At 67.6% G+C, this 111,254-nt stretch carries 105 protein-coding genes, 1 tRNA gene and 4 pseudogenes (2 of these 110 only partly in view); 48 read left to right on the forward strand and 62 right to left on the reverse strand.

Going from position 1 to position 111,254, the window contains the following annotated elements; genetic code table 11:
* The 17 genes and pseudogenes from N5K27_RS10855 to merT all read right to left on the reverse strand — a co-directional run.
* Positions 1–888: the beginning of a helicase-related protein gene (locus N5K27_RS10855; RefSeq protein ID WP_213155036.1), read on the reverse strand. It extends 1,392 nt beyond the left edge of the window; only the first 888 of its 2,280 coding nucleotides appear in the window; it begins with the start codon at positions 886–888; the stop codon falls past the left edge of the window.
* A 136-nt stretch (positions 889–1,024) separates the two neighbouring features.
* A complete protein-coding gene (locus N5K27_RS10860) occupies positions 1,025–1,330 on the reverse strand; it encodes a hypothetical protein (RefSeq protein ID WP_062799904.1) in 306 nt (101 codons plus the stop codon).
* Positions 1,331–1,420: 90 nt separating this feature from the next.
* The gene (locus N5K27_RS10865) at positions 1,421–1,741 is read right to left on the reverse strand and encodes a hypothetical protein (protein WP_060784102.1); all 321 of its coding nucleotides are present in this window, start codon (positions 1,739–1,741) and stop codon (positions 1,421–1,423) included.
* A 50-nt stretch (positions 1,742–1,791) separates the two neighbouring features.
* Positions 1,792–2,925, reverse strand: coding sequence for a DUF6094 domain-containing protein (locus N5K27_RS10870; RefSeq protein ID WP_279816579.1), 1,134 nt, complete (start codon positions 2,923–2,925; stop codon positions 1,792–1,794).
* A gap of 40 nt (positions 2,926–2,965) precedes the next feature.
* On the reverse strand, positions 2,966–3,613 hold the full coding sequence (locus N5K27_RS10875; RefSeq protein ID WP_213155034.1) for a hypothetical protein: 648 nt from the start codon (positions 3,611–3,613) through the stop codon (positions 2,966–2,968).
* A 76-nt stretch (positions 3,614–3,689) separates the two neighbouring features.
* A complete protein-coding gene (locus N5K27_RS10880) occupies positions 3,690–3,950 on the reverse strand; it encodes a hypothetical protein (RefSeq protein ID WP_003090124.1) in 261 nt (86 codons plus the stop codon).
* A 16-nt stretch (positions 3,951–3,966) separates the two neighbouring features.
* On the reverse strand, positions 3,967–4,374 hold the full coding sequence (locus tag N5K27_RS10885; protein ID WP_003116821.1) for a hypothetical protein: 408 nt from the start codon (positions 4,372–4,374) through the stop codon (positions 3,967–3,969).
* Positions 4,375–4,478: 104 nt separating this feature from the next.
* The gene (locus N5K27_RS10890; RefSeq protein ID WP_003116822.1) at positions 4,479–4,820 is read right to left on the reverse strand and encodes a hypothetical protein; all 342 of its coding nucleotides are present in this window, start codon (positions 4,818–4,820) and stop codon (positions 4,479–4,481) included.
* 94 nt (positions 4,821–4,914) lie between these two features.
* The gene (locus N5K27_RS10895; protein WP_003116823.1) at positions 4,915–5,604 is read right to left on the reverse strand and encodes a DUF3275 family protein; all 690 of its coding nucleotides are present in this window, start codon (positions 5,602–5,604) and stop codon (positions 4,915–4,917) included.
* Positions 5,605–5,698: 94 nt separating this feature from the next.
* On the reverse strand, positions 5,699–6,526 hold the full coding sequence (locus tag N5K27_RS10900) for a DUF932 domain-containing protein (RefSeq protein ID WP_213155033.1): 828 nt from the start codon (positions 6,524–6,526) through the stop codon (positions 5,699–5,701).
* 145 nt (positions 6,527–6,671) lie between these two features.
* Entirely contained in the window at positions 6,672–7,577 is a 906-nt protein-coding gene (locus N5K27_RS10905; RefSeq protein WP_213155032.1) for a DUF3577 domain-containing protein, read from the reverse strand.
* A gap of 310 nt (positions 7,578–7,887) precedes the next feature.
* A pseudogene (locus N5K27_RS29060) lies at positions 7,888–8,338 on the reverse strand (XF1762 family protein).
* Positions 8,339–8,479: 141 nt separating this feature from the next.
* A pseudogene (locus N5K27_RS10915) lies at positions 8,480–8,776 on the reverse strand (DUF3085 domain-containing protein); the annotation flags it as partial.
* A 33-nt stretch (positions 8,777–8,809) separates the two neighbouring features.
* Positions 8,810–9,801, reverse strand: a pseudogene (locus N5K27_RS10920) (Tn3 family transposase); the annotation flags it as partial.
* Between the two features lie 24 nt (positions 9,802–9,825).
* Positions 9,826–11,514, reverse strand: a complete 1,689-nt coding sequence (merA, locus tag N5K27_RS10925) for a mercury(II) reductase (RefSeq protein WP_003098932.1) — start codon at positions 11,512–11,514, stop codon at positions 9,826–9,828.
* Between the two features lie 10 nt (positions 11,515–11,524).
* Positions 11,525–11,812: a mercury resistance system periplasmic binding protein MerP gene (gene merP / locus N5K27_RS10930; protein ID WP_003116826.1), complete on the reverse strand. Its 288-nt coding sequence runs from the start codon at positions 11,810–11,812 to the stop codon at positions 11,525–11,527.
* 12 nt (positions 11,813–11,824) lie between these two features.
* Complete coding sequence (gene merT, locus N5K27_RS10935; protein WP_011804695.1) at positions 11,825–12,175, reverse strand: mercuric ion transporter MerT; 351 nt, start codon at positions 12,173–12,175, stop codon at positions 11,825–11,827.
* Between the two features lie 71 nt (positions 12,176–12,246).
* Here merT and merR point away from each other — a divergent pair, with 71 nt between their 5' ends.
* Positions 12,247–12,654, forward strand: coding sequence for an Hg(II)-responsive transcriptional regulator (merR, locus tag N5K27_RS10940; protein WP_003098939.1), 408 nt, complete (start codon positions 12,247–12,249; stop codon positions 12,652–12,654).
* A gap of 261 nt (positions 12,655–12,915) precedes the next feature.
* Here merR and N5K27_RS10945 read toward each other — a convergent pair whose 3' ends face one another.
* From N5K27_RS10945 to N5K27_RS11035, 19 genes are all read right to left on the reverse strand, one after another.
* Entirely contained in the window at positions 12,916–13,740 is an 825-nt protein-coding gene (locus N5K27_RS10945) for a hypothetical protein (RefSeq protein ID WP_003098941.1), read from the reverse strand.
* A 288-nt stretch (positions 13,741–14,028) separates the two neighbouring features.
* Positions 14,029–14,307 (reverse strand): hypothetical protein, encoded by a 279-nt coding sequence (locus tag N5K27_RS10950; RefSeq protein ID WP_003116828.1) that lies wholly within the window; start codon positions 14,305–14,307, stop codon positions 14,029–14,031.
* 97 nt (positions 14,308–14,404) lie between these two features.
* The gene (locus N5K27_RS10955) at positions 14,405–15,142 is read right to left on the reverse strand and encodes an ABC transporter substrate-binding protein (RefSeq protein WP_213155031.1); all 738 of its coding nucleotides are present in this window, start codon (positions 15,140–15,142) and stop codon (positions 14,405–14,407) included.
* Positions 15,143–15,225: 83 nt separating this feature from the next.
* On the reverse strand, positions 15,226–15,912 hold the full coding sequence (locus N5K27_RS10960; protein WP_213155030.1) for a hypothetical protein: 687 nt from the start codon (positions 15,910–15,912) through the stop codon (positions 15,226–15,228).
* Between the two features lie 181 nt (positions 15,913–16,093).
* Positions 16,094–16,486 carry a hypothetical protein gene (locus tag N5K27_RS10965; protein ID WP_003050375.1) on the reverse strand — a complete coding sequence of 131 codons (393 nt, stop codon included), beginning with the start codon at positions 16,484–16,486 and terminating at the stop codon, positions 16,094–16,096.
* Positions 16,487–16,507: 21 nt separating this feature from the next.
* On the reverse strand, positions 16,508–16,729 hold the full coding sequence (locus N5K27_RS10970; protein WP_279816374.1) for a hypothetical protein: 222 nt from the start codon (positions 16,727–16,729) through the stop codon (positions 16,508–16,510).
* A 332-nt stretch (positions 16,730–17,061) separates the two neighbouring features.
* Positions 17,062–17,619 carry a hypothetical protein gene (locus tag N5K27_RS10975; RefSeq protein ID WP_062798409.1) on the reverse strand — a complete coding sequence of 186 codons (558 nt, stop codon included), beginning with the start codon at positions 17,617–17,619 and terminating at the stop codon, positions 17,062–17,064.
* A gap of 243 nt (positions 17,620–17,862) precedes the next feature.
* Complete coding sequence (locus N5K27_RS10980) at positions 17,863–19,473, reverse strand: DNA cytosine methyltransferase (RefSeq protein WP_279816379.1); 1,611 nt, start codon at positions 19,471–19,473, stop codon at positions 17,863–17,865.
* Between the two features lie 532 nt (positions 19,474–20,005).
* On the reverse strand, positions 20,006–22,027 hold the full coding sequence (locus N5K27_RS10985; protein ID WP_279816380.1) for a DNA topoisomerase III: 2,022 nt from the start codon (positions 22,025–22,027) through the stop codon (positions 20,006–20,008).
* 276 nt (positions 22,028–22,303) lie between these two features.
* Complete coding sequence (locus N5K27_RS10990; protein ID WP_279816382.1) at positions 22,304–22,756, reverse strand: single-stranded DNA-binding protein; 453 nt, start codon at positions 22,754–22,756, stop codon at positions 22,304–22,306.
* Between the two features lie 73 nt (positions 22,757–22,829).
* A complete protein-coding gene (locus N5K27_RS10995; RefSeq protein ID WP_279816383.1) occupies positions 22,830–23,357 on the reverse strand; it encodes a DUF3158 family protein in 528 nt (175 codons plus the stop codon).
* On the reverse strand, positions 23,354–24,148 hold the full coding sequence (locus tag N5K27_RS11000) for a PFL_4669 family integrating conjugative element protein (protein WP_279816384.1): 795 nt from the start codon (positions 24,146–24,148) through the stop codon (positions 23,354–23,356). The genes N5K27_RS10995 and N5K27_RS11000 overlap by 4 nt, the downstream gene beginning before the upstream one ends.
* A gap of 430 nt (positions 24,149–24,578) precedes the next feature.
* The gene (locus tag N5K27_RS11005) at positions 24,579–25,811 is read right to left on the reverse strand and encodes an STY4528 family pathogenicity island replication protein (protein WP_279816385.1); all 1,233 of its coding nucleotides are present in this window, start codon (positions 25,809–25,811) and stop codon (positions 24,579–24,581) included.
* 3 nt (positions 25,812–25,814) lie between these two features.
* Positions 25,815–26,375, reverse strand: coding sequence for a DUF2857 domain-containing protein (locus tag N5K27_RS11010; RefSeq protein WP_003090097.1), 561 nt, complete (start codon positions 26,373–26,375; stop codon positions 25,815–25,817).
* Between the two features lie 14 nt (positions 26,376–26,389).
* On the reverse strand, positions 26,390–28,075 hold the full coding sequence (locus tag N5K27_RS11015) for a ParB family protein (RefSeq protein WP_279816388.1): 1,686 nt from the start codon (positions 28,073–28,075) through the stop codon (positions 26,390–26,392).
* Positions 28,068–28,337 carry a hypothetical protein gene (locus N5K27_RS11020; protein ID WP_003050422.1) on the reverse strand — a complete coding sequence of 90 codons (270 nt, stop codon included), beginning with the start codon at positions 28,335–28,337 and terminating at the stop codon, positions 28,068–28,070. The genes N5K27_RS11015 and N5K27_RS11020 overlap by 8 nt, the downstream gene beginning before the upstream one ends.
* On the reverse strand, positions 28,321–29,196 hold the full coding sequence (locus tag N5K27_RS11025) for a ParA family protein (RefSeq protein WP_213155028.1): 876 nt from the start codon (positions 29,194–29,196) through the stop codon (positions 28,321–28,323). Before N5K27_RS11025 ends, N5K27_RS11020 begins: the two co-directional genes overlap by 17 nt.
* A gap of 42 nt (positions 29,197–29,238) precedes the next feature.
* Complete coding sequence (locus tag N5K27_RS11030) at positions 29,239–29,451, reverse strand: AlpA family transcriptional regulator (RefSeq protein WP_003050427.1); 213 nt, start codon at positions 29,449–29,451, stop codon at positions 29,239–29,241.
* 118 nt (positions 29,452–29,569) lie between these two features.
* On the reverse strand, positions 29,570–30,316 hold the full coding sequence (locus N5K27_RS11035; RefSeq protein ID WP_213155027.1) for a hypothetical protein: 747 nt from the start codon (positions 30,314–30,316) through the stop codon (positions 29,570–29,572).
* 450 nt (positions 30,317–30,766) lie between these two features.
* On the opposite strand from N5K27_RS11035, the gene N5K27_RS11040 reads away from it, so the two are divergent.
* The gene (locus N5K27_RS11040) at positions 30,767–31,267 is read left to right on the forward strand and encodes a DUF305 domain-containing protein (RefSeq protein ID WP_213155026.1); all 501 of its coding nucleotides are present in this window, start codon (positions 30,767–30,769) and stop codon (positions 31,265–31,267) included.
* Between the two features lie 513 nt (positions 31,268–31,780).
* On the opposite strand, the gene N5K27_RS11045 is transcribed toward N5K27_RS11040, so the two are convergent.
* Positions 31,781–32,719 carry a LysR substrate-binding domain-containing protein gene (locus N5K27_RS11045; RefSeq protein WP_165962977.1) on the reverse strand — a complete coding sequence of 313 codons (939 nt, stop codon included), beginning with the start codon at positions 32,717–32,719 and terminating at the stop codon, positions 31,781–31,783.
* 139 nt (positions 32,720–32,858) lie between these two features.
* Between N5K27_RS11045 and gcvH the strand changes: the two genes are divergently transcribed.
* The 5 genes from gcvH (at position 32,859) to N5K27_RS11070 (ending at position 39,594) form a co-directional block, all read left to right on the forward strand.
* Positions 32,859–33,245: a glycine cleavage system protein GcvH gene (gene gcvH / locus N5K27_RS11050; protein WP_087836941.1), complete on the forward strand. Its 387-nt coding sequence runs from the start codon at positions 32,859–32,861 to the stop codon at positions 33,243–33,245.
* 30 nt (positions 33,246–33,275) lie between these two features.
* Positions 33,276–36,215, forward strand: a complete 2,940-nt coding sequence (gene gcvP, locus N5K27_RS11055) for an aminomethyl-transferring glycine dehydrogenase (protein ID WP_087836942.1) — start codon at positions 33,276–33,278, stop codon at positions 36,213–36,215.
* Positions 36,216–36,233: 18 nt separating this feature from the next.
* Positions 36,234–37,613, forward strand: coding sequence for an L-serine ammonia-lyase (locus tag N5K27_RS11060; RefSeq protein WP_279816400.1), 1,380 nt, complete (start codon positions 36,234–36,236; stop codon positions 37,611–37,613).
* Between the two features lie 14 nt (positions 37,614–37,627).
* Positions 37,628–38,758 (forward strand): glycine cleavage system aminomethyltransferase GcvT, encoded by a 1,131-nt coding sequence (gene gcvT / locus N5K27_RS11065; protein WP_087836944.1) that lies wholly within the window; start codon positions 37,628–37,630, stop codon positions 38,756–38,758.
* Positions 38,759–38,886: 128 nt separating this feature from the next.
* Complete coding sequence (locus tag N5K27_RS11070) at positions 38,887–39,594, forward strand: TorF family putative porin (protein WP_279816402.1); 708 nt, start codon at positions 38,887–38,889, stop codon at positions 39,592–39,594.
* 33 nt (positions 39,595–39,627) lie between these two features.
* On the opposite strand, the gene N5K27_RS11075 is transcribed toward N5K27_RS11070, so the two are convergent.
* Positions 39,628–40,221: an ATP-dependent Clp protease proteolytic subunit gene (locus N5K27_RS11075; protein ID WP_087836946.1), complete on the reverse strand. Its 594-nt coding sequence runs from the start codon at positions 40,219–40,221 to the stop codon at positions 39,628–39,630.
* Positions 40,222–40,276: 55 nt separating this feature from the next.
* Here N5K27_RS11075 and N5K27_RS11080 point away from each other — a divergent pair, with 55 nt between their 5' ends.
* Positions 40,277–41,041 (forward strand): RNA polymerase sigma factor, encoded by a 765-nt coding sequence (locus N5K27_RS11080; RefSeq protein ID WP_279816405.1) that lies wholly within the window; start codon positions 40,277–40,279, stop codon positions 41,039–41,041.
* 10 nt (positions 41,042–41,051) lie between these two features.
* On the opposite strand, the gene N5K27_RS11085 is transcribed toward N5K27_RS11080, so the two are convergent.
* Together N5K27_RS11085 and N5K27_RS11090 are read right to left on the reverse strand one after the other, a co-directional pair.
* Positions 41,052–41,429 (reverse strand): DUF427 domain-containing protein, encoded by a 378-nt coding sequence (locus N5K27_RS11085; RefSeq protein WP_279816408.1) that lies wholly within the window; start codon positions 41,427–41,429, stop codon positions 41,052–41,054.
* A 24-nt stretch (positions 41,430–41,453) separates the two neighbouring features.
* Positions 41,454–42,548, reverse strand: a complete 1,095-nt coding sequence (locus N5K27_RS11090; protein ID WP_087836949.1) for a helix-turn-helix transcriptional regulator — start codon at positions 42,546–42,548, stop codon at positions 41,454–41,456.
* 154 nt (positions 42,549–42,702) lie between these two features.
* Here N5K27_RS11090 and N5K27_RS11095 point away from each other — a divergent pair, with 154 nt between their 5' ends.
* The 18 genes from N5K27_RS11095 (at position 42,703) to N5K27_RS11180 (ending at position 61,522) form a co-directional block, all read left to right on the forward strand.
* Positions 42,703–43,137: a hypothetical protein gene (locus N5K27_RS11095; protein WP_087836950.1), complete on the forward strand. Its 435-nt coding sequence runs from the start codon at positions 42,703–42,705 to the stop codon at positions 43,135–43,137.
* A gap of 156 nt (positions 43,138–43,293) precedes the next feature.
* Positions 43,294–43,367: transfer RNA gene (locus N5K27_RS11100), tRNA-Cys, on the forward strand.
* A 229-nt stretch (positions 43,368–43,596) separates the two neighbouring features.
* Positions 43,597–45,717 carry a TonB-dependent receptor gene (locus tag N5K27_RS11105; RefSeq protein ID WP_279816582.1) on the forward strand — a complete coding sequence of 707 codons (2,121 nt, stop codon included), beginning with the start codon at positions 43,597–43,599 and terminating at the stop codon, positions 45,715–45,717.
* Between the two features lie 179 nt (positions 45,718–45,896).
* A complete protein-coding gene (locus tag N5K27_RS11110; protein ID WP_087836951.1) occupies positions 45,897–46,745 on the forward strand; it encodes an ATP-binding cassette domain-containing protein in 849 nt (282 codons plus the stop codon).
* Between the two features lie 2 nt (positions 46,746–46,747).
* Positions 46,748–47,410, forward strand: coding sequence for a methionine ABC transporter permease (locus tag N5K27_RS11115; protein ID WP_279816412.1), 663 nt, complete (start codon positions 46,748–46,750; stop codon positions 47,408–47,410).
* Positions 47,411–47,470: 60 nt separating this feature from the next.
* On the forward strand, positions 47,471–48,280 hold the full coding sequence (locus tag N5K27_RS11120; protein WP_087836952.1) for a MetQ/NlpA family ABC transporter substrate-binding protein: 810 nt from the start codon (positions 47,471–47,473) through the stop codon (positions 48,278–48,280).
* 97 nt (positions 48,281–48,377) lie between these two features.
* Complete coding sequence (locus tag N5K27_RS11125; RefSeq protein WP_132978763.1) at positions 48,378–48,563, forward strand: hypothetical protein; 186 nt, start codon at positions 48,378–48,380, stop codon at positions 48,561–48,563.
* 135 nt (positions 48,564–48,698) lie between these two features.
* A complete protein-coding gene (locus N5K27_RS11130; protein ID WP_132978764.1) occupies positions 48,699–49,793 on the forward strand; it encodes an ABC transporter ATP-binding protein in 1,095 nt (364 codons plus the stop codon).
* A gap of 46 nt (positions 49,794–49,839) precedes the next feature.
* A complete protein-coding gene (locus tag N5K27_RS11135; RefSeq protein ID WP_279816419.1) occupies positions 49,840–50,802 on the forward strand; it encodes an ABC transporter substrate-binding protein in 963 nt (320 codons plus the stop codon).
* Between the two features lie 70 nt (positions 50,803–50,872).
* A complete protein-coding gene (locus tag N5K27_RS11140; RefSeq protein ID WP_279816421.1) occupies positions 50,873–52,537 on the forward strand; it encodes an iron ABC transporter permease in 1,665 nt (554 codons plus the stop codon).
* Between the two features lie 70 nt (positions 52,538–52,607).
* On the forward strand, positions 52,608–53,291 hold the full coding sequence (locus N5K27_RS11145; RefSeq protein ID WP_087836985.1) for a GntR family transcriptional regulator: 684 nt from the start codon (positions 52,608–52,610) through the stop codon (positions 53,289–53,291).
* A gap of 25 nt (positions 53,292–53,316) precedes the next feature.
* The gene (locus tag N5K27_RS11150) at positions 53,317–54,705 is read left to right on the forward strand and encodes a malonyl-CoA decarboxylase family protein (protein WP_087836986.1); all 1,389 of its coding nucleotides are present in this window, start codon (positions 53,317–53,319) and stop codon (positions 54,703–54,705) included.
* A gap of 87 nt (positions 54,706–54,792) precedes the next feature.
* Complete coding sequence (locus N5K27_RS11155; protein WP_279816423.1) at positions 54,793–55,761, forward strand: tripartite tricarboxylate transporter substrate binding protein; 969 nt, start codon at positions 54,793–54,795, stop codon at positions 55,759–55,761.
* A gap of 17 nt (positions 55,762–55,778) precedes the next feature.
* Positions 55,779–56,603 carry an enoyl-CoA hydratase-related protein gene (locus tag N5K27_RS11160; RefSeq protein WP_279816424.1) on the forward strand — a complete coding sequence of 275 codons (825 nt, stop codon included), beginning with the start codon at positions 55,779–55,781 and terminating at the stop codon, positions 56,601–56,603.
* Positions 56,600–58,138: a malonyl-CoA synthase gene (locus N5K27_RS11165; RefSeq protein WP_279816425.1), complete on the forward strand. Its 1,539-nt coding sequence runs from the start codon at positions 56,600–56,602 to the stop codon at positions 58,136–58,138. Before N5K27_RS11160 ends, N5K27_RS11165 begins: the two co-directional genes overlap by 4 nt.
* Positions 58,139–58,596: 458 nt before the next feature.
* Entirely contained in the window at positions 58,597–59,034 is a 438-nt protein-coding gene (locus N5K27_RS11170; RefSeq protein ID WP_279816428.1) for a low affinity iron permease family protein, read from the forward strand.
* 70 nt (positions 59,035–59,104) lie between these two features.
* The gene (locus tag N5K27_RS11175) at positions 59,105–60,964 is read left to right on the forward strand and encodes a diguanylate cyclase (RefSeq protein WP_087836961.1); all 1,860 of its coding nucleotides are present in this window, start codon (positions 59,105–59,107) and stop codon (positions 60,962–60,964) included.
* 105 nt (positions 60,965–61,069) lie between these two features.
* On the forward strand, positions 61,070–61,522 hold the full coding sequence (locus tag N5K27_RS11180; protein ID WP_132978770.1) for a DUF1178 family protein: 453 nt from the start codon (positions 61,070–61,072) through the stop codon (positions 61,520–61,522).
* Positions 61,523–61,797: 275 nt separating this feature from the next.
* On the opposite strand, the gene efp is transcribed toward N5K27_RS11180, so the two are convergent.
* The 3 genes from efp to N5K27_RS11195 all read right to left on the reverse strand — a co-directional run bounded on the left by efp (position 61,798) and on the right by N5K27_RS11195 (position 64,520).
* Complete coding sequence (efp, locus tag N5K27_RS11185; protein WP_087836963.1) at positions 61,798–62,355, reverse strand: elongation factor P; 558 nt, start codon at positions 62,353–62,355, stop codon at positions 61,798–61,800.
* Between the two features lie 132 nt (positions 62,356–62,487).
* The gene (earP, locus tag N5K27_RS11190) at positions 62,488–63,588 is read right to left on the reverse strand and encodes an elongation factor P maturation arginine rhamnosyltransferase EarP (RefSeq protein ID WP_279816435.1); all 1,101 of its coding nucleotides are present in this window, start codon (positions 63,586–63,588) and stop codon (positions 62,488–62,490) included.
* Entirely contained in the window at positions 63,588–64,520 is a 933-nt protein-coding gene (locus N5K27_RS11195) for a LysR family transcriptional regulator (protein ID WP_132978772.1), read from the reverse strand. Before N5K27_RS11195 ends, earP begins: the two co-directional genes overlap by 1 nt.
* 95 nt (positions 64,521–64,615) lie before the next feature.
* On the opposite strand from N5K27_RS11195, the gene N5K27_RS11200 reads away from it, so the two are divergent.
* On the forward strand, positions 64,616–65,017 hold the full coding sequence (locus tag N5K27_RS11200) for a CidA/LrgA family protein (protein ID WP_087836966.1): 402 nt from the start codon (positions 64,616–64,618) through the stop codon (positions 65,015–65,017).
* Positions 65,014–65,691, forward strand: coding sequence for an LrgB family protein (locus N5K27_RS11205; RefSeq protein WP_243724330.1), 678 nt, complete (start codon positions 65,014–65,016; stop codon positions 65,689–65,691). Before N5K27_RS11200 ends, N5K27_RS11205 begins: the two co-directional genes overlap by 4 nt.
* A gap of 38 nt (positions 65,692–65,729) precedes the next feature.
* Here N5K27_RS11205 and N5K27_RS11210 read toward each other — a convergent pair whose 3' ends face one another.
* Positions 65,730–66,452, reverse strand: coding sequence for a glutathione binding-like protein (locus N5K27_RS11210; RefSeq protein ID WP_087836968.1), 723 nt, complete (start codon positions 66,450–66,452; stop codon positions 65,730–65,732).
* Positions 66,453–66,774: 322 nt separating this feature from the next.
* On the opposite strand from N5K27_RS11210, the gene N5K27_RS11215 reads away from it, so the two are divergent.
* Positions 66,775–67,770, forward strand: coding sequence for a bile acid:sodium symporter family protein (locus N5K27_RS11215; protein ID WP_087836969.1), 996 nt, complete (start codon positions 66,775–66,777; stop codon positions 67,768–67,770).
* An 18-nt stretch (positions 67,771–67,788) separates the two neighbouring features.
* On the opposite strand, the gene N5K27_RS11220 is transcribed toward N5K27_RS11215, so the two are convergent.
* The 5 genes from N5K27_RS11220 to acnA form a co-directional block, all read right to left on the reverse strand.
* Positions 67,789–68,976 (reverse strand): DUF2863 family protein, encoded by a 1,188-nt coding sequence (locus tag N5K27_RS11220; RefSeq protein ID WP_132978775.1) that lies wholly within the window; start codon positions 68,974–68,976, stop codon positions 67,789–67,791.
* A 43-nt stretch (positions 68,977–69,019) separates the two neighbouring features.
* Entirely contained in the window at positions 69,020–69,931 is a 912-nt protein-coding gene (locus N5K27_RS11225; protein ID WP_279816444.1) for a hydroxymethylglutaryl-CoA lyase, read from the reverse strand.
* Positions 69,928–71,124, reverse strand: a complete 1,197-nt coding sequence (locus tag N5K27_RS11230; RefSeq protein ID WP_087836972.1) for a CoA transferase — start codon at positions 71,122–71,124, stop codon at positions 69,928–69,930. Before N5K27_RS11230 ends, N5K27_RS11225 begins: the two co-directional genes overlap by 4 nt.
* Positions 71,125–71,236: 112 nt before the next feature.
* Entirely contained in the window at positions 71,237–72,142 is a 906-nt protein-coding gene (locus tag N5K27_RS11235; RefSeq protein ID WP_087836987.1) for a LysR substrate-binding domain-containing protein, read from the reverse strand.
* Positions 72,143–72,237: 95 nt separating this feature from the next.
* Positions 72,238–74,940 (reverse strand): aconitate hydratase AcnA, encoded by a 2,703-nt coding sequence (gene acnA, locus N5K27_RS11240; RefSeq protein ID WP_087836973.1) that lies wholly within the window; start codon positions 74,938–74,940, stop codon positions 72,238–72,240.
* Between the two features lie 257 nt (positions 74,941–75,197).
* On the opposite strand from acnA, the gene N5K27_RS11245 reads away from it, so the two are divergent.
* From N5K27_RS11245 to N5K27_RS11265, 5 genes and pseudogenes are all read left to right on the forward strand, one after another.
* Positions 75,198–75,680 (forward strand): SgcJ/EcaC family oxidoreductase, encoded by a 483-nt coding sequence (locus tag N5K27_RS11245; protein WP_279816450.1) that lies wholly within the window; start codon positions 75,198–75,200, stop codon positions 75,678–75,680.
* A 72-nt stretch (positions 75,681–75,752) separates the two neighbouring features.
* Positions 75,753–76,787 (forward strand): selenide, water dikinase SelD, encoded by a 1,035-nt coding sequence (gene selD, locus N5K27_RS11250; RefSeq protein WP_279816451.1) that lies wholly within the window; start codon positions 75,753–75,755, stop codon positions 76,785–76,787.
* On the forward strand, positions 76,787–77,887 hold the full coding sequence (gene mnmH, locus N5K27_RS11255; protein ID WP_087836976.1) for a tRNA 2-selenouridine(34) synthase MnmH: 1,101 nt from the start codon (positions 76,787–76,789) through the stop codon (positions 77,885–77,887). Before selD ends, mnmH begins: the two co-directional genes overlap by 1 nt.
* 209 nt (positions 77,888–78,096) lie before the next feature.
* Positions 78,097–78,288 (forward strand): annotated as a pseudogene (locus N5K27_RS11260) (VOC family protein); the annotation flags it as partial.
* A 103-nt stretch (positions 78,289–78,391) separates the two neighbouring features.
* Positions 78,392–78,838, forward strand: a complete 447-nt coding sequence (locus N5K27_RS11265; RefSeq protein ID WP_279816454.1) for an SRPBCC family protein — start codon at positions 78,392–78,394, stop codon at positions 78,836–78,838.
* A gap of 61 nt (positions 78,839–78,899) precedes the next feature.
* Here N5K27_RS11265 and N5K27_RS11270 read toward each other — a convergent pair whose 3' ends face one another.
* The 6 genes from N5K27_RS11270 to N5K27_RS11295 form a co-directional block, all read right to left on the reverse strand.
* The gene (locus tag N5K27_RS11270) at positions 78,900–80,093 is read right to left on the reverse strand and encodes a serine hydrolase (RefSeq protein ID WP_243724359.1); all 1,194 of its coding nucleotides are present in this window, start codon (positions 80,091–80,093) and stop codon (positions 78,900–78,902) included.
* A 216-nt stretch (positions 80,094–80,309) separates the two neighbouring features.
* Entirely contained in the window at positions 80,310–81,839 is a 1,530-nt protein-coding gene (lysS, locus tag N5K27_RS11275; protein WP_087836980.1) for a lysine--tRNA ligase, read from the reverse strand.
* Between the two features lie 13 nt (positions 81,840–81,852).
* A complete protein-coding gene (locus tag N5K27_RS11280; protein ID WP_087836981.1) occupies positions 81,853–82,599 on the reverse strand; it encodes an SDR family oxidoreductase in 747 nt (248 codons plus the stop codon).
* A gap of 18 nt (positions 82,600–82,617) precedes the next feature.
* Positions 82,618–83,722 (reverse strand): peptide chain release factor 2 gene (gene prfB / locus N5K27_RS11285; protein WP_132978777.1). Its coding sequence is split into 2 segments (ribosomal slippage): positions 82,618–83,640 and positions 83,642–83,722, totalling 1,104 coding nucleotides; the frame shifts between segments, so codons are not numbered across the junction.
* Between the two features lie 79 nt (positions 83,723–83,801).
* Positions 83,802–85,514: a single-stranded-DNA-specific exonuclease RecJ gene (gene recJ / locus N5K27_RS11290; protein ID WP_087836982.1), complete on the reverse strand. Its 1,713-nt coding sequence runs from the start codon at positions 85,512–85,514 to the stop codon at positions 83,802–83,804.
* Positions 85,493–86,575: a hypothetical protein gene (locus N5K27_RS11295; RefSeq protein WP_279816458.1), complete on the reverse strand. Its 1,083-nt coding sequence runs from the start codon at positions 86,573–86,575 to the stop codon at positions 85,493–85,495. The genes recJ and N5K27_RS11295 overlap by 22 nt, the downstream gene beginning before the upstream one ends.
* A 109-nt stretch (positions 86,576–86,684) precedes the next feature.
* Here N5K27_RS11295 and N5K27_RS11300 point away from each other — a divergent pair, with 109 nt between their 5' ends.
* The 6 genes from N5K27_RS11300 (at position 86,685) to N5K27_RS11325 (ending at position 93,386) form a co-directional block, all read left to right on the forward strand.
* Positions 86,685–87,953 carry a lipoprotein-releasing ABC transporter permease subunit gene (locus N5K27_RS11300; RefSeq protein ID WP_165962978.1) on the forward strand — a complete coding sequence of 423 codons (1,269 nt, stop codon included), beginning with the start codon at positions 86,685–86,687 and terminating at the stop codon, positions 87,951–87,953.
* Positions 87,946–88,641 (forward strand): ATP-binding cassette domain-containing protein, encoded by a 696-nt coding sequence (locus N5K27_RS11305; protein ID WP_087837426.1) that lies wholly within the window; start codon positions 87,946–87,948, stop codon positions 88,639–88,641. Before N5K27_RS11300 ends, N5K27_RS11305 begins: the two co-directional genes overlap by 8 nt.
* Positions 88,642–88,713: 72 nt before the next feature.
* Positions 88,714–89,523: a TatD family hydrolase gene (locus N5K27_RS11310; protein ID WP_279816463.1), complete on the forward strand. Its 810-nt coding sequence runs from the start codon at positions 88,714–88,716 to the stop codon at positions 89,521–89,523.
* 76 nt (positions 89,524–89,599) lie between these two features.
* A complete protein-coding gene (locus N5K27_RS11315; RefSeq protein WP_279816466.1) occupies positions 89,600–92,035 on the forward strand; it encodes a DNA internalization-related competence protein ComEC/Rec2 in 2,436 nt (811 codons plus the stop codon).
* Between the two features lie 46 nt (positions 92,036–92,081).
* Entirely contained in the window at positions 92,082–92,978 is an 897-nt protein-coding gene (locus tag N5K27_RS11320; protein WP_279816469.1) for an alpha/beta hydrolase, read from the forward strand.
* 60 nt (positions 92,979–93,038) lie between these two features.
* A complete protein-coding gene (locus N5K27_RS11325; protein ID WP_087837422.1) occupies positions 93,039–93,386 on the forward strand; it encodes a RidA family protein in 348 nt (115 codons plus the stop codon).
* 29 nt (positions 93,387–93,415) lie between these two features.
* Here the strand turns inward: N5K27_RS11325 and N5K27_RS11330 are convergent, their stop codons facing one another.
* Entirely contained in the window at positions 93,416–94,270 is an 855-nt protein-coding gene (locus N5K27_RS11330) for a M90 family metallopeptidase (RefSeq protein ID WP_087837421.1), read from the reverse strand.
* Between the two features lie 83 nt (positions 94,271–94,353).
* On the opposite strand from N5K27_RS11330, the gene N5K27_RS11335 reads away from it, so the two are divergent.
* Positions 94,354–96,588 (forward strand): bifunctional (p)ppGpp synthetase/guanosine-3',5'-bis(diphosphate) 3'-pyrophosphohydrolase, encoded by a 2,235-nt coding sequence (locus N5K27_RS11335; RefSeq protein WP_087837420.1) that lies wholly within the window; start codon positions 94,354–94,356, stop codon positions 96,586–96,588.
* Between the two features lie 15 nt (positions 96,589–96,603).
* Here N5K27_RS11335 and N5K27_RS11340 read toward each other — a convergent pair whose 3' ends face one another.
* The 4 genes from N5K27_RS11340 to ompR are packed head-to-tail and all read right to left on the reverse strand — an operon-like array spanning position 96,604 to position 99,758.
* Entirely contained in the window at positions 96,604–97,041 is a 438-nt protein-coding gene (locus N5K27_RS11340) for a gamma-glutamylcyclotransferase family protein (protein ID WP_279816473.1), read from the reverse strand.
* A 2-nt stretch (positions 97,042–97,043) separates the two neighbouring features.
* On the reverse strand, positions 97,044–97,601 hold the full coding sequence (locus tag N5K27_RS11345) for a redoxin domain-containing protein (RefSeq protein ID WP_087837418.1): 558 nt from the start codon (positions 97,599–97,601) through the stop codon (positions 97,044–97,046).
* A 49-nt stretch (positions 97,602–97,650) separates the two neighbouring features.
* The gene (locus N5K27_RS11350; RefSeq protein WP_087837417.1) at positions 97,651–99,012 is read right to left on the reverse strand and encodes an ATP-binding protein; all 1,362 of its coding nucleotides are present in this window, start codon (positions 99,010–99,012) and stop codon (positions 97,651–97,653) included.
* A 17-nt stretch (positions 99,013–99,029) separates the two neighbouring features.
* The gene (gene ompR, locus N5K27_RS11355) at positions 99,030–99,758 is read right to left on the reverse strand and encodes a two-component system response regulator OmpR (protein WP_087779290.1); all 729 of its coding nucleotides are present in this window, start codon (positions 99,756–99,758) and stop codon (positions 99,030–99,032) included.
* A gap of 121 nt (positions 99,759–99,879) precedes the next feature.
* Here ompR and N5K27_RS11360 point away from each other — a divergent pair, with 121 nt between their 5' ends.
* Genes N5K27_RS11360 through N5K27_RS11375 form a run of 4 tightly spaced genes read left to right on the forward strand, consistent with a single transcriptional unit; the run spans position 99,880 to position 102,522 of the window.
* On the forward strand, positions 99,880–100,305 hold the full coding sequence (locus N5K27_RS11360; RefSeq protein ID WP_132978780.1) for a hypothetical protein: 426 nt from the start codon (positions 99,880–99,882) through the stop codon (positions 100,303–100,305).
* 54 nt (positions 100,306–100,359) lie between these two features.
* A complete protein-coding gene (gene tsaB / locus N5K27_RS11365; protein ID WP_087837415.1) occupies positions 100,360–101,139 on the forward strand; it encodes a tRNA (adenosine(37)-N6)-threonylcarbamoyltransferase complex dimerization subunit type 1 TsaB in 780 nt (259 codons plus the stop codon).
* Positions 101,136–101,669 carry a ribosomal protein S18-alanine N-acetyltransferase gene (rimI, locus tag N5K27_RS11370; protein WP_243724333.1) on the forward strand — a complete coding sequence of 178 codons (534 nt, stop codon included), beginning with the start codon at positions 101,136–101,138 and terminating at the stop codon, positions 101,667–101,669. The genes tsaB and rimI overlap by 4 nt, the downstream gene beginning before the upstream one ends.
* Positions 101,659–102,522: a uracil-DNA glycosylase gene (locus N5K27_RS11375; protein WP_279816481.1), complete on the forward strand. Its 864-nt coding sequence runs from the start codon at positions 101,659–101,661 to the stop codon at positions 102,520–102,522. Before rimI ends, N5K27_RS11375 begins: the two co-directional genes overlap by 11 nt.
* An 18-nt stretch (positions 102,523–102,540) precedes the next feature.
* On the opposite strand, the gene lplT is transcribed toward N5K27_RS11375, so the two are convergent.
* Both lplT and queF read right to left on the reverse strand, forming a co-directional pair.
* Complete coding sequence (lplT, locus tag N5K27_RS11380; RefSeq protein ID WP_279816483.1) at positions 102,541–103,860, reverse strand: lysophospholipid transporter LplT; 1,320 nt, start codon at positions 103,858–103,860, stop codon at positions 102,541–102,543.
* Between the two features lie 128 nt (positions 103,861–103,988).
* On the reverse strand, positions 103,989–104,408 hold the full coding sequence (gene queF / locus N5K27_RS11385) for a preQ(1) synthase (RefSeq protein WP_087837413.1): 420 nt from the start codon (positions 104,406–104,408) through the stop codon (positions 103,989–103,991).
* Between the two features lie 275 nt (positions 104,409–104,683).
* Between queF and smc the strand changes: the two genes are divergently transcribed.
* From smc to ligA, 3 genes are all read left to right on the forward strand, one after another.
* On the forward strand, positions 104,684–108,214 hold the full coding sequence (smc, locus tag N5K27_RS11390) for a chromosome segregation protein SMC (RefSeq protein ID WP_279816485.1): 3,531 nt from the start codon (positions 104,684–104,686) through the stop codon (positions 108,212–108,214).
* A gap of 61 nt (positions 108,215–108,275) precedes the next feature.
* On the forward strand, positions 108,276–109,367 hold the full coding sequence (locus N5K27_RS11395) for a cell division protein ZipA C-terminal FtsZ-binding domain-containing protein (RefSeq protein WP_279816487.1): 1,092 nt from the start codon (positions 108,276–108,278) through the stop codon (positions 109,365–109,367).
* Positions 109,368–109,387: 20 nt separating this feature from the next.
* Positions 109,388–111,254, forward strand: the 5' portion of a protein-coding gene (gene ligA / locus N5K27_RS11400; RefSeq protein ID WP_279816489.1) for an NAD-dependent DNA ligase LigA. 191 nt of this gene lie beyond the right edge of the window; 1,867 of the gene's 2,058 nt are visible here — the first part of the coding sequence; it begins with the start codon at positions 109,388–109,390; the stop codon falls past the right edge of the window.

Here is a 111,254-nt window from a genome sequence, read left to right on the forward strand (position 1 = left end):
GTCGCCCAGCATCGAGGCCAGGAAGCCGTCGCCGAACTTCTGCATCAGCTTCTGCGCGGTGACTTCCCCGATGGTCGGGATGCGCTTCAAGGCTTTGAGCACGGCCGAGGACTGGTCGCTGCCGGACAGGCTGCGCGGGCGGATCAGCGTCCACAGGGGCGCGGCGCAATGGCTGCACTTCCTGCGGTACTCCTCGGCTTGGAGCGCAACCGGGTTGACCGGCTCGCCGTCGAGGTCGGTGATGACCGTGCCGCAGTCCGGGCAAGCCGCCACGTCGCCGTGGCGGGTGCGCCGCTGGGTGAAGACGGGCTTCCAGTGGAAACCCATCCGCATCCTGACGCGCCCCAGGACGAAGAACTCCTGGCCCGTGGGCTGCACACCCAACTGCTCACGCAGCTTGATGAGTTTGACGAGCGTATCCGGCCCATTGAGCACCCATACCTTGGCGCTGGCCACCGTCTCCTGGATCTCCCGCCGCCACTTGTAAACCAGGTGCGGTGGCGACAGGACCAGAGTGCGGCGGTAGCCTTCGGCGTTGAGCACGGCGGCCGCGGCGATGCCGACGGTTGTCTTACCGCAGCCCATCTCGCCATTGACGATCGCGGCGCGTTCGCCACGGTCGATCAGCAGCTCGGCGGCGGCGTGGACGACTTCGGCCTGGGCTGGGAACAGCTTGCGCTTGAGGCTGGCGACGACGAGTTGCCGGTGCGCCTGCGGTTGGCCGGTATAGACCGGCGGGTTCGCGCTGTTGAGGGCGTCGAGCAGTTCGTCGCCGAACTCGCCGACGAAATCCTGAAGGCTCAGGGTCAGAGGGGAAGATTCCGCGTCGAGCAGTTCGCCCTGGACGGGCGCGGCTTCTGCGGAATTGGTTTCGAGATCGAGGGACATGGTGATGCTCCAAAGAAAAATGGGGCATGCACCACCCCCAGCGGGGCAGTGGCATGCCCCGTGGTGGGAAGAGAATCGGCGCGTGGCCGAGGGTGGTTGAAGATGCTGGCCTGGGTGGCCCGCGGGTGAACCGTGCTCAGTCTTCGGACGGAAGCACGATGACGGTAGCGCTGCGCTGCGCATCGGTGACGATGCGAATGGCGAGCCCCGGATGGATCACGTAGTGCGATTCCAGCGACGCGCCCGATTGAAGCGCGCTGCTGTTCGTCTGCCATTGCTGGATGTTGACGTCGCCCCAGTCGCCACGGGTGTGGCGCCTGAAGTACGGAATCGGGTCCAGGCGACCCGCGCGGACCAGGCGGTCAACACCTCTGCTGAAGATGAGCGCCCCGATGGGGAACGCCAGCCGCCGGCAGTAGGTTTCGATGCGATGCGATGCCATGGGCTCCTCCTTGATGGGTCATTGAGCCACGACACCCCTGGCGGAGTGAAGTGGCTCCGTCAGGTGGATGAGGATGACGATGTGGTGCCGTCAGATCAGGTCTTGCTCTTCGGGAAGCTGGACCACCGTGGTCTGGTGGTCCTCGCTGGTCTTGACGATCAGTGCCAGGTCCGGCGTGATCCTGAACTGCGAGATCATCAGGTTGTCCTGTTGGATCGCCACGTCGTTGGCTTGGCGTGTGGCCTCATCGATCTCACCCCAGTCCCCGCGCACATGGCGCTGGACATAGGCCAAGGGGTCGATCAGGCCTCGCCGGGCCAGCCAATGCACCTTCTCGCTCAACTTCAACGTACTCGGTGCGAACAACGGTTGCTTGTGCGGCGCAGGCCGCTTGAACGGATTGGGGAACATGGTGTTTCTCCTTCGAGGTGGTACAGCAGGACGGCAGCGCGTCCGATGGATCAGCGAATGGTCAAGACCTCGCCCCGTGTCGCCGAGCCAGGCGTCATGTCCCATGCGCGGATGACGGGAACGAACTTGTCGATGAGGATGCGGGTCTCGGCGATGGAGCCGTCTTCGCGTTCGGTGAATTCCCGCTGGAGCGTCTTGTCCTTGTGGGTGTCACCTTTGACGACGAGCACGCGCCCGGTCTTGGAGCGCACAACCCCCGAGATCGCACCCGCGGCCAGGGCCAGGGCGAGATGCCAGTGGGACAAAGCCCGCGCCGGTGGACGCAGCGACTGCTGCGCGGCCCCCAGGTGGGTGTCCAGCGACGGCCAGAGGCCTTGCAGCCGGCCGACTTCATCGGCGAACTGCTCCGGCTCCATCGTCACGCGGAAGAAATGCTCCGGCTCGGCCGGACTGGCGGGGACGATGTACGGCAGGAACGGCCATTCGCTCGGCAGTTCCTCCGCTTCGACTTCGCCTTGCCCAACCTGCAGCAGCAGATTGCGCACGGCCCTGACGCCATCGGGCATCTGCTCGCGCTGGCGCACCCGACGTCCGAAGATCACCACCTGCTTGAACTGCGTCTCCACCGCTCGGTAGATGCGCAGGTCCGTGTAGTGGCGTGTCAGCCAGCCGACCAGCTCGGCGTCGAGCACGTAGCCAGGGACGATGAAGACCAGCACGCCGCCGTACTGCAACAGCGACAGGCTGCGCTGGTAGAAGAGCTTTTCGAGGCGGGCACGGCCCTGGCCCTGATAGCCGATGTTGCCGTTGACGTCCTTGGACAGATCGCCATACGGCGGGTTGAGCCAGAGCAGGCCGAAGGACTGTTTGGAGATCATCGTGTCCATCAGGTCCGCGTGCAGGCAGTGATCGACCAGGCCGCGGGCATGGCGTGCCCGCTCCGCGTCGAACTCGACCGCGAACGCCTTGGCCTGCTCGCGCCCGAGGGCATGGGCGGCTTCGGCGATCGCCAGGCCTTCGCCGGCGCAGGGATCGAGGATGCACATCGGCCCGTCGCTGGGCTTCAGTGCGTTGAGGGCTCTTTCGAGCGTGGGTTCGTCGGTCGGGAAATATCCGTTCTTGACGAAATTGCGGGCGAGCCGCGGGAACATGAGGGCCATGGAAGTCTCCTGGTTGGCGAGGATGAAAGACGGAGGCACGCCATGGCGTGCCTTCGAGGGTGGGTCAAGCCGCTACCGCTTCCGGCGTCCAAATCTTGGCCGGATAGGGATAGGCGGTGAGCGCGTCGCTGCGGATCAGGGAGCCCAGCGCCAGGGTCAGCGCCGGCACATCGATGGCGAGCCGATGGCCTTCCAGCGGCCCGAGGGCAAACGGAAGGCGGACCAGCATCTCGCGGCTTTGCAGCAACTCCAGCACGGTCTCGCGCCAGTGGTCGAGCAGCGGCAACGGGCAGGTGTCCCGCACCAGCATCCACAGGCGATCAAGCCGGTGGGCGCTGTCGCGCGGCAGCAGTGCCAATGCGCTGGCGTTGGCCTTGTCGGGCTTGACGCAGCGGCCGTCGAACAGCCACACGTTGGACAGCGAGCCGAACAGCGTCCGCCGGTACGCGCGCGTGATGCGTTTTTCCAGACGATCGACGTTGCCGATGAATACCGGGACGCTGCCGCCCTGGTCGGTGATGACGTGGAACTGGTCCAGTCCCTGCTCGTCGCGCCCGAGGGTCAGGCGAGCGAGGAACTGCTGGACGGCGGTGTCCCGCGCCCAGATGGACAGGAAGATCAGGTTGCCCTGGTCATCGCCGACGCAGGCGTCGGCCATCACGTCCGGGCATTCGTCGATGCGGTACAGCGTGGAAGAAGTGTTTGCGGGCATGGTGGTGTCCTCGGATGAACGGGAACAGCACCGCCCGCTGGGGCAAGTGCTGCCCCAGGGGGTGGAAGAAAACCGCTCAGTCCGGCTCGAACTGCCGGGTGTGCGGGTTGAAGTGAAGCGGCTCGTCCGCCGAAGTGATCGGCGTGAAGCCTTCCAGGTAGATGTTGTTGAGGTACTGGTCGCGGTAGGTCAGTGCCTGCCGTGCCTGGTCCTCGGTGAGGCCGTTGTCGATGAAGTACGCCAGCATTTCCTCGTCGGAGGACACTTCGTCGTTGGACAAACTCCCTTCAACGAGTGCCAGCAACGAGGGCGGAAGCGTTGCCAGGATCGGGTCCATGTCGGTTCCTCCTGGCTCAGGCCATCGACGCCGCGGCGGATGCCGCGGATGCCGTGGGTGTGCGCCGCCGGGCGTGGTAGGCGCGAACGCCTGCACGCCAGTCGGCGGACTGCTCCGGTGCGAGGTCCAGATAGGACAGCGGGCACGTGTAGTAGTACGGGTGCATGGACTCGTCCAAGGACTTGTAGCCCCACTGGCCGCCGCTTCGTTCAAGCAGATCGCAGCGGATGTAGCGCAGGGACTGGCCCGGTGCGAGATCACGATGCACGCCTTCGACCTTGGCGGTCACTTCGGCGACGGACCACAGCACGTTGCCGCGCAGGGTGTGAGCGATGACCTTGACGCTGGCGCGCTCGGTCTCTTGCGGTGCGATCAGTTCCGCGATCAGTTCGGACCGCGATTGGTTTGAGAAATACCAGCCCATGAGAGGCCTCCTCGAAAAGTTGAGCTGAAGGCCTCCCCGTGGGGAAGAACCCCCAGCGGGTGATGGAATGCCGCATCTTCGGCGAAGGAACCTATGCGTCGCCCTCAATCCCAGTCGTCATCGTCTCGATCACAACCGGCCGGGCAGTAGCCGAACTCGATCCCGTGCGAGCAATAGCCATGCTCCGCATTCCAGTCCTGGGTTTCCTGCCGTTCGGCAGGTGTTGCGTAGTCCCATTCCTGGGCCGCGATTTCGAGAGCCTGAGCACGTTGCTCATCCGGCAAACGATTGGCCTGTGCGTCGATCGCCGAACTGAAGAGCGTCACGTAGTGGTCGTAGGACAAGCCGCAACCGCGCTGGGCGTGTGCGGCGGCCGCTTTGCAAAGGTCCCGCCACGCGGGTTCATCCAGCGTTGAACGCGGGGTATCGCAAGCGATGGTGGACATGATGGAGACCTCCAGAAAATGGCCAGGGCCTCCCCCGCATGGGAAAGGAACCCCGGCGGGTGGATGAAGAACACCGCGCATGCGGCGTCTGCGATCACGCAGGTTTTGGTTCGGCCTGGCGGCTCCACTCCTGCGTCTTGAAGTCCAGCGCGTAGCCCAGCTCGCCCAGGCGGGCGATCTGCGCGCGCAGGGTGCGGCGGTCGATGGTCGAATCCAGTTTCACGGACTCGCCCAGCGGCCACAGCAGGCCGAAGAGCGCGGCGTCACCGTCTTCGGTGCTGCCGGGGGCAGCGGCCGTAGCAGGCGGTGGCGCATCCACGCCGAAGGGCGTGGTATCGACCAGCGGGTCCGCGGACGCCTGCACGGGTGCGGGCTTGGCGGGCCTGGACGCTTTGGTGGGCTTGGCCGGCGTTGCCGCAGGCTGCGCCCCTTGCTCTTCATCGAGCGGATCGACGTCCTGGGTGGCGAAGCTGCGGGCTTCGTCGCGGCTGAGTTTGTCGATGCCGTTGAGCGTCATGCCGTCGAGGCTGGCACGGATCTCGAACCGCATGCCGCCGCCGACCGGATAGGACTTCGGGAAGATGTACCTGATGATGAATTCCCCGTCGTACTTGCCTTCGGGGTACTGCTCCAGCTCCGGGTCTTTGACCTCGAAAGTACCGAGGTGCGTCGCGAGGCGGCCAACCGTGAACGGGCCGTTCTTGCCGCGGATGGTACGCAGCGTGAGCTGGCCGGGGACGACGATGGGCGCAACCGATTTCTCGGAAGCCGATGGGGTTGCCATGATGGTTCTCCTGATGATGAATGACGGGCCGCCGACGGCACCCGGTGGATGAGAGGAAATGGCCTCGCCCGAGGTGGGCGAGGTCCGCGTGGCATCACGCCTTGAGCTGGCGCATGCCTTCGGCCAGCAGCCACAACGCCCGGTTCAGGCGCAGGTTCTGGTCGATGCCTTGCACCGGACGGGTGCGCTGATTGCGGCCGTTGGCCGTGCGTCCGTTCAGGCCCCCTTTGACTAGGTTCTCCTGGACGCGGTTGAAGACGGCCCACAGGTCGTTCTTGCGGTCGTCCCATCGCCGAGGGGCCAGCAGTTGGCTCTCGGTGACAGGCGTGGACTTGGCCGGATCGTCGTACTTGAGTGCGAGCGCAGAGTTCGCAAAGACCTCCGCTTCGCCCTCATCGAGGGTGATGGTGCGCATCGCATCGCGCGCGTTCTGCACGCGCTCGAAACCTTCGAGGACTCCGTAGGCACCTTCGATCACCTGGCTGGCCACGTCGCCCTTGTGGGGAACGCGGATGTCTGCGGTGGTGTCACCGCAAACCAGGCCGTTGTGGCAGACGAACCGGAACATGCCGGCGAGCATCTGATAGCTGCTCGTGCCGTCATGGCTGTTGAGCAGGATGATCTCGTTCGCCTCGTCGCCGTTGATCTGGCTTGCATGGCGAAGTCGGATGAGGTGCTTCGTGTACTCGCGCCGGTCTTCGTTGCGCACGCGCGTCTGACACACCATGAAGGGCTCGAAGCCCTCCTGGCGCAGCTTGGTCAGCACGGTCGAGGTCGGTATGTAGGCATACCGATTGGACCGGCTCCCATGTGGAGCGTCGGCGAAGATCGACGGAACGACGGCACGAATGCGGTCGTCCGAGAGTGGGCGATCAGAGCGCAGGATCGGGGATTGCGGAGCAAAGCGGGATACCAGAGACATGGCTGATCTCCTTTGAGAAATTCGACAACCGCGTGGCCGTGAGACCACGCGGAACTCGGGGGATGAAATGCGCAAGCACGCGTCCTGGGGACGCGGCGTACGTGGGGAGGAAAAGCGACAAGGCCCCGTGAGGGGCCATGCCGGATCAGAACGAAGCAGCCAATGCCGGCTCCTGCTCCTGGACTTGCGCCTCGGGCTCGCGCTCGGCGGGCTCGGTGGCCGTGTCGATGGCATCGTCGGCTTCGGACGCGGATGCGTCTTCGGCCGGCGGCGCCTCGGCTTGCGCCTGGCTCGTCGGATAGACCTGGGTGCCGTCGATCTTGATGAGACCGATGTGGACCAGCGTCGATTCCAGGCTGGCGGCCGGTTCCCCGGCGTGCTCACCCTTGGTGCGGATGTACGGATCGATCTTCATGTCGTTCAGACGGAAGGCGATCAGCACCTTGCGGTCACCCTCGATGGCCTGAACGCACCGGCGAACCAGGTGCTCGGCTTCCGGGGTGGCGACGATGGTGTCGAAGTACCGATACTCCGGTTCATCGACAGGCCCGGCCAGTGCCGCGACGCAGCACGACAGAAACGGATCGCCATCCTTGGGGGTGACGTCCTTCGGACGGTTGAGATAGCCGATGCCGCGGGTGATCAACTCGTGCTGCTCGATCGAAGCCAGTTCGGCCCGGTCGATCAGTTCGGCCTTGAGCAGTCGCGCCTTGAGGGACGCGGCGGCCTGACCCTTCTGCTCACCCTTGTCGCGGATGTACACATCGCCCCACAGGTCACCGAGGCGAAAGCGCACCAGCGGGCGCTGCTTGGGATCGTCAACGCCGATGTAGCGCTGAACGAGCTTCTTGGCCTCGGCACCCGAGACCTTGACGTCGAAGTAGCGGTAGCTGGGGTCCCGGGCGGGGCCGACCAGCGCGGCGATGGTGCATGCCAGGAAAGGCTGCGCACGGCGGCCGCCCCGGACGGGCACTTCACGGACACGCTGGATGTAGCCGATGCCCGAGGTGTGGAGGTCGAAATACGATTTCTCGTTGGACGTGGTGTTCATGGTGAATCTCCATTGGGATGAAGCGGAGACACACCGGCCCACGCATGCGGGGAAGGTGCGTGACCCCGCGGTGGGTTGATAAGGCGAAAGCATCCGCCACCAGAGGCTGGTGGCCGCTCGCGGAAGGATGCGGTGCGAGCTGGCTCGGTCACGCAGTGGGAACTGCGCCGCAACCTCGAAGACCGATGGTTGCCTGGCATGTCGCTGACGACGTCAGCAGGCATGGGGCCAGCATGGCGGGGCCTCGCGCGCGCGGCAGCAATCAATCGGCACCCGGGCGCTTCCCTTTGTCCGCGCCACCCGGCGCCTGTCACAGGCACTTGGCGCCGCGCAGGTGCTCGGGGGTATCGGCGCGCGGACGGCCGGGACGGCTCCAGGCGCCGCCACCGCGCGCGCCGATCAGCCGCCAGCCGGCGGCGCGCAGGCTGGCGCCACCTTCGTCGGGCATGGTGTAGGTGAGCAGGCGTATGTAGCCCAGCGCCCTTGCCGCCTGCCAGGCCGCGCCGTAGAGCTTGCTGCAGGCGCTGGGTGTGCCGTCGGTGCACAGCCGCGTGACTTCCAGCGTCCAGGTGCCGCGCGACCGGGCGGCCGACAATGCCCACGCCGTGGATCAGGTCGCTGTCGCTCAGCGTGACGGCCAGGGCGAACTTCGCGCCCTGGACCGGGCGGTGGTGGCGATGGTGCGACAGAACGAATGCATTGGCCGTGCGCAGCGACACCGGTAGGAGGTGCAGCCTCGGCGAGGTCGATGGCGTGTTCATGCGGTTGTCTCCGGTGGCATGCCGGCGTTGTGGCCGGCGGGGCGTGCCTCGGCGGCTGGAGACAAACGCGCACGCGCGGCGATGGCGGCGGTGCGAACAAAAGAAGGCCCCCGATGCGGGGGCTGCGAGGCGGTTGCCGCGTCAGGCGGGAGGCACCACTGCTAAGGACAGGTGCGTGGCGGTGGCGGAAAGCACGAGATCGTCCGCCGAGTGCTGGAGGCGCGTGAACAGGCCGTCCTTCGGGTCGAAATACTCCGCGAAGTCATCGCCGCCCAGCTCGCGGCCGGCGAGGTGCCACCAGTCATCGAACGGGTCGGTGTCCGGGTTGCATCCGACGGCGTAGGCGAGCAGTGCCTGGCGCCCATCCGGGCGACGCTCCCCACGCTCGGCGAGGAAGTACACGCCCTGATCCTTGACCAGGACAATGCGGCACTGATTGGGGACGTCTCAGAAAACGGAAAAAATCGTACGCTAAGCCGGTTGCAGCGGTCGTAGCGGCCTGAACTTGCCCGCGCCGATCTTGGCGCTGCTGCGCCAGAGGTAATCGCCGGTCAGGTTGATGTGCTCCCAGCCCAGCGGCGACAGGTACTGCAACAGGGCGTCATCGACAGTCTGGCCGTGACCGCGTAAGGCGTTTGAGGCCCGTTCCAGATAGACCGTGTTCCACAACACTATGGCCGCCGTCACCAGGTTGAGGCCGCTGGCCCGATAGCGCTGCTGCTCGAAACTGCGGTCGCGGATTTCGCCCAGCCGGTTGAAGAACACGGCGCGGGCTAGCGCGTTGCGGGCTTCGCCCTTGTTCAGTCCGGCATGCACGCGGCGGCGCAGCTCGACGCTTTGCAGCCAGTCCAGGATGAACAGCGTTCGCTCGATGCGGCCCAGCTCGCGCAGCGCCACGGCCAGGCCGTTCTGGCGCGGGTAGCTGCCGAGTTTCCTGAGCATCAGCGAGGCCGTCACCGTGCCCTGCTTGATCGAGGTGGCCAGCCGCACCTTGGCGTTGATCGCCTTGCCGGACGCCTGGAACTGCTGCTGATGCTTGTGCTTGGCAGCGTTGAACAGCTTGCCCAGGATGCGGTCGTGCAGGTCGATGATTTCGTCGGTGACGGTGGCCATGCCCTCGATGGCGAGCGCACCAGGGTCGCGTAGCGGCGCTGTGCCTCGAACTTGGCCAGATCGGCGGGCGTCATCTGGCCGCCTTCGCGGGCGATCTTGAGCAGGCGGTTCTGGTGCACCGACCGCTCGATGCCGGAAGGCAGGTCGAGCGCCTGCCAGGCTTTGAGGCGCTCGATGTGTTCGAGTATGTGGCGCGAGTTCGGCTTGACGGGCGACTGGCGCAGCCAGGCCAGCCAGGTCGTCTTGCCGTTGTCGTGGCGCTTGAGCAGATCGTCGAGGCGGTGCCGGTGGGTGGCCGACAGGGGATCGGACAAGGCCGCGTAGATGCGGCGGTTGGCGCGGCTGTAGGCGTTCATCGAACACCTCCCTTTTCCTCATCCGGCGCAACAGGACAGTTGCTTCACGTCCTTGTTGAAGGTCTGCGCCGCGAGCTTCAGTCCCTCGACCATGGTCAGGTAGGGGAACAACTGGTCGGCCAGCTCCTGCACGGTCATCCGGTGGCGGATCGCCAGCGCGGCCGTCTGGATCAGTTCGCCCGCTTCCGGCGCGACCGCCTGTACGCCGATCAGCCGCCCTGAGCCAGCTTCCGCCACCAGCTTGATGAAGCCGCGCGTGTCGAAGTTGGCGAGCGCCCTCGGCACGTTGTCGAGCGTCAGCAGCCGGCTGTCGGTCTCGATGCCGTCGTGGTGCGCTTCCGCCTCGCTGTAGCCCACGGTCGCCACCTGCGGATCGGTGAACACCACCGCCGGCATCGCCGTCAGGTCCAGCGCCGCGTCGCCGCCGGTCATGTTGATCGCGGCGCGCGTGCCGGCCGCCGCCGCCACATAGACGAACTGCGGCTGGTCGGTGCAGTCGCCGGCAGCAAAGATGTGCGGTGCGCTCGTGCGCATGGCGCGGTCGATGACGATGGCTCCCTGCGCATTGACTTCGACGCCTGCCGCTTCAAGGTTCAGGCTGCGCGTGTTCGGCGCGCGACCGGTGGCGACCAGCAGCTTGTCGGCGCGCACTTCCCCCTGCCCGGTGGTGAGCACGAATTCCCCGCCCGCATAGGCAACGTGGCTCGCCTGGGTGTGGTCCAGCACCTCGATGCCCTCGGCGCGGAAGGCGTCTGTTACGGCTTCCCCGATGGCCGGGTCTTCTCGGAAGAACAGCGTGCTGCGCGCCAGGATCGTGACCTGGCTGCCCAGCCGGGCGAAGGCTTGCGCCAACTCGACCGCCACCACGGAGGAACCAATCACGGCCAGCCGCTCGGGGAGCGAGCTGCTTTCCAGCGCCTCGGTGGAGGTCCAGTGGGGTGTGTCCGCAAGGCCCGGGATTGGCGGAAGCGCCGGGCTCGCGCCGGTGGCAATCAGGCAGCGGTCGAAGTTCACCTCGTGCGTGCCGCCGTCAGCGGTCGCCACGGTCAGCGTGCGCGTGTCCCTGAACCGGGCCTCGCCGCGCAGCACGGTGATGGCCGGAGTGCTTGCCAGGATGCCTTCGTACTTGGCATGGCGCAGCTCCTCGACGCGGCCTTGTTGCTGGGCCAGCAGCCGCTCGCGCAGTACAGCGGGCGCTGCGGCCGGCAGGCCAGCATCGAACGGGCTTTCGCGGCGCAGGTGGACGATGTGCGCGGCGCGGATCATGATCTTGGACGGCACGCAGCCGACATTGACGCAGGTGCCGCCGATGGTGCCGCGCTCGATCAGCGTGACGCGGGCGCCTTGCTCCACGGCCTTCAAGGCAGCCGCCATCGCCGCGCCGCCGCTGCCTATCACAGCCACGTGCAGCGCTTGTTCACCGCCAACATGCTTCGTTTCGCCACCGAGCCAGCCCAGCGCCTTGTCTAGCAGGCCGGCAGGCTTGTTCGGCGTGTCGGTAAGCCGTGCGCGATAGCCGAGCGTGGCCACTGCGGCAACCAGCGGGGCCACGCTCACGCCTGCATCCGCCTCGATTTCGGCCTGCCGCTGCGGATAGGACACCGAGGCCGCGCGCACGCCGGGCACGTTCGTCAAAGCCTGCTGGACGTGCTCGGCGCACGACGTGCAGGTCATGCCTTCGATGTGGAGGGTGATCGCCTCGGCCATGATTACGCCCTCACTGCTTGACGCTGGACGGGTAACCCGCGTTTGCGGTGGCCTTGGTCAAGGCGTCGGCATTGGTCTTGGCCTCGTCGAAGGTGACGACGGCCTCCCGCTTCTCGAAGCTGACTTCGGCCTTCTCGACGCCGGCGACCTTGGACAGAGCCGTCTTGACCGTGATCGGGCACGCGGCGCAGGTCATGCCGGGCACCGACAGGGTGACGGTCTTGGTGGCAGCCCAGGCGGGCGCGCTTAGAGCGGCGGCCAGGGCGATGAGGGTGGTGAGGGTGGTGAGTTTCTTCATGGTGATCTCCTTTCAGTAGAACAGCGGCAGGACGTAGGGAAACGCGAGGGCAACCAGAACCAGGGCGGCCACGATCCAGAAGATCACCTTGTAGGCAGTCCGCACTTGGGGCACGGCGCAAACGTCGCCGGGCTTGCAGGCATGGGCTGGTCGGAAGATGCTGCGCCAGGCGAAGAACAGCGCGATGAGCGCTGCGCCGATGAAGATCGGCCGATACGGCTCCAGCACGGTCAGGTTGCCGATCCACGCGCCAGAGAAGCCGAGCGCGACCAGGACAAGGGGGCCGAGGCAGCAGGCCGAGGCGAGGACGGCCGCGACGCCGCCGGTCGCCAGTGCGCCGCGGCCGTTCTTGGGTTCCGACATAAGGTTCTCCTTCCGGGACTTCGCTTGATGCTGTAACGTTACTTCCGTAGTCAACTACGGAGTCAAGCGCCATGGAGAACGCTCAAGAGAATCTGACCATCGGGGCCTTCGCCAAGGCAGCCCGGGTCAACGTGGAGACGATCCGCTTCTATCAGCTCAAGGGCTTGCTACCCCAGCCGGAGCGGCCCTACGGTCGCATCCGCCGCTACGGGCAGGCGGACGTGGCGCGGGTGAAGTTCGTGAAGTCAGCCCAGCGCCTGGGCTTCAGCCTGGATGAAGTCGGCCAGCTCCTGAAACTGGAGGACGGCACCCATTGCAGCGAGGCGGCCGAACTGGCTGCTCACCGGCTGGCCGATGTGCGCGCACGCATGGCGGACCTCACGCGGATGGAAGAGGCCCTGTCGACGCTAGTGAGAGAGTGCAACGCGCACCATGGCAATGTTTCCTGCCCGTTGATCGCAGCTTTGCATTGCTGCTAAAGGGCCCACTTCGGCTCTTAGCGTACGATTTTTTTCCGTTTTCTGAGACGACCCCTGATTGGCGATGGCTTCGGTCAGCACGGGGCGCAGGTCAGCGCCTTTGAATCGCAGTGACATGGATGAAATCTCCTGTGTGGAAGAATGAGAAAGGCCTCCATCCGATGGGATGAAGGGCCTGTAGTGCACGCGGCCGGAACGGCTGGAACGCCATGGCGGATGCCTCGGGTCAGCCGCAGGACCGCCCGGTTTCGCTGCGGGGCGTCATGCCGGGACGGCCTGGCGCTTGCGGGCCGCTTTCGCGTCGAGGATGCTCACGTCGATCTGGCGCCAGCGCCCGTCGTCGATGAGCCTCTCCAGCACTTCGCCGAGCATGTCGAAATACACCTCGTCGTGCCGATCGACCAGTTCGACCGATTCACCGTTCTGACGGTGCAGTTCCACCACGTAGGTGTCTCCGCCGCGGTCGTAGAGGATCGTCACCCGGCCCTCGAACTTCGCGGTCGAGACCGTGAAGCTGATCGCCGGCGGGGTCTCGATGATCTTGGAGGGCGTGGGATCGACCCAGGTGAAGTCGCGGGCACCGGCATCCACCAGCATGTGGGTGATGCGCCGGAAGCGATCGGGGGCCGGCATCTCCTCCAACTGCTCGATGAGCTGGCCCAACTCCATGCACTGCGGCGTGGGAATGGGCAGCTTGGCCGGCGCCGAGCCGAGGATGTGCCTCGTGATGGTGTACGGCGTGCCGTCCGAAGTCTCCTCGGTGATGACCTCCGGCGTGTCCGCGCGCAGTCCGTCGAAGCGACGACGGGCATAGGGTTGGACATGCACCTTGGCGCCTTCGGCAGGAACCGTGGTCACCAGGCTGGGATCGAGCACCGCGAACTCGGAAGGCTTGAGCTTGACGACGATGGCATCGTCGGTCGCGGCGACCACCTTGCCGTCGAAGGGTTGGGGGTCGATGGCGAAGCCCAGCGTTGAGGACAGCGGCTGATCATCGAACACGCGGTACTTGAACGACCGCACGTTGCGGGGCACATGGCCTGCGACCAGCGAAGGCATCATGGATTTGATGAGGGAACGATCCATGGGGAAACTCCTTGAGGAAAAACAAGGGATTCCCCGCCCGCAAGGGAGAGGTCCCTTGTGGGTGGCGTGGATGGACGCGGTAGGTCCGTAGGAAGAAACGACCAGCACGGTTTCCCGTGCTTGCAGCCGCGAAGGTCTCGACTGCCTGGGCATGTGTCGGCAACGCCGACGAACATGGGGCAAGCATGGCCCTGGGGTGGTCGGCCTGCCCGCAGGAAGCGGCACCGCACCACGCCCGCATTCCTGTGCTGCGGGCAAGAAAAAGCCCCTCGAAAGGGGCTGGAGGAATCAGGCTTGGTACACGAAGTAGTGCTCGCGCTGACGCGGAAAGAACACGTGTTTCCACGTGTCGCCGCTTGTGTTGCCACCGTCGAAGACGACCATTTCGTAGTCGTCCACGTCGGTGTCCACCAGGTCGGCGCTGGCGATATGGCGCATGTGCAGCGTGCCGCTCATGCGCTCGAATACCAGGATCTGGCCGATGGCATCTTCCTGGCTCATGGCGTTGACGCAGGCTCCGAGTTGGTGCTCGAAGTCGGATGCGGGTGTGATGAGGTCGGGGAACATGGGATCGCTCCTATGAAAGTGAACCGGCCCGGCTCTCTGGCGGGAGACCGGGCCGGCATGCGGTGAGGACAAGGAAGGCCGGGGATGTGTGTGGCAGCTATTCGCCGGCCAGCGATAGGCCCGGCAACACGGGTGCGTCGGCATCGAGGATGAGGATGCGCACGTCGGCCTGGCCGGCCAGTGCAAGGATCTGTGCCAGGTCGTCCGGCATGCCCTTGCTGCGGTGCTCCTGCCGAAGCTGCTCGGCGGCGATCCCCTCGACGTCCTGCAGGTGCTGGTCCGTCCAGGGCGTGGAGATCAGCTTGACGCCGATCGCCGGGCTGTAGGGAATCCGGAACGCGATGAACAAAAAGGCCTCCGGCGTCGCGAGGTCAGCCAGGTTGGCCAGGTACTGGCCGGTTTCGTGGCTGATGTGCGCACTGCTGATTTCCCAGCAGCGGCTGTAGTAGCCGGTCTCGAAGCTCAACCGCTGCACGACTTCCCGTGCGGCCTCGGCCGAATAAGTGTCGCCGACGTGGACGGGGCGGCCGTCGAAGTCGTCGCCGTGGATCGCGTACACCACGGCACCCACCACGCCTTCGCCGCTGATCCCTTCAGCCGCGTCGCATTCGGCGATCAGTGCGGCGCCGACAGATTCGGTGCCAGTTCTGACCACCGCGAAGTCGCTGGTGACGATGCAGGGGGAAGAAACCAGTGCCTCGTCGGAGAGGTGCTGCTGGCTCGGGTGGATGTTTCGCCAGACATGCGGGCTTCCGTCCTCGTGGCTGATGGACAGCGTGCGGACGACCTTCAGATTCCAGTAGCCGCGTAGAAAGGGATTGGGGTTCTGGGACATGGGATTTCTCCAACAGAATAATGATGGAGCCAATTCCCGCCACCGGGAATTGACCCCGGTGGGTGGAAAGAAAGGGAACAGCGTCAGGTGGCGCTGATCGTTGGCGTTTGGGCCAATCTCTCGGCGACGCGCCGGCGCAAATTCATGCGGAATGGCTCGTCGCTGACGCCCGCCAGCAGATTGATGGCCTCCAGCGCGATCAGGGCCGAGGCCTCTTCGATGTCGGCGGCCACAATGGCCTTGCGCAGTTGGTCGCCGAGCTGGAGTGCCTGCGAGGAGGAACTGATGACGCGGACCTCGCGGCTCAGGTAGCAGCCGTTGCCGCCGAACTCGAATAGCCGCGGCTTGCTGCAATACCAGCATCCCTCGAACTGGATGGCGGTCAGGTGGTGGCCGTCATCGAACCGGGTGGCGATCAGAAACAATGCGTCGAGATCGGCGGTGTCCTCGAACGAATGACGCTCGATCAAGTTCCCCAGCTCTTCGTCCTCATCGGCACCGAAGTGCACGGCGAGCAGTTCGAGCAGCGGCGGGATCGACAGCCCTTCGTCGTCCGGCATCGGAATGCCGAGTTGCGTGGCCAGGTCTTCCAGGCCATCGAGCACGTCCGGCCATTGCGGATTGGTGGTCTCGGCGATCTGGGCGATGTAGGCCTGCCCGTTGCCGGGATGGCTCTCGTCCAGCGCGAAGGCGCCGAACAGCGCCTGGATGACGGGCGTCACACGGTCGAGCACCAGGACGCCGGTGGCTTCGTAGTAGTTGTTGGCCATGAAGGCTCCTTTCGATGAATGAACGGAGCCAGCCCTTGCGGACGATGGCATCCGCAGGGGAACCGCCTGATGCCGGATGGCACTGGGCGGGGAGAAAATGCGAGGGACATGGCCTCGGACGAGGCGCATGTCCCTCATGGGGTCGCGTGAACGCAGTGATGAAGGTGTGCCAGGGACCGGCTCACCAACCGCTGTAGTTCAGCAGCAGGTCGGCGATCACCTGGCGACGAGGCAGATCGAGGCCGTCGAAGTCCGACAACCCGTTGAAGTGGCAGCGCTTGAGCATGGCACCGCCCTCGCGCGCGTTGTAGAAGCTGACCATCGCGGACAGGAACATGCGTTCCCCGCTGCTCAGGACGCCGAGGGCGTCGTTGAGGCGCAGCATGTCGGGGCGCAGATCCCACTTGCTTTTGGCCTGGTTCAGACCTTCACGGGTGCCATCGCCAAACCATTGCGGGCCGGCGATCTCGACACCACGCTTCCATGCCTCGAAAAAGGCTTGGGGCGCGGCGCTGAAATGCCGTTCTTCCCGAACGATCTGATCGACGACTTCCTGCGGCAGTAGCTGGTTCATGACGTGATTCCTCCAGTTGGATCAGGGAATGGCGAGCTGGGACCAGCCGCCTCTTTCGAGGGCACGTTGAGCCGCGGCATGGCTGCGGAAGTACTCACGAGATTCCCGCGAGACGGGACCTTCGGTATCGCGCGTGCCGATGTAGTGGCCGGCGGCGCTGTGCAGGACTTCGAGCGGCAGGAACTTGCCGAAGTAGGTCAAGGCCAATTGACCGAATCGGCCGAAAGAGGCTTGCTGGGACATGGATGGGCTCCTTGGAAAAGCGGGGCCCTGTCCCTCACGGGATGGCAGCTCCCGCACGCGGTTGAAAAAAAGCATCAGCGTCTTGGGAACGCGCGTCCGCGCAATGGATGCGATGCGGACTGGTGGGTTGCGCGGAGAGAATCCCGCGGCAGCCTGAAACCCTGGCTGCTGGCATGTGCTGACGAATCAGCGAACATGCGGACAGCTTCGTGAGGGTGCCGCGCCACGTCAGTTGGAAATCGGCATCCGGTCCAGCCCCGATTGATGTGCGCAGGACAAAGAAAAGCCCCGCAACGAGTGCGGGGCGGTCATGACGGTGCGGTGAGGCTGGATCAGCGGGGCTTGTCACCCAGGACATGCTGCTTCCAGATGGCGAATGCCTCGTCCGCTGGCAGCTCGGCCAGGATGACGATGGGCTGGTCCTGTCGGCTGCGCAGCTTTGCGAAATACGCCGCGCGGTCGGCAATGACCTTGAGCTTGATGCCCTTGAGGAACAGCAGTCGGCCGTCCTTGATGAACAGCACCTTGTTGCCGATGTCGCGGTTGAACGCGGTGCGCAGCTTGCGCTCCGCGTGCATGGCATCGGCCAACTGGTCCACTAGGAAGTCGAGCGTCATGTCGATGAGAAGCGGCTCGTCGTCCTCGTGTTCGACGTCGAGCGATGCCGGCGGCAGGCTCTTGGCGAATTCCTCGGCCTGGGCCAGCAGCGCGGCTTGGCCTTGCAGCGGGCGTACGAACGTCGAGCCGCCGTGTCCGTCATTGCGGGCTTCGGCGATGGGCCTGCCGTCGAACATGACGGTGGCGGTGAAGCACAGCGTTTCCTCGCTCGCGAAATCCGCGACCTTGAGGTTCTTGAGCGTGATACGGTCTTGTCGGGTGATGGTGTCCATAGGAAGTCCTGTTATCGACCGGGTTGACGACACGCCCCTGACGGGACGCGGCATACATCCCGTGGGTTGGAGGAAGGTGGCATCGATGCCCGGTGGGCAGCGTTCGCCGGAGAGATGCCGGGGCGAACTGGCGGGTGGCGTGGGAGGAACCCACGGCAGCCTTGACACCCTGGCTGCTGGCTGTTGCCGATGCGTCGGCAATGCAGGAGGAAGGATCGCGCGACCTGCCGGCCGCGTCGTACATCAATCCGAAGCGCTCGATCCCGTCTTGTGCAGGCACTGCACCAGCCGCTGGCCCAGCCACGCGACGCACGGCACGGCCATGGAGTTGCCGATCGCCTTGTAGCGCGGCGCGTCGGCGGCGGGCTTACCGCGGTACGGGACCAGCGTGTAGTCGTCGGGCATGCCTTGCAGCCGCTCGCACTCCACAGGCATCAGCCGACGCACCCGCCACTGCGACCAGTCGCCCGGGCCGGGGTCGTTCCAGTCGTAGCGGAAATGTGCCTCGAAGTCCGGTGCCAGCACATGGGGCTTGTCGGCACCGCCGCTGCTGGTGCGCAGCGCGGTCGAGACGCCATCGCCCAGTTCAGCGGCCAGGCCTTCGGTGCGACCGCGCAGCGCCACGCCGATCACCATCGGCCGGCCTTGGCCCGGCTTGCCGCCACCCGTGGAGAGCGTCCCGGCAAGCTGGCCGTGGCCGGATTCCAGCCGCAGCTCGCCGCGCGAGTTCTGCGCGAACGCGATGGCCGGCACCACGCCGGCGTTCGCGTGGCTGAGGCGATGTCCGCCGGCACGCAGCGTCGGTGCATGGTTCGTCGTCGCATCCGCCCCGCAGCCCTGTGCTGTGAAGGCAATGATCGGCACGCCCTTGCCGGTGCCGTCCTCGCTGCAGCCCTTGCCGCCGTTGGCGGTGCTGAGCGTGTGGCTGATGCTGCCCGCGATGGACTGCGCCACGAAGGTCTCGACCTCGAAGTCGTTCTTCGGGCCGGGCGCCGCGGTCAGGCAGGCCGCGACGTCGATGGGTCCTGCGGTGTTGCCCCCGCCGAATCCGAACGTCACCGTGGCCTTGCCGTAGGGCTGCTTCAGTCCTGCATATCCCGAGTACCAGCCTGCTGCCGCAGCGCCCGATCCAGCAGCGCCGGCAGCGTCTTGCCACGGCGCGAAGCCCGGCGAAGAATCCCCGCGCAGGCTTGGGCGCTCAAAAAGTACCTCGGCGGGATCGACGCCACCTCCACCACTTGCCACAAGAAACACGCGACGGCGCCGTTGGGCGACGCCGAAATATTGAGCATCGAGCAAGCGCCAGGCGATGCGGCGCCGGGGTCCAGACACACAACCTGCGTGCGCCCATTTTTGCCCTGGCGGTTCGAGCGCACGGCTTTCGCCGGCCAGTGCTCCCAGGAAGTGCCCGAAGGCGTTGCTGCGGTCGCTGAGGACGCCGGGGACGTTTTCCCAGACAAGGGTTGCCGCCGGGCGGCGGTCTTCATGGCGGGTTTGGTCGATGGCATTTGCAAGCTCCACATAGGCAAGGGTCAAGGCGCCGCGCGGATCGTTCAGACCCTGGCGTGCACCGGCCACGCTGAACGACTGGCATGGCGTGCCGCCGACCAGGATGTCGGGAGCCGGCACGGTGCCGGCGCGGACCTGGCGGGCGATCGCGGTCATGTCGCCCAGGTTGGGCACGTGGGGGTAACGGTGGGCGAGCACGGCGCTCGGGAACGGCTCGATCTCGGCGAACCATGCGGCTTCGAGGCCGAGGGGTTGCCAGGCGAGGCTCACGGCCTCGATGCCGCTGCAGACGCTGCCGTAGAGCAGCGGCGCGTTGCGCGGCGGTGCGCAAGGTTTCGGGTGCATGTCGGTCTCCTGTTCGTATGGCGCAGGGCCATCGCCCTGGCCGGGGCGTTGAAAGGCAGGAGAAAGGCGCCGAAGGCCCCAGCGGCCTTCGGCTCGGGAGGAAGGAAGAACCACCCGTGGGCTGATTGGCAGGCCCGGTCGTCGCTAGAACCGTCTGCTCATCCAGCAATCACACCCGGCCCATGTCGTGGCTGGGGCCGGCATCGTCTGGCGCACATCCGCGCACAAAGGGAGCCCGTTTTTTGCGCCGGCGGGCACCGGCACCGAATACCGCTGACCGCGAAGGGTCTCCGGATGGCTCGCACAGGCAAGCCATCGGGGGACCCTTCGCAGCGGCGGAAGGAATGCAGACGAGGAGAACGCGCGGGGTGCGGTTCGCGGAGAAGCCACCTTCAGGTCCCGCGGCCGGGGACGGCCGGACGGGACGCGCACACGGAGCAAGAAGGCGTTGCGCGCTGGGGCGTCCCGCAGGGCATGCGGGACACGGGCCACGCCGCCGATGGCGGGCATGGCTCACGGGGAATCGGGGCGGTCAGGCGCCTTTGCGGCCGCCGCCACTGGTACGGCGTGGACGCGAGGCACCACGCCTGGACGTGCCGGTTGCCACCGGCAGCGTGCCTTTGCAGTCGGGGTAGCGACTGCACGACCAGAACGGGCCGCTCTTGCCGGTGCGCTGGCGCGTGGGTGCGCCGCACTGCGGACAAGCCGGTCCTTGGGGAACCTTGATGGACAGGGACGTGCTGCCGTACTGCGCGATCAACTGCGAAATCCAGGCGGCCTGCTTGCCGATGAACACATCCAGGGTGAGTTGTCCGCCCTCGATCATGTCCAGCGCCTGTTCCCAGACGGCGGTGGTGCCGGGGTCGGCAATCGCCGCGGGCACGGCGTCGATCAGCGTGAACGCCGCATCCGATGCGCGGATGGAGCGTCCCTTCTTCACGATGTAGCCGCGGGCGATCAGCCCGCTGATGATGTTGGCCCGCGTCGCCTCGGTGCCGATGCCCGTCGTGTCCTTGAGCTTCTGCTTCAGGCGCGGGTCGGTCACGAAACGCGCAACGCCCTTCATCGCCTTGACCAGTTCGCCCTGGGTATAGGGCTTGGGCGGCATCGTCTTGAGGGCCTTGATGTCGGCCCCGGCGATCTGGCATGCCATCCCGTCCCGCAGCGCAGGCAGCACCTGGCTGCGCGCGGCACCATCGCCGTCCTCGTCCGCTTGCGGTTCGGCCAGCACCAGGCGCCAGCCCTTGGCGACGACTTGCTTGCCCGTGGCCACCAGCTTCTGCTGGCCGCAGAAAAGCTCGGCCAAGGTACGGTCGAACTCGTGATGAGGGAGGAACTGGGCCAGGTAATGCGCCCGGATCAGCCGGTACACCGCCTGTTCCTTCTCGCTCATGGCAGAGAGATTCGCGGGTTCGAGCGTCGGGATGATGCCGTGGTGCGCGGACACCTTCGTGTCGTTCCAGGCGCGCGAACGCACGGAGCGGTCGAGCTGCTCCATGATCGGGCGCAGCGAGGAATCGGTCTTGAGCAGGCTGTCGAGGACCGTAGGCACCTCGGCGAACATGCTTTCGGGCAGGTAGCCGGAATCCGAGCGCGGGTACGTCGTGGCCTTGTGCGTCTCGTACAGGGCTTGGGCGATCTCCAAGGTTTCCTGCACGTCCAGCCCAAGCTGCTTGGAACAGACTTCCTGCAAGGTGCCCAGGTCGAACAGCAGCGGCGGGCCTTCGCGCACGCGCTCGGTCTCGACCGACACCACCTGGGCACTGCCCGCGGCGCGGATCTGCTGCGCGGCCTGCTGTGCGACGGGCTGCTGCAGGCAGCGGCCGGCGTCGTCGGTGCTGGCATCGGGTGCCACCCACTGTGCGGTGAACGTCTGACCGCCTGCGGACAGGGACACGTCGATGGCCCAGTACGGCACGGACACGAAGGCCGCGATCTCTCGGTCGCGGTCCACCACGAGTTTGAGCGTCGGGGTCTGTACACGCCCGACGGACAGCACGCCGTCGTAGCCGGCCTGCCGCCCGAGCACGGTGAACAGCCGGCTGAGGTTCATGCCCACAAGCCAGTCGGCGCGCGAGCGCGCCAGCGCCGAGTAATACATCGGCAGCGTCTCGGCCGAGGGCCGCAGCTTGGCGAGCGCGGTGCGGATGGATGCATCGTTGAGCGCCGACAGCCACAGGCGTTCGATGGGGCCGCGGTAGCCGCACAAGTCGATGATCTCGCGGGCGATCAGTTCGCCTTCGCGGTCGGCGTCGGTGGCGATGACAAGCTGGGTCGCCTTCGCCAGAAGCGCTTTGACGACCTTGAATTGCGTGGCGGTCTTCGGCTTGACCTCAACCCGCCACTGCTGGGGAATGATGGGCAACTGTTCCAGCGACCAGCGCTTGAGCGCTGCGTCATAGACCTCGGGTGCCGCCGCTTCAGCGAGATGGCCGATGCACCAGGTGACCGTGACGCCGGAGCCGTTGAGGCAGCCTTCACCGCGCTGCGTGGCGCCGAGAATCCTGCCGATGTCTTTGCCTTGGGAGGGCTTCTCGCACAGAAACAGCCGCATGTCCGTCCATCCGCTTCCCGTTGTTCATGGAGTTGCTGGGATCGAGGATGCCGAGCGCCTGTTGGGGCAGCAGCAAACAAGCTGCATGCGGCAGCGACCGCTTTCACGAGATGGGATGGCTGCGGCGGGGATGGCGTGCGGCCGGCGATGTGCGAGTCGGGAGCCGCGATGTTCGGGAGCGCGTGGAAGCCGGTGGACGCTGGTGGCGATATCCCCCACGGATAGCTCGCGAGGACATGGGGGGCGGCAACGTACTGCGGCCGCCCCCACGCCGGATCACTTCCTGCGCTTGGGCTCCTTCGGCGCAGCCGGTTCCTGGGCGGCCTGGGGCTTGGGCTGCGCGTCCTGTGCGGTCTCCTGCGATTTGGGGCTGAGGGCCACGGATTCGATGCGGAACGGCAGGATGCCGACGCTGCGTGCGTTGATCTGCCAGGTCTCGCGCGGCTGATCCTCGTTGTCCGTCCAGGGTTCGCGCTCCATGCGGCCGACGACCAGCACGCGCATGCCCTTCTGGTACAGGTCCTTCCAGTGACCGGCTTCGCGGTGCCAGATTTCCACCGGCGCCCAGAAACCGCCGCGGTCCTCGAAGTCGCCGCCCTTGGTGGGAACGGGGTTGTCGAAATACACGTTCAGCCGCAACAAGCGCCGCGGTTCGTCGTTGCCGTTGGGGAACTCCCTGTACTCGGGGGGCGAGCCGATGTTGCCTTCGCCCGAAAAATGCGTGCTCATGGTGTGATCTCCGTGGTGGTTGAAATACCCGCACCTGGTCGGCGCCGGGCGCGTGCTGGGATGCCCGGCGCAATCACCGATCGCGCATTGCGGCGGGAAAGGACGTGAGCCGGCGCAGGTAGGTGTCTTCCGCCTCGGCCGCCTTGCTGGCGCACTCCTGCGCCTGCCTGCCCAGGGTGTGCAACAGGCTGATCTGCATGTTCAGCGTGATGCGCTGCAGCTCGATCGCGTGCAGGTCGGCCAGCAGGTTGACCGGCGTGCTGGTGCTCGCCATCAGCTCCTGCCACAGGGCCACGCCCATGGCCGAGCGGTCGTGCCTGCGCCAGCGCAGGAACGTCGTTCCCGCGCCAGTGGTCTGCTGGGCCAGTTCCACGGGCAGCAGGTGGAAGGGATGTCCACTGGCCAGTTGCAGCACTTGTCGCTGCGCCAGGCCGATCAACTCGTCGCGCATGGCGAAGCACTGGCTGGCCCAGGCCTCGAAGTCCCCTTTACTCTTAAAGGGCTTTAAAAGGCCTTTTAGAGAGGCCGCGTGTTCCAGGCGCGTGAAGGCTCCCTGTTGCAGGCCCCGGAAGTAGCGGGTCGGCTGGTTCAGATCGCTCATGCGGATTCGTCCTCGCTGCCAGTGGCTGCGTTTTCGGATGGGTCGGCAGCAGCGGCCGCATCACCATCGACGCTGGTAGCGGCTGCGGCAGGACTCTCACCGCGCTGCTGCAGACCACGGCGCACGATGGGTGGCGCAAACTTCGAGCGGCGCGTGCCTTCGAGGACGTCCTGCGGCAACTCGCCGAACTTCTCCAGCGCGGCCCGCGCTGCGGCATTCTTCGCCGCGAAATCGTCGCGGGTGCAGCCCGAGTAGCGGTACTGCTGGGCCAGTGAGAACAGGCTGCGCAGCGCGTGCGCGCCCTCGTTGAGCCAGCGCTCCAAAGTGCTGCGGTCGATCAGCGCGGTGTGGTGGGCGAGGATCAGCTTGCGCGCGATGTCGTCGTAGTCGGCCAGGAGATAGACGGCGGCAAAGCCCAACTGCGCATTGACGAACAGCGGCAGCTTGACGGGCTGCACGTTGAGGTTCTCGCCCAGGGTCAACGCGGCGGGCACGCCGGCCAGGGCCTGGTCCACCTGGTCGCGCAGCGTCTGCAGCGTGGTCCTGGTCTGGTCGAGCTTGTCTTCGATGCGCAGCATCCACCAGTCGCTGTACGGGTCGTCCTGCTCCGAGCCGCGCTTCATCTTGTTCATGACGGCGATGTAGCCGTTCAGGCCGACGATGCCCGGTCGCCCCTCGGCGGCCGCGCGGCCATGCCAGATGCGCGAGGCGTGGTGGGTGTGCAGCGTCAGCGACATCGCGCTGCGCAGGGAGCCGAGGTTGAGTTGCAATGGTTCGTTGCTGGTTGCCATGGTGATCGCTCGCTGGTGGACAGGGAGCCGCCAGCATCCGCATGCGGCGGAAGGCAGTCAGTCAACAAACCGAAATGAGCCGGCCCCCGGTTCTGTGCGCGCTGGTGGCGCAGCGCGCAACGGTCCCCTGGGGACCGCTCCGCAGATGGGCATTCACGTTGGCGCTCCGGGCCTCGGTCGTCGACGGGTTGCGTGCTGCACCGCACGTCGCGCTGCCGTTCGACGCCATCCTTCGCAGCACGGCCGTCCCCAGGGGACCGTTCCGCTGAGCGCCATGGAGGTCTGCTTCATGGCCTTGCCAGGCGCTTTGCCCAGGTTTCGCGCAGCAGGTCGCGCCGTCACCCGGCGCTTCACCGCACAGCCGTCCCCAGGGGACCGTTTCTGCCGACCGCCATGGAGATCTACTTCACGGCTTTGACGAGCCCTGTGCTCAGGTCTTGCGCAGCAGGTCGCGCAGGCGCTCGATGTGCTGCCGGGCCACCTCGGGCGGCACGACGTTGCGCGGCGGCTCGGATGGTGGCGCTCGCGCCGCCGATGGTGTTGGCGCTGCCGGCCCGGTCTGCTTGGCCCACGCATTGAACTCGCCGCGCATGGCGCGCTGGATGATGCCGAACAGGTACCCGGCGGGGTTGCGGATGCCATGCTTGCCGCACCGTGCGGCCCATTCGTCCAGCACGGCCTGCCGCAGGGCAGCGTCCACTTGCTGCAACGCCATCCTGGCGCCGGCCTGCTGTTCCGCTTTCAGCTCCGCGAAGCGCTTGGGCCATTGCAGGTCGCCCAGCGCACGCGCCTGCGCGGTAGTACGTACTTCATCAATACGACTACTACGTACTGTACGGTCCTGCTTCGGATTCCGAAGAGCGCCGTCTGGCGCGGGTTTCGGCCCTGCTTCGGATTCCGAAGAGGGGCGTTCGCCATTCCGAAGAAGGCTCGCGGGCCCTTCTTCGGAATCGTGGACCGCATCCTCCTGTGGATAACTTTCGGTGGCGGTGATGCCCTGGTCGGCCAGGCGCTCAGCGAGCACTTGCAGCCGCGACGGCAAGGTACGTCCGGACAACATCGGGTCGTCCGCGATCTCCTGGAGGGTGTTGAGTCCCACCACCTGGACGGCCTTGGCCGAATGCCCCAACGACTGGCTGACCAGGGCCAGGTAGTCGGCGTCGAGCTGCATGGCCTCGAACGGTGTCAGGGGTTCGTCGTGCAGGACGTAGAGGTTTCCGAGGATGCGGCCAGTCTTGGGGTCGCGCCGTCGTCGCACGAGGCTCAGCCAGCGCGTCAGGCGCAGCAGCGTCAGCGCCCGCGCGACGGTCTCGTGGGAGGCTTGTCCCGCGCAGGGCATGGACGCCAGCCAGGGGCGCAACTGCTCATAGGTCGGGAACGCCATGACGCCGTCGTCGTTGAGCATCAGCCGGAACACCTGCCAGGCGTTGCGCTCCAGCGGTGTCAGGCGGCGGTCGAGAAACAGCCGCCGCGGCACGCTCTCGTGCCGATTGCCACTGAACAGGAAGGCGTCGCCGGACGCGGCAGGCATGGGCATTGCCATGGGCGCTGGCGCGCTGGGATTTGGCTTGGGCGTGAAATCCTTCAGCGCAGCGTCGAACAGGTCAGCGAGTGCGATGGGGCCAGGGCGCTGGGCTCGTGGGGCGGTGTCGTCCACGGCCATGGCCTAGCCCAATCCCTGATCGACCCAGTTCCTGATCGCGGCCCAGACCACCGAGAGCGGCAGTGACATGCCCTCGGCCAGGTCCATGGCCGCATCGAGAATCGAGGTCTCGTCCTCCAGATCGACGTTCCTGCTGCTGGTCACGGCTTTCCATTGCCGCCACAGTTCAGTGTCCTGGGTCTCGTCCAGGACGGGGTGGCGCCCCTTGCGCTTGGGCAGGCCGAGAATCTCCCGCCGCAGGGCGACTTCCTGATGGGTCAGGCCATAGAAGCGGCTGACCATCTCCGTGCTGGCCCCCAGCCGCAGCATGCGATCGACCGTGGCGATTTCCTTCTCCACGTCCTGCGCCTGGTTGAGCAGGCGCTGCAGCACTTCGCGGTTGACCGTGACCGAGCACCACGAGACGCTGGCGTTGGCCAGCACGCTGATCAGCGCGGGGTGCTTGAGCGCATCCAGCTCGGCCTCGCCGAAGCCCATGGCCTTGCAGCGGCGCAGTTGGCCGTTGCGAAGGTCATACAGCGCCTGGGCAATCACGGCCTGGTTGAGCGGATGCGATGTGGACATGCGGCCTCCCTCGCTCACGCCCCGGGCGCCGTTGTGCCGGCTTCCAGGTCCAGCAGACGCCGGGCTAGGCGCAGCAGCCGAAAGAGCTTGACCAACGCCGTGTCGCTCAAGCGCTTTATGCGGATGTCGTGGTCTTGGCCCCGGCCCAGGCCGTGCAGCAGGGTCGGCAGGTCGGTGGCGAGCTGCGTCCCATCCACGCCCGCATCGGCGGCGGACTGACCCGTCAGGGAGGCGAGCAGCGTCAGCACCGCGCGGCCGAGCGGCGCTGGGGCGTAGGCGGGCGCGCGGCAAGCGAAGCCGATGCCATCGGTGCGGTCCTCGATGCACTCGTCCACGCCTGCCTCGCCGGCAATTTCACGCGCGAACTGCGCGATGTGGATGCGCAGCCGATCGGGCGTATCCAGGCCGGCGTCGATGTACCAGACGTCGGAGATCGGATAGAGCCCGCCGGCTTGCACCGGGATGGACTGCAGCACGCTCGCCGAGAAGTCGGGCGGCAGCGCATCGCCCAACTGGTCGGCGACCATGCGCTGGATCGACTGCAGCCGTTCGGTCGTCGGTGCCGGCGAGACGATGTGCTCGCGAAGCAGATCGCCCGGTGCAGCCGCCGGGCTTCCCGTGGCCGCTTCGCCAGCCGCCGTGTCGTCGTGGCGCAAGGTGGGCTCGGACACCGCAGGGCTGGCGGATGAAGGACTGGCCGCTAGTGCAGGCGTGGCGATGGACGATGCTGCGCCCGGAGGAGTCGGCGTGCTGGCGCTGGGCGAAGGCAACGCCGGCGGCGGGGCAGGTGGCGTCGGATCGCTGACCAGCGCCCGGTGGCGGCTTTCCGATTCGGTCAGGTCCAGCGCCAACACGTCGTAGCCGACGCCCAGCAGCTCGGACATCTGGCCGATCAGCTCGTCCTGCACGCGCTGCGGCGCGAACTCGTCGCCCTGCGTGTCGAACTGCGCCAGCACCTCCTGAAAGAAGCTGTCGAAGTCCAGCGGCAGCGTGCGGTCCTTGGCATAGTGCTCCCAGGTGCGCTTGCAGGCCGTGCGCATGACCGACAGCCGCTCGACCTGGTGGCGCCCCAGGCCGCCATAGAGCACCGTGGGAATGGCGGGCAGCAGGTAGCGCACCGCGTCGGCCATGCGGGTGATGTGCGACCGCTGGACGGGAAACCCATCGGCCGCCAGGCGGCGAGCCAGTTCCGACTGGCTCAGGGCGGCGCCGCTCTCCTGCTCGTAGAACTCGCGTGCTTTCTCGACGCCGAGCGCGCGCTCGATGAACGTGAGGCCACCGCGCAGTTCGTTCTCGGCAAGATGCCCGGTCAGCGCGACGATTTCACCGCGGTCCGGCCATGGCCGAAACAGGCACGATATGCGGAAGAAGCGTTCGTCCTTGGTCTCCGACCAGAGTTCGCGCAGGATCGCCAGCCGCGTGTTGCCGCCGTTGCGGATGATGTAGTGTTCCTCGCCGGGCCGGCGGGTGATGGCTGGCGCCGCGTCCAGGCCTCGCTCGCGGATGGACGCCTTGATTTCCTCGTAGGCGGGGTTGCGCTTCATGCGCGGGTCATGGTCGTAGGGCCGCAACTGGTCCAGCGTCACGACCATGGGCGTGTCCGCGATCGGGTCGCTCAAGGCCGTAGCCGCTGGGCCGCTGCGCTCGAAGCCAGCCGCGAGCAGCTTGCCGGCCATGTCCTGCGAGGTCATGTCAGCCATGGCCGCACCCCTCGCAATCCCCACGACCGCCGGCCGGCGCCATGCGAGCCTCTCGCTCGGCGCGGCGGATCTGCGCACGGGCGTTCAATTCGGCCCGGTGGTCACTCGCTGTCGAACTGGTGTAGATCGCCGCGCAGCCGGCCTTGGTGAACTTGAGGTGCCCGCCCGGCGTGCGCTTGACGTGCCAGCCTTCACCGACCGCGAACTCGATCAGGGCGCGCAGCCGCTTGTGGCCGCGGGCCAGCTCATGTGCGTTCGCCATGGGGCCTCCCAGGATCAAGAGGTCGCTGGGGGCGGCCGGATACTTGAGCCAGTCGGTCCTGCCATTGCGGGAACAACTCGCTGGCGAGCGCGCGCATCGTGTCGAGCGCGGCAGGGGCGACTCTGCCGGGCGGCTGGCGGTGCTCGACCCGATGCACTGGCAGGCCGCGCGTCGCGGCGCGCGGATAGGCTTCGATGGCCGGCACGTCGGTGGCGAGCACGCGGATGCCGGCATGGTCCTGGAACAGGTCGCGCAGGGCCTGCTGGATCAGTCGGGCGTTCGCCGACACCGGGTGGACGCGGTTGATGAGCAGGTGCAGCGGCGGCGGTTCGATGCCCAGGTGCCGGTAAGGCGCAATGTCTTCGAGCAACTGCATGGTGCCGCGCCGCAGCTCGCGGGCCGCGAGAATTTCCGGCGTGACGGGCGACAGCGCAAGGTTGGAAGCGAGCACCGCCATTTCCAGCAACACCGAGCGCGCGCCCTGGGTGTCGATCAGCACCAGGTCGTAAAAGGGAACAAGCACCGGCAGCAGATGCCGCAGCCGCAGGCGCCCGTCCGGCGCGTGCAGCAGCAAGGTGTTCAGCTCGCCCCGGTGGTCATTGGAGAGCACCAGGTCCAGGCCCGCGACAACCGTGCGGGACACGAGCTGGCCGAGGTCGCGCTCGTTGAAGGCCAGCAGCTCGTAGATGCCGCCGGGCGCGCGGTGAGCCAGTTCGTAGTAGGAGGACAAGGTGGGCTGCACGTCGAGATCGAGCAGCAGCACGCGCAGGCCCGCGTCCGCGGCGAGCCCGCCCAGGTTGGCGGCCGTCGTGGTCTTGCCGACGCCGCCCTTCGTTGAAATGATGGATACGACCTGCATGGCGCTCTCCGTCTGGGAATGGGAAGTCCGCGGGAGAACGGGTCAGGTACGGTGGTTGAGGCGCTCGGCGATCCACTGGTCGATTTCGATCGAATCCCAGCCGACAGCGCGCACGCCCAGGCGCAGCGCCTGGGGGAACTGGCGCTTCTTCATCAGGTTGTAGATGTGGGCGCGTTTGAAGCCGGACTTGGCTTCGACTTCATCGAGCCGCAGGATGCGGCGCTCGTTCGGCGGGAGTACAGGGGGCTGCGACATGGCGGTCACTCCTGAACGCTCGGTGGCGTTTGTTGGCGTGACCTCTATTCAATAGACATGGCTGCGGAAAGACATTGCAAATGCAATCTCCGCGATTGCACATACAAGCTGGAAAACCTCATTCACTTGCACTACGGACGTACTTCCTGGCGTTGGCGAATTTGCCGTTCAAGGTTCGCTCCGTGATGCCCATGGTGCCGCCGTAGTGGGCGACCAATGCCGAGACAAGTGCCTCCTGTGTTTTGAAGCTGGAATAAGGCACACCCGAAGGGGACTGGCCCAGCATCAGCGTCAGCATCCCGCCGATGATGTTGAGATAGGTCGTCTCCGCCCGCTCGCTGATCTCGCATTGCTTGGAGGCCAGCAGCGCAGTGGACTGCTTGAGCAAGGTGTCGCGCTGCTCCTGCAATTCCTGCATCTGGCGCCGGGCATGCTCCAGCGCGGCCTGAAGGGCCAGCCGCTCCACGAGGATCGCCTGTCCTGTTTCCATGGTGATGAAAGGATGCGCCATGCGTTCGCCACGACTGAACAGAAATCCTGGCCGGTGCTCGGGATAGTGGGTGCGCATCCAGCGTTTCAGATCGACGTGGCGAACAGTCAGATCCAGAGAACTGAGCAGCTTCGGATCATTGAGCGTGATCCCATTCTTGCCGTAGGGCAGCTCTCCGTTGAGGATGCCGTCATAGATACGTTCCGAGTGCAGTCGGCACTCATTCCATCGAGGGCAGTTCAGCGACCGAGGCAGGACACGCGGTGACGCGATCGTGGCCAGGATCATCGGGAGATACCGCAGCAGCCCAGCCCATCGGATGGCCGCCTCGATGGGACGATAGAACACCTTTGATGTTGAAATGTCCTTGTGCATGTCCTCGTCTCCTTTCGGGTGCGCTACATCACCGGCTCCTTTCTTGCCCAAGGGCTGTTGTGTCGTTATGGCCTGCGACGGACGCTTGAGGCGATGCCCTAAGCGAAGGCGGAGGAGGCCATTGGCGTCCGCCGCAGGTGGCCTTGTCTTGCTTGATATGCAAGAATCGATCAGTTGCCGGCCCATCGAGCGATGAGGACGCAAGCTCGATATTGACGCTCACGGTACCAGCGTCATAGGTGGCGCAAAGCCCATCAAGACCGATTTGGTATGGTCTGATATCCAGACGGTTCAAGACCCGCGAGTTGAAGCGTTCGACGCCCCTACGTCCAGTTGGGGACTGGAAATCAGCGGTTAGTGATGCATCGCTCCACATGCTGATATATCGACAAAGTATCTGCCGCAGTACCAGTGACCCTGCCAGGTTGCCCAAGCACATAGGAGACGGAGATGGCTGAACATTCCCATGAACATCAACATCACACATCCGGTCAGATGGGTAAGCACGGCCGACCCTACGCCAAGTTCTGGGTGAACATGGTGTTGGGACTCGTCGTCATGTACTTCGTAATGTTCAGCATGATCGACGGCGCCAGGGACTTCAGAAACAATCTCAACATGCTCTACATGGCGATCACTATGTGGGCGCCAATGGGCATCTTCATGCTAGCGACAATGCCCGGCATGTTTCCAAACCGGCGGCTCAACCTCGTGCTGTACGGCTTGTTTGCCGTTCTCACACTCGGTTCTTTTGCCGCTACCCGTGCTCAAACCGGAATCGGCGATCGACAGTTCATCGCGTCTATGGTCCCGCACCATTCGGGAGCTATCCTCATGTGCCGCGAGGCGCAGCTCTCAGATTCGGAACTCGTCAACCTATGCCAAGCGATTTCCGATGGCCAGCGCGCGGAGATCGAGCAGATGAATCGGATTGCTGCACGCCTTCGTTGAGGCTGGCCGCCACTACACTGGCGCCGCGTTGCGCTGCGACGAAGTTAGCCGCAGCGATGTAAAGATGAGTACTTGCGGTATTCCGATGCCGGCGGTCGTGTCCTACAGCCGTCCAGGTGCCAGGCAGTCCACGCGCCACCACCCCGCGCTGCCTGCGGAGCGAGCGCAAGTCATGATCGTCGCAAGTTGGAGTTCGATAGCGACCCCGCTGAGCAGCTCGACGCATCAGACGTAACGGAGGGTGGATGGACCATCCTTGGACGCTGGTGGAAGTGGTTGGATGAACTTTGTTGCCGAGGGCGAAAAACAAGGCTATAATTAAGTTCTTCGCTGATCACCACAGTGGAGAAAGTGATTGGGAAACAGAGACTTAGCGCTCTAGTGCATGACTCGTTTCCCGCTCCAATTCGAGATCCATGGAAAGCCCTTCCATGGAGTGTAAAAAAGGAGCCTTGCGGCTCCTTTTTTCGTTTCGGGACCCTCCCTGTCCATCCGGAGCAGGCCCTGGAAGCCTTATCGGCTGGCCGGCGACAGCGGGGCGAGGTAGTCGTCGCGGCCTTGGCGGAAGCGGCTGGTTTCCTGCTTCAACCAATGCGCCAGCGCATCCACGCGCGGCGGCGGCTGGGCGACGTGTACCAGGCGGTACGCGGCCGGCGAGCGTACCGCGCGCCCGAACAGCGGCACCAGGCGACCTTCCCGCAAGTGATCGATGACCAGGGCCAGGCGTCCGATGGCGATGCCCTGGCCGTTCAGGGCGGCTTCCACGGCCAACTGCGCCATGTTGAAGCGCCTGCCCTGGGTGATGGACACCCGGTCGGCACCGACCGTGTCCAGCCAGTACCGCCATTCCGCATCGGCCGAGGCGCCTGGCCAGGCCACCGCGTCGTGCAGCAGCATGGAACCGTCCAGGTCGGAGGGAGTGCGCAGCGCCGGATGCGCTTCCACGAAATCCGGACTGGCGACGGGAAGCAGATATTCGTCCAGCAGATGGACGGATTCCAGGTCGCGATATTCGCCCAGGTCGTAGCGGATCGCGGCATCGATCTCCTCCCTGAGCACCGTCGCCATCTCCAGCACATGGAATTCGGCGGACACGCGCAGGTCGATCTCGGGGTACTCGCGGTAGAACGCGCCGATGCGCGGCATGAGCCAGAGCAGCGCGAAGGACGAATAGCAGCTCAGCACCAGCGAGCCGTCGGTGCGCCGGTCCTGCAGCCGCGACAGGGCCAGTTCGAGCTGGTCCAGGGCGGTCGTGACGGTTTCGCGGAGTTTCTCGCCTTCGCTGGTAAGCACCAGTTGGCGCGGCAGGCGGCGGAAAAGCACGACGCCCAGCCGGTCTTCCAGCTCGCGAACCTGCTGGCTGATTGCGCCCTGGGTAAGGGACAGTTCGGAAGCCGCCTGCGTGAAGCTGCCGGCGCGGGCGGCCGCCTCGAAGCAGCGCAGCCAGGCCATTACGGAGCTGTTGAGGTGTCTCCGCCGCACTCTTGGTTCCTTGCACGCACTCGGACTAATGGATGCCCCAGTATAGATCGTTTGACCACCCGGGTACCGGTTAGCAGAATGATTTGCTTTATCCGCCCCGGAGGTTCGCATGTCCATCCAGACCGATGCAGTCCGCTTCACGGAGGACCACGAATGGCTCCGGCCGGATGCGGACGGCGGCGTCGTCGTCGGTATCACGGATCACGCGCAATCGGCGCTCGGTGACCTGGTGTTCGTCCAGCTTCCCGCCGTCGGCTCGCACTACGATGCCGGCGACGAGCTTGCGGTGATCGAATCGGTCAAGGCGGCCGGCGACATCAAGGCGCCGCTGTCCGGCACCGTCGTCGCGGTCAACGAGGCAATCGTGCAGGATCCCGGCAAAGTCAACAGCGACCCGCTGGGCAGCGGCTGGTTCGTGAAGCTCGCGCCCGACGAAGCGCCGAGGCTGGACGGGCTGCTGACCGCGCAAGCCTATGCCCGGCTCATCGAGGGCTGAGGACGGACCGGCACGAACAGAGGAAGCTTCATGACCAAGCACGCAACCGACACCGCACGCCGTATCCCCTATGCCGGGCTGACCCAGGCGGACGATTTCATCGGCCGCCATATCGGACCTTCCGCGGCCGACCAGGCCGAGATGCTGGGCTCGCTCGGACTCGCATCGATGGGCGAGCTGATAGAGAAGGTGGTCCCCGCTTCGATCCTTGCGCGGTCGCCGCTGGCGCTCGGCCAGCCGCGCAGCGAACCCCGGGTGCTGGAAGACCTCAAGCGCATCGCGGCCGGGAACCGGGTGATGAAGTCCTGCATCGGCCAAGGCTACTACGACTGCCACACGCCGACGGTCATCCTGCGCAATCTGCTCGAGAATCCGTCGTGGTACACGGCCTATACGCCCTACCAGCCCGAGATCTCGCAGGGCAGGCTCGAAGTCCTGCTGAATTTCCAGACGATGGTGAGCGACCTCACGGGGATGGACATCGCCAACGCTTCGCTGCTGGACGAGGCGACGGCGGCGGCGGAGGCGATGACCTTCTGCCGGCGCCTGGCCAAGAACAAGGCCAACCGTTTCTTCGTATCCGGCGATTGCCATCCCCAGACGCTGGACGTCGTCCGCACGCGCGCCGAGCCGCTGGGTATCGAGGTGATCGTGGGCGACGAGCGCACGGACCTCGCGGCCGTGGACTGTTTCGGCGTCCTGCTTCAATACCCCGGAACCAGCGGCGAGGTCGGAGACCTGGCCAGCATCGCCGATCAGGCGCATGCGAAGGGCGCGCTGCTTGCGGTGGCCGCGGATCTGCTTGCCTTGACGCTGCTGCGCCCGCCCGGGGAGTGCGGGGCCGACGTCGTGGTCGGATCGGCGCAGCGGTTCGGCGTGCCGCTGGGCTTCGGCGGCCCGCACGCGGCGTACTTCGCCACGCGCGAGGCGTACAAGCGCGAGATGCCCGGCCGCCTCATCGGCGTGTCGGTGGACGCGCAGGGACGCAAGGCGTACAGGCTCGCCTTGCAGACGCGCGAGCAGCACATCCGGCGCGAGAAGGCGTCGAGCAACATCTGCACGGCGCAGGCCTTGCTGGCCATGATGGCCGCGATGTACGCCTCGTATCATGGGCCGAGCGGCCTGGCGACGATCGCGCGGCGCGTCCACCGACTTGCGGCCACGCTGGCCCGGGGCTTGCGCGAGCTGGACCTGGAGGTGCCGACGCACGTGTTCTTCGACACGATCACGGTAAGGACGGGCCGCCGCACGGACGAGATCCACCAGGCCGCGCGGGCGCGCGGGATCAACCTGCGCGAGATCGACGACGCCCACGTGGGCATTTCGCTGGATGAGACCAGCGGCGTGCCGGAAGTGGAAGCCCTGTGGGCGGCGTTCGCTCCCGCCGGACTGCGGGCGCCGGGGTTCGAGGCGATCGAGGCCGGCACCGACGACCGGTTCCCGGAAGCGTTGCAACGCACGTCGGCCTTCCTGACCCATCCCGTCTTCAACACCTATCACAGCGAGACGGATCTGCTGCGCTACCTGCGCAGCCTCGCCGACAAGGACCTCGCCCTGGACCGTACGATGATCCCGCTGGGATCATGCACGATGAAGCTGAACGCCACCACCGAAATGATTCCGGTGACGTGGAAAGAGTTCGGCGGCCTGCATCCCTTCGCTCCCATCGAGCAGGCCCGGGGCTATCTGCAACTGGTGACCGAACTGGAGCAGATGTTGTGCGCGTGCACCGGGTACGACGCCTTCAGCCTGCAGCCGAACTCCGGTGCGCAAGGCGAGTACGCCGGCCTGCTGGCGATACGCGGCTGGCACGCGAGCCGTGGGGAAGGGCACCGCAACGTGTGCCTGATCCCCTCGTCGGCGCACGGAACGAATCCGGCATCGGCGCAGATGGTCGGCATGAAGGTGGTGGTCGTCGCGTGCGACGAGAACGGCAACGTCGACCTCGAAGACCTGCGGAAAAAAGCGTCGCAGCATGTGGCCGACCTCGCGGCCATCATGATCACGTACCCGTCGACACATGGCGTGTTCGAAGAGGAGGTGGCCGAGGTCTGCGCCATCGTCCACGAGCATGGCGGCCAGGTCTATATCGACGGCGCCAACCTGAATGCCCAGGTCGGCCTGGCGCTGCCGGGGGCCTATGGCGGCGACGTGTCCCATCTCAACCTGCACAAGACCTTCTGCATTCCGCACGGCGGCGGCGGGCCCGGCGTCGGGCCGATAGGCGTCAAGGCCCACCTGGCGCCCTTCCTGCCGGGACACCGCCGGTTCGAGCGGCGCACGGAAGGCGCCGTCAGCGCTGCTCCGTGGGGCAGCGCGAGCGTCCTGCCGATCACCTGGGCCTATATTGCGCTGATGGGCGCGGACGGCTTGAAGCGCGCCACCGAGGTCGCCATCCTCAGCGCCAACTACATCGCCCGGCGGCTGGCGCCGCATTATCCGATCCTGTATACGGGCGTGCACGGCATGGTCGCCCACGAGTGCATCATCGATCTGCGTCCGATCAAGGACAGGACCGGCGTCTCGGCGGAAGACGTCGCCAAGCGGCTCATCGACTTCGGGTTCCATGCGCCGACCATGTCGTTCCCGGTGCCGGGCACCTTGATGATCGAGCCGACCGAAAGCGAACCCAAGGCCGAACTGGATCGTTTCTGCGATGCCATGATATGCATCCGCGAGGAAATCGACGCGGTGGAGCGCGGGGCCTTCGGCCGCGATGACAATCCGCTGAAGAACGCGCCGCACACGGCCCTGGACGTCGTTGCGAGCGAGTGGACCAGGCCCTACTCGCGCGAGCAGGCCGCGTACCCCGTGCCGTCGCTGCGGCAGTCCAAGTACTGGCCGCCGGTGGGCAGGGTGGACAACGTCTACGGAGACCGCAACCTGGTCTGCTCGTGCCCCCCGATGTCCGACTACGAAGGCGGCCAGGCAGGCGCCCCGGCCAGGCAATCGCTTGCCGACCGCGGTTAGCGCGCCCGGGAGAGTTCCATGTCGGTGAGCGCCCTCGACATTTTCAAGATCGGAATCGGGCCATCGAGTTCCCATACGGTGGGGCCGATGAAGGCGGGCCTGAAGTTCGCGGACGGCCTGCGAAGCTTGGGCCTGCTCCAGCGGGTGTGCCGTATCCGGGCCGAGCTGTACGGGTCGCTGGGGGCCACGGGCAGGGGACACGCCTCGGACGTGGCGGTCCTGCTCGGCATCGAAGGCGAGGAGCCCGAGCGGGTCGATACGGAAAGCATCCCGGACCGGCTGGCCGCCATCCGCGAGCACAGGCGCGTGAACGTGCTGGGCGTGCACCAGATCCGGTTCGACGAGAAGACCGATCTCGTCCTGCATCGGCGGGAAAGCCTGCCGTTCCATCCGAACGGCATGCGGTTCACGGCGTTCGACGAGGCGGGCGAGGTGTTGCGGTCGCGCGTGTACTACTCGGTGGGGGGCGGTTTCGTGCTCGACGAGTCGGTGGCCGAGGGTTCGCCGATCGTGGCGGACGACCGGCCGCTGGCGTACCCGTTCGATACCGCCGACGCGCTGCTGGCGCACTGCCGGCAGACCGGACTGCCGATCAGCGCGCTGATGATGAAGAACGAGGAAGCCTGGCGGCCCGAGGAAGAAACACGCGCGGCCCTGCTGCGGATCTGGAGCACGATGGAGGAGTGCGTGCGGCGCGGTTGTCGCAAGGAAGGGGTGATGCCCGGCGGCTTGCGCGTCAAGCGTCGCGCCGCCGAGATGTACCGGAAACTGACGAGCCAGCCGGAAGCCGGCCTGCGCGATCCTCTGTCCGTGATCGACTGGGTCAATCTTTATGCCTTGGCCGTGAACGAAGAGAACGCCAGCGGCGGACGAGTCGTGACGGCGCCAACGAACGGCGCGGCCGGTATCGTGCCCGCGGTGCTGCACTACTACATGCGCTTTGTTCCGGGCGCCACGTCCGACGGCGTCGTCCGCTTCCTGCTCACTGCCGCGGCCATCGGCATGCTGTACAAGCAGAACGCCTCGATATCGGGCGCGGAGGTGGGCTGCCAGGGCGAGGTGGGCGTCGCATGCTCGATGGCCGCCGGCGGGCTGGCGGAAGTGCTGGGAGCCACGCCGCGGCAGGTCGAGAATGCGGCGGAAATCGGCATGGAGCACAACCTTGGCCTGACCTGCGATCCGGTCGGGGGACTGGTCCAGGTGCCTTGCATCGAGCGCAACGCGATGGGGGCGGTCAAGGCCATCAATGCCGCGCGTATCGCGCTCCAGGGCGATGGCAGCCACTGCGTGTCGCTGGACAGGGTCATCAAGACCATGCGCGAGACCGGCGCCGACATGAAGGTCAAGTACAAGGAGACGGCCCGCGGCGGGCTGGCCGTCAACGTGATCGAGTGCTGATTGGGAACCGATGAATGACTGAATCCGCTCTTGCGCCCCTGGCGCAGACGCCCCTGCATGACCTGCACCTCGAGCTCGGGGCACGCATGGTCCCCTTCGCGGGGTACGCGATGCCGCTCCAGTACCGCGACGGGATCCTGAAGGAACATCTTCATACGCGGGCCAGGGCAGGTTTGTTCGACGTATCGCACATGGGCCAGATCCGCCTGTCCGGGCCGCAGGCGGCCGCGGCGCTCGAGACCCTCGTGCCCGTCGACATCGTCGATCTGCCCGCAGGCCAGCAGCGCTACGCCATGTTCACCAACGAGCGCGGCGGAGTGATGGACGACCTGATGGTGGCCAACGCCGGCGATTCGCTGGTCCTCGTCGTCAACGCGGCCTGCAAGGAGCAGGACATCGAATACCTGCGCCACCGCATCGGCGAGCGCTGCGGCGTCGAGGTGCTGTCCGATCGCGCCTTGCTGGCGATCCAGGGACCGGCGGCCGCGCAGGTGATGGCCCGCCTGGCGCCCGAGCTCGCCTCGCTGCTCTTCATGTCGGTCGCCACCGTGGAATTGCTGGGCGTCGAGTGCCTGGTCAGTCGCTCCGGCTACACCGGCGAGGATGGCTACGAAATTTCGGTTCCCGCCGATGCCGCCGAGCCATTGGCCCGGGAACTGCTCGGGCACGAGGAAGTCAGGCCGGTGGGCCTGGGAGCCCGGGATTCGCTGCGGCTCGAGGCCGGCCTGTGCCTTTATGGCCATGATCTCGACGCCGCGACCACCCCCGTCGAGAGCAGCCTGCTCTGGGCGATCTCGAAGGCGCGCCGGGCCGCGGGCGCCCGGGCGGGCGGCTACCCGGGGGACGAGACGATCCAGGCGCAGATCGAACAGGGCGTGGACCGCAAGCGCGTCGGGCTGCTGCCGCGCGAGCGCACGCCGGTGCGTGAAGGCGCCGTACTGCTTGACGAACATGGCCATCCGGCCGGATCGGTGACCAGCGGCGGCTTCGGCCCGACGCTCAACGCACCCTGCGCGATGGGCTATGTGAACACCGGTCTTGCACAGCCGGGAACCGTCCTGCAAGCGATGGTGCGCGGCAAGGCCGTGCCGGTCGAAGTGGTCCGCATGCCGTTCGTCCCGCAGCGGTATTACCGCGGTGGCTGAGCCCGCCGCCGCAGGCGGGCACGTTTACGGAAAATATACGGCGCTCCCCGGTTTTTGAACGAGGAATTTATACGCTTTTCGGAATACTGGTGGCCGGTCATGTCTATCACCCTTTTCAAGTGGAAAACATGCGGCTCATCCTTGTTCTTTCCCGCGGCAGCCTTGCCGTCCTGGGTTGCGCGGCCTTGCTGGCCGTCTTGCCGGGCGATGCCCGTGCGCAGTGGACGGGCAGCGCGGCCCTGACCTCCGACTATGTGTGGCGGGGGTCGTCGCAAACGCGGGAGCGCCCCGCCGTGCAGGCAGGCGTCCGATACGCCCACGAATCGGGGCTGTATGCCTCGGCGTGGGGGTCCACGGTGAAATTCAAGCCCGACAACGGCGCCTACGCCGAGTTCGACCTCGCCGCCGGCTGGGTAGGAAGGCTCGCGCCGGACTGCGCGCTCGATGCCTATTTCCTCCGTTACCAGTATCCGTCGACGCAGGGGCATCCGAACTGGAACGAAGTCAATTTCGCCGTGACGTGGCGCGATCGCTACTGGCTGGCCCTGGGGCATTCGAACAATGCCATGGCCAGCCGCACGGCCGGCACGTATGCGCTGCTGGGGGCGCGTCATCCCCTGGGCCATGCGTGGCGTGTCGAAGCCGCGCTGGCCCGCTATTTCCTGGATGACGCGTATGCCGACAGCTACACCCACGCCTCGGTGGGCGCGGTGTGGGCGTTCAAGCCTCCCTTCGAGTTGCGGCTGACCCTGCATGGAACCGACGCGGCGGCCCGGCGGCTGTTTCCGGGCATGGCCGGCACGCGCGGCGAGATCGCGCTGCAGGCCGCGTTCTAGGACCTGCGTGGGGTTTCTTCCAAGGGGAAGGGCCTAGGCCAGGTCTCCACGTTTCTCGATGATGCGGGAGACCAGCCCATAGGCCACGGCTTCTTCCGCCGGCATCCAGTGGTCGCGTTCGATGTCCGCCAGCACCCGCTCCAGGGCCTGCCCGCTTTCGCGCGCGATGACGCGGGCGATGCGTTCGCGCGCCTTGACGATCTCGCGCGCGTGGATGGCGACGTCGCTGGCCGTGCCGCCCATGCCGCCGCTGGGCTGGTGGATCAGGAAGCGGGTCTGGGGCAGGCAGAAACGCCGCGCACGGGGCGCGCCGAGGTAGAGATGGGTGGCGGCGCTGCCCACCCAGCCGGTGCCTATCATGTTGACCGGCGCGTCGATGAAGCGCACCACGTCGTGTATCGCGTCGCCCGACTCCAGGTGGCCGCCGGGAGACGAGACGATCATGTTGATGGGCGCGTCGGATTCCGAGTCCAGCGCCAGCAGGCGCCGCACCGTCTCGGACGCCGTGGTGTCGGTGATGGTGCCGAACACCAGCACCGTCCGTGTCCGGAACGCCTTTTCTTCCAGGAAGGCGCTGTTCTGTCCGGGCGCGGTTCCGGAAGCGTGATCGGGATCGTTGGCAAACATCGGAGGCTCCTTTTCGTGTTAGGTTCTGCTGGTAAACGAACGAGCCGCCCATAACGTGACATCCCTGATCTCCTCCCATCCCCTGGCAGACGACGAGGCGCTGCGCAAGCGATTGATCGCACTGGCCCGACGCTGGCTTGCGCACGGCGGCGAAGCGGAAGACCTGGTGCAGGACGCCTATCTGCGCACCGCCGGCGGCGCCTTGCCGCCGACCCAGGCAGGCCGGGAGGCGTGGCTGGTGACGGTGCTGCATCATCTGTGCATCGACTTCCTGCGCCGCCAGGGGCGGTACCAGGCCGTCCTCGCGCAGGCGGCCGAAGCGGCGCCGGGGGAGCCGGATGGAAGCTGGCCGCAGCGGCTGGCCGATCAGGCCCAGCGCGTGGAGGCGGCCTTGCTTCACCTCTGCCGGACGCTGGCCCCCGGCGATGCGGCGGCCGTCCTGTTGTACGAGATATTCGGGTTCAGCCATGCCGAGCTCGGTTCGCTGGCCGGGCGCAGCGAGGAGGCTTCCCGCCAGCACCTGCATCGCCTGCTCAGGCGGGTGCGGTCCAGGCTGTCCATCGATCACGGCCCGGATGAGGACGGGCAGGAAGACACGGCGTACCTGTTCGCGCTGTGCCGCCATGCCCTGGCCCGGCGCGACCCCGGTGGGCTCATTGCGGTGCTGCGCGCCGGCAGGCCGCAGATGATGGCGGCGCTAGCGAACATCGGCGACGGCGAATGGAAGGACGTGGCGGGTTCCGGCGCAGCAAGGCAGGTTCATATGCGCAACCTGCTGGCCTGGGCGATCCCGGACGAAGCATTCGTGCACTGCGGTTGATCGGCGGGCGCTAGCGCATTTCCCGGATCGCGTCGACACGGTCCGGATAGAACGCCAGATACCCGGCGATCTGCGCCATGGCGGGGTGCGGCGACTCGTAGCTCCACACGGCATCCGTGGCGCGCTCGCCACCGGCAGGGATGCTGTAGTACGTGCAGTCCCCCTTGTAGGGGCAGTAGGTGGTGTGCGCGGTGCGCTCGAGCAGCGTCATGTCGGCGTCCTGGCGCGGCACGTAGTGCACCGGTGGATAGGCGGCTTCGCGCAGCGTCAGCGCGCGGCGCGTATCGGCCACCGTGCGGCCGCCGGCCGTGACGACGATGCGCACCGGGTTCGGCGTGATCGTGATCGGATGGTCCGGGCCGGGAATCTTGACGGGTTTGTCGGCCATGGCTTGCTCCAGATGGATGGTCGGTTATCGACGATGGCCGCCGGGCTCCAGCCGGGCCAGCAGTTCGGCCCGGTTGCCGGCGCCCAGGCGGTTGTAGAGCTGGCGGCGGTGATAGACCACGGTGTTGGCGCTGATGCCCAGGCGCCTGGCGATCTGCGACTCGGGCACGCCGCGCGCCAGCCAGTATGCCAGCTCGTGCTGGCGCGGCGGCAGCCGCAGCGCCCCCAAGGCCGACCATAGCCGCAGGCCGCGCGGCACGCGCTGCGTGATATGGATGCCGATGGCTTCCCCGTCGCCCGAGGCCGCCGCCAGGTGCGTGGCCCGCAGCGAAAACCAGCCGTGGGCATTGTGCAGTTCGTGTCGCGGCGGGGCGCAGTCCGCGCCTGCCCGTGGCGCCAGCCGCTGCACCAGCGATTGCAGGGCAGGAGGCAGCGCGGCGCCTCGCCGCCAGCGCCAGCCGAACGCAAGCGGCATGAGGGCTTCGGCGTCGGGGGAAATCCACAAGGGCCGGCCTTGCGGGGTGGCGACCAGCAGGCCCTGGCGATGGATTTCGCTGTCCTGGGCGTCGAGCTCGCCCGGCTGCAAGGCATGCGCCAGATGGGGTTCCAGCCGGGCCAGCGTTGCGATTTCTTCCGGCCGGAAGGGGGGCGCGCCGGGCGGACGGAAAAGGAAAAGCATGCCTATGCCCTGGCCTTGCGGCGCGCGCAGCGCCAGGCACAGCCAGTCGGCCACCCGCGCGGGGCGCATCACGACGTTGTAATAGTCGCTGCGCCGTAGGTCCACATGGGACGCCCGGAGCATCTGGCCCATGGTGCGCGGGCCGTGGCCGTGGAGCACGATGTCGCGGGCCGCGCGCAGGCTGTTGTGGAACATCTCGTTCTCGCTGCGCAGGATGCGCGGATCGAAATGTTCAGGCACCGAGGCCTGCACGTCGGCATCCTCCATATGTGCTTCCAGCTCGCCATTGCCGTCCGGGTAGAAATAGCCGCCCGACTCGAATCCGATGAGCGGGTGCATGGCCTCCAGCAAGGGCTGGATCAACTGCGGGCCGCCCACGTCCAGGCAGGCCAGCTGGTGCAGGCGAGCGAGGGCTTGGCCGGTCGGGCGAGGCGATGACATGGCGGGTGGCGACAATGGGGATTCCTGATCGTACCCGAGCCGCGGCATCCCGGCATCCCCGTGCGTCGGTCACGACACCCTACCCGGGCGGGGTGGGGTAGAGGGGGACGGGTTTGGTTAGTCTGCCGGGGTTTTTCCCAAGGTATGTATCGCCATGTCGCCAAGCACCCGTTTCCTTTCCCTGGCGGCCGCCTCGGCCGTCATCGTCCTGAGCGCCTTGCTCGCCGCGGACCCCGCGCAGGCCGCCGACGGCACGGACCCGGCGCGTTTCCGCCTGACTCCCGCCTTGCTCGACCGCATGGACGCGGTGGCCGCCGAACTGAAGAACGTGAAAGCCGCCGACGACGATGACGACGACGCCGAGTCGGTCGAGGACATCGCGCGCAAGCTCGAGGCCCAGCCGCGCGTGCGCGCCGCCCTGGCCCGCCAGCGGCTGACCGGCAAGGAATACGCCACCGCGATGCTGGCGGCGCTGCACGCCGGCATGTACCTGGCCACCGAACGGGCCGCCGGCCCGCAGGGTCAAGCCTCTTTCACACCCGAGCAACGGGCGAATATCGAGGTGATGCGCGCCCGCCGGAAGAACTAGCGCAAGCCCGCAAGGGCGGGGCGGGCAAGCGCCTCGCACACAAGCGCAGCTTCGTGTAGAATAGCGGGCTCTTTCCAGCACAAGCCCCTTGCATGCGAAATCATGCAAGAACCATGGGGCGGAAAAGGAAAGATGAATGCGAACCTTGTTCGCCATGGCGCGTTAGCAAAGCGGTTATGCACCGGATTGCAAATCCGTTGAGGGCGGTTCGACTCCGCCACGCGCCTCCAGGTTCACCGACAATCGCCGTTCCCGCAAGGGGCGGCGATTTTTTTTGCGCGTTCCCGTGTTCACGGGGCGATCGATCGAGAGACGCGGCTCCCGGGGATTCCTGTTTTTAAATGAAAACATTTATCATTATGATTTGCAAATTTTGTGACCCACCATTTCTACCCGAGAGCGATTTTGCACACTCCTTCTCATCAGGATCGCCACGCCGATCACGCCCGCCTCGCATGCCTGCGTCGTTCCGCCCTCGTCCTGGCGCTGTCCCTGGCTTTCGCGGCCCAGGCCGCTGCCGCCGATACCTCCGCCAGGGACCAGGACAAGACGCCGGAAACCGCCCAGCAGCTTCCCACCATCTCCGTCACCGCGACGGGCGAATCGGCCACGCTCCATGACCTGGAAGCGCCGGTCAATGCCGGTGCGCTGGGCAGCCTGACGCAGCTCGAGACGCCGTTCTCGACCACCGTGGTCACGCGCAGCGACCTGGACGACCGGCCCATCGTCAAACTTGGGGACCTGTTCGCGACGGATGCATCGGTATCGGACAACAGCGGCGCCCATGGCGCCTGGGCCAGCTACCTGACCGTGCGCGGACTGCAGCTGGACTGGCAGAATGCTTTCCGCATCGACGGCAAGCCTTTCCTGAGCTACGCCACCACGCCGCCCTACGAGCACTTCGAGCAGGTCGAGCTGCTCAAGGGGGCGTCGGGGTTCATGTACGGTTTCGGCTCGCCGGGCGGTGTCGTCAACTATGTGACGAAGCGGCCGACCGCCCAGCCGGTGCGCAGCGTGAGCCTGGGTTTCTCGTCCGGCAACGTCTGGCGCCAGCACGTGGACCTGGGGGGCAGGGCGGGCGAGAACGACCGTTTCGGCTATCGGTTGAACGCGACACATGAAGAGGGGGATCTCTACAACGACGGATCCCTGAAGCGCAACGCCGTGTCGCTGGCGCTGGACCTGAAGCTGACCGACCGGCTGACATGGGATTTCCAATCCCTTTACCAGAACAAGAAGGTCGTCGGGCAGGAGCCGACCATCAATACGTCCAAGCTGGCGGGGACGGTGCTGCCACGGCCCGTGCGCGACGACGACCGCACGCTGGTCGGGGACGGTACGTTCGTGAACAACGAGTTCCAGTTCCATTCGACCGGGCTGACGTACCGGCTGGCGCCCGACTGGAAGCTCAGCACGACCTATAGCCACAGTTCAACCCGGACCCGCCGCAGCGAGTCGGTGCTGTTCCTGACGGACAGCGGCGGCAACTACCAGGACTACCGGTCGGACTACGCGGAGCGTTATGCCTACGACCAGTGGCAAGCCATGGTGCAGGGAGGTTTCGCGACGGGCGCGCTGGAACACCAGGTGGTGCTGGGCGCGTCCTGGCAGCAGCAGAAGAACGACTACAGCCTGAACAGCGTGTATCAGCAGATGGGCACGGGGTCGCTGGGGTCGCGGAACGTCATTGCCTACCATCCGCAGGGCGGGCTCGACTTGTACCGGGCCGGCGAGATCACGCAGAAGGCGCTGTTCGCCAGTGATACCGTCAAGCTGTCGGATCGCTGGTCGGTGCTGGCGGGCGTGCGCTACACCAGGTTCAGGCAGGAAGGCTACACGCCGGACGGCGCCACGTCGGCGCTGTATGACAAGAGCAGCGTGACGCCCACGGTGGCGGTGATGTTCAGGCCCGATGCGCAGACCATGACCTATGCCAGCTATGTCGAGTCGCTGGAGCAGGGCGCGACGGTGGGCAATGCCTACGTCAACCGCGGCCAGACGCTGGGGCCGCTTACCAGCAAGCAGTACGAGGTGGGCATCAAGACCGAGCGCAGCGGCTGGGCCGCCACCGCCGCCTTGTTCCGCATCGAGCGCGGCGCCGAATATGCGAACGCCGGCAACGTGCTGGTGCAGGATGGCCTGTCGGTCTACCAGGGCCTGGAACTGGGGGCCTCGAAGCGGGCGGGGGCGTGGACCGTGGGCGGCAACCTGATGCTGCTGGATTCGGAATATCGCAAGGGCTCGGACTACAACGGCAAGCGCGTCGCCGGCGCGCCGCGCTTCGTCGCGGCGGGGCAGGTGGTCTACAGCGTGCCGCAGGTGCAGGGGCTCAAGCTGCGGGCCGATCTGAAGTACACCGGCAGCACGATGCTGCGTCCGGCCAACGACGTGAAGGTCTCGGGCTATACCATCGTCAATGTCGGCGCCAGCTACGAAACCCGCCTGGGCGGCTATGACACGATCTTCCGCGCCGCCATCACCAACCTGGCCGACAAGCGCTATTGGGAATTCCAGTACGCGGACTATGTGAAGCCGGGTTATCCGCGCGCGCTGGCCCTGGGGATGACGCTGAAATTCTGAACCGGCCGCTTATGCGTTTTTTGTCGAACGAACGCAGTGGTTAATAAGGAAATAGAATATACATAGGAAAAATGCGTCGTTCCCGGCGCCGGGCGTTTGCCCCATACTGCGATGTTACAGTGGCGGCCAAGGTGCTTCCGCCCCATGCCGGGCGGGGGCCAGCCGCCTCGTCTTTTTCTATGAATCCGAATTCTTCCTCTCCTTCCGCACCGCCGCTGATCCGGCTCGAAGCGGTCAGCAAGACGTTCAAGCTGCCCGACGGGCGGGTGTTCGAGGCCGTGAAGTCCGTGTCGCTGGACATGGCCGAAGGGCGCATCTTCGGCCTGATCGGCAAGAGCGGCGCCGGCAAGTCGACGCTGCTGCGCATGATCAACCTGCTGGAGCGCCCGGACACCGGCCGCGTGCTGGTGGACGGCCGCGACCTGACGCGGCTCTCCAAGCGCGAGCTGCGCGAGACCCGGCAGGGCATAGGCATGATCTTCCAGCAGTTCAACCTGCTGCAGAACGCCAGCGTCTACGAGAACGTGGCTTTTCCGCTGAAGCTGCATGGCAACCGCAGCCGGGCCGAGATCGAGGCCCGCGTCCAGGAGTGCCTGGCCGTGGTGGGCCTGACCGACAAGCTGCACAACCATCCCGCGCAGTTGTCCGGCGGGCAGAAGCAGCGCGTGGCGATCGCGCGCGCCCTGGCGCCGCATCCCAAGGTGCTGCTGTGCGACGAGCCGACGTCGGCGCTGGATACCGAGACCACGCGTTCGGTGCTGGACACGCTGCGCGAGATCAACCAGCGGCTGGGCGTGACCATCATCATCGTCACGCACGAACTGCACGTGGTCCATGCCTTGTGCGACCACGTCGCGGTGCTCGAGAACGGGCAACTGGTCGAACGCTTCGACGTGGGCGACCAGGCCACGCCGCGCCTGAGCGCGCTGGGCCGCGAACTGGCCCAGGAGCAGGTGCGTGAAGACATCCTCAAGGAACACGCCGCCCGCATCGCCCAGGCGGCGGAACCGACTACCCGGGCCGCATGACCATGTCCGACAATATCCTCGCCATTCTTCCCGAACTCTGGGTCGCCATCGGCCAGACCTTCATGATGCTGGGCATCGGCCTGGCCGCCGCGATCCTGATCGGGGGCCCGCTGGGCGTGCTGCTGTTCCTGCTGGGACCCGGGCAGTCGCTGGAAAACCGGCCCGCCTACCTGGTGCTGAGCTGGATCGTCAACACCGTGCGGTCCTTTCCTTTCATCATCCTGCTGGTCGCGCTGGTGCCGGTTACGCGCGTGATGGTGGGCACGTCCATCGGCCCGCTGGCCGCGTCGGTACCGTTGTCGGTGGCCGCCATCCCGTATTTCGCGCGGCTGGTGGAGCAGAGTATCCGCGAAGTGCCGCGCGGCGTGATCGAGGCCGCGCACGCCATGGGCGCTTCCGAACTGCAGATCGTCTGGCGCGTGCTGGTACGCGAAGCCCGCTCCGGCCTGATCCTGGCGCTGACCGTGCTGGCGGTCAGCTTCCTGTCGTATTCGGCCATCGCCGGCGTGGTGGGCGGAGGCGGCATCGGCGACCTGGCCATCCGCTACGGCTACTACCGCTTCCAGACCGACGTCATGCTGCTGACCGTCGCGCTGCTGATCGTATTGGTGCAGATCATCCAGTTCGGCGGCAACGCGCTGGCCCACCGGCTGGACAAACGCTGATCCTTTCTTTCCGTCGAAGGCACGGCTGGCCGTGCCGCATTCATTTCCGGGAATTCCATCATGACCCTACGTCGCACTTTCATCCTCGGCACCGCCGCCGCCGTCCTGGCGCTGGGCGCCGCCGCCCATGCCGCCGATCCCGCCAAGAAGGACCTCGTGTTCGGCGCGACCGCCGGCTACAACTATGACGTGCTCAAGCTGGGCATCGTGCCCCAGCTCGAGAAGCAGGGCTACAAGGTCAAGCTGGTCGAGTTCAACGACTACGTGCAGCCCAATCTGGCCCTGGCGCAAGGTTCGCTGGACGCCAACCTGTTCCAGCACATCGCCTACCTGAACCGCTTCAAGGCGGACCAGAAGCTGGACCTGGTCGACCTGGTGCAAAGCACGACCGCGCCCATGGGCATCTATTCGAAGTCGCGCAAGAGCCTGGCCGACGTGAAGGAGGGCGACCGTTTCACGCTGCCCAACGATCCGAGCAACCTGGCACGCGCCCTGTTGCTGCTGCAGCAGAACCGGGTGATCACGGTGAAGGCCGACGTGGACCCGCTGCGCGTCACGGAAAAGGACCTGGCCACCAATCCCAAGAAGGTCAAGCTGCAGCCGGTCGAGGCCGCGCAACTGCCGCGTACCGTGGGCGACGTGGAGTTCGCCGTGGTGCCGGGCAATTTCGCGATTGCCTCGGGCCTGAAGCTGACCAGCGCGGTGGCGCTGGAGACGCCGCCCGTGCAATTCCAGCAGGTCGTGGCGATCCGCAGCGCCGACCAGGGCAAGCCCTGGGCCAAGGACCTGGCCGCCGCGTTCAAGTCGCCGTTCTTCAAGAACGTGCTGGACAAGGACTTCCCGGGCTACGTGCGTCCGGCCGGCCTGTGACGGGCGCGGCCGTTTTTCACGTCTTTGGAGTACGACCTTCCGGATATGGTGATTCGCGGCGGGGACGAATAGACTCTCGTCGCGGATTTTCGCAATCATGAGAGGTTCTGCAACCATGGAATACCACGGCGTGGAGTATCGGCCCCTGACGGTATTTCTCAAGCGCTTGCGCGATCTGGCCCTGCTGGCCGGTTTCTCGTGCGTCTTCATGTGGCTGGTCGCGAAGCTGGGCACCCTGTGTCCCACGGTGCTGGAGCATTTCGCCATCACGTCCATTTTCTGACCCGGCGCTCCGCGCGGGGTGGCCGGCTGTCATGATCCGGTCATCGGGCGGACATAGTATTTACACGATCCTACGGCGCCGTGGCCGGGCTCTTGCGAGCCGGCGAACGGCGGCGTTTCCTGTTCGTGTTCGCCCGTGTCCGACTTCGCTTCCCATTCCGCATCTTCTTCCTCCGGCGCCGCCATCGACATCGAGGGCCTGGTGCAGCGCCTGTCCGGCAATACCATCCTGGACGGCATCGACATCCGGCTCGAACCGGGCAGGGTGCTGGCCTTGCTGGGGCCGTCCGGCTGCGGCAAGACCACGCTGCTCAAGCTGCTGGCCGGCCTGAGCCGTCCGGTGGCGGGGCGCATCGCCATCGGCGGTGCCACGGTCGTGGACGACCGGACTTTCGTTCCGCCCGAGCGGCGCGGCCTGGGCATGGTGTTCCAGGACTATGCGCTGTGGCCGCACATGACCGTGGGGGCCAACGTGGCCTTCCCGCTGGAGGTGCGCGGGGTGCCCAGGAGCGAACGGGCGGGGCGGGTGGCGGGCGCGCTCGACATGGTGGGGCTGGCGGGCTACGAAGCCCGCTCCCCGGGCAGCCTGTCGGGCGGCCAGCAGCAGCGCGTCGCACTGGCGCGGGCGGTGGTGGCGCGGCCCCGGGTGCTGCTGTTCGACGAGCCACTGTCGAATCTCGACCGGGACCTGCGCGAGACCCTGTGCGGCGAGATCGGGCTGCTGCTGCGTGAGCTGGGCACCACGGCGGTCTACGTGACCCATGACCACGAGGAGGCCTTCGCGCTGGCCGATACGGTGGCGGTCATGCGGGCCGGCAAGGTGTGCCAGATCGCGGCCCCCGAACTGCTGGTGAACGAGCCCGCCAGTCCCGACGTGGTGGAGTTCCTGAAGCTGGGGGCCCTGCGCAGCGGCGTGCGCACCGAGCGCGGCTGGCAACTGGCCGGCGGCCTCGAGCTGGTCTGCCCCGAACCCCTGGCCGGCGGGCCGGCGGGACCGGGCCATCTCTTCATTCCCCATGCCGCGCTGAAGGCGGGCGAACGCCATGCCCTGCGGGGCCACGTGGTCGCCCAGCGGTTCCGCGGCGGGCACTACGCGACCACGGTGCGCGTGGGCAGCGACCACCATGCCTTCGAGCTGGCGTGGCTGACCGATCAACGCATGCCTGTCCTGCATCCGGTAGGGCTGGATCTCGACTGGAGCCGGCTGCGCTGGTTCCCGCAGGCGGCGTGACCCTTCCCCCGGCGATATGCCGTTTCTCGACTCAGGAATCTCGATGATGAAAATCAAGCCTCTGATCGGCGCGCTGGCGTTCGGCGCGTTGCTGGCCGCCGGCCAGGCCCAGGCCCTGACGGTCTATACCGCCGGCCCGGCCGGACTGATCAAGCAACTGGCCGACGACTTCAAGAAGCAGACCGGCGTGTCGGTCGACGTGTTCCAGGCCGATACCGGCAAGGTGATGGCGCGGCTGGAAGCGGAAGCCTCGAACCCGAAGGCCGACGTGGTGATCTCGGCCTCGTGGGACAGCGCGCTGGACCTGCACAAGCGCGGCTGGCTGCTGGCCTACGCCAGCCCCAATGCCGCCAAGGTGCCGGCCGAGTACAAGGGGCCGAGCTACGTGGCGCAGGGCCTGTCGGCGCTGGCCATCGCCTGGAACACCAAGAGCGGCACGCCCCGCCCGGCGGACTGGGCGGACCTGGCCAAGCCCGAGTTCAAGGGGCTGGTCAACATGCCCGATCCGGCCCAGTCGGGGACCGCGCTGGAACTGCTGTCCGGCCTGCAGTCGGCGCGCGGCGCCGATGCGTGGCGCCTGTTCGCCGACCTGAAGCGCAATGACATGGCCATCGCCGGCGCCAACGCGCAGGCGATGAACCCCGTCCTGCAGGGTGCCAAGGCGGTGGTCTTCGGCGCGGTCGACTACGTCGCGCTGGAGAACCAGGCCAAGGGCGAGAGCATCGAGGTCATCTTCCCCGCCAGCGGCACGGTGATCGCCGGACGGCCGATGATGATCCTGAAGTCCAGCCGCCAGCAGCAGGACGCCAAGCGCTTCATCGACTTCGTTCTGTCCGACGCGGGCCAGGCGCGAGTGGCCGCGACCTACCTGATCCCGGCCCGCCAGGACGTGCAGGCCAAGCGTCCGGTGATCAAGGACATCAAGGCGCTGCCGATGGAAAACGAGGCCCAGCGTGCCGGCCGCCAGGCCCTGCTGGAGCGCTTCACGACGTTGTTCGGCCGCAAGTGACCGACCCGGCCGGCGCCCGTCGCGGCGCCGGCCATGCATGACTTCACATATCTAGCAAGAGGCGGGCTCCATGCGCGCGAACACGTTGTTGGTGGGTGCCGCGGTGTCCGCCCTGGGCATCCTGGTGGCCATGCCGCTGGGTTTCGTCCTGCTGCAGGCCATCTTCCCCGAACTGGCCCAGGGCTCGCTGGCGCGGCCGCTGGCCCACCTGGCGGGTGTCCTGGCCGATCCCAAGCTGGTCGAGCTGACGATCAACACGCTGAAGCTGGGCGCCTGCGTGGTGCTGGCCGCGGCGGCTATCGGGATTCCGCTGGGCACGCTGCGCGGCCTGTTCGACCTGCCCGGCGCCAGGCTCTGGGACGTCCTGATGCTGGTGCCCTTCATGATCCCGCCCTACATCAGCGCGCTGGGCTGGATCATGCTGCTGCAGCCGCGCGGATACCTGCAGCAGCTGCTGGGCGTCCATGCCGGGCCGGCGCTGTTCTCGTTCGGCGGCGTGGTGTTCGTGATGACGTTGAACGTGGTGCCGGTGGTCTATTTCGCCGTGTCCCGCACCATGGCCGCGTCGGGTTCCCGTCTGGCGCTGGTGGGGCGGGTGTGCGGCGCGGGGGCCTGGCGCTGCTTCTGGCGCATCACGCTGCCGCTGGCCCTGCCGGGCATCGCCGCGAGCCTGCTGCTGGTGTTCGCGATGGCGATCGAGGAGTACGGCACGCCGGCGGCGCTGGCGGCCAACGCCGGCTTCTTCGTGCTGGTGACGGGCATCGAACGGCGGTTTTCCGAATGGCCGATCGACCTGCCCGGCGCCTCGGTGCTGTCGCTGATCCTGGTGGCGCTGGCCATGCTGGCCTTCGTCTGGCAGCGGCGGATGTTGACGGGCAGGGGATACGAGACCACCACGGGCAAGCCCGCGCGGGGCGAGAACCTGCCGTTGGGAGCCTGGCGCTGGCCCGCCGCCGCGCTGTTCGCCGTGATCGTGGCGGTGGCCACCTTCGCGCCGTTGTTCGCCATCGCCGCGACGGCATTCAGCCGCACGCTGTCGGGCGGCCTGGCCGTCGGCAACCTGTCGCTGACGCATTTCCAGGCCATCGCCGCGGGCGGCAGCGAAGCCTCGGGCGCGCTGGCGACGAGCCTCATGCTGGGCGCCGGCGCGGCCATCGTGACCGGACTGACGGGCGTGCTGGTGGCCTACTGCGTGGTCAAGACCCGCACGCGCGGCCGCGCGGTGCTCGACGCCCTGGCCGTGCTGCCCAATACCATGCCGGGCGTGGTGGTCGGGGTAGGCCTGATCCTGGCCTGGAACCAGGCCTTCTGGCCCGCTACGGCCTACAACACCTGGGGCATCCTGCTGCTGGCCTATTGCTGCCTGCTGCTGCCTTATCCGGTGCGCTATTCCCACGCCGCGCTCATGCAGATCGGCGACAACCTGGAGGCCGCGGCCCGGGTGCATGGCGCCGGTACGGTCACGGCGCTGGCGCGCATCCTGCTGCCGCTGCTGGCGCCCAGCCTGGCCGCCGCCATGCTGCTGGTGTTCGCGGTGGCCTCGCGCGAGCTGGTGGCCTCGCTGCTGCTCGCGCCCACGGGGGTGCAGACGGTATCGCTGTTCATCTGGAGGCAGTTCGAGCAGGGTTCGGTGGGGCAAGGCATGGCGATGAGCCTGGTCACGGTGGCTTTGACCACGACGGTGATGCTGCTGGCCACCCTGTGGCTGGAGCGGCGGCAGGCGCGTAGTGTGTAAGCAGACCCCCATTCCTGTGTATTTATAAAAATCTCTTGTATACAAGGACGGGATGGGGCAAGATGGCGCCATGTCATCCCGCCCCCCATCTCCCGGCAACGAGAAGAAGCGCTCCGAGACGCTGCGCGAGACCATCGAAGAGCTGATCGCCGTCGGCGAACTGTCGCCGGGCGATCCGCTGGACGAGACCGTGCTGGCCAACCGCTTCGGCGTTTCGCGCACGCCCATACGCGAGGCCCTGATCCAGCTGGCTTCCGCCGGCCTGGTGGAAATGCGGCCGCGCAAGGGCGCACTGGTGGCGCAGATCGGGCCCCAGCGCCTGATCGAGATGTTCGACGTGATGGGCGAGATCGAGGCCATGTGCGCGCGGTTGGCCGCGCGGCGCATGACGGCCGATGACCACCGCCGCCTGCTCGAGGCCCACCGGGCCTGCCAGGCCTCGCGCGATGCCGGCGACGCCAATGCCTACTACTACCTGAACGAGATTTTCCATCGCACCATCTACGGCCTGGGCTGCAACGGCTTCCTGAACGAGGAAGCCATCAAGCTGCATCGCCGGCTGGGGCCGTATCGCAGGCTGCAATTGCGCGTGCGCGACCGCATCGCCACGTCCTACGACGAGCACGAGGGCATCGTCGAGGCCCTGCTGGCCGGCGATGCCGGCCTGGCCGCCGAGCGCGCGCGCGACCACGTGGTGGTGCAGGGGCAGCGTTTCGCCGACCTGATGGCCTCGCTGTCCAGGCAATCCGGTTGAGTCTTTCAGAAGGGACATGAACGACATGTTGAACAGCGATCGTCACGATGCCGCCGATGCGCGGCCCGCCGCGCCGGCCCCCGATCCGCAGCCGACCCAGTCGCTGCTGGCCCGCTGGAGCAAATGGCTGGGAGGACGGCCCCAGGCCGTTGCCGAGCCGGGCCGCGAGGCCGACGGCGTCGCCCTGTCCACGCGCGAGGCCAATCGCCAGCGGGCGATGCTGCTGCCGTGCTTCCAGGCGCGCCTGACCGATGTCGCGGCCAATCGCGCCGCGTCGGCCTGGCAGGAGACCTATCGCGCCGCCGACGCCCAACGCCGCGGCGCCATGCTGGGGCTGCTGGGCGAGGTGGGGGCGTCGGCGGCGGGGCCGTCCGAGGCGGGAGGCAAGGAGACGCCTTCGGACTTGTCGCGCGCGCTCTCGCATGCCCGCGTCCGCTTCTTCAAGCGCCTGAACGCCTTGCCCGACGGCCTGCCTTTCCTGCTGGAACTGCGCACCGACATGCTGGCCTGGCGCTCGAAGATCCCGGCCTTGCAGGGGCTGGACGCGGATCTGGAGGGCCTGCTGTCGAACTGGTTCGACGTGGGCCTGCTGGAGATGCGGCGCATCACCTGGGATTCGCCGGCTTCGCTGCTCGAGAAGCTCATCATCTACGAGGCGGTGCACGAGATCGCCTCGTGGACCGACCTGCGCAACCGTCTGGATTCCGATCGCCGCTGCTACGCGTTCTTCCATCCGCGCATGCCGAACGAGCCGCTGATCTTCGTCGAGGTCGCGTTTTGCGCCGACATGGCCGGCAACGTGCAGAGCCTGCTGGACGAAGGCGCGCCCATGGAGAACCTGGACAAGGCGCGCTGGGCCATCTTCTATTCGATCTCCAACACGCAACAGGGCTTGCGCGGCGTCAGCTTCGGCAACTTCCTGCTCAAGCGCGTGATCGAGGAATTGAACGGCGAACTGCCCAAGATCAAGCGTTTCGCCACGCTCTCGCCCATACCGGGTTTTTGCGACTGGGTCAGGAAGCGCGGCGCCGAGGATCTCGCCGCCGTCGTCCGCAAGGAGAAGGCCGGCCTGGAAGGCGCTACCGGCGCGCAGGTGCTGGCCGCCATCCAGCAGGCGGTGGACGACGAGGCCGCGCCGCCGGCCGTGCAGGCCGTGGCCATGAGGCTGGCGGCCCGCTACCTGGTCGAACGCAAGGGCTCGCTGCCGCTCGATTCGGTGGCGCGGTTCCACCTGGGCAATGGCGCGCGCATCGAACGGCTGAACTGGAAGGCGGACACGTCGCGCAAGGGCCGCGCCCAGTCGTGCGGCATGATGGTCAACTACGTGTACGAACTGGATGCGCTGGACGACAACCTGGCCCGGCTGGGCGAGGGGAAGCCCGAGACCAGCAGGGGAGTGGCCCGGCTGCTTTGATCCGCGTACGCGCGCTCCGAAGGAATCCATCAGAACTGGCAAGAGCCAGCGTGTAGTACCTTCATACCAAAAGAAAGGAGACGGGAGATGAAACGCAGCATTGCCTTGATCGCCTGCATCGTGGGCGCGGCCGCGGGTGGCCATGCGGTGGGAGCCGACGCCTGGCCGTCCAAGGCCGTCACCATCATCGTGCCGTTCCCGGCGGGGGGCGGCACCGACGCCTTCGTCCGGCCGCTGGCGCAGCAACTGGGCGCCCAGCTTGGACACAGCGTCGTGGTGGACAACCGCGGGGGAGCGGGCGGCACGGTGGGAGCGGCCATCGCGGCGCGCGCGCAGCCGGACGGCTACACCTTCTTCGTGGGCGGGGCGCACCACGCCATCGCGCCGTCGTTCTACAAGGGCCTGACCTATGACATCGAGAAGGATTTCGTTCCCGTCACGCTCATCGCGCAGCCGCCGCAGATCGTCGTCGCGGCGCCCACCGAACCGTTCAGCGACTTGAAGGGGCTGATCGACCACGCCCGCCGCCAGCCAGGCAAGCTCAACTTCGGCTCGGCGGGCAACGGCACGTCCCACCACCTGGCCGGGGAGCTGTTCAAGCTCCAGGCCGGCGTGGATATCGCGCACGTCCCGTACACCGGTGCGGGCCCCATGCTGCTCGCGCTGATGGGCAGCCAGGTGGACCTGGCCTTCGACGGACTGGGGTCGTCGGCCCAGCACATCCGCGCCGGCAAGATCAAGCCGCTGGCCGTGGCGGCGGCGCAGCGCTCGTCCGCCTTCCCGGACGTGCCCACCGCGGCCGAGGCCGGCCTGCCGGGCTACGAGGTGTCGACCTGGTATGCCATGTGGGCGCCCAAGGGCACGCCCCAGCCCATCGTCGAGCGCATGTACGCCGAGGTCCAGAAGGCGCTGGGCACGCCCGAGATCAGGAAGGTGTGGCTGAGCAACGGTTCCGAGGTCCCGCGCTATACCAGCGCCGAGTTCGGCAAATACCTGCATGATGAAGTGCAGCGCTGGGCCAAGGTCGCCAAGGACGCGGGCATCAAGGCCGACTGATGGACGGGGACCCAGCCATGGAGCCGGCGTCCGCGCCGGGCCGGATCGAAGCGTCGACCGAGGGCGGCGTGCTGACGCTGACTCTCTCGCACGCGGGCAAGCTCAATGCGCTGACCGCCGCGATGTGGCGCGCGCTGGCCACGGCCATGCGCGAAGCGGCCGGCCGGCCGGATCTGCGTGCCGTCGTCATCCGGGGCGCGGGCGGGCATTTCGCGGCCGGCGCCGACATCGGCGAGTTTCCGGTGGAGCGGGGCGGTCTCGCGGCGGTGCGCCGCTATCACGAGCAGGTCATCGCGCCGGCGCTGCACGCGATCGACGACTGTCCTTGGCCCACGGTGGCGCTGGTGCAGGGTGCCTGCGTGGGGGGCGGCCTGGAGATCGCCTGCTGCTGCGACCTGCGCATCGCCGGTCGCAGCACCCGCGTGGGCGCGCCCATCGCGCGGCTGGGGTTTCCCATGGCGCCGGCCGAGCTGGCCGGGCTGCTGGCCGTGGCCGGCCGCGCGGTGGCACTGGAGCTGCTGCTGGAAGGCCGCATCCTGGATGCCGCCGAGGCCCATGCCAAGGGCCTCCTGACCCGTGTGGTCGAGGATGCCGAACTCGAGGCCGAGCTGGCGCGCACCCTGTCCCGCCTGGCCGCCGGCGCGCCGCTGGCGGCCACCCTGAACAAGCGCATGGTACGGCGACTGCAGCGGCCCGAGCCGCTGGACGAGGCCGAACTGGCGGCATTCTTTTCCTATAGCGATACCCGCGATCACCGCGAAGGCGTGGCGGCGTTCCTAGAAGGACGCCCCCCGGTGTTCGGCGGCGACGCTTCACCTTTCCAGACCGAAGAAGATAGATGAAAGACGAGAATCTCTATTCCCTGCTGGCCTCGGGCTTCCCCGCCGATCGCGACACGGTGTGCATCGAGGCGCCCGGCGTCGGCGACTACACCTGGCGTGAGGTCGAGACGCAGACGGCGCGCATGGCGAATCTGCTGCGTTCGCTGGACCTGCCCGAAGGCGCCCGCGTGGCCGTCCATGTCGAGAAGTCGCCGGAGGCCTTGCTGCTGTACCTGGCCACCCTGCGCGCGGGCTATGTCTACCTGCCGCTGAACACCGCCTACCAGGAAGCCGAGATCGACTATTTCCTGGGCGATGCCGAGCCGTCGGTCGTCGTCTGCGCCAGCAAGAACCGGGAATGGGTGGACCGCTGCGCGCAGCGTGCCGGGACGCGCCACGTGTACACGCTGGACGACGATCGTACCGGCACGCTGCTGGACGCCGCTGCGCAGGTTTCGCCCGAGCATGCGGTGGCCGTGCGCGCCGCCGACGACCTGGCGGCCATCCTGTACACCTCGGGCACGACGGGGCGCAGCAAGGGGGCCATGCTGACCCACGGCAACCTGGCCTCGAATGCCCGCGTGCTGCATGAATACTGGGGCTGGCGCGCCGACGACGTGCTGCTCCACATGCTGCCCATCTTCCACGTGCACGGGCTGTTCGTGGCCGCGCACGGCGCGCTGCTGGCCGGCGCGAAGATGATCTGGCTGCCCAAGCTGGACGTGCCCGCCGCGCTGCGCCTGCTGCCGCGCTGCACCGTCATGATGGGCGTGCCGACCTATTATGTGCGGCTGCTGGCCGAACCGGCGTTCGGGCGCGACACCTGCCGCAACATGCGGCTCTTCGTGTCGGGATCGGCGCCGCTGCTGATGGAAACCTTCAACGCCTTCCGCGAACGCACGGGCCACACCATTCTCGAGCGCTATGGCATGAGCGAGACCGTCATGCTGGTTTCCAATCCCTACGACCCGGCCCAGGGCGAGCGCCTGGGCGGTACCGTCGGCAAGCCGCTGCCGGGCGTATCGGCGCGGGTGGTGGACGATGCCGGCGTTCCGTGCCCCCCGGGCGAGATCGGCAACATCCAGGTCAAGGGACCCAACGTGTTCAAGGGCTATTGGCGCATGCCCGAGAAGACCAGGGAGGAATTCACCCAGGACGGCTGGTTCAAGACCGGCGACGTCGGGCGCTGGGGCGGCGAATCGGGCGGCGCCAGGGTGCCGGACGACTATCTGTCCATCGTCGGACGCAGCAAGGACCTCATCATCTCGGGCGGATTCAACGTCTACCCCAAGGAAATCGAGAGCTTCCTGGACGACATGCCGGGGGTGGAGGAAAGCGCCGTCATCGGCGTGCCGCACCCCGATTTCGGCGAGGCCGTGGTGGCCGTGGTCGTGCCCAAGCCGGGCGCCAGCCTGGACGAGGCGGCCATGATCGCCGAGCTCAAGGCCAGGATCGCCAACTTCAAGGTGCCCAAGCGCGTCCACGTGGTGCCCGAGCTGCCCCGCAACACCATGGGCAAGGTCCAGAAGAACGTGCTGCGCCAGGCTTATTCCTGATTCGGCGGGCGGCGGGGCAGGAGGGCGGGGCGCATCGGCTACAATACCGCCCGTGCGCCCGTGACGAAACTGGTAGACGTAGCGGACTTCCGTAAGAGTGGAGTGCCCTGGACGAAAGTCCGGGAGTAGAACCCGTCAAATTCGGCGAACCCCTGGCACGGGAACGCCGAGCCAAGCAGGCGGCCGATGCAGGCCGCCGGGCGTGTGTAGAGACTCGACGGCGGGGACCTAAGGCTGGGCGCGGCGATTCCGCCGCGCGACGCGATGGTCAAGGCAGAGTCCAGACCCCAAACGGCGTTGCCCCGTGCAATCCGGCTGCGCGAGCAGTAGCGGGTAAGAAAATCCGCCGCCGCAAGGCGTGCCGGTTCGATTCCGGCCGGGCGCACCATTTCTCCTTCCTCCGAATCGCGGGTACGCCGCTTGCTGGGCCATGTCGTCCTCATCCACGGGAGACGACGATGAACCAAGCCAGCACGCGGAGAAACGGCCGGGGGCGACTGTTCGACCGCTTCGCGACGGCGGTCACCCGCAGCACGGGATCGCCGCCGGCGTTCAGCGTGGCATGCGCGGCCATCCTGCTCTGGGCCGTGCTCGGGCCGATATTCCATTTTTCCGAAACCTGGCAACTGGTGGTCAATACCGGGACCACCATCGTGACCTTCCTGATGGTGTTCGTGATCCAGCGCAGCCAGAACAAGGACAGCGAGGCGCTGCACCTGAAGCTGGACGAGTTGCTCGGGGCGCTGGAAGGCGCCAACAGCAAGCTGGTCGCCATCGAGACCATGGATGAAGAGCATCTGCGCCGGCTGAGCGAACGCTACCACGCGATGGCGGAGAGGGCGGCGCGCGGCCGGGCGGGGCCCGCTTCCGGCCCGGAGAATGCAAATCACCGTTAAGACGCGTACCGCCGGCCACCCAATGGATGTATAGTCCCGGTTAATTTTTGTAACCTATATCGTTCGGTCCATGCGCTGGCTAACGTTATGGGCCACCTTGGTGGTCGCGTGTTTCGGCCTGGTATGCGCGGCCGCGCTATACGACACCCGCCAGGATGCCAAGCGAGCGGCCAGGGAAGCCACGGTGAACCTGGGCCGGGTGGTCGCCGACGGCATCGGCCGCGACATCGAGCTGGTCGACCTTTCTCTGCAATCCATGCTGAATGGCCTGCGGCTTGCCGAAGCCGAGGGCCTGGACCCCTATCGCCGCCACCAACTGTTGTTCGGCAGCCTGCCGCAGATGCGCGGGGTGGGAACCATGGTGGTGCTGGATACCGAGGGCCGGATGCTGACCGACTCCAAGTCGGTGCAGCCGCGCGGGGTCGAGTTTTCGCAGCGCGACTATTTCCGCGTGCACAAGGAGGCTTCCGACGTCGGCCTTTTCGTGAGCCGGCCTTTCTTCTCCCGGCTGACCAATATGTGGTCCATCGCCATCAGCCGCCGGGTCACCCGGTCCGACGGCAGCTTCGGCGGCGTGGTGGTCAGCACGCTGCGCATCTCCCACCTGGAAAACCAGTTCCGCCAGCTGGACCTGCGCCAGAACGGTTCCATCATGCTGCTGCGCGCCGACGGTTCGGTCATGGCGCGTTTTCCGGCGGTGCAGGGCCTGCTGGGCAAGCAATTGACCGACCTCGAACTGTTCAAGCGCTACCCGGCGTCCGATAGCGGCTCGTACGAGGCCGTGTCGGCCACGGACGGAGTGACCCGGCTTTATTCCTTCACGGCGGTCGAGCCTCCGCTGCCGCTGATCGTGCTCGTGGGCATGGCCGACAGCGACATCTACGCGGCCTGGCGCAACAAGGCCGGGATCATCGCCATCCTTACGCTGCTGCTGTGCATGGGCACCATGGTGCTGGTCTGGATGCTGCGCCGGGAATTCGCGCTGCGCCTGGCGGCCGAGCGCAGCGCGCTGCGCAGCGAGGCGCGCTACCGGGTGCTGGCCGAGAACTCCGCCGACATCATCGCGCTGTGCCGGGCCGACGGCACCGTCACCTATATCTCGCCGGCGATAAAGGACGTGCTGGGGTGGGTGCCGGGAGACATTGAGGGGCGCAACATCGACGATTTCGTGCGGTCGGACTATGTGCCGCTCTTTTCCGGCGACGAGCAATCCTGGCCGCGCATGCTGACCTTCCCGGCGCGGCATCGGGATTCCTCGTGGAGCTGGCTGGAGGCCAGCGTCAAGCGGCTGCCGCCCGAGATGGGCGACGAACGCTGCATCCTGAACATCCGCGACGTGTCGCGCCGCAAGAAGGCGGAAGAGGCGCTGGAGGCCGAGAACGCCCAACTGCTGGCCATGGCGGCCACCGACGGCCTGACCAACCTGTCGAATCGCCGTCGCTTCGACGAGGCGTTGGAGCGCGAATGGCGGCGGGCCGCGCGCGAGGAAAGCTCGCTGGCGCTATTGCTGATCGACGCCGACCATTTCAAGGCCCTGAACGACCATTACGGCCACCAGCATGGCGACCAGTATCTGCGCACCATCGCCCAGGTGATCCAGGCCAACATCCGGCGTCCGGCCGACATGGCGGCGCGCTACGGCGGCGAGGAATTCGCGGTGCTGCTGCCCAAGACGGACATCGACGGCGCCTACCTGATCGCCGAGAACATCCGCAAGGCCACGCTGGACGCGCGGATTCCCCACCTGAAGAGCGAGCAGGGCGTGATGACGGTCAGCATAGGCGTCGATGCCATGGTGCCGGGCCACGGCACGACGGCGGCGCTGCTGGTGCGCCAGGCCGACGCCGCGCTCTACGCCGCCAAGCGGCAGGGGCGCAACCGCACTTGCGTGTACGAGCCGCAGCAGGGGTCGATGTCGCGTTCGGTATGAACGCCGACACCCGGGCGGCTGCAAGCCCCTGGCTTGGGGTACGATAGGGTTATCTACAGGTACAGACCGCGCCAGGCGTCCCACGGGGCGACAGGCGCATCATCCATGGCATTCAAGGTTTTCGATCTGCAATGCGAGCACGGCCACGTATTCGAAGGCTGGTTCAGCTCGCACTCCGATTTCGACACGCAACGCGCAAGCGGCCTGATCAGCTGCCCGCTGTGCGACAGCAAATCCATCGACAAGAAATTGTCGGCGCCCATGTTGAACGTATCCGGCAGCAAGGCGCCCGCCGTTCCCACTGCCCGCGAGTCCGGCAGCGCGCCCATGTCTCCCGACATGCAGGCCGCCATGCTGCAGCAACTGCGCGAACTCCTGCGCAGGACCGAAAACGTCGGTGAACGCTTCGCCACCGAAGCCCGCCGCATCCACCACGGCGACGCCCCCGAGCGTCCCATCCGCGGCGTGGCCACCCAGGAAGAACGTCAATCCCTGGCCGAAGAAGGCATAGCCGTAGCCCCCATCCCCGCCCTGCTGGACGACGACCGCCTGCAATAAGGACGTTTGTTCGTCCCGCAAACCGGGGCGAACCTGCGCCTGCCCTGCGTCAAAAAAGCGCAAGCCAACCAATAGACGAAACTATGGGGGAAAGGGGGCCAAAGGCCCCCAAGAAAGACGAGTCGAAGTGGATCGGCTTCGCCGGTCCACTTCGACGCCCTACGGGGCCCGGCGCCGGGCCGCCCCAAGGCGGGCCCCGGCCCCCTCGGGGGGGCTTGCCGCGTAGCGGCTGGGGGCTCACACCATGCTGGGCGCGCGTAAGCGCGTAGGGGGGGTTATTTCACCCTGCTACGGTATTCGCCCGTGCGGGTGTCGATTTCGATCTTGTCGCCGATTTCGCAGAACAGCGGCACCGGCAGTTCGTAGCCGGTGTTGATCTTGGCGGGCTTCATGACCTTGCCCGAGGTGTCGCCACGCACGGCGGGTTCGGTGTAGATGATCTCGCGCACGACGATGGTGGGCATTTCCACCGAGATCGCGCGGCCTTCGTAGAAGACCACCTCGACGGGCATGCCTTCTTCGAGGTAGTGCAGGGCGTCGCCCATGCTCTCGGCTTCGACTTCGTACTGGTTGTACTCGGCGTCCATGAAGACGTACATGGGATCGGCGAAGTACGAGTAGGTGCACTCGCGGCGCTCGAGCACCAGGACTTCGAACTTCTCGTCGGCCTTGTAGACGGATTCCGTGCCCGAACCGGTCAGCAGGTTCTTGAACTTCATCTTGACGACGGCGGCGTTGCGGCCGGACTTGTTGTATTCGGCCTTCTGGACGACCAGGGGATCCTTGCCGACCATGACGACGTTGCCGACGCGCAGTTCCTGAGCGATTTTCATGCTGGAGCAACCTTAGGGGAGGGAACGCTGGACAGCCGGCGCGTAAGCAACCGCGATGCCCAAAAGACGGCCATACGGCCTGTGCAGCCAATCAGTATAGCCTGGGACGGGGCACTCCGGCTAGTGCCGGCATCAGGCGTGGTTTTCCTGTCGTGCCTGGCAGAAACCGGTCAATTGGGTGGCCAGGTCGGGCTGTGCGGCCAGGCTGCCGCTCCAGGCGCGGGCGGCTTCCCGCCAAGGTCCGAATACCGCTGGCGACAAGGCCTCGGCCAGCAGCCCCGGAAAACGGGCGGCGCCGGCGTCGCCGTTCCAGGCGGTCTGCAGCGCGGAAGCGGGCGCGGGGGCGGGATAGCGCCGCAGCCAGGCCTCCAGCTTGTCGACATGGGCGGCCTCGGCCTGGGGGTAGATGTGCCAGACCATGGGGCGGGCGGCCCACTGGGCGCGGACGAAGGAGTCCTCGCCCCGGACGAAATTCAGGTCGGCGCTCCACAGCAGGCGGTCGTAGTCGGCCTGGGGCAGGAAGGGCGCCCGGGCGATGCGCAGGCGGCCCCGCGTACCGGCGGCCAGGTAGGGCGCGACGCCGGGCGGGATGGCCAGCAGCGTGGGCGTGTCGCCGCCCGCCAGCACGTCGGCCAGCGCGGACGCGGGGGCGTCGGGATAGCAGAACAGGGTGACGAGGCGTTCGCCGGCCAGCGGCTCGGGCAGGCCGGCGCCGCGCAGGAAGGCGGCCCGGGCAGCGGGGTCGCCCTGCAGGGCATCGCGTTCGGCCAGCAGGCCGCGCTCGCGCAGCAGCCCGCCCGTCGCGGCCGTGAACCCGGGAAAGAAGAAGTACTTGCGCAGGCCGCCAGGCTGGGGCGAGGGCAGGGCATGGCAGGTCTCGACCCAGGGCTCGGCGCTCAGGTATTCCAGGTTGACCCAGACGGGCGGGCGGACCTGGTCCCGCATGCGCTGGACGAATTCGACGGGAGGATCGCACGCGAATGCTTCGATGACCACGTCGCCCGGGGCCAGCGGCGCCGCCGGGCGTGTCCAATGGACGATGTCCACGCCATCCGCCCGCTGCGAGGCCGCCTTGGGATCCACCTGCGGCGCGAGGCGCGTCATCACGGACAGGTCGTCCACCCACAGGCGCACCCGCCAGCCGTGTTCCCGGGCCAACTGGCGGGCCAGGCGCCAGCACACGCCGATGTCGCCGTAGTTGTCGATCACCCGGCAGAATATGTCGGCGCGCATCAGCGGTTTCCCTCTTCCCAAAGGACGCCATTATCGCCCGCGGCCCGGCCATCCCCGGGCAATGTGCGCCGGGCCAGGTCCAGCCAGGCGCGGGCGGCGAACGACAGATAGCGGCCGCGGCGCCAGGCGAAGGCCATGTGCCACCACAGTTGCGGATCGTCGAGCGGGACCACGGCCAGCCGGGAGCGGTCCAGTTGGCGGCTGAACAGCTCGGGCAGCAGGGCGAGCCCCACGCCGGCGGCCACCATGGAGGCCATGAAGTCCCATTGGCTGCTGCGGCCGGCGATCTTCGGCGTAAAGCCGGCCTGGACGCAGGCGGCGTGGACCACCTCGTTCAGCACGAAGCCTTCGCCGTAGAAGATGAAGGATTCGGCGGCCAGCTCGTCCAGCCGGACCCGTTCCCGCCCTGCCCAGCCGGACGAGGCGGGCGCAATCAGGCGCAGCGGGAAATTGCAGATGGGCAGGGTCTCGTATTCGTTCTCGTCCGTCGGCAGCAGCATGGCACCGATCTCGAGGGTGCCCGATTTCAGTTCGTCCTCGACCGAGCGCGAGCCCCGCTCGAACAGCCGCAGCTCTATACCCGGGTAGTCCTGGTGGAAGCGCGCGAGCAACGGGGCCAGCAGGTGGTGCGCCAGCGGCGGCGTGCCGACGACCAGCTCGCCCCGGGCGGCCTGGCGCACGTCGGACAGTTCGGCCTGCAACTGGGCGTGCAGGGCTAGCAGTTGCCGGCCGCGTTCCAGCACGATGCGGCCGGTGTCGGTCGGTTCGATGCGCCGGCCGAACTTGCGCAGCACCGGCGTGCCCAGTTCGTCCTCCAGCTGCCGGATCATCTTGCTGACCGTGGGCTGGGTGACGAACAGCGCCCGCGCCGCCGCGGTATAGCTCTGGCGCTGGACGACTTCGACGAAGTACCGCAGGGCGCGCAAATCCATTTCATTCCAATATGGAATTCAAAATATGGATTTTATTCATTTTATAAATGTATGGAAGTTGCCTAGAATTACGGGTATACCCATGGTTCGCCATCATGCAGCATCGTCCCGTTCCTTCCTTCGCCGCCCGCATCCTGCAAGTCCTGGCCCTGGTCGCCGTCTGGTGGGCCGCCGATACCGCCGTGCGCTGGACCGGCCTGCCCATACCCGGCGGGGTGGTGGGGCTGTTCGCCGTGCTCGCGCTGCTGCTGAGCGGCCGCCTGCCGCTTCATCGCATTGACCAGGGCGCGCAATGGCTGCTGGCGGACATGCTGGTGTTCTTCATTCCCGCGGTGGTCGCGATGGTGCGCTACCAGGACCTGCTCAGGAGCGAGGGATTGAAGCTGGCGGCCGTCATCGTGCTCGGCAACGCCTGCGTGATGCTGACCACCGCCATGACCGTGGAATGGATCGCCCGGCGACGCCGCGCCCGCGTGCCGGCGAAGGCGGCATCATGATCATCGCCCTGTGCGTGGTGGCCACGGTCGCCCTGTATTACCTGAACAAGCTGCTCTATGCCCGCCATCCGCGGCTGTGGACGCATCCCATCCTGCTGACCCCGCTGGCGCTGCTGGCACTGCTGCTGGCCACCGGCATCTCGCTGGACGAATACACGGCCGACACGCGCGTGCTGCTGTGGTTCCTGGGCCCGGCCACGGTCGCGTTCGCGGTGCCGATCTACCAGTACCGGCGCCTGATACGGGAGTTGTGGCCGGCGCTGGCCGTAGGCACGGTGGCGGGCGTGACGGCGGCGGTGGCCAGCTCGTGGTGGCTGGCGCGGGCCTTCCACCTGGCGCCCGAGGTCGCGCGCAGCCTGCTGGTGCGCTCGGTGTCCACGCCATTCGCCATGGCCACGGCCGACCGCTTCGGCGGCAACGCCGACCTGGCCGCGATGTTCGTGGTCTTCACCGGACTGGCCGGCATGCTGACCGGGGAACTGATCCTGGCCTTGATGCCGCGCCGCTCCGGGCTGGCCAGCGGTGCGTCCTACGGCGCGGCGGCCCACGCGCTGGGCACGGCCAAGGCGCGGGAATTGGGGGAGGAGGCGGGCGTGATGGCGAGCCTGCTGATGATATTCAGCGGCCTGTCGATGGTGCTGCTGGCGCCGGTGCTGGGGGCTTGGCTGGCCTGAGGGCGGCGGCGCGCCGGCAAGGCGCCGCCGCCCGGGTGTCAGCGCCGCTGGTACTGGGTGGCGCCGAACAGGTTTTCCTTCGCGGTGGCGTCCTGCGGCTTGCGCTGGTCGGCCAGGACCTGGATGCCGCGCTGCACGGCCGGACGCGCGTGGATCTCGTCGAACCAGCGCTTGACGTTGGGGAAGTCCGCCAGGTCCACGCCCTGGTTGGCATGCGAGCGCGTCCAGGGCCAGGTGGCCATGTCGGCGATGGTGTAGGCGCGGCCCGCCAGGAAGGCCTGGCGGGACAACTGCTTGTCCATGACGCCGTAAAGCCGCCGGGCTTCGTTGGTGTAGCGGTTGGTGGCGTATTCGATGCGTTCGGGCGCGTACAGGCGGAAATGGTGGGCCTGGCCGAACATCGGGCCGACGCCGCCCATCTGGAACATCAGCCATTGCAGCGTGTTGTAGCGCTCGCGGTCGGTCTTGCCCAGGAACTTGCCGGTCTTGCCGGCCAGGTAGACCAGGATGGCGCCCGACTCGAACAGCGAGATCGGCTTGCCGTCGGGCCCCTCGGGATCGACGATGGCGGGAATCTTGTTGTTGGGGCTGATGGCCAGGAACTCTTCCTTGAACTGGTCGCCAGCCCCGATGTTGATGCCCGTCACCTCGTACGGAAGCTTGCACTCCTCGAGCATGATGTGCACTTTGTGGCCATTGGGCGTCGGCCAGGAGTAGACCTGGATGGGCTGCTGGGCCGGCTTGGCGATCTTGTCGGTCATGCGGGACTCCGGAAAGAGGTCGAGTTCGATGCGATTATGCGACAAAGACCATCGCTCGTGGCCGATAGGCCTCCCTTGCGGCAGGGATACGGACGGCGATCTTTGACCTGGGAGCACAGCAGATACAACGAATGCGGGCTGGGCAGGGGGCCGACAAAGGAAGATAATCCGTGTTTACCCTTGGCCGGATCCGCCTTCCGGCCGCTGGCCGCCAGCGCGCAACGTCCGCTGCGGCGGGACCAGCGACCGGTTCGTCCGGAGGCGCCGCGTGGCCTCGCGCCCGGTGCCAGGCGCAGTTTTCCTTTGTCTTTCGGCCCATCCCATGACTCGTCCGCGTTTCCTGCCCGACAATTTCACACTCAGCCTGATCGTCGTCGTCACCCTTGCCAGCTTCCTGCCATGTTCCGGGCAGACGGCCGTGGTATTCGACTGGGTCACCAATATCGCCATCGGCCTGCTGTTCTTCCTGCACGGCGCCAAGCTGTCGCGCGAGGCCATCGTCGCGGGCGCCACCCACTGGCGGCTGCATCTGCTGATCTTCGCCTTCACCTTCGTCATGTTCCCCATCCTGGGGATGGCGTTCAAGCCGCTCCTGGCGCCGCTGGTCACCCCCGACCTTTACCTGGGCATCCTGTTCCTGTGCGCGCTGCCGGCCACGGTGCAGTCGGCCATCGCGCTCACGTCCATCGCGCGCGGCAACATCCCGGCGGCCATCTGCAGCGCCTCCGCCTCCAGCCTGCTGGGCATCTTTCTGACGCCCGTGCTGGTCAAGCTGATGATGAGCACGGCCGGCGAGGCGGCGTTCTCGTTCGACGCGGTAGGCAAGATCCTGGTGCAACTGCTGCTGCCCTTCGTGGTGGGGCAGGTGATGCGCCGCTGGATAGGCGGGTGGGTCACGCGCCATCGCGCCGTGCTCAAGTACGTCGACCAGGGCTCGATCCTGCTGGTGGTCTACTCGGCCTTCAGCGAGGCCGTGGTGGGCGGCCTCTGGCACCAGACCTCCACCGCGACGCTGGCCGGCGTGCTGGTGGCGTGCGCGGTGATCCTGGCCGCGGCGCTGCTGGCCACGACCTACATCAGCCGGGCGCTGGGCTTCTCGAAAGAGGACGAGATCACCATCGTCTTCTGCGGTTCCAAGAAAAGCCTGGCGACGGGCATTCCCATGGCCAAGGTGCTGCTGTCCAGCAGCGCGGCGGGCGCCATCGTGCTGCCGCTGATGATCTTCCATCAGATGCAGCTGATGGTGTGCGCGGTGCTGGCGCGCCGCTACGCCAACCGTCCCGAGGAAGCGCCCGAGGCCAGCCCGCGCGCGGCCTGAGCGCCGGCGGCCTCCCGCTCAGTGGAAATGGGCGGGGCCGGCGTCGGCGTCGTCGGGCGGCTCGGCGTGCACCATTTCACCCAGGGGATTGGGAAAGTAGGGTGCGCCGCAGTCGTCGCAGAATTCCATGGGCAGCAGCCCCTGCAGCTTGCGCAGGTCGGTCACGCCCAGTTCTCGCAACTGGTCGGCGATCACGTCCATGGCCGGCATGTCGGGATTGTCGTCCTCGCGTCCGAACAGGGGCCAGGCCGAGCCATAGATGACGTCGTTGCTCTGGCGCTGGGTGAAGCCGATCCGGTATTCCTCGACCTCGGTCTCGCCGCAGGCGGCGATGACCGCGCGCAACTGGTCGGGCGCGACGCCCAGCGTGGCCTCCAGCCAGGCGACCGAGGCGCGCAGCGACAGCGGCCGCACCCGGCGGTCGGCCTCGCGGTTGTTGACGTAATAGGCGTCGGGCAGCAGGCATTCGAAACCGCACCCGGGCAGCAGGTCGGCGAACAGCGGCGCGGCCTGCGCCTCCCATTGCGCCAGGCAGCTTTCGCGCGTGTGCTCGGGCTTGCCGGGGTTCTCCTGCCAGCGGAATACCGGCGCGCCGCGCGGCACGGCTACGGCCGCGACCACGTAGCGCGTGTCGGCCAGCAGGTTCGCGACTTCGGTGTCGGTGGCGGGCATGCGCGGCAGCGTCAGCCCCAGCGCTTGGGCGCCCAGGCGGCTCAGCCACAGCCGGGTGGCACTGAACGAACGCGGCATCTGGTCCACGCTGTAGAGCTCCGGGGCCAGCGCCAGGCGCGCGTCGGCCGCCAGGATGTGGCCATGCAGCTGGGCTTTCAGCGCGTCCAGCAGGCCGATGCGTATCGGCCCGTAGGGGATGCTGAAACGGGTCCAGGCCACCACCGGCGCGACCACCAGCAGCACGTCGTGGTCCACCCCTTCCTTCTGCAGCGTCAGCGATTCCGACAGGGTCTCGGCCTGCTCGACCAGGATCTCGTAGGCGCCGGCGTTGCGCTGGTACAGGACCTCGAGCGCGGCCTCGATGGTCGCGTCCTGGCCGCCATGCATGAGCTTTTCCAACAGCGCGCCCAGTTCTCCTTCCCAGTAGCGGTCTTCGACCCGGCTGCCCGAGCCGTTGAGCGACAGGGACAGCGAAACGAGTTTTTCGGCATCGCGATTGAGGCGGGACGAGGAGGTGCTGCGGGAACGGGGCATGGAGGGGTCGCGGCTGACGGAATGATTGTTCGAGTCCGCTAGTTTATCTCCCTGGCGCCGGGTGGGTACGCAGACGCGGTCCCGCGGCCAGCAATTGGCTGGGTACCTCGCGCGCCACCAGGCGGGGCAGGGTGGCCACGATGTCCATCAGGGGTGCCAGCGAGACGCCGGTGTCCACGCCCATGCAATCGAACATGTGGACGAGTTCCTCGGTGCTGACGTTGCCGCTGGCGCCGGGCGCGTAGGGGCAGCCGCCCAGGCCGCCCACGGCGGCGTCGAAGCGCCGCATGCCCGCCTGCCAGGCCGCCAGCGCGTTGGCCAGGGCCATGCCGCGGGTGTTGTGCAGGTGCAGGGTCAACGGGGCCGAGGCGGGCAGGGCGGCGGCCAGCGATGCGGACAGGTCGGCCACCTGCGTGGGGTAGGCCATGCCGGTGGTGTCGCACAGCGTGATGCCGGCGGCGCCGGCCCCGGCGAAAAGCCGTGCCAGCCGCTCGACCTCGGATGGCGCGATGTCGCCTTCGAACGGACAGCCGAAGGTGGTGGACAGCGAGACGTTGTAGGGCACGCCGGCCTGGCCCGCGCGCTCGAGCATGGCCAGGAGCTGGGCCGTGGATTGCTCGCGCGTCATGCGCAGGTTGGCCTGGTTGTGGGTCTCGCTGACCGACATCACCAGGTTCAGCTCGTCGGCGCCGCTGTCCAGCGCGCGCTCCATGCCGCGCAGGTTGGGCACCAGGCAGGTGTAGACCACCCCGGGCCGGCGGCGGATGCGCTGCATGACCGCCTCGGCGTCGGCCAGCGCCGGAATGGCACGGGCCGAGGTGAAGCTGGTGACTTCGATGCGGGCGAAGCCACAGTCCGACAGCGCATCGACCAGCGCCACCTTGTCGTCGGTGGCGACGAAGGCCGGTTCGATCTGCAGCCCGTCGCGCGGCCCGACCTCGTTGATCTCGATCATGCGATCACTCCCTTGCCGCGCAGCGTCCGCAGCGTCTCGTCGTCCAGGCCCACGCCGCGCAGCACCGCGTCGGTGTGTTCGCCCAGGGTCGGCGCGCGGTGGCGGATGGCGCCCGGATTCGTGGACAGCTTGGGCACGATGCCGGGCATCTCGACCTTCAGGCCGTTGGCCGAGGTGACCTCGTGGATCATCTCGCGGGCGCGGTAGTGAGGGTCCTGGGCGATGTCGCGAGCGTTATAGATGCGCCCGGCGGGCACGTCGGCCTCGCGCAGGGCCGCCAGCACGGCGCCGCTGTCCAGCGTGCGGGTCCAGGCGCCGATGGCCTCGTCCAGTTCCTCCGCGCGCTGCGCGCGGCCGTCGTTGCGGGCGAGGCCGGGATCGTCGGCCAGGTCGTCGCGTCCCATGCGCCGCATCAGGCGCACGAAGATACCGTCGCCGTTGCCGGCGATCAGCACGTATTCGCCGTCGGCGCACGGATAGGCGTTCGAGGGCGCGATGCCGGGCAGGGCGCCGCCGGCCGGCTGGCGCACGGCACCGAACACCGAATACTCGGGCAGCAGGCTTTCGCTCAGGTTGAACACGCTTTCGTACAACGCGGTGTCGATCATCTGTCCTTGGCCGCCGCGCGCGTCGCGGTCGTACAGCGCCAGCAGCACGCCCATCGCGCCGTGCAGGCCTGCGATGGTGTCGCCCAGCGACAGGCCCGCGCGTACCGGCGGGCGGCCAGGCTCGCCGGTCAGGTAGCGCAGGCCCGCCATGGCTTCGCCTATCGCGGCGAAACCCGGTTCGTCGCGCTTGGTGCCGGTCTGCCCGTAGCCCGAGACGCGCAGCATGATCAGGCGGGGATTCAAGGCGTGCAGGGCTTCCCAGGACAGGCCCCATTTTTCCATGGCGCCGGGGCGGAAGTTCTCGATCAGCACGTCGGCTTGCGCGGCCAGCTTGCGCACCAGTTCCTGCCCGTCGGGCTGGCGCAGGTCCACGCATACCGATTGCTTGTTGCGCGACTGGGCTTCCCACCAGACCGAGGTGCCCTCGTGGAGCATGCGCCACTTGCGCAGCGGATCGCCCTGGCCGGGCGGTTCGATCTTGATGATTTCGGCGCCGAAATCGGCCAGGGTCTTGGCGGCGAACGGGCCGGCGATCAGCTGGCCCAGTTCCAGGATGCGGATGCCTTCGAGGATTTGCCGTGGCATGGGAGTCTCGCGGGGAAATATCTTGGCGACAGTGTGACCCGAAACCCGCAACGGAGGAAATGGGCGATCGGGCAAGCGGGGTTTGCCGGAACGCGAAAGCCGGCCGGTGGCGTCAGGCCGGCGTGGCGGCGGCCCGCAGGTGCGACACCAGCAGCCGTGCCGGCGCCGCCAGCGCATCGGGCGCGCGCACGCCCAGCAGCAGGCTGCGCCTGGCCCAGTCGTCTTCCAGCGCGACCAGCTTCAGGTGCATGGATTTCGCGTGCGGAGCCGCCGCGAGGCGCGGCAGTATCCCCACGCCCATGCCGGTCGAGACCATCCTGCAGATGGCATCGAAGCTGCGCACCTGGATGCGCAGCCGGATGGGGCGGTCCAGCCGGCTGCTTTCCTCCCTTATCCGGCTGGCGAGCGAGGTCGCATCCGGCAGGCTGACGTAGTCGCAGTCCAGCGTGTCGCGAAAGGCCACCGCGCGCCGGGACGCCAGGGCGTGCGCGCGCGGCGCGATCAGCACCAGCTCGTCCTCGCGGTAGCGGTAGGTCGTCAGGCCCTGGGCGGGCGTGCGGTCGGCGAACACGCCGATGTCGGCGCGGTTCTCGTTCACCGCGGCCACGATGTCCGCGCTGTTCTGCTCCTCCAGCTCGATGCGGATGCCGGGATGGCCGGCCATGAATGCCGACAGGTCTTCCGGCAGGAACTGCGTGATGGACGAGGTGTTGGCGGCGATGCGGACCTGGCCCACGGCGCCGCTGGCGTAGTCGGACATACGGCCGGCCAGTTGCTCCACGTCCTGCAGGATGCGCAGCGCATGCCGCAGGCAGGCCCGTCCGGCCTCGGTCAGTTCGACGCCCGAGGCCCGCCGGTACAGCAAGGGCGTGCGGACCGCGTCTTCCAGGTCGGCGATGCGCCGGCTGGCCGCGCCCACGGCCAGCCGGGCCTGGCGGGCGCCGGCCGAGATGCTGCCGTGGCGGGCGACGGCCACGAATAGCGACAGCGTCACCAGGTCGAAGCGCGAAAGGTTGATCAAGCGTGGGCTCCGCAGATGTGGCAAGGCCTGCGCCAGATGCCGGGGGCACCGCAAGCGCAGGCCTTGGAGGCGGCCGCCGGGGCCGGCCGGCTTCAGGCCGCCAGCAACTGGCGCAGCACGAAGGGCAGGATGCCGCCGTGGTTGTAGTAGTCCACCTCGATGGGCGTGTCGATGCGCAGCAGCAGCGGAACCTGCTTGCTGGTGCCGTTCTCGTAGTGGATGGTCAGCGTCACGTCTTGCTGGGGCTTGATGCCGTTCTCCAGCCCGGTGATGTCATAGGTCTCGCGGCCCGTGATGTCCAGGGACTGGATGCTGTCGCCGGCCTTGAACTGCAGGGGCAGCACGCCCATGCCCACCAGGTTGCTGCGGTGGATGCGCTCGAAGCTGCGCGCGATGACTGCCTTCACGCCCAGGAGTTGCGTGCCCTTGGCGGCCCAGTCGCGCGACGAACCCGTGCCGTATTCCTCGCCGCCGAAGATCACCGTGGGCGTGCCCTCGGCGATGTACTTCATGGCCGCGTCGTAGATCGACAGCTGTTCGCCGCTGGGCTGGTGCAGCGTGATGCCGCCTTCCACGCGCGTGCCGTCGGCATTGGGCGGGATCATCAGGTTCTTGATGCGCACGTTGGCGAAGGTGCCGCGCATCATGACCTCGTGATTGCCCCGGCGCGAGCCGTAGCTGTTGAAGTCGGCCTTCATCACGCCGTTGGCCTGCAGGTACTTGCCCGCGGGCGAGCTTTCCTTGATCGAGCCGGCCGGCGAAATGTGGTCGGTGGTGATGGAGTCGCCGAACAGGCCCAGCGCCCGGGCTCCCTTGACCACGGCGTTGGCCGCGCCGGGTTCCATCGTGAAATCCTCGAAGAACGGGGGTTCGGCGATGTAGGTCGACTTGGGCCAGTCGTAGATCTGTCCGGATACGCCCTGGATGTCCTGCCACAGCTTGCCGGGATTGGTCTTGACCTGGGCGTAGTTGTTCTTGAACGCCTTGGGGTCCAGGGCGTACTTCATCAGCTTCTCGACCTCGGCCTGGGTCGGCCAGATGTCGCCCAGGTAGACGTCGCCCTTGGTGCCGCGGCCCACGGGCTCGGTCATCAGGTCCCGCTTCATGGTGCCGGCGATGGCATAGGCCACGACCAGGGGCGGCGAGGCCAGGAAGTTGGCCTTGATGTTCGGGTGGATGCGGGCCTCGAAGTTGCGGTTGCCCGACAGGACGGCCGCGCACACCAGGTCGTTCTTGGTGATGAGGTCGTTCAGTTCGGGGGCGAGGTCGCCGGCGTTGCCGATGCAGGTGGTGCAGCCGTAGGCCGCCACGTCGAAGCCGAGCTGTTCCAGGTAGGGCAGCAGGTCGGTCTTCTGGAGGTATTCGGTGACGACGCGCGATCCCGGGGCGAGCGAGGTCTTGATGTGCGGCTTGACCTTGAGCCCGGCCTTCACCGCCTTCTTGGCCAGCAGGCCCGCTGCCAGCAGCACGCTGGGGTTGGACGTGTTGGTGCAGGAGGTGATGGCGGCGATCAGGATGTCGCCGTTCTGGATGGGGATGCCGTTGTCGGTCGTGAAGACCTGGTCGAGTTTTTCCGCGGGCTGCGAGAAGCCGTTCTCGGCCACCGGCTTGCTGAACAGGTCGCTGAAGGTGGTCTTGACGTCGCCGATCTCGATGCGGTCCTGCGGACGCTTGGGGCCGGCCAGCGAGGGCGCGACCGTGGACAGGTCCAGCGTGAGCAGCTTGGTGTAGTCGATGTCCTTGGCGTTGGGGACGCCGAACATCTTCTGGGCGCGGTAATAGGCCTCGAAGGCTTCGATTTCTTCCTTGGTGCGGCCGGTGCCCTTGAAGAAGTCGATGGTGCGCTCGTCCACCGGGAAGAAGCCCATGGTGGCGCCGTATTCGGGCGCCATGTTGCCGATGGTGGCGCGCTCGGACACGGTCAGGCTGGCGGTGCCGGGGCCACAGAACTCGACGAACTTGCCCACGACCTTCTCGCGGCGCAGCATCTCGGTGATGGTCAGGACCAGGTCGGTGGCGGTGACGCCTTCGCGCAGCTTGCCCTTGAGTTCGACGCCGACGACGTCGGGGGTCAGGATGTAGACGGGCTGGCCCAGCATGGCGGCCTCGGCCTCGATGCCGCCCACGCCCCAGCCGACCACGCCGATGCCGTTGATCATGGTGGTGTGGCTGTCGGTGCCTACCAGCGAGTCAGGGTAGTAGACCTTGTCGCGCTTGTGCACGCCGCGCGCCAGGTATTCCAGGTTCACCTGGTGGACGATGCCGAAGCCCGGGGGCACCACGCCGAAGGTGTCGAAGGCCTGCATGCCCCATTTCATGAACTGGTAGCGCTCGTGGTTGCGCTTGAATTCCAGTTTCATGTTGATGTCCAGGGCGTTCTTGGTGCCGTAGGCGTCGATCATGACGGAGTGGTCGACGACGAGGTCCACCGGAACCAGGGGTTCGATGGCCTTGGGATTCTTGTCGAGTTTGGCGGCGACGTTGCGCATGGCGGCCAGGTCGGCCAGCAGGGGGACGCCGGTGAAGTCCTGGAGCACGACGCGGGCGACGACGAAGGGAATTTCCTCTTCGCGCTTGGCGTTGGGTTTCCAGTGGGCCAGTTGCCTGATGTGTTCTTCGGTGACTTTCTTGCCGTCGCAGTTGCGCAGGACGGATTCGAGCACGATGCGCAGGGAGACGGGCAATCGTTCTACCGCCACGCCCAGGGCCTTGCCGAGCGCCGGGAGCGAATAGTACTGGCCGGTTTTGCTGCCGATCTTGAACTCTTTCAGGGTTTTGAACGTGTTGTGCGGCATGATGGGCTCCGAAGGAAAACCGGTTAAATCTACCACTTATGTTGCGTCGTTGCGATGTAGGGGAGGATGACTTTCTATAAGGGTAGGTCCTATGTCTTATATAAGATATAAGACATAAAAATGCAAGTGATGATTTGGACTACCGGTGGAGGTTTGGTTCTTGAGGCGGCCGGGGGCCGCAAGCAGGCCTGCACCGAGGCCTCTCTCCGCTATGCTTGAGCATTCACTTCCACAACAATAATGAAGGGGGGAAGTTCATGAAGCATCTGGGGATGGTGATTCTGGCCGGCGCGCTGGCAGGCTGTGCCACGAATCGTGGGGTGTCCGGGGGTGAGCTGGCGCCGCACCTGGAAAGTTGCAAGGGCGTCAGCGAGCAGGAGATCGCCGGCCTGTTCGACCGGTGGAACCGCTCGCTGCAGACCGGCGATCCGCATCGGGTGGTGGCGAACTACGCACCGGATTCGGTGCTGCTGCCCACCCTGTCCAACCAGCCGCGCTATGGCGCAGAGGCCAAGGAAGACTACTTCCATCATTTCCTGGAAGACCGCCCGGCGGGCCGGATCGACGAGCGCCGCATCGCGCTGGGATGCAATACCGCGGTCGACTCGGGGCTGTACACCTTCACCTTCGCCCGGACGGGGGCCGCGGTCAAGGCGCGCTACACCTATACCTATCGCTGGGACGGGCGGCAATGGCTGATCACCAGCCATCACTCGTCGGCGATGCCGGAAGGGAAGTAATGGGCGCCGGGCGGCAGGGCCGCCCGGACGGGTGTTCTAGAATGGCTTCCATCAAGCCATTGCGAACGATCCATGAGCACTCCCATACGCCTGACGCAGTACAGCCACGGGGCCGGCTGCGGCTGCAAGATATCGCCCAAGGTCCTGGACGTGATCCTGGCCGGCAGCGGCGCGCAGAATCTCGACCCCCGTTTGTGGGTGGGCAACGCCTCGCGCGACGATGCGGCGGTCTACGCGCTGGATGACGAGCGCGGCGTGGTGTCGACCACGGATTTCTTCATGCCCATCGTCGACGACCCCTTCGATTTCGGCCGCATCGCCGCCACCAACGCCATCAGCGACATCTATGCGATGGGCGGCGATCCGTTGCTGGCCATCGCCATCCTGGGCTGGCCGGTCAATCTGTTGCCGCCCGAAGTGGCGCGCGAGGTGGTGCGCGGCGGCCGGGCGGCGTGCGACGCCGCGGGTATTCCGCTGGCGGGCGGGCATTCGATCGACTCTCCCGAGCCCATCTTCGGGCTGGCCGTGACCGGCGTGGTGGACAAGGCCCGGCTCAAGCGCAACGACACCGCCACGGTGGGCTGCAAGCTGTACCTGACGAAGCCGCTGGGCATCGGCATCCTGACCACGGCCGAGAAGAAATCCAAGCTGCGCCCCGAAGATGTGAACGTGGCGCGGGACTGGATGTGCACGCTGAACCGGCCCGGCAGCCGTTTCGGCCGGCTGGCCGGCGTCAAGGCCATGACCGACGTCACCGGTTTCGGGCTGCTGGGCCATCTGGTGGAAATGGCCGACGGCAGCGGCGTCAGCGCCCGGGTCGAGTTCGCCAAGGTGCCGCGCCTGCCGGGCGTGGAGCACTATCTGGCCGAAGGCTGCGTACCGGGCGGCACGGGCCGCAATTTCGACAGCTATGGCCAGCGCATCGCGCCGCTGGGCCAGGATCGCATCGACCTGTTGTGCGATCCGCAGACCAGCGGCGGCCTGCTGGTGGCGGTCGTGCCCGATGGCGAGGAGGAGTTCCTGGCGGCGGCCGCCGAATCCGGACTGGCGCTCGAGCCCATCGGGGAACTGGTCGAGCGGCAGGACTACGCGGTCGAAGTGGTGTGATGCGCGGCGATATCGACGACTACCGCGCGCTGTTCCTGCGGGGCACGCCCCTGATGGATACGCGCGCGCCCATCGAATTCCGCAAGGGCGCCTTTCCCGGGGCCGTCAACCTGCCGCTGATGACCGACATCGAGCGGCAGAAGGTCGGCACCTGCTACAAGCAGCAGGGCCAGGAGGCCGCGATCGCGCTGGGCCACCAACTGGTCCGGGGCCGGACCAAGGCTGAACGGATCGAGGCCTGGGCGGCCTTCGCCCGCGCGCATCCCGAGGGCAGCCTGTATTGCTTCCGCGGCGGCCTTCGTTCGCAAATCGTCCAGCAGTGGCTGCGGGACGAGGCGGGCATCGCCTATCCGCGCGTGGTGGGCGGCTACAAGGCCATGCGCGGTTTCCTGATGGACACGCTGGAGCGGGCCGTGGCCGAGTGCGGCTTCATCGTGCTGGGCGGCATGACGGGAACGGGCAAGACCGATGTGCTGCGGGCGCTGGACCATGCCCTGGACCTGGAGGGGCACGCCCATCACCGCGGATCGAGCTTCGGCAAGCATGCCACCGGGCAGCCGCCGCAGATTGGCTTCGAGAACGGCTTGGCGATCGACGTGCTCAGGAAGCGGGAAGCCGGCCATGCCCGTTTCGTGCTGGAGGACGAAAGCCATGCGATAGGCAGTTGCAGCGTGCCGTTCAGCCTTTTCCAGGGCATGCAGGAATATCCCGTGGTCTGGCTGGAGGACAGCCTGCAGAACCGTGTGGAGCGTATCCTGCGCGACTACGTGGTGGATCTGTGCGCCGAGTTCGTCGTCCTTCATGGCGAAGAAGCGGGCAGGGCGCTTTTCGGCCAGCGGCTGCGTGCAAGCCTGGACAATATCCGCAAGCGGCTGGGCGGCGAACGCCATCAGCGCCTGGCGGCGGTCATGGACGCCGCCCTGGCCGAGCAGGCGCGAGGGGGAAGTGTCGAACCGCACCGGGCCTGGATCGAGGAACTGCTGACCGGCTACTACGATCCCATGTACGTCTACCAGCGCAAGCTGAAGGCGGCACGTATCGTGTTCACGGGAGACCAGCGCGCGGTGCTGGACTATCTGCGGGAGCACGCGCGGAAGTAGTGGACGTTGTCGTTCGGGAGCTGTGATGCACAAGAGCCGATTGGGAAACATCGTCATCGACTGCAAGACCGGCGATCTGTTGTCGGAAGCGCGCTTCTGGAGCGCGGCGCTGGGGTATCCCTTGCCCGGGGAAATCGATCCGGATGGCCGTTTCATCCAGCTCGTGACCAGGCCGGGGGAAGTTCAGGTCATCATCCAGAAGGTCGAGCACGAGGCGCGCCCATCTCGACATCGAGACCGATGCGATCGAGGCGGAGGTGGCGCGCCTGGAACGACTCGGCGCCGTCCTCGTGTCGCGCAAGGAGGCCTGGGTGGTCATGCAGGCGCCCAGCGGACACCGGTTCTGCGTGGGCAAGCCCTACCGGGACGGGTTCGAGCGGTCGGCCAACGTCTGGGAATGACAGGGTGTGATGCCTAGGGTTTTCACTGATGGGTCGTTCTGTCGATTTCCCGGTTTCCCGCTCGTCGTAGGCATGTAACCACCCTGACGAAAGGAGATTCACCATGGCTACCGGAACCGTTCGACTCCACCGCGTCCTGCGCGCCACCCCCGAGCGCGTCTATCGCGCCTTCGTCGAGCCCGACGCGCTGGCGAAGTGGCTGCCGCCGTATGGCTTCACCTGCCAGGTCCATCACCTGGAAGCGAAGGTGGGCGGGACCTTCAAGATGTCCTTCCGCAACTTCACGACCGGCAACGCGCACTCCTTCGGCGGCGAGTACCAGGAATTGGTCCCGTTCCAGAAGATCCGCTACACCGACAAGTTCGACGATCCCAACCTGCCGGGCGAAATGGCGGTCACGGTCGTGCTCAGGCAGGTGGCCTGCGGCACCGACCTGGACATCGAACAGGCCGGCATTCCCGAGGTCATTCCGACGGAGATGTGCTATCTCGGCTGGCAGGAGTCGCTGCTCCAGCTGGCCAAGCTGGTCGAACCGGAAATCCCGGACTGAACCCCTCCTTTTAGCGTGAACAGACCCCAGGCGCCGGCGGGCCCTCGGACCCACGCCCCGGTCAGCGCGAACCCATCAGGTGCAGCGCCAGCGCATGGTAGGCGGGCAGCGAGGTCGGGTCGTTGGCGGCGTTGCTCGCCACCGGATGCGAGGCGAAGCGCGCGATCACCATTTCCGCCTTGGGGTCGACATATATCGCCTGGCCATGCACGCCGCGCGCGGTGAAGGCGCCGTGCGCGTTGTGCGTGACCCACCACATGTCGCGGTAGGTCCAGCCCGCCAGCAGCGCGTAGCCGGCGCGGGCGAAGTCCGCCGGGTCGCCGCCGCGCCGGATGTCGGCTACCGCGGCGGGCGGCAGGATCTGCCGGCCGTTGAAGAAGCCATCGTTCCGGATCATCTCGCCGAAGCGAGCCAGGTCGCGCAGGCCCGTGTTCAGGCCTCCGCCGGCGAACGGCGTGCCGGTCGAGTCGACCGTCATGTAGGCATCCTGCTCGGCGCCCAGCCGGCTCCATATGCGTTCGGACAGCAGTTGCGCCACCGGCTTGCCGCTGGCACGGGCCAGCACCCAGCCCAGCGCGTCGGTGTTGGCCGTGCGGTAATGGAAGGCCTCGCCGTGCTTGCCTTCCGGCTTCACCGTTTGCAGGAATTCGTAGTAGCTGCGCGGCCCGGTGTAGTCACCGGGCTTGGGCAGCGGATTGCCGGCGGCCGCGTGGGCCCAGACCTCGGCGTCGGGATCGGCATAGTCTTCGCTGAAGCGGATGCCGGTCGTCATGTCCATGACCTGGCGCACCGTCGCATCGCCGAAGGCGGACGATGCGAGTTCCGGCACGTACTCGGCCACCCTGCGCGACGGATCCAGCGTGCCTTCGGCCGCCAGCATGGCGGCCAGCGTGCCGATGAAGGACTTGGTCACCGACATCGCGCCGTGCTGGCCTTGCTGGTCGAGCACGCCGAAGTAGCGTTCGTAGACGATGCGCCCCTTGTGCAGCACGACGATGCCGTCGGTATAGTTGGCCTTCAGCGAGGCCTGCCAGGTCATGGTCCGGTCCGACCCCAGAGGCTGGAAGACCAGGCCGTCGATGTCGTCGCGCAGCGCGCGCGGCAGAGGGGCGGCGGCGCCCAGACCGCGCGAGACGTTCACCGTGGGCATCAGCTGGCGGAAGTGGGAGACGCTCCAGCGCATCGCGGGGAAGCGAAAGTACGAGCCGTCGTCGAACCGCAGGATGCGGTCCGGTGGCGGCGGAGAGCCGACCATCCAGCCGAGTCTGGCGGGATCGCTGGCATCGGCGTCGGGATAGCCGGCGGGGTCCTGGGGTGCAGCCGCGAATGTGGCGCCGGCCAGGAACACCGACAGGAGAAAGGCCAGGTGACGCTGCGCGGGGACCATGGATACTCCTTGCGGTACGTTCAAGCGCCTCTTCCGGCGATCCTTCCGCTTTGCGGCGCATCCCTGCTCGATGGATCGGGGGGATCAGTCCTCGGGCCGCAGGTGCGGGAACAGGATCACGTCGCGGATGCTGGGGCTGTCGGTCAGCAGCATCACCAGGCGGTCGATCCCGATGCCGCAGCCGGCGGTCGGAGGCATGCCGTACTCCAGCGCGCGGATGTAGTCCGCGTCGTAGTACATGGCTTCCTCGTCGCCGGCATCCTTGGCTTCGACCTGCTTGCGGAACCGCTCCGCCTGGTCCTCGGCGTCGTTCAGCTCGGAGAATCCGTTGGCGATCTCGCGGCCGACCATGAACAGCTCGAAGCGTTCGGTGATGCCGGGGCGCGTGTCCGAGCCGCGCGCCAGGGGCGACACTTCCACCGGGTAGTCGATGATGTAGGTCGGCTGCCACAGCTTGGCTTCCGCCGTTTCCTCGAACAGCGCCAGTTGCAGCGCGCCCAGGCCGGCGCGCGCCAGTTGCGGGCCGTCCACGTGGGCACCCAGCCGCTTGAGTTCGGCGCGCACGAAGGCTTCGTCGTTCAGTTGCTCGTCGGTGTAGCCGGGATCGGCGTACTTGTGGATGGCCTCGGTGATGGTCAGCCGGTCGAAGGGCCTGGACAGGTCCACCTCGCGGCCCTGGTAGGTCACCTTGGCGCTGCCCGTGGCGTCGATGGCGGCCTGGCGGATGAGCTGCTCGGTGAAGTCCATCAGCCAGCGGTAGTCGCCGTAGGCCGCGTAGAACTCCATCATGGTGAATTCGGGATTGTGCCGGGGGCTGACGCCTTCGTTGCGGAAGTTGCGGTTCAGCTCGAACACGCGCTCGAAGCCGCCCACGATCAGGCGCTTCAGGTAGAGCTCGGGCGCGATGCGCAGGTACATGGGCATGTCCAGCGCATTGTGGTGGGTCGTGAAGGGCTTGGCCGCGGCGCCGCCCGGGATGGCGTGCAGCATGGGGGTTTCCACTTCCAGGAAACCGGCTTCGGTCATCAGGCGGCGAATGGAGGCGATGGCGCGGCTGCGTGCCACGAAGGTGTTGCGGGTCGACTCGGTCATGACGAGATCGACGTAGCGCTGGCGATAGCGCATCTCCTGGTCGGAGATGCCGTGGAACTTGTCGGGCAGGGGGCGCAGCGACTTGGTCAGCAGCCGCACCTCGGTGGCCTGGATCGACAGTTCGCCCTTGTTGGTCTTGAAGACCTTGCCGCGCACGCCCAGGATGTCGCCGATGTCCCAGTGCTTGAAGGCGTCGTAGACCTGGTCGCCGACCAGTTCCTTGCTCAGGTAGATCTGGATGCGGCCGGTCGAGTCCTGCAGGGTGGCGAAGCTGGCCTTGCCCATCACGCGCTTGAGCATCATGCGGCCGGCGACGCTGGCGGGAATGTCGGCCGCGTCCAGCGCTTCCTTCTCGGTGCCGTCGTGCGCCGCGTGCAGCGCGGCGGCGCGGTCGGCGGGCACGAAGTCGTTGGGGAAGGCCGGCCCGGCTTCGCGCAGGCGGGCGAGCTTGGCGCGCCGTTCGGCGATGATCTGGTTTTCGTCTTGCGCGGGTTCGTTGGCGGTGGGCCGGTTGTCGGTCATGATGGCTATCGGGTCAGTAATGTCGGATGTCGTCGATGTCGGCGTGGCCGAAGTCGTCGCGTTCCAGGTAGTCGAGGATGCGGGCCGCCACGTCGGCGGGGGCGGCCAGGCGGCCGCCGCGGTGGAGTTCCTTGAAGTCTTCCACGGCGGGGAAGGCGTCGGGCAGCGTGGCGCGGATGCGGGCCTGCATGGGCGTGTCGATCACGCCAGGGGCCAGCGCGGCGATGCGCAGTCCCGAGCCCCGCTGTTCCAGCTTCACCGTGCGCGTGTACATGTCCAGCGCGGCCTTGGTGGCGCAGTACACGCTCCAGCCCGGCATGGGCCGCTGCCCCGCGCCGGACGAGATGTTCAGCACGCGGCGGTCCGCCTGCGCGGGCGTCGCCGCCAGGAAGGCCGCCGTCAGCAGCATGGCGGCGGCCACGTTCACATGCAGCGCATGCGCGACCGATGCGGCGTCCAGCGTGGCGGCCTGGGCGATGGGTTCGACCGTGCCGGCGTTGTTGATCAGCCGGTAGCGGGCGGCGCCCGCCGGCAGGTCGGCGAACAGGCCCCGGGCCACGGTTTCCGTCTGTGCCGGATCGGACAGGTCCACCGCATAGTGCCGGTGCTGGCATCCGCTGCGGCGCGCCTGCTGCGCCAGCAACGGATGCGCGCCGCGCGACAGCGTGACCAGCAGCGTGCCCGGCCGGCAGGCGGCCAGGGCCAGCGCGGCCCCCAGGCCGCGCGAGGCACCGCTCAGTATCACGATGGCATCGCTCATGTCGCGTTCCGGCGCCGCTCAGACGCCCTGTTTCAGGCTGGCTTCGATGAAGGGATCGAGATCGCCGTCCAGCACCTTCTGGGTGTTGGAGATTTCGACGTTGGTGCGCAGGTCCTTGATGCGGCTCTGGTCCAGCACGTACGAACGGATCTGGTGGCCCCAGCCCACGTCGGTCTTGGAGTCCTCCAGCTTCTGCTGCTCGGCCATGCGCTTGCGCATTTCCAGTTCGAACAGCTTGGACTTCAGCATCTGCATCGCCTCGGCGCGGTTGCGGTGCTGCGAACGATCGTTCTGGCACTGCACGACGATGCCCGTGGGGATGTGGGTCATCCGCACCGCGGAGTCGGTCTTGTTGATGTGCTGGCCACCCGCGCCGGAGGCGCGGAAGGTGTCCACGCGGATGTCGGCCGGATTGACTTCGACCTCGAAGGAATCGTCGACTTCCGGGTAGACGAACACGCTGGCGAACGAGGTGTGGCGGCCGCCGGACGAATCGAAGGGGCTCTTGCGGACCAGGCGGTGCACGCCGGTCTCGGTGCGCAGGTAGCCGAAGGCGTATTCGCCCTCGATCTTGATGGTGGCGGACTTGATGCCGGCCACTTCACCCTCGGACTCTTCCATGAGCTCGGCCTTGAAGCCCTTGCGCTCGGCGTACTTCAGGTACTGCCGCAGCAGCATGGAGGCCCAGTCCTGCGCCTCGGTGCCGCCGGCGCCGGCCTGGATGTCCAGGAAGCAGTTGAGCGGATCGGCCGGGTTGGCGAACATGCGGCGGAATTCCAGTCCGCCCACTTTTTCCTCCAGGCCCTGGGCATCGCCGATGATGGATTCCAGCGTGGCGTCGTCGTTGTCGGCGGCGGCCATCTCGAACAGCTCGGTGGCGTCGCGCAGGCCCGAATCGATCTCGTTGATGGTCAATACGACCGTTTCCAGGGCCTTCTTCTCGCGGCCCAGGTCCTGGGCGTGCTTGGGGTCGTTCCAGACGTCGGGGTTTTCCAGCTCGGCGTTCACGACCTGCAGGCGTTCATCCTTGACATCGTAGTCAAAGATACCTCCGTAGATCCTGGGTGCGCGCAGCCAGGTCCTGCAGTTGGGCTTCGAGTTGGTTGAGGCGTTCTGCTTCCATGCTGAATTCCAGGTGATTTTTCGCGTAACCCGCTATTTTAGCGTAGGCCGGACGCCCTTCGGCGGGGTGCGCCCGGCGTTCAGCGCGCCGCGTCCTGGCCGTGCTCGATCACCAGTTGCACGGACACCATGCCGTTCCAGTTGTTCAGCGCCAGGCGGTAGGCCAGGTCCACGGCGGGCGGCAGGGCGTCGGCGTGGCCGAACCAGATCGCGTCGAAGCGCTGGCCACCGCGTTCCAGCGCCAGCTTCAGGTGCTTCTCGCCCACCACCCGCTGGTTGCGGACGATGAAGGCGTCGACGAAGACGGGCGCCGGGAACCCGGAGCCCCAGACCTGCTGGTCGAGCAGGGTGGCGACCTCGGCATTGGCGTAGTCGGCCTCCAGCGAACCGTCGGTTTCCAGCGCCGGCTCGAAACGGCTGCGGCCCGTCAGTTCGCGCACGGCGGCGTCGAAGGCCGGCGCGAATGCCGCGAAGTCGGCCTCGTGCAGGGTCAGGCCGGCGGCCATGGCATGGCCGCCGAACTTGCGGATCAGGCTGGGGTAGCGCTTGGAGACGAGATCCAGCGCGTCGCGCAGGTGCACGTCGGGCACCGACCGGCCCGAGCCGCGCAGTTCGCCGTCGCCCGCGGGCGCGAAGGCCAGCGTCGGGCACCAGAAACGGTCCTTCAGGCGCGACGCCACCAGGCCCACCACGCCCTGGTGCCACGAGGCATCGAACACGCACAGGCTGGCGGCCGAGGCCGCGGGCAGCGCGTCCAGCGAGGCCAGCGCCTGGTCGCGCATGCCGGCCTCGATCTCGCGGCGCTCGCGGTTCATGGCGTCCAGCTCGCGCGCCAGTTTCAGGGCTTCGTCCTCGTCGTCGGTGACCAGGCAGCGTATGCCCAGGCTCATGTCGGCCAGGCGGCCGGCGGCATTGATGCGGGGGCCCAGGGCGAAGCCCAGGTCGAAGGTGCTGGCCTCGCGGGCCTGGCGGCCGCTTACCGCGAACAACGCGCGCAGGCCCGGCTGCATGCGGCCGGCGCGTATGCGCTTCAGGCCCTGCGCCACCAGCAGGCGGTTGTTGGCGTCCAGCCGGACCACGTCGGCCACGGTGCCCAGGGCCACGAGGTCGGTCAGGGCATCCAGCCTGGGGCCGCTGTCCCCGCCGAAGGCGCCGCGCTGGCGCAATTCCGCGCGCAGTGCCAGCAGCAGGTAGAAGATGACGCCGACCCCCGCCAGGTGCTTGGACGGGAAGCCGCAGCCGGGCTGGTTGGGATTGACGATGGCCAGGGCCTCGGGCAGGACGTCGCCGGGCAGGTGGTGGTCGGTGATCAACACCTGCATGCCGGCGTCGCGGGCCGCCGCCACGCCGTCGATGCTGGCGATGCCGTTGTCGACGGTGATCAGGATGTCGGGCTTGCCGCCCGGGTGGGCGCAGGCCAGGTCGACCACCGCGGGCGACAGGCCGTAGCCGGTCTCGAAGCGGTTGGGCACCAGGAAGTCCACCACGGCGCCCATGGCGCGCAGGCCGCGCAGGCCGACGGCGCAGGCGGTGGCGCCGTCGCAGTCGTAGTCGGCCACGATCAGCAGCCGCTTGCGCGCGGCGATGGCATCGGCCAGCAGCGCGGCGGCGCGGCCGGCGTGGGTCAGCAGCGAGGGGGCCAGCATGGCCTGCCAGTCGGGCGCGGTTTCCTGCGGCGCGGCCACGCCGCGCGCCGCCCACAGGCGGGCCAGGAGGGGATGGATGCCGGCCTGTTCCAGGCGGCGCCGGGCCGCCGGGTCGGGCTGACGGGTCAGGATTCTTGGGGCAACCACCAGCGTTTCCAATCGTGTCGGGAGGAGGGCAGCCAGCGCAGCAGGGCGGGCCGGCGTTCCAGGGTCAGGGTGACCAGCCGTTCGCGCGCCGGCAGCACCAGTATCAGGTGCCGCAGGGCGCCGGCGCGCAGCGCCGCGTCGGCCGGGGCGAACCAGTCGCGCTCCAGCCGCGCGGCGGCGTCCAGCCAGCTGCGCCAGTCGTCGGTGCGCTCGGGCAGGGCCAGGTCGTCCAGTTCCACCAGCGCGCCGGGCCGGATCGCCGAGGCCGCATCGGCAGGGCGCTGCCAGGGCAGGCCGCCGCGTTCGGCCAGCGCGCGCAGCCAGGGCGCGCTGCCGGCCACCAGCGCGGGCCGGCCGGCGGGCCAGTCCGGTTGCCATGGCACCGCGCCGCCGTGCAGCCACAGGGTGTTGACCGGGACCTGCCCCCGCGCTTCGCGGGCGACGTTGACCGGCGACTCGTGCCAGTGCATCTGGATTTCGTTGATCAGCTTGCGCCAGGGCCGGGCCTCGGGCGTGCGCGGCCACCAGGCATCCAGCGCGGCGCCCGTCACGGCATCCGGCGTGCCGGTGTGCCGGGCCGCGCCCTGGGGCAGGTCCAGGCGCCAGCGGCGCGGATCGACGGCGCGGGCCGCCGCGCCATGCGCCTCCAGCGCGGGCTGCGCCGCGGCCAGCAGCGCGTCGCTCTCGGCCTGCGTCGTGCCCAGTTCGGCGGAGTCGGTCAGGACCAGGCCGTCGCGGCCGACCTGCACGTGGGCCAGGTCCGCCAGCCAGACGGGCCGGCCGTCTCGGGCATCGTCCACCAGCAAGGGCGCGAGCCCCGCGCCGATTCTGCCGTCCGCGGGCCGGTGGCCCGCGCGATGCAGCCACCAGTACTCGCGCGAGGTGCAGCCCGCCTCGAAGGGGTCGAAGTCCTGCTGGACGGGCCGCGCCGCGCCCAGCCACGAGACCAGCGTGCGCACGGCGGGCTGGTCCGCGAGCTGGCGCGCCAGTTCGGGCGCGATGGCGGCGTCGGTCAGCAGGCCGGGAAGCAGCAGGGTCAGGGCGGACGGCAAGGCGGGCACGGCGGCAGGATCCGGGTAGGAGGGCCCGCGGGCGGCGGGCCGAATGGCCGGTATTGTAGGGGGTGGGGCGGAGGCGGTGCCGGCCGCCGCCTTCTGCCATAATACGCGCGTGCTCAAGATACCCTACGAATTCTGGATAGGCTGGCGCTATACGCGTGCCGGCCGCGGGCGGCGACGCGATCGCTTCATTTCCTTCATTGCCGCCAGTTCCATGGCGGGCATAGGCCTGGGCGTGGCGGCGCTGATCATCGTGCTGTCCGTCATGAACGGCTTCCAGAAGGAGGTGCGCGACCGCATGCTGTCGGTGCTGCCGCACATCGAACTCTATCCGGTGGGGGGCGAGCGCGGCGCGGCGCTGGCCAACTGGCGCGAACTGACGGCGCTGGCCAGGAAGAATCCCGAAGTGCAGGCGGGGGCGCCCTACGTGGCGGCCCAGGCCATGATCGCCCGCGACCAGGTGCTGCGCGGCGTGCAGGTGCGCGGCATCGACCCCGAGGCCGAGCGCGACGTGTCCGACGTGGCCAAGAACATGGTGGCCGGTTCGCTGGACGACTTGAAGCCCGGCAGCTACGGCGTGGTGCTGGGGCGCGCGCTGGCGCAGGGCCTGGGCGTGGGGCTGGGCGATCCGATCCTGATGCTGGCCCCGCAGGGCTCGGTCACGCCCGCCGGTTTCACGCCCCGCATGCGGCAGTTCACCGTGGTGGGCGTGTTCGAGGCCGGCCACTACGAATACGACTCCAGCCTGGCGTTCGTGAACGTGGACGACGCGGCGCGGCTGTTCCGCGACAGCGGCATAGGCGGGGTGCGGCTGCGCATCGCCGACATGCAGAAGGCGCCGCAGGTGGCCCGCGACCTGGCGCAACTGCTGCCGCCGAACATCGCCGCCGCGGACTGGTCGCGCAACAACCGCACCTGGTTCGCCGCGGTGCAGACCGAAAAACGCATGATGTTCCTGATCCTGGCGCTGATCATCGCCGTGGCGGCCTTCAACCTGCTGTCCTCGCTGGTCATGGCGGTCAACGACAAGCAGGCGGACATCGCCATCCTGCGCACGCTGGGCGCCACCCCGGCCGAGATCGCCCGCATCTTCGTGGTGCAGGGGGCGCTGATCGGCGTCATCGGTACGCTGCTGGGCGTGGCGGGCGGCACGCTGATCGCCTACAACATCGACGTCATCGTGCCCGCCATCGAACATGCGCTGGGCATCCAGTTCCTGCCGCGCGACATCTACCTGATCACCGAGCTGCCGTCCGACCCGCGCCTGTCCGACATCGTCACCATAGGCGTGACGTCGCTGGTGCTGTCGTTCCTGGCCACCCTGTATCCCAGCTGGCGCGCCTCGCGCCTGCAACCGGCGGAGGTGCTGCGCCATGACTGATCGCCGCGTGGTGCTGGAAGGGCGGGGCATATCCAAGGTCTATGCCGAGGGCGGCGAACGCGTCACCGTGCTGCGCGGCGTGGACCTGCGGGTGCGCCAGGGCGAGATGGTGGCCCTGGTGGGGGCCTCGGGCTCGGGCAAGAGCACGCTGCTGCACGTGCTGGGGCTGCTGGACCAGCCCAGCGCCGGCGAGGTCCTGCTGGACGGCCAGGCGGCGGCCAGCTTCAATGAAAAGCAGCGCAGCCTGGCGCGCAACCGCAGCCTGGGCTTCGTCTACCAGTTCCATCATCTGCTGGCCGAGTTCTCGGCGCTGGACAACGTCGCGATGCCGCTGATCGTGCGCCGCATGGAACGCGCGCAGGCCCGGCGGGCCGCCGCGGCGATGCTCGAGCAGGTGGGGCTGGGCCAGCGGGCCAGCCATCATCCCGGCCAGTTGTCGGGCGGCGAGCGCCAGCGCGTGGCGCTGGCCCGCGCGCTGGTGACGCGGCCGCTGTGCGTGCTGGCCGACGAACCCACCGGCAACCTCGACCGCCACACGGCGCGCGAGGTATTCGGCCTGCTCAAGCGGCTGAACCAGGAACTGGACATGGCCTTCGTCATCGTGACGCACGATGCCGAACTGGCGGCGCTGGCCGACCGGCAGTTGAAGATGGCCGACGGCCTGCTGGCAGAGGAAGCCGCCGGCTAGGGCCTGTGCGAGGTTCCTTTTAGGTTTTAGGGTGAACAGGCCCTGGCACGGCGAAGGCGGTAAAGTGGTCCGATGCTGATCGACACCCATTGTCATCTCGACGCGGCCGAGTTCGGCCGCGACCGTCCGGACGTTGCGATGCGGGCCCGCGCCGCCGGCGTGGCCGGCATCGTCATTCCGGCCGTGGCGCGCGACAATTTTTCCACCGTGCGCGACCTGGCCCATGCGATTCCGGGCGGCGCGTATGCGCTGGGAATCCATCCCATGTACGTGCGCCACGCCGCCGACGAGGACCTGGACCGCCTGCGCGACGCGGTGGCGCAGGCCATGGGCGATCCGCGCTTCGTCGCCGTGGGCGAGATCGGCCTGGACTTCTTCGTGCAGGACATCGCCCAGGGCGAACAGCGCGCGCGCCAGGAGCGCTTCTACCACGCGCAGCTCGCGCTGGCCGCCGAGTTCGGCCTGCCCGTGCTGCTGCACGTGCGCCGCTCGCAGGACGTGCTGCTGAAGTACCTGCGGCGCGTGGAAGTGCCGGGAGGCATCGCCCATGCCTTCAACGGCAGCCGGCAGCAAGCCGACCTGTTCGTCGCGCGCGGCTTCGCGCTGGGCCTGGGCGGGGAAATGACCTATGAGCGTTCGCGCAACATCCGCCGGCTGGCGGCCGGGATGGACCTGGCCGCGCTGGTGCTGGAAACCGACGCGCCCGACATACCGCCCGCCTGGCTGCCGCGCGACGACCGTCGCAACGAGCCCGGGGAGCTGCCGCGCATCGCGGCGGTGCTGGGCGAACTGCGCGGCCTGCCGGTGGCCGAGATCGCCGCGGCCACGTCGGCCAATGCGCGTCGCGTGCTGCCGCGCCTGAGCGGCGCGCTGGCGGCCTGAGCGCCGGCCGGGTGCGGCCCGGGCAGATTCATCATGGACAGATTCATCCCGGCAGGGGCTGCGTGGCGGCCCCGGCATGCCTACCATGCTGGCCTTGGGCCGGAGGAAGGGCATGCTGCGTTTCGCGTTGGTGGCGTTCGTGCTGGGCACCGCCTGGGTGCATGGACTGCCGGCGGTGCCGCCGGCCTGGGCCTCGGCGCTGGCGGGCGTGGCCGTGCCGGCAGCGTGCGCGGCGTGGGGGCGGGCGCGGCCAGGATGCCGGCGGCATCGCCGCGCGGCTGTCCTGCTCGCGGTCGCCGCTTTCGCCGCGGGGTCCGCGCTGGCGCTGACGCGCATCGACCTGCGCCTGCAGGACGGCTTGTCGCCGGCGCAAGAGAACGTGCCGCTGGAGTTGGAGTACCTCGTCACCAGCCTGTCCACGGCGACCGCGGCCGGGCAGCGTTTCGAGGCGACGGTGCTGGATCCGCCGGCCGGCGTGCCCGGCCAGGTGCAATTATCGTGGTGGGGCCGGGCCGCGGAGGTCGTGCCCGGCGAACGCTGGCGCGGGACCGTGCTGCTCAGGCGGCCCCACGGCACGCTGAATCCGCATGGTTTCGACTACGAGGCCTATCTGTTCGAACACGGTATCCGCGCGACGGGGTCGGTGCGCGGCCAGCCGAGCCGGCTGGCGGACGATGCCTACGCCAGTTTCGATGTAGCGGTGCAACGTGCCCGCCACGTGTGCCGCGAGGCCTTGCGCCGGGCGCTGGAAGGCAAGCGCTACGGCGCCGTGCTGGCCGCCCTGGCGATGGGCGACCAGGCCGGCGTGGACCGGCGTGACTGGGACATCTTCAACCGCACCGGCATCACCCATCTGGTCTCCATCAGCGGCTTGCACGTGACGATGCTGGCCGCCCTGGCGGGGTGGGCGGTGCTGCAGGCGTGGAAGCGCTGCCGCTGGGACGGCATCCGGCTGCCCGAGCGGCATCCCGCCCAGGTGGCGGCGGCCGGCGCGGCCCTGGCGGTGGCATGGCTGTACTGTCTGCTGGCGGGATGGGGCGTGCCAGCCCGCCGGACCTTTTTCATGCTGGCCGTGGTGGCGGGCGCGGCGGCCTGGCGAGTCCCGGTGTCGGGCTCGCGGGTGCTGGCGCTGGCGGCGGCCCTGGTCTGCGCGCTGGATCCTTGGGCGACGCTGGCGGCCGGGTTCTGGCTGTCGTTCGGCGCGGTGGCGCTGCTGATCCTGTGTGGCGGGGGGCGCTGGCGGCAGCGCGACGGGCCTGCGCCGGCCAGCGCATGGCCGGCGCGGGTGGCCGCTTCGGTACGGGAAGGCGCCCGCGCGCAGGCTGCGCTGACCGTGGGCCTGCTGCCCGCCCTGGCGCTGCTGTTCCAGCAGGTGTCGCTGGTATCGCCGCTGGCCAATGCCGTGGCCATCCCGGTGGTCAGCCTGCTGGTCACGCCGCTCGCGCTGGCGGCGCTGGCGTTGTCTGTCGCGCCGGGGCTGGAGGAGTGGGGCGCCGCCACGGCCGCCGTCGCTCATGCGGTGTTCGAGGGCCTGATGGTGCCGTTGCAGTGGCTGGCCGATACCGAACTGGCGGCCGTCTCGCTGGCCGCGCCGCCCTGGCCGCTATTCGTGCTGGCGCTGGCCGGGGTGGTATGGACCTTGCAGCCGCGCGGCCTGCCCGGCCGCTGGCTGGGGCTCGTGCTGCTGGTGCCCATGCTGGCCTATCGGCCTGCGCGTCCCGCGCCGGGCGAATGGCGCCTGGCGATGCTGGACGTGGGGCAGGGCACCGCGATCGTGGTGGAGACGGCCAGCGCGACGTTGCTGTACGACACCGGTCCGCCCTATGGCGACAAGGCCGATGCCGGTGGCAGGGTGGTCTGGCCCTATCTGCGGGCGCGGGGCATACGGCGGCTGGACGACGTGGTGGTATCGCACGCGGATGCGGACCATGCGGGCGGGCTGCGTTCGGTGCTGGCGGCCTTGCCCGCGGCGCGGGTGCATGCGTCCTACGATCTTGCGTCCGCGGACATCGGGCAGGCGGTTTTCTCGCGCTGCGCCGCCGGGCAGCGGTGGACGGTGGATGGCGTGGCGTTCGAGTTCCTGCACCCGGCCTCGCCCAGGGGCGAGGTGCCGGCTCGCGCACGCAACGCGCACAGTTGCGTATTGCGGGTACGCGGTACCCACCACGCGGCTTTGCTGGCGGGGGACATCGGCGCGGCCGAGGAAGCTGGCCTCGCGGCCGTCGAGGACCTTGCCGCCGATGTGGTGGCCGCGCCCCACCACGGTTCGCGCGGATCGTCCAGCCCGGCGCTGGTCGCGGCCACGCGGGCCTCGCACGTCGTGGCCCAGGCGGGCTACCTGAACCGCTATCGCCATCCGCATCCCGACGCGGAACGGCGGTGGCGGCGCGCCGGCGCCGTGTTCCATCGCACCGACAGGCACGGCGCGCTCGTGTTCGTCTCGCGGCAGGAGGGGCTGCGGGTCGCGCGCGAGCGGGAATCCCGACGGCGCTATTGGCATACCGCACCGTGACGGCGGTGGCTACAATCCCGGGTCCGGCCCAGCAAGGAATGCCTTCATGAACCACGATGCCTCGCCCGATTCCCCCCAGCCCCGTCTGGAGTTCGTGACCTGCCTGAGCCCGGCGGGCCTGCATCGCATGGCGTACTGGGAATGGGGCGATCCGTCCAACGACCACGTGCTGGTCTGCGCGCACGGCCTGACCCGCTCGGGTCGCGATTTCGACGCGCTGGCGCGGCGCATGGCCGGCCGCTATCGCGTGGTCTGCCCGGACGTGGTGGGCCGTGGCCGCTCGGACTGGCTGTCCAACCCGGCCTATTACACCGTACCGCAATACGTGGCGGACATGATGCCGTTGCTGGCCCGCGTGCAGGCCGAGACCCTGCACTGGTTCGGAACCTCGCTGGGCGGCCTGATCGGCATGGCGCTGGCGGGCCTGGAGGCGTCCCCCATCGACAAGTTGGTGCTGAACGACGTGGGGCCGCACCTGGATCCCGCCGCGCTGGCGCGCATCGCGCAGTACGTGGGCAAGGCGCCGGCCTTTGGCAGCTTCGAGGAGGCGCGGGCCTACGTGAGCACGGTATCGGCCTCGTTCGGTCCGCATACCCAGGAACAGTGGGACGAACTGACCCGGCACGTGGTGCGGCAGGTCGACGGTCCGGCCGGGCCCTGGACCATGCACTACGATCCCGCCATCGCCGAGGCCTTCGCGGCCATGGATCCGGCCACGGCCATCGCGGCCGAGGCGGCGCTGTGGCACGTCTACACCAACATAGAATGTCCCATCCTGATCGTGCGCGGCGAACATTCCGACCTGCTCACCCAGGATACCGTGGCGGCGATGCTGGCCCGCAATCCCCATGCGCGGCGCGTCGACGTCGCCGGCGTCGGGCATGCGCCCACCTTCATGACGTCCGCCCAACTGGACCTGGTGGACGGTTTCCTGCGCGACTAGCGGCCATCGCCGCCTGCTATGCTTGCGGCTCCGAATCTGCTCCACAAAGAGGAAAACATCATGAGCATCGAGCGTTTCAGTGTCGGCAAGCGCATGTCCGAAATGGTCGTGCACGGCGGCGTGGCCTACCTGGCCGGCCAGGTGGCCGAGGATCCCTCGAAGGATCCGGCGGACCAGACCCGCCAGGTGCTGGCCGCCATCGACAAGCTGCTGGCCGCCGCCGGCACCGACAAGACCCGCATCCTGCGCGCGCAGATCTTCCTGGCCGACATCGCCGACTTCGCCGCGATGAACTCGGTCTGGGACGCCTGGGTGCCTGCCGGCCACACGCCCGCCCGCGCCACGGTCGAGGCCAAGCTGGCCGCGCCTGAATACAAGGTCGAGATCGTCGTCACCGCCGCGGTCTGATCCCGGTCCGCCGGCCGCCCGCCGTCCGCTCAGCGGGGCAGCGCGGGCCCGGCGCCCAGCGGGTCCTGCCGGTAGTACTGCGACAGCAGCGCATACCATTCGGGCATCGCGCGCCACAGCGGCTCGGGATGCACGAAGAAGGCCTCGGAACTGACGGCGAAGAACTCGGCCTCGTCCGTGGCCGCGTACGGATCCAGCGGCAGCTGCGCATACCAGTGGTCCGCTTCCTCGGATTCCGGATCCACGTCGGCCGGGATGGCCGCCTCGATTTCCTCCAGCCGGGCCAGCAGCGCGTCGTAGCTGCGCTCCAGCACGCTGCGCCACAGCCTGGGCCGTATCCCGGCATGCGCGTGCAGGCTGGGCATGCCGTCGGCCTGGCCGTATTGCAGGTCGAGCTTGTGGGCGAATTCGTGGATGACCACGTTGAAGCCCGCCGGCCGTTCGAGGCCGGGACTGGCATCCTCCCAGGACAGCACGATGGGACCGCCGTCCCAGGCTTCGCCGGCGGCTTCCTCGACATATTCGTGCACCACGCCGTCCTCGTCCACGTCGGAGCGGGGGATCAGGAATCCGCCCGGATAGACGATGACCTCGGACCATCCCTCGTACAGGCCCGGATCCAGGTACAGGATGGGCAGGCAGGCCTGTACCGCGATGGACAGGCGGATCTCGTCGGTCAGGACCTGGCCGGCCGCGCCGGTCATGGTCTTGCTGGCCAGGAACCACGCGGCCCGCTCCCGCAGCGTGTCGCGTTCGTCCTCGGTCAGGCGCGCGAGGAATGCATGCGAGGCCAGCGTTTGGGTCCATAATTCCGGATTGATGCGAGCCTGCATCTGCGCCACGCGGTGCTTCGATGCGCCGCGGGCAAACAGCCATCCCAACATACAATGAACTTCCCTGGTGGATAAGCGACTAGAGTACCGTGCCGGCGGCCAGGAAGGGCCGGCATCGCCCCAAGTGTAAGACCATGAACTCATCCGCTCCCGAGACTTCCGCGAACCTGTCGGCGACCTTCGGCCCCGACTGGCAACAGGCGGCCAATGCCGGCCTGTCGGAGGCGGCGCGACTGGACTTGCGCAAGGCGCTCGAATGGTCATTTCCCCGCTATGCGCGCGAGCCGGCCGTGCCCGAGGGCGAGGGCTGGGCCGAGCACGCGGCGGGCGTGGTCGCGATCCTGGCGGGACTCCAGGTGGATGGCCATACCCGCATGGCGGCGCTGCTGGCGATCGCCGTGGGCGACCGCGACGTCAGCGCCAATCCGCACAAGGATCCGGTCACGCTGCAGTTCGGTCCCGAGATCGGCAAGCTGGTGCATGGCTATCGCGCCCTGATCCGCCTGGGCCAGGTCACCCGCGACGCCAGCGATGCGTCGGCCGGCAGCGGCGCGCAGGCCGAGATGCTGCGCAAGATGCTGCTGGCCATGGCGGCCGACCTGCGCATCGTCCTGATGCGGCTGGCGTCGCGCCTGCAAACCCTGCGCTGGCACGCCCAGCACAAGGTGCCGCTGCCCGAGGCGCTGTCGCGCGAGACGCTGGAACTCTACGCGCCCCTGGCCAACCGCCTGGGCATCTGGCAGGTCAAGTGGGAAATGGAGGACCTGGCCTTCCGGTTCCTGGAGCCGGTCCGCTACAAGGAAATCGCCCACCTGCTCGAGGAAAAGCGCGCCGAACGCGAAGCCTTCATCGCCGACGCCATCGCCCGGGTGCGCCAGGCATTGGCAAGCGCGGGCATCGAGGCCGACGTCACCGGCCGGCCCAAGCACATCTACAGCATCTGGAACAAGATGCGCAACCGGCGCCTGGATTTCGCCGGTTTGTACGACCTGCGCGCGCTGCGCATCATCGTCGAGGACATCCGTACCTGCTACACGGTGCTGGGGCTGGTGCACCACCTGTGGACGCCCGTTCCCGACGAGTTCGACGACTACATCTCGCGGCCCAAGCCCAATGGCTACCGGTCGCTGCACACGGTGGTCTACGACCATGACGGACGGCCTTTCGAGGTGCAGATCCGCACGCGCGAGATGCACCAGTTCGCCGAATTCGGGATGGCGGCGCATTGGCGCTACAAGGAAGCGGGCGCCAAGGGCGGGCAGGTCAGCGCCGATTCGGAATACGATCGCAAGCTCAGCTGGATACGTCAATTGCTGGCCTGGAAGGCCGATGTCCAGGTCGACGACCAGATAGGCCAGGCCGCTCTCGACACGCTGGTCGACAACATCTACGTGTTGACGCCGCAGGCGCGGGTGATAGAGCTGCCGCCGGGCGCGACGCCGGTGGACTTCGCCTACCAGGTCCATACCGATCTCGGTCATCGCTGTCGCGGCGCGCGGGTGGACGGGGTCATGGTGCCGCTCAACACCCGCCTGGCCACCGGCCAGACGGTGGAGATCATCGCGACCAAGTCCGGCGGCCCGTCGCGCGACTGGCTCAATCCCCAGCTGAACTATCTGGCCAGCCAGCGTTCGCGTGCCAAGGTGCGCGCCTGGTTCAACGCCATCGACATCCAGGAGCGCATTGCCCAGGGCCAGGGCATGCTGGAAAAGGAATTGCAGCGCCTGGGCAAGACCGCGACCAACCTCGAATCGCTGGCCCAGCAACTGGGCTTCGCGTGCACCGAGGACCTGTACGTCGCGCTGGCCAAGGACGAATTCAGCCTGCGGCACGTCGCGGCTGCCTTCGAGGCGCCGCCGCCCGACGCCGGCCCCGACCTGTCCGCACTCACGCGCGACAGCCGGCCGGAAAGCGCGGTCCATGCGGGCAAGAGCGGCGTGCTGGTGGTGGGCGTGGATGCGCTGCTGACGCAGCTGGCCAAGTGCTGCAGGCCGGCGCCGCCCGACCTCATCTCGGGCTTCGTGACGCGCGGCAGGGGAGTCTCCATCCACCGCTGCGATTGCAAGAGCTTCCGCTCGCTGGCCGCGCGCGAGCCCGAGCGCGTCATCGACGTGACCTGGGGCGATACGCGCGACGCGGTGTATCCGGTGGACATCGTCGTGCTGGCGAACGACCGCCACGGACTCCTGCGCGATATCTCGGAAGTCTTCGCACGCCAGCGCATCAACGTCATCGGCGTCAACACGCAAAGCCGGCAGGGAATCGCCCGCATGGTCTTCACCGCCGAGGTCGGCAACGGCGAGCACCTGGTGCGGGCGCTGGCGGGCATACGCGAAGTCCCCGGCGTCCTGGAAGCCGACCGGCGCTGACCTTGCGGACGGGGCTCAGCCCGCGGCCTGCCGGATCCTGTCCGCGCGCCCCGTGTCGCGCGCCAGGCGGTACGCGACCCAGTCGTCATGGTCGATGGGGACGGCGCCCCCCATCAGGCGCGGTTCGATCGGATAGTAGTGGCAGCACAGCGCCTGTCCCGCCACCTGAAGAACCACCGGGCGGCGCACGAACAGCGAACCGCCGTCGGGGTCGTATTCCTCGACCGCGTCCATGGCCGCCAGCAGCGGGTCGTCCACCGTGTAGACCTCGCCCAGTATCCGCGCATCGCCGTCCTCGACCAGTCCCGGCCAGTCGCCGAAATCGACCAGGCGGCCGCGCACGCGCGCCTCGCCCAGCAGCAGGGGCGGGGACAGCATCAATCGGCGCGCCAGGCGCTTGATGTCGTTGATCTCGCCGCGACGCAGCGTGCCGTAGACGAATACGTGCGGCATGTTCAGGATTTTTTCGAGGGCGGGTCGCCGACGGGGCGGTTCGCGGGGCAGAACTGGCCGGTCAGCAGGGCGTCGAGCACCCGCAGCGTTTCTTCCGGGCAGCGGCCGACCTTGAGGTTGTTCACCGACACGTGCTGGATGGTGTTGTCCGGATCGACGATGAAGGTGGCGCGCAGCGCCACGCCCTCGTTGCGGTCCCGGATGCCCAGTTGATCCACCAGCGCGCCCGCGCTGTCGGCGAATTGGTAGTGGTTCAGGTTCGCCAGCGCGGGCACCGCGCGGCGCCACGCCAGCTTGGCGTACTCATTGTCGACGGATCCGCCCATCAGCACGGCGCCGCGTTGTGCCAGGGGCTCGGCCAGTGCCGCGTAGCCCTCGATCTCGGTGGCGCAGATGTCGGAGAAATCCTTGGGAGTGAAATAGATGACCTTCCACTTGCCTGGAAACGAGGTTTCGCTCAGGGTCTCGAAGGCCGAGGCGCCGTTTTCCTCGGCTTGGTTGAAGCCTGGCTTGACGCCATGCACCTTGAAAGGTTCGAGCTTGGCTCCGATGGTTTTCATGCACGCTCCTCGGACAGCGCCGGCTCCGCGCGCCGATGGCCGATGCCGCCTACTTGGCGTCGGCCGATTTCTGCGAGGAGGCCGGCAGGGTGATGCGGGCGGTCAGGCCCCCGCCATCCCGGTTCAGGAGGTTTAGGGTACCACCTGCGCGTTGCAGCAGCCGCTTGACGATGGCCAGGCCCAGTCCGGCGCCGCCGGCGTTGGTGCGTGCATCGGAGCCCCGGGTGAACGGGCGCGTGAGCCGGGGCACGTCCTCGGCCTTGACGCCGGGGCCGTGGTCGGACACGTCGATCAGGACGTTGGCGCCCTGGCTGCTGACGGTCAGGTCGATGTGGGGCGCTTCGCCCGGCTTGTGGCCGTAGCGCCGCGCGTTCTCGAGCAGGTTGCCCACGACCCGCTGCAGGTCGGCGGCGGCGATGCGAGCCCACAGGTTGGGCGTGATCGTGACCTGCAGCGAGCCGCCCAGCGTCTCGGTATGGCTGCATTCGCGCTCGACCATCTCGGAGACGAGCTCGGAAATGTTGGTGTTGCGGTCGGGGGCGCTGGCCGGGCGGGCGTATTCCATGAACTGCCCGATGGTGCGGTCGATCTGGGCAAGATCCTCGTCCACGGCGTCGCGGCTGGCTTCGGAGACCCCGCTCAGCTCGATTTCCAGCCGCAGCCGGGCCAGCGGGGTGCGCAGGTCGTGCGAGATGCCCGCCAGCATCAGCGCGCGATCCGCCTCGGCGCGGTCCAGTTCCTCGACCATGCGGTTGAAGTTGGTGTTGACCCGCCGGATTTCCTCGGGACCGCTCTCCGGCAGCGGCGGCGGGGTTTCGCCGCGCGACAGGGCCAGCGTGGCGCGCGACAGGCGCGACAGGGGCCGGTTGACGAAGCCGACGATGACCGCCGCGCCCAGCAGCGACAGCAGCAGGGCGGCCGCGCCCCAGCCCAGCCACTCGACCCCGGGCACGCGTTCGGCCCGGTCGCGTTCGACCACCATCCAGTAGTCGTCATCGTCTATGGAAAAACTGACCCAAAGGCCGGGGATGCGGTTGACTTCCCAGGCCACGACGGTTTCGGGCCCCAGGCGATCGATCACCTGTTCTTCGACCCGCTGCAGGACCTGGCGGTCGGGCAGGCGGACGGTGATGTCATCCTTTTCGTGCGGGTAGATCTGGATGCCTTCGTTGGTGGCCAGATCGAGCAGCAGGTAGCGGCGCTCCTGCGGCGCGGAGTGGATCAGCGCGGCGCGCGTGATGTTGACGACGGTGACGATCTGCTGGGCCACCTGCTGCGCGCGCGGCTCGACCTCCATGCTGCGGAAGGCCTGGAGCCACGCTGCCAGGCTTGCCGTCATCAGGACGGTGAGCAAAAGGAAGGTCCGGCTGAACAGACCCAGCCTGGACGCGACGCGCAGGGCGACCGACATGAATGCCTACGAGCGGATCAACTGCCCCCATCGGGTACGAATACGTAGCCGAGGCCCCATACCGTCTGGATGAATACAGGTTTGGCCGGATCGGGTTCGATCAGCTTGCGCAGTCGGGAGATCTGCACGTCCAGGCTGCGATCGAAGGCTTCGTATTCCCGGCCGCGCGCCAGTTCCATCAGCTTGTCCCGCGACAGCGGGATCTTGGGATGGCGGGCGAAGACCTTGAGCACGGAGAATTCGCCCGTGGTCAGCGCCACCGGCTCGTTGTCGCGCGTGAGGGTGCGGGTCGCCAGGTTCAGCACATAGGGGCCGAACGTAACCGATTCATTGTCCTGGCTGGGCGCGCCCGGATGCTCTTCGGGGCCCCGGCGGCGCAGCACCGCGTTGACGCGGGCCAGCAGTTCCCGGGGGTTGAAGGGCTTGGGCAGGTAGTCGTCCGCGCCCATCTCCAGCCCGACGATGCGGTCGACGTCCTCGGCCTTGGCCGTCAGCATGATGATGGGGGTGCTGTCGCGGGCGCCGCGCAGGCGGCGACAGATCGACAGGCCATCCTCGCCCGGCAGCATCAGGTCGAGCACGAGCAGGTCGAAACGCTCGCGCTGCCAGAGCTTGTTCATGGTCTGGGCGTTTTCCGCGACCCAGACGGAGAAACCTTGCTCGGCGAGGTAGCGGCGCAGCAGATCGCGCAGCCGCACGTCGTCGTCGACGACGAGGATTTTCTTGGGGGCGTTGGCTAGTGACATGGCGCGAATGTAACGGAGGAGTTTGTATCAATCCAGCGAGGGACATTGGTTGTTACATAAATGCCCGTTTGGTCACGCAGGCATCTATGACGCTGTCATGGGTACATCGTATGATTGAAACGTGAACAAAGTATTCGACTCCACTCGTACGGCAGGCTCCAGCGCAGCGATCATGCTGGGTGGGCTGTTCGTGATGATAACGGTATTGGCCGGTGGCGCGGCGATCGGCCAGGTCAGGGATCCTCGTGCACCGCTTTCCCGCGCCGAGGCCGCTCGCCCCGCGCCTCCCGTCGCCGGCGGGCTGGCTGTCCAGGTCGAAAGCGCGGTTTCACAGGCCGATGCGCAGGCCAACACGGCGGCCGTGCCGCAACCCGGGCAGTCCGGCGTGATCCGCGCCGCCATGGACCCCTGGGCCGGGCCGGTCAGTCCGGACGAGCGGCGGGTGGGGCCGCGCAAACTCTCTTCCGAGGAACGCGTCCTGCTGCGGCAGGAAATCCGCCGCGCCAGCGAGGAAGTGTACGAGCCCTATCGCAAGCACAAGCACTGAAAACCGGGAGGTCATCCCGGTATTTCCTCCCGTCTGGTCTTACAATCGCAGCCCATGTCGCTGCATATCCTTTCTCTAGAAACTTCCTCCGCCTGGTGCGGCGTTGCCTTGTTGCGCGCCACGGACACGGGCGCCGCCGACCTGTTCGCGCGCGAGCACCAGGGCGTGCAGGAGCATTCGGCCCGGCTGCTGCCCATGGTGCAGGAAGTGCTGGACGAGGCCGGCATCGCCCGGACGCAACTCGACGCCATCGCCTTCGGGCAGGGGCCCGGAGGCTTCACCGGACTGCGGGTCGCCTGCGGCGTGGCGCAGGGGCTGGGGTTTGCCCTGGATCGTCCGGTGGTACCGGTGGTCTCGCATGCGGCCGTGGCGCAGCAGGTCCGGGATCCCGGATCCCGGACGCTGGTGGTCGCCATGGACGCGCGCATGCAGGAGATCTACCTGGCCGCCTATCGCCGCGAGCCGTCCGGCCGGCTTGCCTGCGTGATCGAACCGCAGCTGATGGCGGGCGAGGGGCTGGAGTCCTGGGTGCGCCGGCGCCTGGAAGACCTGGGCGATCCGGTGCCGCAGAGGCCCTTGCTGTGCGGTGATGCGGCGGCCGCCTATCCGGAGGTATTCGCGGGTTTCGGCGCGGACGAGCGGTCGGACATTGCGCGGCCCACGGCGGCCGCGGTCGCCCGCCTGGCTCACGACGCCTACCTGCGTGGCGAAGCCGTCGCGGCGGAACTCGCCGCGCCGTTGTACGTCAGGGACAAGGTGGCGTTTACCACCGCGGAACGGGAAGCCGGCGCGGGGGGCAACCCGCGCGTCGCCACATCGGGAGCGCAATCATGACTGCGGTGCAGGGCCGGGCGCCGATCGACGCGGCGCGCATCCTGGCGACATGGGGGCAGGCCTGCCGTCCCATGACCGAACGGGATCTCGACCAGGTGGACGCGGTCGAGCGCCAGATCTATTCGTTTCCCTGGACGCGCGGCAATTTCGCCGATTCGCTGCGCTCTGGCTATGACGCCTGGGTGGTGAGCGACGGCGAGCGGCTGCTGGGATACTGCATCGTGATGGTGGCGCTGGACGAGGCGCACTTGCTGAACATCAGCGTGGCGCCCCAGGCGCAGGGCCTGGGGCTGGGCCGCAGGTTGCTGGCCTGGGTCGAGCAGTGCGCCGCCGCGCGCCAGGCGCAGAGCCTGCTGCTGGAGGTGCGTCCCTCGAATCTGGTGGCCAAGGGCCTGTACGAACGCTCGGGCTACGAGCGCATCGGCCTGCGCCGTGGCTACTATCCGTCGGTGCGCGGGCGGGAAGACGCGATCGTCATGCGCAAGATGCTGGCAGTCCATCCGATTCCCGGAGGCCTCCATGGCAACTGAACGCAACGGCGCCGAGGGCATGAGCGCGGTCCGGCGCGCCTGGCTGCGCGAACTGGGTGTGGAGCGGCTGTGGAACCTGCCCGGCGCGGTGGCGTCCGCGGCCCCACCCGCGGCACCGGAACCCGATGCATCGCCGGCGGCGCAGGAAGAGCCCATGGCGCCGTCCCCGGGCCCGGTGCCGGCACCCGTGGCCGCCGGGTCCGAGAGGGTCGAATCCGTGGCCTTCGTGCAGGAAATCCCGGCGCAGGAGATTCCGGTGCCGGCCGCCACGCCCGCCGACCCCGGGCAGGCCTGGGCCGCCTTGCAGGACGAGGTGCGCGACTGCATGGCCTGTGGCTTGTGCAAGGGGCGTACCCAGACTGTGTTCGGCACCGGATCGCCCAAGGCGCGCTGGCTGCTGGTGGGCGAGGCGCCAGGCGAGCAGGAAGACAAGCAGGGCGCGCCCTTCGTCGGGCGGTCGGGCAAGCTGCTGGACAGCATGCTGGCTTCCATCGCGCGCTCGCGCCAGCAGGACGTCTTCATCGCCAACGTCATCAAGTGCCGTCCGCCCGGCAACCGGGACCCGCTGCCCGAGGAGGTGGCGCGGTGCAGCCCGTACCTGATGCGGCAGATCTCCCTCATCAATCCGGAAATGATCCTGGTGCTGGGGCGGTTCGCGGCGCAGACCCTGCTCGAGACCGATGCGCGCATAGGCAGCCTGCGGGGCAAGGTGCACAGCCTGTCGGTGGCGGGGAGGCCGGTGCCGGTCGTGGTGAGCTACCACCCGGCCTATCTGCTGCGCAGCCCGGCCGAGAAGGTCAAGGCCTGGCAGGACCTGCAGCTGGCCCTGTCGGTGGGGCGGGCCCGCAACTGAGCGCGGCCCCGCGCGGGGTCATTCCCCGCGCAGCGCCGTGCCGTGCGCGCGGCTGCCTATCACCAGGTCGAGATCCGGGTGGGTGCGGTGGTTGTGCCGGTTCCAGCCCATGATCAGCAGCATGAGGCAGGCGACCAGCGTGCCGAAGATGATGATGATGGTGTTGATGGGAATCTGCATACCCAGCATCAGCGAATAGACCGCCACCATCAGCAGGATGTTGAGCTGCTCGTTGAAGTTCTGGACGGCGATCGAGTGGCCGGCCGACAGCAGCACGTGGCCCCGGTGCTGGAGCAGGGCGTTCATGGGTACGACGAAAAACCCCCCCAGGCCGCCGATGGCGACCAGCAGCGCATAGACGAACCAGGGTTCGTAGGCCAGCGGCATCAGCATCACGACCAGCCCCATCACCACGCCCATCGGAAGCACGGCCAGCGCGTGATGCAGGGGCACCTTGCCGGCCAGCGTGGCGCCCAGGATGGTGCCGACGGAGGCCACGCCCATCAGGATGGAGGCCTTGTTCAGCGGCAGTCCGAGCTGTACGCGCCCCCATTCGATCACGATCAGTTGCAGCGTCGCGCCGGCCCCCCAGAACAGGGTGGTCACCGCCAGCGAGATCTGGCCCAGCTTGTCGCGCCACAGCGTGGCCACGAAACAGCCGAACGTCCTCATCAGCCTGATGGGGTTGCGCTGCTGGCGCGGGTAGCACACGCCCGTGGACGGGATGAGCAGGTTGAAGAAGGCGGCTACCAGGTAGACCAGCGCGATGACCATGATCGCGGCCTCGGCCGGCGTCTGGATGTCGGGGCCGAAGCCCGGGCTGAGATCCAGGGACAGCAGCCAGGTCGACACCTTGGGGCTGATGAGCGCGCCGCCCAGGACCACGCCCAGGATGATGGACACCACCGTCAGTCCTTCGATCCAGCTGTTGCCCTTGACGAGCTGCTCGGGCGGCAGCAGTTCGGTGATGATGCCGTACTTGGCAGGCGAATAGGCCGCCGCGCCGATGCCCACCAGCGCATAGGCCGCGCACACCGTATAGACCTGGTGGTGGTCGGCCAGCCCGAAGCTGGCGTGGGCGAACATGGTCAGGCAGCCGATGATCTTCACCGCGTTGGTGGCGAACATCACGCGGCCCTTGGGAAAGGAGTCGGCGAAGGCACCCACGAAGGCGGCCAGCAGGACATAGGCCAGGGCGAACGACCACTTGATCATGGGCGTCATCCAGTCCGGACCGTCCAACTGCTGGATCAACGCGATCGCGGCGATGAAAAGCGCATTGTCGGCCAGCGAGGAAAAGAACTGCGCCGCCATGATCAGGTAAAAGCCGCGTTTCATCGGTAGGCGTGGACTCGTGTGCCTTTGAGTGGATCGGAAAGTGCCGCACTCGGGGCACTACGGCAGGAATGCGTGCCGCGCATCGTAGCGCAGGTTCCGAGGCCGCGTCCCGGCCGATCCGGTGGTAGTTACCCGCGGATATTGCTGCCGGGCGCGAATTCCTGCAGTTGCACGGCGGGCTGCGGCGTCCAGCCGGGCTGGCGGTGCTCGGCGACGACGTTGGTGAAGATGCCGCCGCGCACGTACCACTTGGCGGTGATCCGCATGAAGCGGGGGGACAGCGCGCGTACGAGATCGTCCAGGATCTCGTTGGTGACCGCTTCGTGGAACTTGCCTTCGTTGCGGAAGCTCCAGGCGTAGAGCTTGAGGCTCTTGAGCTCGACGCACAACTGGTCGGGGATGTAGTCGATGACCAGCAGGGCGAAGTCCGGCTGTCCGGTCATCGGGCACAGGCAGGTGAATTCCGGCACCTCGATGTGGATCTGGAAGTCGCGCCCCGGGCTGGGGTTGGCGAAGGTGTCTAGGCTCTTGCTGGGTTGAGAGGGCATGTCTCTTGCGATCTATACGTAACGAAAATGAAAAAACAGACTGGGCGGCGGCTCCTGGCGTAACCTTGCCGATGACCCTTTGGTATTATACGAAGCTGTGTTGGCCCCCCTCCCTCCGCGCTTCGCGCGACCCCTGAAGGGGGCGGCACCGGAGGACCGGCGGAGCCGGATCCCGGTGCCCTGGGTCGGGGGTGGGGAGTGTTCCGCCATATCGGACCGGCTTGGGTGCAGGTCGGTTCCTTTTCCAGCCTTTTTTAAGCGAAGCTTCGTTTCCGGTGCGACTTACCCAGATCAAACTCGCAGGTTTCAAGTCGTTCGTCGACCCCACTTCCATCCAGGTGCCGAGCCAGCTGGTCGGCGTGGTCGGACCCAATGGCTGCGGAAAGTCCAACATCATCGACGCCGTGCGCTGGGTCCTGGGCGAATCCAAGGCTTCCGAGCTGCGCGGCGAGTCCATGCAGGACGTGATCTTCAACGGATCGGTCAACCGCAAGCCGGCGGCGCGCTCGTCGGTCGAACTGGTGTTCGACAACTCCGAGGGCAGGGCGTCCGGGCAATGGAGCCAGTACGGCGAAATCGCCGTCAAGCGCGTGCTGACCCGCGACGGCACCAGCAGCTATTTCGTCAACAACCAGCAGGTCCGCCGCCGCGACATCCACGACATCTTCCTGGGTACCGGCCTGGGCGCGCGGGGCTACGCCATCATCGGGCAGGGCATGATCTCGCGCATCATCGAGGCCCGGCCCGATGAACTGCGCGTATTCCTGGAAGAGGCGGCGGGCGTGTCGCGCTACAAGGAGCGCCGCCGCGAGACCGAGAACCGCCTGGCCGACACGCGCGAGAACATGACGCGCGTGGAGGACATCCTGCGCGAGCTGGCCACCCAGCTCGAGAAGCTCGAGGCACAGGCCGAGGTCGCCCAGCGCTACCAGGGGTTCCAGGCGGAAAGCGAGCAGAAGCAGCGCTTCCTGTGGCTGCTGAAGAAACGCGAGGCCGACGCCGACCGCATGAAGCACGCGCTGGCCATCGAACAGGCCCAGACCGACCTCGAGGCCGCCATGGCGGGCCTGCGCAAGCTCGAGTCCGACCTGGAAGGCACGCGCCAGGCGCACTATGCCGCCAGCGATGCCGTCCATGCAGCGCAGGGCGGCCTGTACGAGGCCAATGCCGAGGTCAGCCGGCTCGAGGCCGAGATCAAGTACGTGGTCGAGGCGCGCAACCGGATGCAGGCCCAGCTGGCGCAACTGCAGCAGCAGATCGCCCAGTGGAACGAGCAGCACGAGACCGGCAGCGACCAGTTGGCGCAGGCCGAGGAAGACCTGGCCGTGGGCGAGGCCCGCGCCGAGGAAGCGCGAGTCGTGGCCGAAGAAGCGCAGGCCCAGTTGCCGGACATCGAGGCCAAGGTGCGCGATGCCGCATCCGGCCTGTCCGAGCTGCGCGCCGCGCTGTCCCAGGTCGAACAGAACCTGGCCTTGACCGCCCAGGAGCAGCGCGAGGCCGACCGCCAGTTGCAGGCCCTGGCGCAGCGCCGCGAGCGCCTGGAACAGGAAGAACGGAACCTGCAGCGCCCCGACCCGGCCCGGCTCGAGCAGTTGACGGGCGACCTGGCCGACACCGAGCAGCGTGTCCAGCATGCCCAGCAGGAGCTGTCCACGCTCGAGGCCCAGTTGCCGCAGGTCGACGCCGGCCGCCGGCAGGCTCAGGAACTGGTGCAGAAGGAGGCCGCCTCCGTTTCGCAGATCGAAGCCCGGCTCTCGGCCCTGACCCGCCTGCAGCAGGATGTGCAGAAGCAGGGCGCGCTGCATCCCTGGCTGGAGAAACACGAACTGACGCAGCTCGGCCGGCTGTGGCAGAAGCTGCATATCGAGCCAGGCTGGGAAACGGCGCTGGAGGCCGTGCTGCGCGAGCGGCTGGCCGCGCTGGAAGTCAGCAATCTCGAATGGGCCAAGGCCTTCTTCGGCGACGCGCCGCCCGCGCGGCTGGCCTTCTACCAGATGCCGCCGGCCACGGCGCCGGCTCCCGCGCCGGCCGCGCTGACGCCCCTGGTGTCGCTGCTGCGCCTCACCGATCCGGGCCTGCGTTCGCTCATGGCCGACTGGCTGCGCGATGTCTATACGGCCACCGACGCCACCCAGGCGCTGGCCGCGCGCGCCCAGTTGCCCGAAGGCGGCCAGTTCGTGGTCAAGGAAGGGCACCTGATCGGGCACAACAGCGTCCGTTTCTACGCCCCCGATTCCGAACAGGCCGGCATGCTGGCGCGCCAGCAGGAAATCGAGAACCTGCAACGCCAGCTCAAGGCCCAGCAGCTCATCGCCGACGAGGCACGGTCCGCCGTGGCGCGCGCCGAGGCCGGCTACCAGCAGGTGGCGCAGGCCTTGCCCGCCTCGCGCCAGCGCCTGGCCGAGGTTACCCAGCGCCTGCACGCCATCCAGCTCGAGCATTCCAAGCTGTCGCAGCAGGCCGCGCAGTCCGAGGAGCGCGCCGCGCGCATCCGCGAAGAGCATGCCGAACTCGAGGCGCAGGAAGAAGAGGCCCGCATCCGCAAGGAAGAGGCCGAGGGCCGCTTCGAGATCCTGGATGGCCAGCTGGGCGACAAGCAGTCCGCGTTCGAAGACGCGCAGATGGCCCAGGAGCAGCGTGAAGCGGACGTCCAGCGGGCGCGCGATCGCCTGCGTGAACTCGAGCGGTCGGCCCAGGAAGCCAGCTTCGCCGAGCGGGGCCTGCGCGCGCGCATCGACGAGCTGCGCCGCAGCCTGCAACTGGCGGGCGAGCAGAGCCAGCGCGCCGCCGCCGAGGCCGAACGGGTCCAGCAGGAATTGCGGGTCCTGGACGACGCCGCGGCCCAGGCCGGCCTGCAGTCGGCGCTCGAGCTGCGCAGCGAGCGCGAGCAGGTGCTGAACCGCGCCCGCATCGAAATGGATACCCTGGCCGCGCAACTGCGCGCCGCCGACGAGCAGCGCCTGGGCATCGAGCGTTCGCTCGAGCCGCTGCGCAGCCGCATCACCGAGCTGCAGCTGAAGGAACAGGCGGCCCGCCTGGCCCAGGAACAATATGCCGAGCAACTGGCCGGCCAGGAGCTGGACCTGGCGGCGCTGGGCGAGCAACTCGACGCGCTGCCCAAGGAGTGGCAGCGTCCCAACTGGCTGCAGGCCGAAGTGCAGCGCCTGGCCCGCGAGGTTGCCGCGCTGGGCGCGGTCAACCTGGCCGCGCTGGACGAACTCAACGCCTCGCGCGAGCGCAAGACCTACCTGGATGCCCAGCAGTCCGACCTGCAGGCCGCCATCGATACGCTCGAGGACGCCATCCGCAAGATCGACCGCGAGACTCGCCAGTTGCTGCAGGAGACCTTCGACACCGTCAACCGCAACTTCGGCGAACTCTTCCCGTCGCTGTTCGGGGGTGGCGAAGCGAAGCTCGTCATGACCGGCGAGGAAATCCTGGATGCCGGCGTGCAGGTCATGGCCCAGCCTCCGGGCAAGCGCAACAGCACCATCCATCTGCTGTCGGGCGGCGAGAAGGCACTGACGGCCACCGCGCTGGTGTTCGCCATGTTCAAGCTCAATCCGGCGCCGTTCTGCCTGCTGGACGAGGTCGACGCGCCGCTGGACGATGCCAACACCGAGCGCTACGCGAACCTGGTGCGCCGGATGAGCGAGCAGACGCAGTTCCTGTTCATCTCGCACAACAAGATCGCGATGGAAATGGCAAACCAACTGGTCGGCGTGACCATGCAGGAGCAGGGCGTCTCCCGCATCGTGGCTGTCGACATCGACTCGGCCATGCAACTCGCCGTCGAGGCCGCCTGATGAGCCGGCAGTCCGCGAACCGGCACTCTTTCCACCATGCCCCGCCATCGGGAACACACCAATGAGTGATCTACAAACCGGGCTCATCGCCCTTGGCGTTCTGGCCATCGTCGTCGTGCTTGGACTGAACTGGTGGCAGGACCGCCGCGCTCGCAAGCAGATACAGGACGGCTTCCCGGACTCGGGCAAGGATCCCTTGCTGCATGGGGTTGAAACCGGCCTGCCCAAGGCGGACGGCGTACGCCGCGAGCCGGGGCTGGGCGCGGGCGAAATCGCCGAGCCCAACATCGTCGGAGGCATGGAGGCGCCGGCCGAAGGCGCGGCCGTGCCGCAGCAGCATGATGCGGACGAAGCCGACGAGGCCTGCGAGACCGTCATCGACGTCTCCTTTCTCGAACCCGTGCCGGGCGACGAGCTGGCGGCCTTCACCCAGGGCATCCGCCACGCCGGCCAGAAATCGCTGCGCGTGTTCGCCGAAACGGCCGAGGGGGTGCACCGCTCGGCCATCCGCAGCGGCGAGAACTATGCGTCCGTCCAGGTGGCCGTGCTGCTGGCCAATCGCAGCGGCCCGCTCAGCGCCGGCGAATGGGCCGAGGCACTGTCGCGCTCGCGCGTGCTGGCCGATCGGTTCGACGGCACGGTGGAGGCCAGCGATACGCAGGCGGTGCTGGATCGCGCCAACAAGCTCGATGCCGTCTGCGCCGCGCTCGACGCCCAGGTGGGTCTGACCCTGGTGGCCAGCAGCCGCCGCTGGTCATCCGGCGACGTGCTGACCGCCGCGCGCGAGGCCGGATTCTCGTCCATCCACGACGGCCGCCTGCCATGGGTGGACCAGGACGGCGCGGTCCGCTTCACGCTGGGGCGCAGCGATGGCGTATCGCTGGGCTCGGCGGGCCCGGCCACCATCGGCCAACTCAGCCTGATCCTGGACGTGCCCCGGGCGCCCGCCCACGAGCACGCCTTCGCCCAGATGGCCCAGGTCGCCCGTGGGCTGGCCACGCGGCTGGAAGCCACCGTGGTCGACGACAACGGCCGGCCCCTGGCGGATGGCGCCGAGGCCGCCATCGACAAGCAATTGCTGGCGCTGTATGCGCGCCTTGAGCAGTCCGGCCTGAAGGCCGGTTCGGTGCGTGCCCTGCGGGTATTCGGATAAGGCGCGCAGGCGGAGCGGATATGGTGTCGGGGGTCGATCGGGAAAACCAGGCCATGCAGAGGGCGGCGCAGCTGCGCCAGGAGCTGGCCTTGCACAACGCCCGCTACTACGTGATGGACGACCCGCTGATCAGCGACGCCGAGTACGACGCGCTGTTCGCGGAACTGGTCAAGCTGGAGCAGGAATTCCCGCTGCTGGCCACGCCCGATTCCCCCACCCAGCGGGTGGGCGGTGCGCCGCTGTCCGCCTTCGGTTCGGTGCGCCACGCGGTGCCCATGCTGTCCCTGAACAATGCCTTCGACGACGAGGACATCCAGGCCTTCGACAAACGGGTGCGCGACGGCCTGGAAACGGCGTCCGCCGTCGAGTACGCCTGTGAGCTGAAGCTGGACGGACTGGCCGTCAGCCTGCGCTACGAGGGCGGCAGGTTTGCGCGGGCCGCTACCCGCGGCGACGGCCAGACGGGCGAGGACATCACCGCCAACATCCGGACCATACGATCCATCCCGCTGACCTTGGCGGGACCCGTGCCCGAGGTGCTGGAGGTTCGCGGCGAGGTGCTGCTGTTCCGCAGGGATTTCGAGCGCCTGAACGACGCCCAGCGCGAAGCCGGCGAGAAAGTCTTCATCAATCCCCGCAATGCCGCGGCGGGCAGCCTGAGGCAGCTCGATCCGCGCATCACGGCCCGCCGTCCGCTGCGATTCTTCGCCTATGGCTGGGGCGAGATACGCGGCAGCCTGCCGGGCAAGGAATCCCGCGCCGACGCGCCGCCGTTCGATACCCACATGGGCATGCTGGACTGGCTGCAGGAACTGGGCATGCCGGTCAACCGCGAGCGCCAGCTGGCGTCGGACGCGGCCGGCCTGCTGGCGTTCTACCGGCGGGTCGAGGGGCTGCGGGCCTCGCTGCCCTATGACATCGACGGCGTGGTCTACAAGGTCAACGCGCTCGAGGCGCAGCGCACGCTGGGATACGTCTCGCGCGCGCCGCGCTTCGCCGTCGCGCACAAGTTCCCGGCCGAGGAAGCCACCACCGAGCTGCTCGGCATCGAAGTACAGGTCGGCCGCACCGGCGCCATCACGCCCGTTGCGCGGCTCAAGCCGGTGTTCGTGGGCGGCGTCACGGTCACCAACGCGACGCTGCACAACGAAGACGAGATCGAGCGCAAGGACGTGCGCATCGGCGACACCGTGGTGGTCCGCCGGGCCGGCGACGTCATTCCCGAGGTCGTGACACCCGTGCTGGACAAGCGCCCGGCCGATGCCCGCAAGTTCGTCATGCCCACCCAGTGTCCGGTGTGCGGATCGGCCATCGAGCGGCCCGAGGACGAGATCATCGCGCGCTGTACCGGGGGCCTGTTCTGCGCCGCGCAGCGCAAGCAGGCGTTGTGGCATGCCGCCCAGCGCCGCGCGCTGGACATCGAGGGGCTGGGCGAGAAGCTGATCGATCAACTGGTCGAGCGCGGCCGCGTGCACACGCTGGCGGATCTCTATACGCTGAACGAGGAAGAGCTGGCCGGCCTGGACCGCATGGGCGAGAAGTCGGCACGCAACCTGGTCGAGTCCATCGCCGCGACACGCACGCCGCCGTTGGGAAGATTTCTTTTCGCGCTGGGGATACGGCACGTGGGCGAGTCCACGGCCCGCGACCTGGCGCGCCATTTCGGCAACCTGGATGCGGTGATGAACGCCACCGAGGCCGAGCTGCTGGCGGTGCCCGACGTCGGGCCCGTGGTGGCCGCGTCCATCTTTCGCTTCTTCGCCGAACCGCACAACCGCGAGGTCGTGGCCGACCTGCTGCGCAACGGGGTGACCCCCGGCACGGAAACCGTGGTCGATCGCACCGCCGGCCCCATCGGCGGCAAGACTTTCGTGCTGACCGGCACGT

The sequence above is a fragment of the Pigmentiphaga sp. GD03639 genome (genome assembly GCF_029845405.1).
In the GTDB taxonomy this organism is placed as follows: domain Bacteria; phylum Pseudomonadota; class Gammaproteobacteria; order Burkholderiales; family Burkholderiaceae_B; genus Pigmentiphaga; species Pigmentiphaga daeguensis.

Bases quoted from the DNA above. Each gene is read 5' to 3' on its own strand.
- N5K27_RS10895 (WP_003116823.1), bottom strand. From the start codon at position 5,604: ATGGCAACCCCATCGGCTTCCGAGAAATCGGTTGCGCCCATCGTCGTC.
- N5K27_RS11165 (WP_279816425.1), top strand. From the start codon at position 56,600: ATGAAAGACGAGAATCTCTATTCCCTGCTGGCCTCGGGCTTCCCCGCC.
- gcvH (WP_087836941.1), top strand. From the start codon at position 32,859: ATGTCCATCCAGACCGATGCAGTCCGCTTCACGGAGGACCACGAATGG.
- N5K27_RS11120 (WP_087836952.1), top strand. From the start codon at position 47,471: ATGACCCTACGTCGCACTTTCATCCTCGGCACCGCCGCCGCCGTCCTG.
- N5K27_RS11145 (WP_087836985.1), top strand. From the start codon at position 52,608: ATGTCATCCCGCCCCCCATCTCCCGGCAACGAGAAGAAGCGCTCCGAG.
- lplT (WP_279816483.1), bottom strand. From the start codon at position 103,860: ATGAAACGCGGCTTTTACCTGATCATGGCGGCGCAGTTCTTTTCCTCG.
- N5K27_RS10955 (WP_213155031.1), bottom strand. From the start codon at position 15,142: ATGTCCCAGAACCCCAATCCCTTTCTACGCGGCTACTGGAATCTGAAG.
- N5K27_RS11115 (WP_279816412.1), top strand. From the start codon at position 46,748: ATGTCCGACAATATCCTCGCCATTCTTCCCGAACTCTGGGTCGCCATC.
- N5K27_RS11020 (WP_003050422.1), bottom strand. From the start codon at position 28,337: ATGGCGAACGCACATGAGCTGGCCCGCGGCCACAAGCGGCTGCGCGCC.
- N5K27_RS11195 (WP_132978772.1), bottom strand. From the start codon at position 64,520: ATGGATTTGCGCGCCCTGCGGTACTTCGTCGAAGTCGTCCAGCGCCAG.
- lysS (WP_087836980.1), bottom strand. From the start codon at position 81,839: ATGACCGACAACCGGCCCACCGCCAACGAACCCGCGCAAGACGAAAAC.
- N5K27_RS11335 (WP_087837420.1), top strand. From the start codon at position 94,354: ATGAACTCATCCGCTCCCGAGACTTCCGCGAACCTGTCGGCGACCTTC.
- N5K27_RS11350 (WP_087837417.1), bottom strand. From the start codon at position 99,012: ATGTCGGTCGCCCTGCGCGTCGCGTCCAGGCTGGGTCTGTTCAGCCGG.
- N5K27_RS11320 (WP_279816469.1), top strand. From the start codon at position 92,082: ATGAACCACGATGCCTCGCCCGATTCCCCCCAGCCCCGTCTGGAGTTC.
- selD (WP_279816451.1), top strand. From the start codon at position 75,753: ATGAGCACTCCCATACGCCTGACGCAGTACAGCCACGGGGCCGGCTGC.
- N5K27_RS11310 (WP_279816463.1), top strand. From the start codon at position 88,714: ATGCTGATCGACACCCATTGTCATCTCGACGCGGCCGAGTTCGGCCGC.
- N5K27_RS10960 (WP_213155030.1), bottom strand. From the start codon at position 15,912: ATGGCCAACAACTACTACGAAGCCACCGGCGTCCTGGTGCTCGACCGT.
- ompR (WP_087779290.1), bottom strand. From the start codon at position 99,758: ATGTCACTAGCCAACGCCCCCAAGAAAATCCTCGTCGTCGACGACGAC.
- N5K27_RS11200 (WP_087836966.1), top strand. From the start codon at position 64,616: ATGCAGCATCGTCCCGTTCCTTCCTTCGCCGCCCGCATCCTGCAAGTC.
- N5K27_RS10885 (WP_003116821.1), bottom strand. From the start codon at position 4,374: ATGGGCTGGTATTTCTCAAACCAATCGCGGTCCGAACTGATCGCGGAA.
- N5K27_RS10945 (WP_003098941.1), bottom strand. From the start codon at position 13,740: ATGGATCGTTCCCTCATCAAATCCATGATGCCTTCGCTGGTCGCAGGC.
- N5K27_RS11070 (WP_279816402.1), top strand. From the start codon at position 38,887: ATGCGGCTCATCCTTGTTCTTTCCCGCGGCAGCCTTGCCGTCCTGGGT.
- N5K27_RS10880 (WP_003090124.1), bottom strand. From the start codon at position 3,950: ATGGACCCGATCCTGGCAACGCTTCCGCCCTCGTTGCTGGCACTCGTT.
- N5K27_RS11010 (WP_003090097.1), bottom strand. From the start codon at position 26,375: ATGTCCACATCGCATCCGCTCAACCAGGCCGTGATTGCCCAGGCGCTG.
- N5K27_RS10970 (WP_279816374.1), bottom strand. From the start codon at position 16,729: ATGTCCCAGCAAGCCTCTTTCGGCCGATTCGGTCAATTGGCCTTGACC.
- N5K27_RS11395 (WP_279816487.1), top strand. From the start codon at position 108,276: ATGAGTGATCTACAAACCGGGCTCATCGCCCTTGGCGTTCTGGCCATC.
- earP (WP_279816435.1), bottom strand. From the start codon at position 63,588: ATGCGCGCCGACATATTCTGCCGGGTGATCGACAACTACGGCGACATC.
- N5K27_RS11110 (WP_087836951.1), top strand. From the start codon at position 45,897: ATGAATCCGAATTCTTCCTCTCCTTCCGCACCGCCGCTGATCCGGCTC.
- acnA (WP_087836973.1), bottom strand. From the start codon at position 74,940: ATGCCGCACAACACGTTCAAAACCCTGAAAGAGTTCAAGATCGGCAGC.
- tsaB (WP_087837415.1), top strand. From the start codon at position 100,360: ATGTCGCTGCATATCCTTTCTCTAGAAACTTCCTCCGCCTGGTGCGGC.
- N5K27_RS11375 (WP_279816481.1), top strand. From the start codon at position 101,659: ATGGCAACTGAACGCAACGGCGCCGAGGGCATGAGCGCGGTCCGGCGC.
- N5K27_RS11325 (WP_087837422.1), top strand. From the start codon at position 93,039: ATGAGCATCGAGCGTTTCAGTGTCGGCAAGCGCATGTCCGAAATGGTC.
- N5K27_RS11125 (WP_132978763.1), top strand. From the start codon at position 48,378: ATGAGAGGTTCTGCAACCATGGAATACCACGGCGTGGAGTATCGGCCC.
- N5K27_RS11265 (WP_279816454.1), top strand. From the start codon at position 78,392: ATGGCTACCGGAACCGTTCGACTCCACCGCGTCCTGCGCGCCACCCCC.
- mnmH (WP_087836976.1), top strand. From the start codon at position 76,787: ATGCGCGGCGATATCGACGACTACCGCGCGCTGTTCCTGCGGGGCACG.
- N5K27_RS10865 (WP_060784102.1), bottom strand. From the start codon at position 1,741: ATGTTCCCCAATCCGTTCAAGCGGCCTGCGCCGCACAAGCAACCGTTG.
- N5K27_RS10985 (WP_279816380.1), bottom strand. From the start codon at position 22,027: ATGCGGCTGTTTCTGTGCGAGAAGCCCTCCCAAGGCAAAGACATCGGC.
- N5K27_RS11150 (WP_087836986.1), top strand. From the start codon at position 53,317: ATGTTGAACAGCGATCGTCACGATGCCGCCGATGCGCGGCCCGCCGCG.
- N5K27_RS11075 (WP_087836946.1), bottom strand. From the start codon at position 40,221: ATGTTTGCCAACGATCCCGATCACGCTTCCGGAACCGCGCCCGGACAG.
- N5K27_RS11220 (WP_132978775.1), bottom strand. From the start codon at position 68,976: ATGCCCCGTTCCCGCAGCACCTCCTCGTCCCGCCTCAATCGCGATGCC.
- N5K27_RS11315 (WP_279816466.1), top strand. From the start codon at position 89,600: ATGCCTACCATGCTGGCCTTGGGCCGGAGGAAGGGCATGCTGCGTTTC.
- efp (WP_087836963.1), bottom strand. From the start codon at position 62,355: ATGAAAATCGCTCAGGAACTGCGCGTCGGCAACGTCGTCATGGTCGGC.
- N5K27_RS11090 (WP_087836949.1), bottom strand. From the start codon at position 42,548: ATGTCATCGCCTCGCCCGACCGGCCAAGCCCTCGCTCGCCTGCACCAG.
- N5K27_RS11340 (WP_279816473.1), bottom strand. From the start codon at position 97,041: ATGCCGCACGTATTCGTCTACGGCACGCTGCGTCGCGGCGAGATCAAC.
- N5K27_RS11245 (WP_279816450.1), top strand. From the start codon at position 75,198: ATGAAGCATCTGGGGATGGTGATTCTGGCCGGCGCGCTGGCAGGCTGT.
- N5K27_RS11085 (WP_279816408.1), bottom strand. From the start codon at position 41,429: ATGGCCGACAAACCCGTCAAGATTCCCGGCCCGGACCATCCGATCACG.
- N5K27_RS11040 (WP_213155026.1), top strand. From the start codon at position 30,767: ATGGCTGAACATTCCCATGAACATCAACATCACACATCCGGTCAGATG.
- N5K27_RS10980 (WP_279816379.1), bottom strand. From the start codon at position 19,473: ATGCACCCGAAACCTTGCGCACCGCCGCGCAACGCGCCGCTGCTCTAC.
- N5K27_RS11305 (WP_087837426.1), top strand. From the start codon at position 87,946: ATGACTGATCGCCGCGTGGTGCTGGAAGGGCGGGGCATATCCAAGGTC.
- N5K27_RS11210 (WP_087836968.1), bottom strand. From the start codon at position 66,452: ATGACCGACAAGATCGCCAAGCCGGCCCAGCAGCCCATCCAGGTCTAC.
- N5K27_RS11215 (WP_087836969.1), top strand. From the start codon at position 66,775: ATGACTCGTCCGCGTTTCCTGCCCGACAATTTCACACTCAGCCTGATC.
- merR (WP_003098939.1), top strand. From the start codon at position 12,247: ATGGAGAACGCTCAAGAGAATCTGACCATCGGGGCCTTCGCCAAGGCA.
- gcvT (WP_087836944.1), top strand. From the start codon at position 37,628: ATGACTGAATCCGCTCTTGCGCCCCTGGCGCAGACGCCCCTGCATGAC.
- N5K27_RS10975 (WP_062798409.1), bottom strand. From the start codon at position 17,619: ATGGACACCATCACCCGACAAGACCGTATCACGCTCAAGAACCTCAAG.
- N5K27_RS11175 (WP_087836961.1), top strand. From the start codon at position 59,105: ATGCGCTGGCTAACGTTATGGGCCACCTTGGTGGTCGCGTGTTTCGGC.
- N5K27_RS11015 (WP_279816388.1), bottom strand. From the start codon at position 28,075: ATGGCTGACATGACCTCGCAGGACATGGCCGGCAAGCTGCTCGCGGCT.
- N5K27_RS11030 (WP_003050427.1), bottom strand. From the start codon at position 29,451: ATGTCGCAGCCCCCTGTACTCCCGCCGAACGAGCGCCGCATCCTGCGG.
- N5K27_RS10860 (WP_062799904.1), bottom strand. From the start codon at position 1,330: ATGGCATCGCATCGCATCGAAACCTACTGCCGGCGGCTGGCGTTCCCC.
- rimI (WP_243724333.1), top strand. From the start codon at position 101,136: ATGACTGCGGTGCAGGGCCGGGCGCCGATCGACGCGGCGCGCATCCTG.
- N5K27_RS10995 (WP_279816383.1), bottom strand. From the start codon at position 23,357: ATGAGCGATCTGAACCAGCCGACCCGCTACTTCCGGGGCCTGCAACAG.
- N5K27_RS11155 (WP_279816423.1), top strand. From the start codon at position 54,793: ATGAAACGCAGCATTGCCTTGATCGCCTGCATCGTGGGCGCGGCCGCG.
- N5K27_RS11095 (WP_087836950.1), top strand. From the start codon at position 42,703: ATGTCGCCAAGCACCCGTTTCCTTTCCCTGGCGGCCGCCTCGGCCGTC.
- queF (WP_087837413.1), bottom strand. From the start codon at position 104,408: ATGCCCTCTCAACCCAGCAAGAGCCTAGACACCTTCGCCAACCCCAGC.
- N5K27_RS11170 (WP_279816428.1), top strand. From the start codon at position 58,597: ATGAACCAAGCCAGCACGCGGAGAAACGGCCGGGGGCGACTGTTCGAC.
- N5K27_RS11160 (WP_279816424.1), top strand. From the start codon at position 55,779: ATGGAGCCGGCGTCCGCGCCGGGCCGGATCGAAGCGTCGACCGAGGGC.
- N5K27_RS10965 (WP_003050375.1), bottom strand. From the start codon at position 16,486: ATGAACCAGCTACTGCCGCAGGAAGTCGTCGATCAGATCGTTCGGGAA.
- N5K27_RS10890 (WP_003116822.1), bottom strand. From the start codon at position 4,820: ATGTCCACCATCGCTTGCGATACCCCGCGTTCAACGCTGGATGAACCC.
- N5K27_RS11005 (WP_279816385.1), bottom strand. From the start codon at position 25,811: ATGGCCGTGGACGACACCGCCCCACGAGCCCAGCGCCCTGGCCCCATC.
- N5K27_RS10900 (WP_213155033.1), bottom strand. From the start codon at position 6,526: ATGTCTCTGGTATCCCGCTTTGCTCCGCAATCCCCGATCCTGCGCTCT.
- N5K27_RS10905 (WP_213155032.1), bottom strand. From the start codon at position 7,577: ATGAACACCACGTCCAACGAGAAATCGTATTTCGACCTCCACACCTCG.
- merP (WP_003116826.1), bottom strand. From the start codon at position 11,812: ATGAAGAAACTCACCACCCTCACCACCCTCATCGCCCTGGCCGCCGCT.
- N5K27_RS11000 (WP_279816384.1), bottom strand. From the start codon at position 24,148: ATGGCAACCAGCAACGAACCATTGCAACTCAACCTCGGCTCCCTGCGC.
- gcvP (WP_087836942.1), top strand. From the start codon at position 33,276: ATGACCAAGCACGCAACCGACACCGCACGCCGTATCCCCTATGCCGGG.
- N5K27_RS11035 (WP_213155027.1), bottom strand. From the start codon at position 30,316: ATGCACAAGGACATTTCAACATCAAAGGTGTTCTATCGTCCCATCGAG.
- N5K27_RS11345 (WP_087837418.1), bottom strand. From the start codon at position 97,601: ATGAAAACCATCGGAGCCAAGCTCGAACCTTTCAAGGTGCATGGCGTC.
- N5K27_RS10990 (WP_279816382.1), bottom strand. From the start codon at position 22,756: ATGAGCACGCATTTTTCGGGCGAAGGCAACATCGGCTCGCCCCCCGAG.
- N5K27_RS11025 (WP_213155028.1), bottom strand. From the start codon at position 29,196: ATGCAGGTCGTATCCATCATTTCAACGAAGGGCGGCGTCGGCAAGACC.
- merA (WP_003098932.1), bottom strand. From the start codon at position 11,514: ATGGCCGAGGCGATCACCCTCCACATCGAAGGCATGACCTGCACGTCG.
- N5K27_RS11225 (WP_279816444.1), bottom strand. From the start codon at position 69,931: ATGATCGAGATCAACGAGGTCGGGCCGCGCGACGGGCTGCAGATCGAA.
- N5K27_RS11330 (WP_087837421.1), bottom strand. From the start codon at position 94,270: ATGTTGGGATGGCTGTTTGCCCGCGGCGCATCGAAGCACCGCGTGGCG.
- N5K27_RS11140 (WP_279816421.1), top strand. From the start codon at position 50,873: ATGCGCGCGAACACGTTGTTGGTGGGTGCCGCGGTGTCCGCCCTGGGC.
- N5K27_RS11060 (WP_279816400.1), top strand. From the start codon at position 36,234: ATGTCGGTGAGCGCCCTCGACATTTTCAAGATCGGAATCGGGCCATCG.
- N5K27_RS11230 (WP_087836972.1), bottom strand. From the start codon at position 71,124: ATGCCACGGCAAATCCTCGAAGGCATCCGCATCCTGGAACTGGGCCAG.
- N5K27_RS11135 (WP_279816419.1), top strand. From the start codon at position 49,840: ATGAAAATCAAGCCTCTGATCGGCGCGCTGGCGTTCGGCGCGTTGCTG.
- N5K27_RS11280 (WP_087836981.1), bottom strand. From the start codon at position 82,599: ATGAGCGATGCCATCGTGATACTGAGCGGTGCCTCGCGCGGCCTGGGG.
- N5K27_RS11205 (WP_243724330.1), top strand. From the start codon at position 65,014: ATGATCATCGCCCTGTGCGTGGTGGCCACGGTCGCCCTGTATTACCTG.
- N5K27_RS11180 (WP_132978770.1), top strand. From the start codon at position 61,070: ATGGCATTCAAGGTTTTCGATCTGCAATGCGAGCACGGCCACGTATTC.
- N5K27_RS10950 (WP_003116828.1), bottom strand. From the start codon at position 14,307: ATGTTCCCCGACCTCATCACACCCGCATCCGACTTCGAGCACCAACTC.
- N5K27_RS11270 (WP_243724359.1), bottom strand. From the start codon at position 80,093: ATGGTCGGCTCTCCGCCGCCACCGGACCGCATCCTGCGGTTCGACGAC.
- N5K27_RS10875 (WP_213155034.1), bottom strand. From the start codon at position 3,613: ATGCCCGCAAACACTTCTTCCACGCTGTACCGCATCGACGAATGCCCG.
- merT (WP_011804695.1), bottom strand. From the start codon at position 12,175: ATGTCGGAACCCAAGAACGGCCGCGGCGCACTGGCGACCGGCGGCGTC.
- N5K27_RS11045 (WP_165962977.1), bottom strand. From the start codon at position 32,719: ATGGCCTGGCTGCGCTGCTTCGAGGCGGCCGCCCGCGCCGGCAGCTTC.